Annotated in this window: 100 protein-coding genes, 1 tRNA gene and 1 other RNA gene (2 of these 102 only partly in view); 47 read left to right on the top strand and 55 right to left on the bottom strand. The window is 41.5% G+C overall.

The genetic code is table 11. The features are described 5' to 3' along the window. The 4 genes in view from TW85_RS04065 to TW85_RS04050 are tightly spaced (at most 10 nt apart) and all read right to left on the bottom strand, a layout consistent with a single transcriptional unit that may run on beyond the window. Positions 1-271, bottom strand: the 5' portion of a protein-coding gene (locus tag TW85_RS04065) for an arsenate reductase (azurin) large subunit (protein WP_046015764.1). The gene continues 2,426 nt to the left of window position 1, outside the view; only the first 271 of its 2,697 coding nucleotides appear in the window; it begins with the start codon at positions 269-271; its stop codon lies off the left edge, out of view. Between the two features lie 2 nt (positions 272-273). Continuing rightward, entirely contained in the window at positions 274-918 is a 645-nt protein-coding gene (locus TW85_RS04060) for an arsenate reductase (azurin) small subunit (protein ID WP_046015763.1), read from the bottom strand. Continuing rightward, positions 915-2,189: a cytochrome c peroxidase gene (locus TW85_RS04055; protein ID WP_052701839.1), complete on the bottom strand. Its 1,275-nt coding sequence runs from the start codon at positions 2,187-2,189 to the stop codon at positions 915-917. Before TW85_RS04055 ends, TW85_RS04060 begins: the two co-directional genes overlap by 4 nt. Before the next feature lie 10 nt (positions 2,190-2,199). Further along, positions 2,200-3,297 carry a cytochrome c peroxidase gene (locus TW85_RS04050; protein WP_046015762.1) on the bottom strand — a complete coding sequence of 366 codons (1,098 nt, stop codon included), beginning with the start codon at positions 3,295-3,297 and terminating at the stop codon, positions 2,200-2,202. A gap of 367 nt (positions 3,298-3,664) precedes the next feature. Between TW85_RS04050 and TW85_RS04045 the strand changes: the two genes are divergently transcribed. The 3 genes from TW85_RS04045 to TW85_RS04035 all read left to right on the top strand — a co-directional run bounded on the left by TW85_RS04045 (position 3,665) and on the right by TW85_RS04035 (position 10,215). After that, positions 3,665-5,956 carry a HEAT repeat domain-containing protein gene (locus tag TW85_RS04045; protein WP_046015761.1) on the top strand — a complete coding sequence of 764 codons (2,292 nt, stop codon included), beginning with the start codon at positions 3,665-3,667 and terminating at the stop codon, positions 5,954-5,956. A 133-nt stretch (positions 5,957-6,089) separates the two neighbouring features. Next, entirely contained in the window at positions 6,090-8,858 is a 2,769-nt protein-coding gene (locus TW85_RS04040; RefSeq protein ID WP_052701837.1) for a PAS domain S-box protein, read from the top strand. Next, on the top strand, positions 8,836-10,215 hold the full coding sequence (locus TW85_RS04035) for a sigma-54 dependent transcriptional regulator (protein ID WP_046015760.1): 1,380 nt from the start codon (positions 8,836-8,838) through the stop codon (positions 10,213-10,215). Before TW85_RS04040 ends, TW85_RS04035 begins: the two co-directional genes overlap by 23 nt. 125 nt (positions 10,216-10,340) lie before the next feature. Here the strand turns inward: TW85_RS04035 and TW85_RS25905 are convergent, their stop codons facing one another. Further along, positions 10,341-10,508: an MOFRL family protein gene (locus tag TW85_RS25905; RefSeq protein WP_343251974.1), complete on the bottom strand. Its 168-nt coding sequence runs from the start codon at positions 10,506-10,508 to the stop codon at positions 10,341-10,343. Positions 10,509-11,126: 618 nt separating this feature from the next. Further along, positions 11,127-12,182, bottom strand: coding sequence for a helix-turn-helix domain-containing protein (locus TW85_RS04030; protein WP_046015759.1), 1,056 nt, complete (start codon positions 12,180-12,182; stop codon positions 11,127-11,129). Positions 12,183-12,481: 299 nt separating this feature from the next. On the opposite strand from TW85_RS04030, the gene TW85_RS04025 reads away from it, so the two are divergent. Further along, positions 12,482-13,042: a hypothetical protein gene (locus tag TW85_RS04025; RefSeq protein WP_052701835.1), complete on the top strand. Its 561-nt coding sequence runs from the start codon at positions 12,482-12,484 to the stop codon at positions 13,040-13,042. 824 nt (positions 13,043-13,866) lie between these two features. Continuing rightward, positions 13,867-14,211: an amidohydrolase family protein gene (locus TW85_RS04015; protein WP_046015757.1), complete on the top strand. Its 345-nt coding sequence runs from the start codon at positions 13,867-13,869 to the stop codon at positions 14,209-14,211. A 485-nt stretch (positions 14,212-14,696) separates the two neighbouring features. Here TW85_RS04015 and TW85_RS04010 read toward each other — a convergent pair whose 3' ends face one another. The 9 genes from TW85_RS04010 to TW85_RS03965 all read right to left on the bottom strand — a co-directional run bounded on the left by TW85_RS04010 (position 14,697) and on the right by TW85_RS03965 (position 24,343). After that, complete coding sequence (locus TW85_RS04010; protein ID WP_046015756.1) at positions 14,697-15,956, bottom strand: glycerate kinase; 1,260 nt, start codon at positions 15,954-15,956, stop codon at positions 14,697-14,699. 63 nt (positions 15,957-16,019) lie between these two features. Next, complete coding sequence (locus TW85_RS04005; RefSeq protein WP_046015755.1) at positions 16,020-17,285, bottom strand: trehalase family glycosidase; 1,266 nt, start codon at positions 17,283-17,285, stop codon at positions 16,020-16,022. Next, positions 17,282-18,295 carry an ABC transporter ATP-binding protein gene (locus TW85_RS04000; protein ID WP_046015754.1) on the bottom strand — a complete coding sequence of 338 codons (1,014 nt, stop codon included), beginning with the start codon at positions 18,293-18,295 and terminating at the stop codon, positions 17,282-17,284. Before TW85_RS04000 ends, TW85_RS04005 begins: the two co-directional genes overlap by 4 nt. A 46-nt stretch (positions 18,296-18,341) precedes the next feature. Beyond that, positions 18,342-19,202, bottom strand: coding sequence for a carbohydrate ABC transporter permease (locus tag TW85_RS03995; RefSeq protein WP_082827854.1), 861 nt, complete (start codon positions 19,200-19,202; stop codon positions 18,342-18,344). Then, a complete protein-coding gene (locus TW85_RS03990) occupies positions 19,199-20,047 on the bottom strand; it encodes a sugar ABC transporter permease (RefSeq protein ID WP_046015753.1) in 849 nt (282 codons plus the stop codon). Before TW85_RS03990 ends, TW85_RS03995 begins: the two co-directional genes overlap by 4 nt. A 115-nt stretch (positions 20,048-20,162) precedes the next feature. Then, positions 20,163-21,422 carry an ABC transporter substrate-binding protein gene (locus tag TW85_RS03985; protein WP_046015752.1) on the bottom strand — a complete coding sequence of 420 codons (1,260 nt, stop codon included), beginning with the start codon at positions 21,420-21,422 and terminating at the stop codon, positions 20,163-20,165. Positions 21,423-21,500: 78 nt separating this feature from the next. Next, positions 21,501-22,541 (bottom strand): LacI family DNA-binding transcriptional regulator, encoded by a 1,041-nt coding sequence (locus TW85_RS03980; protein ID WP_046015751.1) that lies wholly within the window; start codon positions 22,539-22,541, stop codon positions 21,501-21,503. 513 nt (positions 22,542-23,054) lie between these two features. Continuing rightward, complete coding sequence (locus tag TW85_RS03970) at positions 23,055-23,891, bottom strand: ergot alkaloid biosynthesis protein (RefSeq protein ID WP_046015749.1); 837 nt, start codon at positions 23,889-23,891, stop codon at positions 23,055-23,057. Continuing rightward, positions 23,888-24,343: a nuclear transport factor 2 family protein gene (locus TW85_RS03965; RefSeq protein WP_052701833.1), complete on the bottom strand. Its 456-nt coding sequence runs from the start codon at positions 24,341-24,343 to the stop codon at positions 23,888-23,890. Before TW85_RS03965 ends, TW85_RS03970 begins: the two co-directional genes overlap by 4 nt. Positions 24,344-24,412: 69 nt before the next feature. Here TW85_RS03965 and TW85_RS03960 point away from each other — a divergent pair, with 69 nt between their 5' ends. The 3 genes from TW85_RS03960 to TW85_RS03950 all read left to right on the top strand — a co-directional run bounded on the left by TW85_RS03960 (position 24,413) and on the right by TW85_RS03950 (position 26,562). Next, positions 24,413-25,021 (top strand): TetR/AcrR family transcriptional regulator, encoded by a 609-nt coding sequence (locus TW85_RS03960; RefSeq protein ID WP_046015748.1) that lies wholly within the window; start codon positions 24,413-24,415, stop codon positions 25,019-25,021. 235 nt (positions 25,022-25,256) lie between these two features. Next, complete coding sequence (locus TW85_RS03955) at positions 25,257-26,105, top strand: hypothetical protein (RefSeq protein ID WP_046015747.1); 849 nt, start codon at positions 25,257-25,259, stop codon at positions 26,103-26,105. Between the two features lie 61 nt (positions 26,106-26,166). Then, positions 26,167-26,562, top strand: coding sequence for a tyrosine-type recombinase/integrase (locus tag TW85_RS03950; protein WP_052701831.1), 396 nt, complete (start codon positions 26,167-26,169; stop codon positions 26,560-26,562). Here TW85_RS03950 and TW85_RS03945 read toward each other — a convergent pair. From TW85_RS03945 to TW85_RS25310, 5 genes are all read right to left on the bottom strand, one after another. Beyond that, positions 26,548-27,528: a PIN domain-containing protein gene (locus TW85_RS03945; RefSeq protein ID WP_046015746.1), complete on the bottom strand. Its 981-nt coding sequence runs from the start codon at positions 27,526-27,528 to the stop codon at positions 26,548-26,550. The genes TW85_RS03950 and TW85_RS03945 overlap by 15 nt on opposite strands. Positions 27,529-27,680: 152 nt before the next feature. Further along, a tRNA-Arg gene (locus TW85_RS03940) sits at positions 27,681-27,757 on the bottom strand. Between the two features lie 424 nt (positions 27,758-28,181). Next, positions 28,182-28,619, bottom strand: a complete 438-nt coding sequence (gene trxC / locus TW85_RS03935; protein WP_046015745.1) for a thioredoxin TrxC — start codon at positions 28,617-28,619, stop codon at positions 28,182-28,184. Between the two features lie 102 nt (positions 28,620-28,721). Further along, positions 28,722-31,568 (bottom strand): EAL domain-containing protein, encoded by a 2,847-nt coding sequence (locus TW85_RS03930; protein ID WP_046015744.1) that lies wholly within the window; start codon positions 31,566-31,568, stop codon positions 28,722-28,724. Between the two features lie 180 nt (positions 31,569-31,748). Continuing rightward, positions 31,749-34,472, bottom strand: a complete 2,724-nt coding sequence (locus TW85_RS25310) for an EAL domain-containing protein (RefSeq protein ID WP_052701830.1) — start codon at positions 34,470-34,472, stop codon at positions 31,749-31,751. A 315-nt stretch (positions 34,473-34,787) separates the two neighbouring features. Here TW85_RS25310 and TW85_RS03920 point away from each other — a divergent pair, with 315 nt between their 5' ends. After that, positions 34,788-35,234: a cytochrome c5 family protein gene (locus tag TW85_RS03920; protein ID WP_231870346.1), complete on the top strand. Its 447-nt coding sequence runs from the start codon at positions 34,788-34,790 to the stop codon at positions 35,232-35,234. A gap of 253 nt (positions 35,235-35,487) precedes the next feature. On the opposite strand, the gene dnaJ is transcribed toward TW85_RS03920, so the two are convergent. From dnaJ to grpE, 3 genes are all read right to left on the bottom strand, one after another. After that, entirely contained in the window at positions 35,488-36,615 is a 1,128-nt protein-coding gene (gene dnaJ / locus TW85_RS03915; RefSeq protein WP_046015743.1) for a molecular chaperone DnaJ, read from the bottom strand. Between the two features lie 126 nt (positions 36,616-36,741). Continuing rightward, on the bottom strand, positions 36,742-38,667 hold the full coding sequence (gene dnaK, locus TW85_RS03910; protein ID WP_046015742.1) for a molecular chaperone DnaK: 1,926 nt from the start codon (positions 38,665-38,667) through the stop codon (positions 36,742-36,744). 111 nt (positions 38,668-38,778) lie between these two features. Then, complete coding sequence (grpE, locus tag TW85_RS03905) at positions 38,779-39,333, bottom strand: nucleotide exchange factor GrpE (protein WP_046015741.1); 555 nt, start codon at positions 39,331-39,333, stop codon at positions 38,779-38,781. A gap of 291 nt (positions 39,334-39,624) precedes the next feature. On the opposite strand from grpE, the gene recN reads away from it, so the two are divergent. After that, positions 39,625-41,310, top strand: a complete 1,686-nt coding sequence (recN, locus tag TW85_RS03900; RefSeq protein ID WP_046015740.1) for a DNA repair protein RecN — start codon at positions 39,625-39,627, stop codon at positions 41,308-41,310. A gap of 538 nt (positions 41,311-41,848) precedes the next feature. Here the strand turns inward: recN and fur are convergent. Next, the gene (fur, locus tag TW85_RS03895; RefSeq protein ID WP_046015739.1) at positions 41,849-42,256 is read right to left on the bottom strand and encodes a ferric iron uptake transcriptional regulator; all 408 of its coding nucleotides are present in this window, start codon (positions 42,254-42,256) and stop codon (positions 41,849-41,851) included. 70 nt (positions 42,257-42,326) lie between these two features. Between fur and TW85_RS03890 the strand changes: the two genes are divergently transcribed. Then, the gene (locus tag TW85_RS03890; protein WP_046015738.1) at positions 42,327-42,644 is read left to right on the top strand and encodes an outer membrane protein assembly factor BamE; all 318 of its coding nucleotides are present in this window, start codon (positions 42,327-42,329) and stop codon (positions 42,642-42,644) included. Positions 42,645-42,810: 166 nt separating this feature from the next. On the opposite strand, the gene TW85_RS03885 is transcribed toward TW85_RS03890, so the two are convergent. Genes TW85_RS03885 through TW85_RS03875 form a run of 3 tightly spaced genes read right to left on the bottom strand, consistent with a single transcriptional unit; the run spans position 42,811 to position 44,892 of the window. After that, positions 42,811-43,107, bottom strand: a complete 297-nt coding sequence (locus TW85_RS03885) for an RnfH family protein (RefSeq protein ID WP_082827857.1) — start codon at positions 43,105-43,107, stop codon at positions 42,811-42,813. Next, on the bottom strand, positions 43,100-43,531 hold the full coding sequence (locus TW85_RS03880) for a type II toxin-antitoxin system RatA family toxin (RefSeq protein ID WP_046015737.1): 432 nt from the start codon (positions 43,529-43,531) through the stop codon (positions 43,100-43,102). Before TW85_RS03880 ends, TW85_RS03885 begins: the two co-directional genes overlap by 8 nt. 2 nt (positions 43,532-43,533) lie before the next feature. Further along, complete coding sequence (locus TW85_RS03875) at positions 43,534-44,892, bottom strand: sodium-dependent transporter (protein ID WP_046015736.1); 1,359 nt, start codon at positions 44,890-44,892, stop codon at positions 43,534-43,536. Positions 44,893-45,094: 202 nt separating this feature from the next. Here TW85_RS03875 and smpB point away from each other — a divergent pair, with 202 nt between their 5' ends. The 6 genes from smpB (at position 45,095) to TW85_RS03850 (ending at position 49,973) form a co-directional block, all read left to right on the top strand. Then, entirely contained in the window at positions 45,095-45,577 is a 483-nt protein-coding gene (gene smpB, locus TW85_RS03870) for an SsrA-binding protein SmpB (protein ID WP_009834026.1), read from the top strand. Positions 45,578-45,821: 244 nt separating this feature from the next. After that, positions 45,822-46,183, top strand: a transfer-messenger RNA (tmRNA) gene (ssrA, locus tag TW85_RS25830). Positions 46,184-46,397: 214 nt separating this feature from the next. Beyond that, positions 46,398-47,603, top strand: a complete 1,206-nt coding sequence (zigA, locus tag TW85_RS03865) for a zinc metallochaperone GTPase ZigA (protein ID WP_046015735.1) — start codon at positions 46,398-46,400, stop codon at positions 47,601-47,603. Beyond that, positions 47,603-48,328, top strand: coding sequence for a DUF1826 domain-containing protein (locus TW85_RS03860; protein ID WP_084616089.1), 726 nt, complete (start codon positions 47,603-47,605; stop codon positions 48,326-48,328). The genes zigA and TW85_RS03860 overlap by 1 nt, the downstream gene beginning before the upstream one ends. Before the next feature lie 177 nt (positions 48,329-48,505). Continuing rightward, positions 48,506-48,955: a DUF3127 domain-containing protein gene (locus tag TW85_RS03855; protein ID WP_084616088.1), complete on the top strand. Its 450-nt coding sequence runs from the start codon at positions 48,506-48,508 to the stop codon at positions 48,953-48,955. A gap of 202 nt (positions 48,956-49,157) precedes the next feature. Beyond that, the gene (locus tag TW85_RS03850; protein WP_046015734.1) at positions 49,158-49,973 is read left to right on the top strand and encodes a formate/nitrite transporter family protein; all 816 of its coding nucleotides are present in this window, start codon (positions 49,158-49,160) and stop codon (positions 49,971-49,973) included. Positions 49,974-50,081: 108 nt separating this feature from the next. Here TW85_RS03850 and TW85_RS03845 read toward each other — a convergent pair whose 3' ends face one another. Both TW85_RS03845 and TW85_RS25305 read right to left on the bottom strand, forming a co-directional pair. Next, on the bottom strand, positions 50,082-50,990 hold the full coding sequence (locus TW85_RS03845; RefSeq protein ID WP_046015733.1) for a TIGR01777 family oxidoreductase: 909 nt from the start codon (positions 50,988-50,990) through the stop codon (positions 50,082-50,084). Between the two features lie 119 nt (positions 50,991-51,109). Next, positions 51,110-51,985, bottom strand: coding sequence for a MerR family transcriptional regulator (locus tag TW85_RS25305; protein WP_052701828.1), 876 nt, complete (start codon positions 51,983-51,985; stop codon positions 51,110-51,112). A gap of 230 nt (positions 51,986-52,215) precedes the next feature. On the opposite strand from TW85_RS25305, the gene TW85_RS03835 reads away from it, so the two are divergent. Together TW85_RS03835 and TW85_RS03830 are read left to right on the top strand one after the other, a co-directional pair. Beyond that, positions 52,216-53,103 (top strand): DUF547 domain-containing protein, encoded by an 888-nt coding sequence (locus TW85_RS03835; RefSeq protein ID WP_052701826.1) that lies wholly within the window; start codon positions 52,216-52,218, stop codon positions 53,101-53,103. A gap of 133 nt (positions 53,104-53,236) precedes the next feature. Beyond that, positions 53,237-54,235 (top strand): DUF1722 domain-containing protein, encoded by a 999-nt coding sequence (locus tag TW85_RS03830; RefSeq protein ID WP_046015732.1) that lies wholly within the window; start codon positions 53,237-53,239, stop codon positions 54,233-54,235. Positions 54,236-54,338: 103 nt separating this feature from the next. Here the strand turns inward: TW85_RS03830 and TW85_RS03825 are convergent, their stop codons facing one another. Continuing rightward, positions 54,339-55,898, bottom strand: coding sequence for a PAS domain-containing methyl-accepting chemotaxis protein (locus tag TW85_RS03825; RefSeq protein WP_046015731.1), 1,560 nt, complete (start codon positions 55,896-55,898; stop codon positions 54,339-54,341). Between the two features lie 316 nt (positions 55,899-56,214). Continuing rightward, positions 56,215-56,706 carry a GNAT family N-acetyltransferase gene (locus TW85_RS03820; RefSeq protein WP_052701824.1) on the bottom strand — a complete coding sequence of 164 codons (492 nt, stop codon included), beginning with the start codon at positions 56,704-56,706 and terminating at the stop codon, positions 56,215-56,217. A gap of 398 nt (positions 56,707-57,104) precedes the next feature. Between TW85_RS03820 and TW85_RS03815 the strand changes: the two genes are divergently transcribed. Together TW85_RS03815 and TW85_RS03810 are read left to right on the top strand one after the other, a co-directional pair. Beyond that, complete coding sequence (locus tag TW85_RS03815; RefSeq protein WP_052701822.1) at positions 57,105-57,662, top strand: TlpA disulfide reductase family protein; 558 nt, start codon at positions 57,105-57,107, stop codon at positions 57,660-57,662. A 205-nt stretch (positions 57,663-57,867) separates the two neighbouring features. Then, on the top strand, positions 57,868-58,182 hold the full coding sequence (locus TW85_RS03810) for a hypothetical protein (RefSeq protein ID WP_046015730.1): 315 nt from the start codon (positions 57,868-57,870) through the stop codon (positions 58,180-58,182). A 78-nt stretch (positions 58,183-58,260) separates the two neighbouring features. Here the strand turns inward: TW85_RS03810 and TW85_RS03805 are convergent, their stop codons facing one another. Beyond that, positions 58,261-58,509: an accessory factor UbiK family protein gene (locus TW85_RS03805; protein ID WP_046015729.1), complete on the bottom strand. Its 249-nt coding sequence runs from the start codon at positions 58,507-58,509 to the stop codon at positions 58,261-58,263. Positions 58,510-58,943: 434 nt separating this feature from the next. Between TW85_RS03805 and glnK the strand changes: the two genes are divergently transcribed. The 8 genes from glnK to radA all read left to right on the top strand — a co-directional run bounded on the left by glnK (position 58,944) and on the right by radA (position 68,265). Beyond that, complete coding sequence (glnK, locus tag TW85_RS03800; RefSeq protein ID WP_046015906.1) at positions 58,944-59,282, top strand: P-II family nitrogen regulator; 339 nt, start codon at positions 58,944-58,946, stop codon at positions 59,280-59,282. A 53-nt stretch (positions 59,283-59,335) separates the two neighbouring features. Continuing rightward, positions 59,336-60,601 (top strand): ammonium transporter, encoded by a 1,266-nt coding sequence (locus tag TW85_RS03795; protein ID WP_046015728.1) that lies wholly within the window; start codon positions 59,336-59,338, stop codon positions 60,599-60,601. Positions 60,602-60,790: 189 nt separating this feature from the next. Further along, positions 60,791-62,074 carry an urea ABC transporter substrate-binding protein gene (gene urtA, locus TW85_RS03790; protein WP_046015727.1) on the top strand — a complete coding sequence of 428 codons (1,284 nt, stop codon included), beginning with the start codon at positions 60,791-60,793 and terminating at the stop codon, positions 62,072-62,074. A 138-nt stretch (positions 62,075-62,212) separates the two neighbouring features. Next, positions 62,213-63,853, top strand: a complete 1,641-nt coding sequence (gene urtB, locus TW85_RS03785; protein ID WP_046015726.1) for an urea ABC transporter permease subunit UrtB — start codon at positions 62,213-62,215, stop codon at positions 63,851-63,853. Beyond that, entirely contained in the window at positions 63,850-65,025 is a 1,176-nt protein-coding gene (urtC, locus tag TW85_RS03780) for an urea ABC transporter permease subunit UrtC (RefSeq protein WP_046015725.1), read from the top strand. The genes urtB and urtC overlap by 4 nt, the downstream gene beginning before the upstream one ends. Then, complete coding sequence (gene urtD, locus TW85_RS03775) at positions 65,022-66,002, top strand: urea ABC transporter ATP-binding protein UrtD (RefSeq protein WP_046015724.1); 981 nt, start codon at positions 65,022-65,024, stop codon at positions 66,000-66,002. Before urtC ends, urtD begins: the two co-directional genes overlap by 4 nt. Beyond that, positions 65,999-66,706 carry an urea ABC transporter ATP-binding subunit UrtE gene (gene urtE, locus TW85_RS03770; protein ID WP_046015723.1) on the top strand — a complete coding sequence of 236 codons (708 nt, stop codon included), beginning with the start codon at positions 65,999-66,001 and terminating at the stop codon, positions 66,704-66,706. The genes urtD and urtE overlap by 4 nt, the downstream gene beginning before the upstream one ends. A 170-nt stretch (positions 66,707-66,876) precedes the next feature. Next, complete coding sequence (radA, locus tag TW85_RS03765; RefSeq protein WP_046015722.1) at positions 66,877-68,265, top strand: DNA repair protein RadA; 1,389 nt, start codon at positions 66,877-66,879, stop codon at positions 68,263-68,265. A gap of 9 nt (positions 68,266-68,274) precedes the next feature. On the opposite strand, the gene TW85_RS26570 is transcribed toward radA, so the two are convergent. The 3 genes from TW85_RS26570 to TW85_RS03750 all read right to left on the bottom strand — a co-directional run bounded on the left by TW85_RS26570 (position 68,275) and on the right by TW85_RS03750 (position 71,164). After that, on the bottom strand, positions 68,275-68,631 hold the full coding sequence (locus TW85_RS26570; RefSeq protein ID WP_084616087.1) for a DUF1289 domain-containing protein: 357 nt from the start codon (positions 68,629-68,631) through the stop codon (positions 68,275-68,277). Positions 68,632-68,689: 58 nt separating this feature from the next. After that, positions 68,690-69,313: an alpha/beta hydrolase gene (locus TW85_RS03755; RefSeq protein ID WP_046015721.1), complete on the bottom strand. Its 624-nt coding sequence runs from the start codon at positions 69,311-69,313 to the stop codon at positions 68,690-68,692. 360 nt (positions 69,314-69,673) lie between these two features. Next, positions 69,674-71,164 (bottom strand): CoA-acylating methylmalonate-semialdehyde dehydrogenase, encoded by a 1,491-nt coding sequence (locus TW85_RS03750; protein ID WP_046015720.1) that lies wholly within the window; start codon positions 71,162-71,164, stop codon positions 69,674-69,676. 239 nt (positions 71,165-71,403) lie between these two features. Between TW85_RS03750 and TW85_RS03745 the strand changes: the two genes are divergently transcribed. The 6 genes from TW85_RS03745 to TW85_RS03720 all read left to right on the top strand — a co-directional run bounded on the left by TW85_RS03745 (position 71,404) and on the right by TW85_RS03720 (position 79,007). Further along, positions 71,404-72,327, top strand: coding sequence for a LysR family transcriptional regulator (locus TW85_RS03745; RefSeq protein ID WP_046015719.1), 924 nt, complete (start codon positions 71,404-71,406; stop codon positions 72,325-72,327). Between the two features lie 230 nt (positions 72,328-72,557). Then, a complete protein-coding gene (locus TW85_RS03740; RefSeq protein ID WP_046015718.1) occupies positions 72,558-73,667 on the top strand; it encodes an efflux RND transporter periplasmic adaptor subunit in 1,110 nt (369 codons plus the stop codon). Continuing rightward, positions 73,668-76,736 (top strand): efflux RND transporter permease subunit, encoded by a 3,069-nt coding sequence (locus TW85_RS03735; RefSeq protein WP_046015717.1) that lies wholly within the window; start codon positions 73,668-73,670, stop codon positions 76,734-76,736. Positions 76,737-76,874: 138 nt separating this feature from the next. After that, positions 76,875-77,864 carry a LysR family transcriptional regulator gene (locus TW85_RS03730; protein ID WP_046015716.1) on the top strand — a complete coding sequence of 330 codons (990 nt, stop codon included), beginning with the start codon at positions 76,875-76,877 and terminating at the stop codon, positions 77,862-77,864. A gap of 199 nt (positions 77,865-78,063) precedes the next feature. Continuing rightward, positions 78,064-78,531, top strand: a complete 468-nt coding sequence (locus TW85_RS03725) for a DMT family transporter (protein ID WP_052701820.1) — start codon at positions 78,064-78,066, stop codon at positions 78,529-78,531. Beyond that, a complete protein-coding gene (locus TW85_RS03720) occupies positions 78,528-79,007 on the top strand; it encodes a DMT family transporter (protein WP_046015715.1) in 480 nt (159 codons plus the stop codon). The genes TW85_RS03725 and TW85_RS03720 overlap by 4 nt, the downstream gene beginning before the upstream one ends. Positions 79,008-79,011: 4 nt before the next feature. On the opposite strand, the gene TW85_RS03715 is transcribed toward TW85_RS03720, so the two are convergent. Next, positions 79,012-79,251: a DUF1653 domain-containing protein gene (locus TW85_RS03715; protein WP_046015714.1), complete on the bottom strand. Its 240-nt coding sequence runs from the start codon at positions 79,249-79,251 to the stop codon at positions 79,012-79,014. A 193-nt stretch (positions 79,252-79,444) separates the two neighbouring features. On the opposite strand from TW85_RS03715, the gene TW85_RS03710 reads away from it, so the two are divergent. From TW85_RS03710 to astB, 4 genes are all read left to right on the top strand, one after another. Next, positions 79,445-80,464: an arginine N-succinyltransferase gene (locus TW85_RS03710; protein WP_046015713.1), complete on the top strand. Its 1,020-nt coding sequence runs from the start codon at positions 79,445-79,447 to the stop codon at positions 80,462-80,464. 74 nt (positions 80,465-80,538) lie between these two features. Next, entirely contained in the window at positions 80,539-81,579 is a 1,041-nt protein-coding gene (astA, locus tag TW85_RS03705) for an arginine N-succinyltransferase (RefSeq protein WP_046015712.1), read from the top strand. Between the two features lie 27 nt (positions 81,580-81,606). Continuing rightward, positions 81,607-83,100, top strand: coding sequence for a succinylglutamate-semialdehyde dehydrogenase (astD, locus tag TW85_RS03700; protein WP_202904825.1), 1,494 nt, complete (start codon positions 81,607-81,609; stop codon positions 83,098-83,100). A gap of 80 nt (positions 83,101-83,180) precedes the next feature. Further along, a complete protein-coding gene (gene astB, locus TW85_RS03695) occupies positions 83,181-84,527 on the top strand; it encodes an N-succinylarginine dihydrolase (protein WP_046015710.1) in 1,347 nt (448 codons plus the stop codon). 35 nt (positions 84,528-84,562) lie between these two features. Here the strand turns inward: astB and TW85_RS03690 are convergent, their stop codons facing one another. The 6 genes from TW85_RS03690 to cbiB form a co-directional block, all read right to left on the bottom strand. Then, positions 84,563-84,898, bottom strand: a complete 336-nt coding sequence (locus tag TW85_RS03690) for a DUF1904 family protein (RefSeq protein WP_046015709.1) — start codon at positions 84,896-84,898, stop codon at positions 84,563-84,565. 63 nt (positions 84,899-84,961) lie between these two features. Further along, a complete protein-coding gene (locus TW85_RS03685) occupies positions 84,962-85,360 on the bottom strand; it encodes a DUF2914 domain-containing protein (protein ID WP_046015708.1) in 399 nt (132 codons plus the stop codon). Positions 85,361-85,578: 218 nt separating this feature from the next. Next, the gene (gene gpt, locus TW85_RS03680; protein ID WP_046015707.1) at positions 85,579-86,067 is read right to left on the bottom strand and encodes a xanthine phosphoribosyltransferase; all 489 of its coding nucleotides are present in this window, start codon (positions 86,065-86,067) and stop codon (positions 85,579-85,581) included. A 116-nt stretch (positions 86,068-86,183) separates the two neighbouring features. Then, on the bottom strand, positions 86,184-86,705 hold the full coding sequence (gene cobU, locus TW85_RS03675) for a bifunctional adenosylcobinamide kinase/adenosylcobinamide-phosphate guanylyltransferase (protein WP_046015706.1): 522 nt from the start codon (positions 86,703-86,705) through the stop codon (positions 86,184-86,186). Next, the gene (locus TW85_RS03670; protein WP_046015705.1) at positions 86,702-87,808 is read right to left on the bottom strand and encodes an aminotransferase class I/II-fold pyridoxal phosphate-dependent enzyme; all 1,107 of its coding nucleotides are present in this window, start codon (positions 87,806-87,808) and stop codon (positions 86,702-86,704) included. Before TW85_RS03670 ends, cobU begins: the two co-directional genes overlap by 4 nt. A 50-nt stretch (positions 87,809-87,858) precedes the next feature. Next, positions 87,859-88,794: an adenosylcobinamide-phosphate synthase CbiB gene (gene cbiB / locus TW85_RS03665; RefSeq protein ID WP_046015704.1), complete on the bottom strand. Its 936-nt coding sequence runs from the start codon at positions 88,792-88,794 to the stop codon at positions 87,859-87,861. A 131-nt stretch (positions 88,795-88,925) separates the two neighbouring features. Here cbiB and TW85_RS03660 point away from each other — a divergent pair, with 131 nt between their 5' ends. After that, on the top strand, positions 88,926-90,407 hold the full coding sequence (locus TW85_RS03660; protein ID WP_046015903.1) for a cobyric acid synthase: 1,482 nt from the start codon (positions 88,926-88,928) through the stop codon (positions 90,405-90,407). 304 nt (positions 90,408-90,711) lie between these two features. Here the strand turns inward: TW85_RS03660 and TW85_RS03655 are convergent, their stop codons facing one another. Then, on the bottom strand, positions 90,712-92,088 hold the full coding sequence (locus TW85_RS03655) for an MATE family efflux transporter (protein WP_046015703.1): 1,377 nt from the start codon (positions 92,086-92,088) through the stop codon (positions 90,712-90,714). 241 nt (positions 92,089-92,329) lie between these two features. Here TW85_RS03655 and TW85_RS03650 point away from each other — a divergent pair, with 241 nt between their 5' ends. Further along, positions 92,330-93,250, top strand: coding sequence for a lysine exporter LysO family protein (locus tag TW85_RS03650; protein ID WP_046015702.1), 921 nt, complete (start codon positions 92,330-92,332; stop codon positions 93,248-93,250). A gap of 96 nt (positions 93,251-93,346) precedes the next feature. Here the strand turns inward: TW85_RS03650 and TW85_RS03645 are convergent, their stop codons facing one another. The 3 genes from TW85_RS03645 to rho all read right to left on the bottom strand — a co-directional run bounded on the left by TW85_RS03645 (position 93,347) and on the right by rho (position 97,007). Further along, positions 93,347-94,060, bottom strand: coding sequence for an NAD(P)H-flavin reductase (locus TW85_RS03645; RefSeq protein WP_046015701.1), 714 nt, complete (start codon positions 94,058-94,060; stop codon positions 93,347-93,349). A gap of 81 nt (positions 94,061-94,141) precedes the next feature. Beyond that, positions 94,142-95,635, bottom strand: coding sequence for a 4-hydroxy-3-polyprenylbenzoate decarboxylase (gene ubiD / locus TW85_RS03640; protein WP_046015700.1), 1,494 nt, complete (start codon positions 95,633-95,635; stop codon positions 94,142-94,144). A gap of 106 nt (positions 95,636-95,741) precedes the next feature. After that, positions 95,742-97,007, bottom strand: a complete 1,266-nt coding sequence (gene rho / locus TW85_RS03635) for a transcription termination factor Rho (protein ID WP_046015699.1) — start codon at positions 97,005-97,007, stop codon at positions 95,742-95,744. A gap of 508 nt (positions 97,008-97,515) precedes the next feature. Here rho and TW85_RS03630 point away from each other — a divergent pair. Then, the gene (locus TW85_RS03630; RefSeq protein WP_046015698.1) at positions 97,516-99,033 is read left to right on the top strand and encodes a Ppx/GppA phosphatase family protein; all 1,518 of its coding nucleotides are present in this window, start codon (positions 97,516-97,518) and stop codon (positions 99,031-99,033) included. Between the two features lie 70 nt (positions 99,034-99,103). Here TW85_RS03630 and ppk1 read toward each other — a convergent pair whose 3' ends face one another. The 3 genes from ppk1 to TW85_RS03615 form a co-directional block, all read right to left on the bottom strand. Further along, positions 99,104-101,446 (bottom strand): polyphosphate kinase 1, encoded by a 2,343-nt coding sequence (ppk1, locus tag TW85_RS03625; protein WP_052701818.1) that lies wholly within the window; start codon positions 101,444-101,446, stop codon positions 99,104-99,106. A gap of 209 nt (positions 101,447-101,655) precedes the next feature. Continuing rightward, positions 101,656-102,645, bottom strand: a complete 990-nt coding sequence (gene hemB, locus TW85_RS03620) for a porphobilinogen synthase (RefSeq protein ID WP_046015697.1) — start codon at positions 102,643-102,645, stop codon at positions 101,656-101,658. Positions 102,646-102,685: 40 nt separating this feature from the next. Beyond that, on the bottom strand, positions 102,686-104,608 hold the full coding sequence (locus tag TW85_RS03615) for an ATP-binding cassette domain-containing protein (protein WP_046015696.1): 1,923 nt from the start codon (positions 104,606-104,608) through the stop codon (positions 102,686-102,688). 113 nt (positions 104,609-104,721) lie between these two features. On the opposite strand from TW85_RS03615, the gene TW85_RS03610 reads away from it, so the two are divergent. Both TW85_RS03610 and hslO read left to right on the top strand, forming a co-directional pair. After that, complete coding sequence (locus TW85_RS03610; protein WP_046015695.1) at positions 104,722-105,318, top strand: TIGR02444 family protein; 597 nt, start codon at positions 104,722-104,724, stop codon at positions 105,316-105,318. A 51-nt stretch (positions 105,319-105,369) separates the two neighbouring features. Further along, entirely contained in the window at positions 105,370-106,263 is an 894-nt protein-coding gene (hslO, locus tag TW85_RS03605; RefSeq protein ID WP_046015694.1) for an Hsp33 family molecular chaperone HslO, read from the top strand. A 63-nt stretch (positions 106,264-106,326) separates the two neighbouring features. Here hslO and TW85_RS03600 read toward each other — a convergent pair whose 3' ends face one another. Next, entirely contained in the window at positions 106,327-106,740 is a 414-nt protein-coding gene (locus TW85_RS03600) for a CBS domain-containing protein (protein WP_046015693.1), read from the bottom strand. Positions 106,741-107,154: 414 nt separating this feature from the next. Between TW85_RS03600 and mqo the strand changes: the two genes are divergently transcribed. The 3 genes from mqo (at position 107,155) to TW85_RS03585 (ending at position 109,934) form a co-directional block, all read left to right on the top strand. Then, a complete protein-coding gene (gene mqo / locus TW85_RS03595) occupies positions 107,155-108,648 on the top strand; it encodes a malate dehydrogenase (quinone) (RefSeq protein ID WP_046015692.1) in 1,494 nt (497 codons plus the stop codon). Positions 108,649-108,742: 94 nt separating this feature from the next. After that, the gene (locus TW85_RS03590) at positions 108,743-109,006 is read left to right on the top strand and encodes a YfcL family protein (RefSeq protein ID WP_046015691.1); all 264 of its coding nucleotides are present in this window, start codon (positions 108,743-108,745) and stop codon (positions 109,004-109,006) included. A gap of 220 nt (positions 109,007-109,226) precedes the next feature. Further along, positions 109,227-109,934 (top strand): FKBP-type peptidyl-prolyl cis-trans isomerase, encoded by a 708-nt coding sequence (locus TW85_RS03585; RefSeq protein ID WP_046015690.1) that lies wholly within the window; start codon positions 109,227-109,229, stop codon positions 109,932-109,934. Positions 109,935-110,014: 80 nt separating this feature from the next. Here TW85_RS03585 and TW85_RS03580 read toward each other — a convergent pair whose 3' ends face one another. From TW85_RS03580 to TW85_RS03560, 5 genes are all read right to left on the bottom strand, one after another. Continuing rightward, positions 110,015-111,274 (bottom strand): O-antigen ligase family protein, encoded by a 1,260-nt coding sequence (locus TW85_RS03580; protein WP_162197490.1) that lies wholly within the window; start codon positions 111,272-111,274, stop codon positions 110,015-110,017. A 68-nt stretch (positions 111,275-111,342) separates the two neighbouring features. Then, positions 111,343-113,265, bottom strand: a complete 1,923-nt coding sequence (locus TW85_RS03575; protein WP_046015688.1) for a nucleoside-diphosphate sugar epimerase/dehydratase — start codon at positions 113,263-113,265, stop codon at positions 111,343-111,345. A gap of 183 nt (positions 113,266-113,448) precedes the next feature. Further along, the gene (locus tag TW85_RS03570; protein WP_046015687.1) at positions 113,449-114,144 is read right to left on the bottom strand and encodes an acylneuraminate cytidylyltransferase family protein; all 696 of its coding nucleotides are present in this window, start codon (positions 114,142-114,144) and stop codon (positions 113,449-113,451) included. Between the two features lie 2 nt (positions 114,145-114,146). Then, complete coding sequence (locus tag TW85_RS03565; RefSeq protein ID WP_046015686.1) at positions 114,147-115,205, bottom strand: nucleotidyltransferase family protein; 1,059 nt, start codon at positions 115,203-115,205, stop codon at positions 114,147-114,149. Between the two features lie 61 nt (positions 115,206-115,266). Then, a protein-coding gene (locus TW85_RS03560) for an acetyltransferase (protein WP_046015685.1) crosses the window boundary here: on the bottom strand, positions 115,267-115,343 show its end. It continues 577 nt past the right edge of the window; only the last 77 of its 654 coding nucleotides appear in the window; its start codon lies off the right edge, out of view; its stop codon occupies positions 115,267-115,269.

Below are 115,343 nucleotides of genomic sequence, written 5' to 3'. Positions count from 1 at the left end.
CAGGCACAACTATGATGTTGTGGGGCTTGCCCTTATGCATCACCACATTATGTTGGCTAGGTGCCACCCAGGCCTGTAAAGGCGCGGTAGGAAAATCCAAATCAAAGGCATTTTCACTGGCTTTCATGCCTCCATTCGCCATTTCTAAAGGCCAGCGATACACCTTATAACCACAGGCAACAACACAATAATCACAAGCGGTGGTAATCACTTCCGCTTGTTTTGGCGGTAGAGGTGCATGATCTTCTGGAATATAAAATTGAGTTGTCATGGTTAAGCTCCTGCAACTGCGATTAGGTTGTCAGATCGGCCAAATAGCAGCCCCATGATGCCAACGGCATATAACAGATCGCCTTCTTGCTCTAATAAGACTTGAGGCAAACTCTCATAGGCTTGGCCTGACACGATAATGCCGTGACGGCGCAAATCAAAGGTCGAGAGGTGAAATGGACATTGGCCAACCACTCTATGCTCATCTCTGACTTTGTATTGATTATCTAAAGGGCCACCTTGGTGGGTACACATCATGGAAAAGGCCACTACATCTTTGTTTTGGCCTATGCCGCCACCGCCTTCAACCCCCATACGCACTAACATGGCACGAGAGTTTGGGCCTTCATCTGGATAGTTGAAATACAATGGCTGATTGACTTTTAGCTGGCTTAACTTACCCACTAATTGTCTTGGGTAAGAGGTTACTTTTGCCTGTACTTGCTGAGCTTGTGCGGTACCTGGATACAAGGTGAGAGAAACCAAGCTCGCGCCACCTACCGCAACCCCAGAGGTCATTAAGAATTTACGTCTGCTCATCATGCATTGGGTATGTTCAGCTGGGCTTTGCTTAGCTTTATCAAGCTGGCTTGAGTCTCTTGTTTGGTCAAGACTTGTTTGATCAAGATTGGTCAGGTCATCTTTCATTTTATTGCCTCCAGCAAAGCTTGTTTAGTAAAGAGAGGTTTTGACTCAGGGATAGCTGGGTAATCCATTACCAGCTTGTCACCACTAAAACTGTCTAGGAAAGCCAGCAAATCGGCTTTTTCAGACTTACTCAAATTAAGCGGTTTGATCAGCTTAGATTTAGTTTGAGGGAAGCCAGTCGTGCGCCCATCTTTGCTAATACCTCCCTTGTTATAAAAGTCGATCACATCTGCCAAGCTAGTGATCACCCCGTTGTGCATGTAAGGGGCTGTGTACTTGGTATAACGCAGACTAGGCGTTCGAAACTTACCTTTCATATCCGCACGTTTACCCCTGAAATAAACACCTGGGTCAGCCTTCCCTGTGCGGTATTGTTTCTCTGTGGAACCTTTCGCATAAAGCTCATAGCGGAAGGTGATTTGTGCCATGGCTTCTTGCTCCCAGCGCTTATTGGTTGGTACGCCTATGTTGTAATACTTCTCATCACTGGCAAGGGCACCGTTATGACAAGCAATGCAATTAGCCTTACCTTCAAACAGTTTTTTGCCTTTCAACTGCTGTGCCGTTAAAGCGGACTTATCCCCTAGCAAGTAATTATCTAGCGGTGTATCGGTTTGAATTAAGGTGCGTTCAAAAGCGCCAATGGCTTTCCAGGCATTACTGATTTTTGGATAGTTATCACCAAAAACTTGCTTAAAGCCCTCAACATATTCAGGCACAAGCGCGAGCCTTGCTTCCATCAGATCGTCTTCGCCATTACCCGCGACAGAACCTTTGGCAGCGCTCTTGGCTTGAGCTTCTAACGAGTTACTAGAACCCGCCCAAAAGAGTTTAGAGTAATAGGCTGAATTGATTAGAGTCTGGCTATTACGCCAATGCACTGTGTTTGGATAACCTAACGATAAGTCTGTTGGAAAATCCCAACCTGTATCAGGCAAGTGACAAGCAACACAAGGAGAGGACTCATCTCCTCCTAAGCGACCATCGAAAAATAACAACTTACCTAATTCAACTTTTTCTGCTGTGGTTGGATTATCAAGAGGCGTTGGTACTGCCCCTAAAGGCGCTAGAGGCAAATAGCTTTTATCACCTAAAACCACAGGCGATAATTTGGCTGCCACGGCATCCGCTTTTGCCGCCCTTTTCATTTCTGCTTGAGCATCAAAGCTCGGCATAGGCGTATCCGCAAGCGCCAAAGATGAGTTAAAACTGGCTGCGGTTGCCAACAAACTCAGGCTCACTCGAATAAATAAGTTCGGTTTAGCTTTCATAAGTCCCTCCTTAGTTTTTGGCCTTTAACCAATTTTTGGTTGGCTGATATTGGTAGTCATTTTTTGTCCAAACATGCTGTTCACTGGTCAGTGGTTTGGAAGATAAAGACTCTAAAAAGGCAACCAAGGCTTGCTCTTCTTGGCTCGTCAAATTAAGGGGTTTAAGTCGGCTGTCCTTATTGGAATCTTGCCCGCCACCTTGGTTATAAAAAGCGACGACATCCGCGAGGGAATCCATCACACCGTTGTGCATATAAGGCGCTGTGTGGGTGAGTTCACGTAGGCTTGGGGTAACAAACTTACCCATATCTGAACCGTCTATCTTGTGGCTTTGTACATGTGCGCCCACATCACGTTTGAGGTTCATGTAGTTCTCATTGCCCATAAACATATTGAAGGCGATAAAGGTTTCGTGACGCTCTGGGTCCAAGAAGATCTCTAGGTTCTCTTTTACCCCTGTGTTATAGGCCTTACCGTCAGTAAGAAGCGGTCCATTATGACAAGCCGTACAACCCGCTTTTCCTTTGAAAAGCTGAAGTCCTTGCTCGGCTTGCGCTGATAACTGGTCTTTGTCATAGGGACTGGCGTTAGAGCTTAAGGTTTTGAGATATTCAGGAATGGCTTTACGTACCGAACCATTAGAAGGCTCCCCATAACCTGCTTTTTTAAACATGGCTACATAGATAGGATCTTGTTTGATACGCTCCTGCATTAGCCTCATATCCATGTTCATCAACCAATCTTCTGTGATCATTTCCCGTGTCACATCATTAAGATTGGTGCCTAAGCGCCCATCATGAAACCATACTTCTTTTAAGCTGGTATTAATCAGAGAAGGCACATTCCGAAAGCCTTTACTGCCAGTGTAAGCTGGGGCTAAAGGGGCGGGATAACTAAAACCTGATTCAGGTTGGTGGCACGTCGAACAGGCTATTAAGGCATCGCCAGATAAACGTTTATCAAAAAATAATCTTTTACCTAACTCCGCTTTCGCCTTATCAATTTTCACCTCAGGCAGGGGGCCAAAATCCATCTTATCTTGGGCCATCAAGGGCAATGAGGACAAAGAGACTCCGAGCAAAGTCGGTACTAGCAGTCGCATCTTCATGGTTAGCTCCTTTAACAGGGACATCAAATAAGTTTTTACTCACTATTTAGAGAAAAACTTGGCTGTGATATCCCTAAGGCATTTTCTATACCAAGAGTTTAAAAGCCCTCTAACCCTTGATTTATCTCGCTTTAAGCAATCCCCTGAATTTCTAACACAGATAAGATTTAACACTTTGTGCAATTTCTCTTTGATGCATTTAACGAAACATTCAATTTTCTGACGAGGCTTTTTAAAGCGCTTGCTACAAGGGCTAACCTTGATTCAAAACAAGAAAAGAAAACGCTAAATACGCTATTGATAGGCTTAGATCGACACTCACAATCAAAATAAAATTATTCAAGATATGTCATCGCTAGGAGCACATATGTCATCTCAGCAATATCCTGTCAGCCACCAAGAAGCCTATCAAGCATTGGTGAACTTGCTTGAACAGGGAGACGAAGCCCAATCTTGCTACAGTGCAAAAGCCATCGCTGAGGCTCAATACCAAGAAGCCCTGCCCCAACTGAACCAATGTCTTTACCACCCAGATACGGACGTTGTCATAGATGCGACCAAAGCCTTGGGGGATTTAGGTTTAGGTGATGTTTCCAGCCTCATTGATGTGGCTAAGAATCATCCTGACGGGGATGCTAGGCACGAAGCCCTTATAACCTTAAGCAAGCAGACTTTACTTAATGATGCTTCTCATCCTGAAAAGCAACGCATCATAGATTTATTTGAAGCCATGGCAAAAGGCCGTGTACCGGATGATGCATGGGGCATGACAAATGACTGGGATGAATGGTGGGATCTACAGCTTCTAGCGGTTCAACTCTTTGCTCAAGTCGCCACCACAGATGCTATTCCTCTGTTTAAAGAGTTACTGGCGACAGACCCAGAACCTGAACTTGAGATGGCGCTTTATAATGCCTTAGCCCAATTAGATCTCGAATATTGTCAGAGTTTATTAGAAGCCTCTCCTAGCTTGACCCAAGCAAGAAAAATCACCAAGGCCATTAGCCTTAACCCAAGTCCTAAAGCCAATGTATTGCTCTTTAAGCAAATGAATCAAAGCCAAGATGTTGAAATCAAAATCATTGGTATCAAGGCGCTCGCCCAACGAAACAGCAAAGACTATCAATGGGACCTTGCGAACCAGCTTTGCGATAATAGCAATAGAGTACAAACTTGTGCGCTTGAAGCGCTCAAACAATTAGATGTGCTGGACGATATCAGTCTTGCTAATTTAGAGTCTCTCGCACAAAGAGAACAAAGCCATAATTTGTCGAGCTTGTTGGGATTAATCGATCAACATCCACAACAAGTTAGCCCCAGCTTTTTAGATTGGTTAACCAGCCTGATGCAACATAAGTCCCATACTTTAACCTTAGGTGCGGCCCGTATCCTCGCCCATAAAGCGGGCGAAGATGAAGCTTATCAAGCCGCTTTTGAACGCAGCTTAGAACTAGCAAAGAACCCAGAAACGCCTATCGCCATTCGCATAGAGTTTATCCATTTACTGGGCCAGTTTCAGGCAAGCTCAGCCCCCTTATTAACTGAGTTTCGTACCTTATTAGATGAAAAACATCATGACGTCATGATTCGCCAAGCCTGCTTTGAAGCCATCAGACACTTTGCTCACCTGCCTTCTTATCAAACCTTTTTAGAGTCTCAAGTACTCAGCTCAAACCCTGATAATCAACGAATCCCTCTGGATACAGACAAAGCGGACAACTCGGAAGAAACTGATAACACCCAAAAAAGCCTGTGCCAGCAAAAAGAGGAGGAAGACAACAAGATTCAAGTGTCCTCCACTTTGGCAGCGATTGCGCAAAGTAATCAGGCAGACCTCTCCCAGCCTAATCCGGTACAAAGAGACCAAGATCACGAACGCAATATCAATAATATGTTGCTTGAGCTAGAAGAAGACTTTAACGATTATAGCGATATCGTTTCTGGGCACTTCCAAGCCTCAGGTAAGTTAGATCTAAACCGTCGAAAAATTGCCAAACGCGCTCAAATCTCAAATCAGATTCTTGCCATTCGAAGCCTAGCAAAATGTCCTTATGATTTTGCCGCGCCCTTGTTAATTGAAGCCCTAACTGGCGCTGATCCCGAATTACAAATTGAGCTGTTTAATACCATGGCTCGCCTTGGAGAAAAGCAAGGGACCAGCTTGTTAAAAAACACCTTTGCGGCTTTGGCAAATGTTATGTACCAAGGGGGCAGTTTGACAAAACAGGCCGCTACTCGGTTATTGGGTCAGCTGAGAAGTCGCCAGTCCCTCACCCTCATTTTGCTAGGCATAGAAGATGAGGATGAACATGTGCGCATTTGCAGCCTACAGGCGCTCAAACTGCATATGGATGTTAAGCCTTCGGCGCTACTTCCTTTACTTGAAATACAGCGCAGCCTACAAACTTGCTTAGCCGACTCTGCTGGTGGCGTGAGGAAATTAGCCCTGCCTTTACTCGCCCGCCTGGAACAAGAAGAGGATGTCGTAAGTTTAATTGAGTGCGCTATTCACGATGAAGAAAGCCAAAGTATCGCTGCTAAAAATCTAGATTTTGCTAAGGAGAAAAGCCTGAGTTTGCTGGCTAAGAAGTTGCCTGAACTTGAGAATCAGGCGCAATATCTGGCGATTCAATTAACCGGACAATTACTGGCTCGTTAAAGGTTAGCTCTCTTAAACTTGCCGAAAGTTTGATATGAAACATAAGCCCAGCTAATTCTAGCTGGGTTTTCTTTGCCCCATCACAAAATAATGTGAAGCTTGGATCTTGAGAATAATAAGGGATATTTTCAACATGCTTCAGCTTAATCTAGGCGCTTCTAAAGGCCCATTCAGATCCTTTTATTCGACTTACTTTAGCTGCTTTCATGGAGATAAAAGCGCCCTAGCCAGATTCTCACTTTATTTCATTTTTTCCAGCTTTATCATCACTCTCTCCCTATTGAGCCATTATTATCTCAGTGTCAGTAACGAACAAAAGTACGCTCTGCACAAAGAGAGGGTCACTGTTGAACTCATCCAACAGACTTTAGCTGATAACTTGGAAAATATGGCGGCCGATGCGAAAAATTTTGCCTTTATTAGCCGCTCATTAATGACGCTGACCGCCCCAGATAGGCAGCAATTATTAAACCAGTACTTTTTACAATTCAGTCAAAACCAAAGTGATTACAGCCAAATCAGGTTTCTAGATCAGACAGGACAAGAGCAGGTTCGCATTAACCATATTGGCAATACATTTGAAGTAGTAGAAAAGCCGGCTTTGCAGGACAAATCTCAACGTTATTACTTTCAGAAAAGCCTGACACTCAAGCAAGGTGAGGTATACATTTCCCCCCTTGACCAAAATATGGAAGCAGGTAAATTAGAACGCCCAAGCGCTCCAACCATACGAGTGAGCGCCCCGGTTTATGATGGTGACCAACTAGTTGGCGTCATAGTACTGAATTACCGTGCTCTCCCTCTGATCAAACAGTTATTACGTTTATCCCCCTACTTTCTTAACCAGCTTTATATTATCAATAGTGAAGCAGCCGCTATGGTGCAACCTCTTAATCGAACAGAGTTTAACGAGCAATCTCTGCCCAGTGCTAGCCTTGATCTCAACCCAAATTTACTCAGTTTTATCGACATTAATGGCGCTAAAAATGAGTTTCTTTTTAATACGTTTCAGCACCCACCCAGCAATATCCAGAACCTATTAAACAAGCAAACAAGCGGCCGCTTGGTTAACGCCGATGCTTACCTCACCTTCGCTACCAGCATGGCACCAGATAACAAGCCTTGGCACCTAGTTTCATCATTTTCAAAACTGTATTTTAAGCAAATACGTATGCAGTTTTTCCAGCAATACCTCATCTTTTATCTCTTACTTTATAGTCTGGCTTTCTGCGCTTGCCTCTACATAGTTTTTAGCCAAAGTCGCCATCTTGCAAAAGACAAACAAAGAGCCTACGAGCAGCAGTTTCGTCAAGTGTTAGAACAAATCCAATTGTTGGCCGTGAGCCTGGATCAGAAAGGTCGCGTGGTATTTTGCAACGATCTTTTCTTAGAACGCATGGGCTATGAGAAAAAAGAGGTGATAGGGCAAGATTGGGTACGTCTTTTCATTCCATTAGAACTGAGAGAACAGGTGCAAACCTCCCTGCAAAACACACTTGTATCAGGACATCATCAAGCCAGTATTAAAGATGTGATTCAAGACAAGTATGGGCAAGTGCATCTCTTATCTTGGACCACCACTTTTTTACAGAAGCCAACGGCTTCAGAGCACATCAATCAAGCACCATTAGGCCTTCTCACTCTAGTGGGAGAAGACATCACCCAGCAAGAGCAAGCTCAAGCCCAGCTATTACAGCTAAACCATGCGGTGGAACAGAGCCAAAATAGCGTCATGATCACAGACCTAACTGGCAAGATCATTTATGTGAACCCAACTTTTTGTGAGGTAACAGGCTATCAAGAGTCTCAAGTCTTAGGGATTAGTCCTAAATTCTTACAGTCTGGTGAAATGAAAAATGCTGATTATGATGCCCTATGGCAAGCACTACTAGCAGGTAAAGAGTGGCGAGGGGAATTACATAATAAGAAAAAAGATGGCTCTCTATTTTGGGAAAGAGCGGTCATCTCACCTGTCAAAGATGCACAAGGCAACAACCTCTATTACGTGGGAGTAAAGCAGGACATCAGCCAAGAAAAGGCGCTTGCACAAGCCCTTGAACAAGAAACGAATCAACGCCTGCAACACGAAAAACTCGCCGCCATAGGCAAGGTGGTAAGCATGATAGCCCATGACCTTAGGAACCCACTTAGCTCTATCAAGATGGTGCTGCAAATGTACCAGAGAAAAAACCAAGATGAGTTATGCCAAATTTCCCTCCAACAAGTGGCTTATATGGAAGCCATATTGGCTGACTTATTAACCTATTCAAAGCCTGAAAAGCACCAAGCCCAATGGCTAGACTTTAACAAGCTGGTTAATCAAGTACTCATGCCTCAAGAGCGTTTAGCAAGAGAGCATAAGGTTGCTGTCACATTAGAGTTGACACCTAACTTACCTACTCTATTTGCTGATCCAACCAAGTTAAAACAGGCAATACAAAACCTAATGACTAATGGCATCCAAGCCGCAGCCTTAAGTTCTGGGCATAGGCTGGTGAGAATTAAGAGCCATTTACTTCTACTGGACCAACCTCTGTATGAGCTTGATGAGAATTTAATTGATCAAGGTATGACTTCAGACTTAACTCAACAAGACCAAGCCAAGCAGGCTTATCTCATGTTGAGCATTTTTAACACGGGTAAGCCAATTGAGAGCGACATAATCACACAAGCTTTCGAGCCCTTTTTCACCACTAAAGCCAGTGGTACAGGGCTAGGTTTGGCCATTGTTAAAGGCATTCTTGATCTACACCAAGGCTTGATCAAGATACGCCCTATCTTAACTAAGCAGCATATGGGTGAAGAAGGAACACAGGTGTGTATTGCCCTTCCCGCTCACATGGCGCCCCTTAATTCACAAAATTCAAAGCAGGAAAGCTATGAGCAAGTTACTCATATGTGATGACGACAAGGGCATACGACGTACCCTACAACTTCATTTAGAATCTCAAGGTCATGAGGTTGAAACCAGTGCCGATGCCAGCAGCGGCATCAGTTTGGCACAAGACTATCAACCGGATGTCATCATCTTAGATATATGCATGCAAGGCTTGTCTGGCATTGAAGCGCTTCCTCGCTTTAAGCAAGTCAGCCCCACTAGTCGCATCATAATGATTACTGCTTTTCAGGATATGCAAAGCACTATCAGCGCCATGCAAAACGGTGCCGATGAATATCTGCATAAGCCTATAGATTTAGATGAATTTGATCAGGCGATTAATACCGCCTTGGCGCAACATCTGGCCCAACTTAATCAAGACAAACTTGAAACTCTGAGCGTGCCTGATAACTTTGGCAATTCTATGGTTGGTTCATCCAATGCCATGAAGCAGGTTTATAAAACCATAGGTAAAATTGCCCACACTCGGGCCAGTGTGTTAATTACGGGAGAATCTGGTACAGGTAAAGAAATGGTCGCCCGAGCCATACACCAAGCGGGCATGTCAGAGGGTGCCCCTTTTGTTGCGTTAAATTGCGCCGCTTTAGTGGATAACTTGTTAGAGTCTGAGCTTTTTGGCCATAAACGCGGGGCTTTCACTGGCGCTGTCTCTGATCAAGCGGGTAAGTTTGCGCTAGCCCAAGGTGGCACCTTATTTTTAGACGAAGTGGGCGAACTTTCCGCGCAAATACAAGCCAAGCTACTGCGTGTTCTACAAGAGAAAACCTACACACCACTTGGTAGTAAAACTGAATACCAGGCGGATGTGCGTATCATCTCAGCGACCAATTTAAACTTCGATCAGGCCATAAAAGAGAAGCGCTTTAGAGAGGATTTATACTACCGCCTACAAGTGGTTCAAATTGAATTGCCCTCTCTGCTTGAGCGCAAAGAAGATTTAAAAGAACTTGTCCCTGCCCTGCTATATCGAGCCAATAGGGAGCTAGGTACAAAAATTAGTAAGATAACTAAAAGCGCTATGGATCTACTCACAGACTACCATTGGCCGGGCAATGTGCGAGAGCTTGAAAACACCCTAATCAAGGCCGTTGCCCTGTGCCCTAGTGAACTGCTTACTGAAGATTTGTTTGTCGATATAGAACAGAAACTCAGACAAAAACGCGAACATAAACAAGATGACACACTTTCAGAAGATACTTACCAAGCTCACCCAGATACGCAAGACAGTAGCTTGCAGCAAATAGAATACACTCATGTGAAACAGGTACTTTCTCAGGTAAATAATCACAAGGGCAAGGCCTGTGAAATACTGCAAATCAGCCGACCAAGATTACAGCGAATCCTTGAACGAGAAGAATAAAAAGAAAAGTGAAATACAGAAAGGATAAAAGAAATAGCCTTGCTTATTTAGGGCAGTAAATAGAGCAAGGCCATCTCTTTAATAGCGTGTTTTTTAATTCAGTGTCTTTGATGAAAAGCTTTTGCTTAGGCTTGAATCAAGATAGCGCGAAAATCATTTACATTCGTTCTAGTAGGCCCAGTCACTATCAAGGCATCTAAAGCTTCAAAGAAACTATAACCATCATTATTTTCTAAATACGCCCTAGGATTCAGCTGCTTATTCAAAGCCTTGTCATAGGTGTTCGACAGCAAAATAACTTCATAAGACTCTCAATTCTCTCGAATTATTATTGCTTTAAAAATAGGTCACATCGTTGAGCAAACTTGGTTATATACTGCTATAAGGGGAGCTGAAGCATAAGTTCTTAATGTTGGAATATGCTTATGATTTTAAATTTATAGTAAAACAACAAAAAATTCTCACGAACGAAGAAGTTGCCTTATAATCTTTTGCAAGAAAAGTAAAACGAAAAAGTTAAATTTTAGTCTATTTATTTTTAACTATTCATATAATCAATAGTCACATGCAATTCCTTATGTTTTATGGATGTCGTCCTGCTATATTTAGCTATCTGGCATTTTTTATTCCTTGTTTATCTATTAATTCGCTTGTTTAGTCGATTTTTATCAACTCTCTGATTAATTACGTTGTTAATATTCTGTGTGTAATCACATCAAGTTGCTATCTACTTTAATGAATTACTGTAATACTTTTTTCTTTTACTCCGCAGCAGTGTACTAAACTCCTATTCAATGATAATAAATAACTAAGAATATTTAATTGTCTCAAATGATTAGAAATTAGGAGAACAAAGCCTTAAAGGATTCAAGCAATGGGCAGCGACACAACCTTACAATTTCAACAGAGCTCTATTTTCCATCTTGTTGTGAACTTCGATAAGCGCTCGGAGTTTGTTCGGTTATTCGTGTAAACTCTCTATTAAAATTTGATTTAGTTTGAAAGCCTGAATCAAAGTAGATTTGAGTAATTGTTTTATCAGTGCTAATCAACAACTGCTTTGCTCGTTCAATTCTGTATTCATTAATCACTTGAGATATATTGCGTCCATAAACTTGATTTATCGAAGTGGATATCTGTTTTGCTGGAATACCTGATTTTCGTGCTAATCTATCCAGCGTTAGATCTGGGTCTAAAAACACTTCTTTTTCAGTAATCAGCAAGTCTATTTTACTGACGATTTTTTTCATTTCTTCTTCTGTTAATACTGAAGGATAAGAAACTTTCATTTCCACCATTAATCTTGATGTGGATTCTTCATTACTGTCCATCTCAATGTTTTCTTGCACCACACTCTGACTCACTACCACAACAGTTCCAGCTAATAAAGGCAAAGTAATACAGTAGCCAATCGCAATTATATTGAGTGCATTAGCTCCACTGTAAAAAGCAAAATTGATTCCTACAAAGATATCTATAACAGCTGAAACTATCAGCATTATGCCCGCGTAGGACTCTGCTTTCTGAGTATTTGGAAAGTCAGAAAGGCGAACTTTTTCAGGGATTCCATTACTGCTTAATGAAGCCTTTAACAATGCAATACCATAAGCTACATACAGAACTGCAAGAAATGGATCGAGAGGTGGGCGCCAAAAAGGATAGGTCAATGAACCAATAACAACCAACATGGGCGGTAAGCAGTGAATGAAATACGACTTTTTATATCGATGGGATTTGGTAAAACAATACCAAGCAACTCCAGGAATACAGGAAGCAAGTACCGGTTGAAGTACTTTGAATACTGCAATGTCCGTTTCCCATCTAAACCCAACGATACTTGAAGTAACTGCGCACAAGGCAATAAATATAAAAGTAGCTTGCGCAGCTTGCTCTCGACGATAAAACAATACCACTGCCAAAATAGACAACAATAAAGATGTAACAAAAGGTAATGGAATTGCAATCATAAAAATCCGATTTCAGTAGTTTGAGGCCATCATGTATCAAATCGTCATATAGGACGTCCTCGATCCCGTTTAAGTACTTATTTTTTTCAATTATAACGTATTTTAAATACTTCCTGATAACAAAACAGGGAAACACTATTCGGCCTTAAAGAGTATTCAATATACAAAGTTTAAGCCTAACCAGATGAGTAGTAGTCACTTTGGTACTTTTAATTGGTATAGCTGTGTATCTGCTTTTTGTCATTACTAAGTATTAAGAAAATTAATCTGTTTAACAGAATAAGCATGTGGAGATTTTTATGAAATATAAATTAATAAAAAATACTATAAGCATTATGATAAAATTATCTATTGCATTAACTATATTACCCAGCCTATTTATTTCAGCTGCTTACAGTAGTGACAATAACAAGAAAACTTCTAATTCTTACACTACAGAATATTCGCTACCAGACGATGCAATAGGTGTTGTATTTATCGATTCAACGACTACAGGTAGCTTATTACAATTACGAGGTATCTTTGGTAAAGGGATCTTGCTCACAAAAAACATTAATAAACAGACATGCATTGTTTCTAGATTGAAATTAGCAGCTGGTGACTTTGGCGGATCGAATATTTCAGTACATTCGTCAGGCCCTATCCGCTTGGATATTTATTCTCGGGAAGTCGTCGAAAAGTTAAATGCAGGAGTTGAAGTAGTAAGTGAGGATTATTTAATTACCGACCTTTTGGAAGAAAAAATTGGTGATATAAAAATATCCATGGGCTTGAGCATTAAACACGGTTTTGTTTTAAACCCGATAAATTGGTCATGGTTAAATATTTTCGACAATAAGAAAAATGAAGTTGCTTGTTAAAATTTTTAAATTACTCGAGAAATCATTTTCATGAAAATAATTAATCCATTTTTCGAATTATGAAAAATGGATTATATAAGAGCCTCTTTCTAATATGCTCCAGTAAACTCCTACAAAATAATGGAGAGTGAAGCTAAGTATTTTTTAGTTTATGTTGTTGTGCATAGCTATTTTTTAAATAGTTTATTAATTTTCAATATCATTTAGCTAACGCTAAATTTATAGGAAAAATTTATGAAATCAATTAAAAACATTTTTTTAATATTGTTGCTGCTGAATATTTTAACATTTTTTTTGTTTATATCGTTGTGCATAGCTATTCTTGAAAACAGTTATTAATTCTCAATATTATTTTTTTGTGCTAAACTTATAGAAAAATCTGATAAAAATCAATTCGGAAATTTTTTTAACTCTTTTATTCGTTACCTATTTACTTGCCAGTTCAGATCAATTATTAATAGAGAGCGTAACGCTTATTTAACCAGAACTTCAACAGCCACTGCACAACACCTATATATTAGTGAATGATGGAATTATTGTTGATATTTCAACTTCTCAGTTAAACCCAACAAAAGATATTTTACGTATAGGTGGCAGTGGTCGTTATCTAATACCTAGTTTAATTGACTCACACCTAAGCATGTTTGATCCTACTTATTTAGAGAATCCATTACTATCAGAAGTCATTCCCAAAGGCTTGTTAGATAGGTATAAATCAGATGATGGTCATTGGTTTCATAAGTATATACTTCAATAATTTCCTAGGTATCTTCGAGAGTTAAATTACAAACAGATGTATCAAGCCTTCAATAAATACTGTAAAGGTGTTAAAAGTATTATCTGATTACGATGCTAATTTACTATTCGCTACAGATACTATTGTTGGCCAATCTTATGCGAACGCCCTGGGCTTAAGTGGATTTATTGATATGAAAGCATGGTATAGCACAGGAGTCCCATTAAAGAAAACTCTACAAGCCACTACTATTAATAATGCTAAAGTTTTTAATCTTGAAGAAACATTAGGCAGTATAGAAATAGGGAAAAAAGCTAACTTTCTACTCTTAAAGAAAAGCCCACTAAAGGATATTGAGGCATATAATAGCATTGAGGTTGTCTGTATGGACGGTAAGCCAATTACTCGCCAAAGTCTATCTGCGAGCAATTAAATCATCACAATCTCTCTAATGTTGATTGTGACCTGTCGAGATCAATCAACAGGATACGCCATTATTCTTACCCCTCGTACACCAGAAATAACAATGACTCTGGGCAGTATTACACCTTCCTAATATAGAGATTCAAAGAATCATTAGATATTGAATATTCTTCAGTTGCACGCTTAAGAACGTAGATTCAGTTAAATTATCGGAAGCAATAAAGAATCTGCACCATGTTACTCATAGCCAGGATAAATTTAGCTGGGTTGCTCCATTTGAAATTAAATTCGTTCAATATAAGAAGAGAATGCTAGGCTCTATGAATTTCAGTCAGTTTACATAAAAAAACGAACTATAAAAATCAGAAGAGTAAATGAGTTAGGTGAAGAAAGGATAAAAGAAATAGCCTTGCTTATTTAGGGCAGTAAATAGAGCAAGGCCATCTCTTTAATAGCGTGTTTTTTAATTCAGTGTCTTTGATGAAAAGCTTTTGCCTAGGCTTGAATCAAGATAGCGCGAAAATCATTTACATTCGTTCTAGTAGGCCCAGTCACTATCAAGGCATCTAAAGCTTCAAAGAAACTATAACCATCATTATTTTCTAAATACGCCCTAGGATTCAGCTGCTTGTTCAAAGCCTTGCCATAGGTGTTAGCCAGCATGATAGCGCCGGCATTATCTTCAGACCCGTCGATTCCGTCCGTATCACAAGCAATCGCAGATACGCCTTTTTTGCCTTTAAGATCCAAGGTAAGCGCCAATAAAAATTCCGCATTACGACCACCACGGCCACGGCCTTTTACCGTTACTGTGGTTTCGCCGCCAGAGATAATGACACAAGGTGGTTTGATTGGCTGAGCATAATGTAAGACTTGTCTAGCAATCCCCCCATGCACTTTAGCGACATCACTGGATTCACCTTCAAGATCACCTAAAATCAAAGGCGTAATACCTTGAGATAAAGCAAACTCTGCGGCTGCATCTAAAGACATTTGCGGGGTACTGATAATCTCAAAGCTATTGCGCTTAGGTAAGTGTCGATAATCCAGTTTATCTTGTTGTTCAAGGTAAGCTGTCACAGCACTGGAAACATGAATGTTATAGCGCGCTAGCACCTCAAGTGCCGCTTCGATACTGGTGTCATCTTCCACTGTCGGACCAGAGGCAATCACACTAGGAGAGTCTCCTGGCACATCAGAAATAGCAAAGGTATGAACAGTCGCAGGGGCACAATGTAGCGCTAAACGGCCACCTTTAACTTGAGAGAGTTTTTTACGTACACAGTTAATTTCATCAATGCTGGCTCCCGAGTAAAGAAGCTGCTTATTAATGCGCTTCTTCTCTTTTAAATCGATGCCATCAGCAGGTAAAACTAATAATGCAGAGCCACCGCCAGAGACAAGAAAGATAACTCTATCTTCTGGTTTAAGGTCTGCCACTAAAGCCAAGATTCTACGTGCTACTTCTTGCCCAGCATCATCTGGTACAGGATGAGCGGCTTCAACCACTTCAACGATTTTGGTAGAGCAACCATGCTGATAAGGCGTCACCACTAAGCCTTCAACCTGCCCTTCAAAGTAGTTTTCAGCAATTGCCGCCATCGCCGCAGCACCTTTACCCGCACCTAATATGATGGTTCTGCCCTGACTGGTTTTATCTAAACTTGATAAGGCCGAAGCCAAGTGTGTATCAGGGTGGGCCGTTTTCACTGCCTGATTAAATAACGCCTTTAAAAAACTCTCTGGATTTACCACTTTCTTACCTACTAGCGATATAAAAAAGCCCCAACCGCGATTGGTCAGGGCCTTTGGTCAAGGTCAAACTAACCAATGAAGAGCAATTGCCGCTGTCCAAGAGAAGTTTGAACCACCACAACCTTCACCTGTTTCTGGGTCAAAATATTCCCAGTAACCTGATTGCTCAATAATAGAACGAGACGCCTGTTGTAATAATGCTGCTACATCATGATGACCGTAATAGGATAAGCCATCGGCAATCATCCAGTTAATGTGCAACCAAGAAGGGCCACGCCAGTAACGTTTGGCATCAAACACGGCTTCGCCAGGATAAGTCGAAGCCAAGCCTTTAGGCCCTTTTTCTAACCAAAGCTTGATCTCCTCAGCCATAATGCTAGCTTGTTCTGGGGTCGCACTATGACCATAAAGAGGCATAAAGCCTGCTGAGGTTTTTACTGGAATAGGTGCATTCTCAGCATAATCTTTATTCAAAAATTGATGTCTTTCTGCATCCCACAACGCCTGAATTTGTACATCAGCTTTGTTAGCACCACGAATGATTTCATCTAGATTAACTGGCTCAGTAGCCAAGCTATTTAGGTGTATTAAGTCTTTCGTCGCTCTTTGTAAAACCGAGTTTAAGCTCACATCCTTTGTATGGAAGGGGCATTCATCATGGATCGTCTGATAGTCAAACTTCTTATCTTTAAAGAAATCCACTAGGTAAACATATCTATCGTATTCAGCTTTAACAGGACGCTGGTTACTATCAACATGGCTTAAATCGCGTCTTTGATAGCTACGAGTCGCTTGTGGTACTCGCTCTAAGATATCGTCCCAGGCAGGGCTATTATCCATGCCAGATTCCCATGGGTGATAGCTTGATACTAGACCGGTTGATTCTGGATCACGCTCACGGTACCACCATAGGTGATAACGGATTAGACCAGGTAGCAGCGCGTCTAATTTTGCTTGAGCCAAGTCTTTATCCTGACTTTGCTCATAAATCATACGGACCATAGTCGCTAATAATGGCGGTTGTGAAATAGAGGTACTTGGTGGGTTACCAACAACACCCCATTGGTCTGGCCCTGGAAAGTAATCATCTGAATCTTGATGGAATACAACATGAGGCACCATGCCATTTTCCCACTGGCCTTTAAACAAGGTTTCAAACTCAGCCCATGCCCTTTTCTCATCAATGTGCAACCAGCCTAATGCTGTGATGCCAGCATCCCAGTTCCATTGGAAAGGATACAAACCTTTCGTTGGTACTGTATAACCGCCAAGGTCATTTTCTTTAAGGACGCGCTTAGCTTCGCTAATTAACTGCTCAGTTTGACTCATAGAATGATCTTCCCACTTTCTGTATACCAACGTTTCTTATCGTCTTTAGGTTGTAAATAAAGGGTATTGCCACTTTCAACATCGACTTCATTAGCAATGTTTACCCGAAAAAGCTGGCCATTTAATTCAGCAGAAAGCTGCTGGTGAGAACCCAGCCTCTCTTTGGTTAGTACCTTGATTGGCCAGTAATTAGCTTGAGCTATGGTAGAGACGTTAAAATCTTCTGGACGAATGCCTAGCTGAGTCGCACCTGCTGGCACATCGCCAATTTGAAATTCAGGTGAGATAAAGTTCATCGGCGGGTTACCAATAAAACTACCTACATATTCTGTCGCTGGGTTTGTGTAAATTTCATCGGGTAGATCATATTGATCAATACGACCGGCATTCATGACAGCGATTCGATCGGCTAAACTCATGGCTTCTACCTGATCATGAGTGACATAAACCGTGGTGGTTTTTGATGCCGCCAAAACAGATTTAAGCTCGGCACGCATCTGCAAGCGCAATAAGGCATCTAGGTTGGATAAAGGCTCATCCATCAAAAGAACGTCAGGTTCTACTGCAAGAGCACGGGCCACAGCAACACGTTGTCTTTGGCCACCAGATAGCTGGCCAGAATAACGTTCAAGCAGGTGATCTATGTGCATAAGTGATGCAAACTTTTCCACATTGGCTTTTACTTTGGCCTCGGGCGCTTTTTTCATTCTCAGACCAAATGCAATGTTTTCAAACACTGTCATGTGAGGAAAAACCGCATAGTTCTGGAACACCATAGCTACATTTCGTGCTTTAGGAGGCAGGTGAGAAACCACACGATCACCGATTTTTATCGTGCCTGTGTCTTGGCTCTCAAGCCCTGCAATAATGCGCAACAGGGTGGATTTACCACAACCAGATGGGCCTAATAGAACGGTAAATTCCTGATGCTTAATCTCAAGTGATACCGACTTTAATATATGCGCATCACCGAAGGATTTTTTAACATTTTCAATTGCTATTGCTGTCATAAGTCATTCCTAAAAATACATATCAATATGGTAAAAAGCGGTTCATTTAGCGGTTTGCAATCCCCCACATACTGAATAAATACTTTCTAACAACGAATAAGAAGAGAATGGCCGGTACGATCAAAATCAGCCCCCCTGCGAACTTCACTTCTGCAGGAGAGGAAGACAAGCTTTGTACCAAGAAAGCCGTCAGTGTTTGGTTATTGATGGTCAATACCGCCGCTGCGAACACCTCATTCCAAGAAATAACAAAGGCAAAGACAGCAGACGCAGTCAGACCCGGCAACGCCAAAGGCATAACCACTTTGACAAACGCTTGCCAGCGGTTACAACCTAATACCCAAGCGGCCTCTTCAAGCTCAACGGGAATCCCCATAAACAAGCTTGAAGTAATCAGAACTGCAAATGGCAAGGCCAAAGCGGCGTGCACCAGAGATAAACCAAACAAGGTGTCATCAAGACCAATATTGATAAAAATAACGGCCAGAGGTAATGCCAGCAAAGGCATAGGGAAAGCACGGGTTAATAGGATAAGTAACCTAAATGTGTTCTTTCCACGAAACTCAAACCGAGCCAAGGCATAACCCGCAGGTGTACCTAATCCAATCGAAATCACCATGGTGAAAACGGCCGCGATCAAGGAGTTCTTTAAGGCATCTAGCACGCCGTAGTAGTTCATAAAGAAGGCCATGGTTTCCATATCAAACTCAGGCACAAATGCCTTTGGCCAACCATTTACCACTTCAGCAGAACTTAATGCGCTAACAACCAAGAGGTAAATCGGAAATACTATCCAAGACACCATGAAAGCAGTGCCACTGATAAATAACCAACGCCAAGCTTTTTTGCGTTTATTTGCGGCAAGCATTTCTTTTTCTAACAATGCATCTTGCTCAAACTGGCTCATACTTGGGCCTCCTTAGGCACATGTAATACTTTTAAATAAAACAAAGTGAAAACAATCGATAAGCCTAAAATCACCACAGCATAAGCGGCAGCAGCACCCGCATCTCGATATTCAAACGCCCAGTTGAAGGCTTCGCCCATCAAGACAGGCATATTGGTTCCGCCTAGTAGCATGACAACGGCAAAGACTTCGAAGGCTAACAAGGTCCGTAGAATCAAAGCCGTTTGTAGACTAGGTCTTAATAGAGGTAGGGTTACTTTCCATAAACGCACCCAGGCATTAGCACCAAAGATTTCTGCTGCTTCATAGTATTCTTTCGGAATCAGACCAATACCGGAAACAATGATGACTAGCAGAATCGCTGTCGCACGCCAGATTTCGGCAAACACTATGGCGGCAAAGATAGCCACAGGATTATTGTAGTTAAGCCAACTCTCTGGCCCATCAATAATACCAACAGAGAATAAGAAACTATTCAGGAAACCGTTCTGATCAAGCAAGGCTAACCAAACGATACCCGCCGCCAAATCTGAAATACCAAGCGGGATAGTCCAGATATAAAGTACGGTATCGCGTCCCTTTTTCATCTTAGAGATCATTAAAGACATACCAACCGCCATACATAGCTGAGTCGGTACTACCACTAATGCAAGGATCAGGGTATTGCTTAATGAAGGTAAGAAATTAAAGTCATTAAAAATGGTATCGAAGTTTGCCAAACCTAGCTCACCATCACTGGTGGTGAAGGCCTGTAAAAAGACTTCGATAAAAGGGTAAATAAAGAAAGCGAGTAAAAATAAGATACTCGGAGCAATCAGCAAATAAGGGTATGTCTTACTATTCATAGGGCATCCTGAAATCTATTTAAACACTTAAGGAAGGTGCAAAAAGTCATTCCCGCCTCAACATGAGGAGAAAACAATTTAAATGTGAGACGAGAATCGCAACTTACTTAAGAAATCAGTTAACTGGACATACACCATTGCTTGGTTTGTCTGGTGCCCAGCAAGGTGCGTTGGCGCTTACCATGATGGTTTTCAAGACTGTCGCCTGACGATCAAGGATCTTGTCTATGTTGGCATTACGCAAAACGATTTGTTGGAAGGTATCTTTATAGGTTTTACTAAACTTACCGCTTAGATCACCTAAACCAACAGGAAGCATAGATGGCAAGGCATCTGGTGAACCCGCTTGAGTGGCAATCGCTTTACCTGCAATTCTTACATTGGCAGGCAGGTCAGCCGGTAGCTCAACGTCAGCAATTGGATAGAAACCTGTTGCTCTGAGGGTTCTGATTTGCACTTCTGGCTCAGACAAGTACTTAATTAATTCAGCAGAAGCCGCTCTATCTGGCGTTCCTTTAGGAATCGCTAGACCTGCAATAACAGGCATGAAACCACGGCCAGCTTTAGCAGAAGGGGCTGGGAAAGCGATAAAGTCATCTGGTCTTTGGTCAAATGCATCTTTTAAACGTGCGGTATGATCAAAGGCAACCCAAACTTCTTCAGTCAGTAACGGCTCTTGCATCAAGTTATAAGCCGTTGATCTTGGGTTAACATCTTGCCAAAGGTCACGGAACCATTGCCACATAGCTTTAGCATCGTCACCACGGAAATCAGTCACAACAGAGTTAGTAAATGAAGGGTATAAATAACCTTGTAAGAAACGGTGCATCAGGCCTTTTTCACCAGCAGGGAAACCAAGTTTCGCTTTACCTGTTGCTTCTTTAATATTGGCAGCCCAAGTCGCAAGCTCATCATAGGTTAAAGCGTTAACATCAGCCCCTTTTGGTAAATAAGGTAGGGCTTTTTTGTTCGCCGCCATTATGTAGGTAGCTTGCATCCAAGGGATATATTTTTGTTCGCTAGCGCCCAACTTACCCAGTTCACTCATGGTATTGTTGGCTTTAATTTTTGGCACGCTGGCTAGTACATCATCAATGGAATCTAGTGATCCTTGGATTTGAGGGAACTGACCATGCAGTGCACCTAATACACCCAAAGAAACTGAGTTGGAACGAGATTCAGCTTCGATACGAGAAAAGAATGGCCCAGCTTCTTGTGGAAGGAATTTCACGTCACCATCAAAATTGATGAGTACATCATTTCGCATGGCATCCGCTTCTTTCAAGGGATTGGCTTGAGTCGAATAAAAAACGACCTCACTTGCCGAAGCAATGGAAGATCCTAATAAGATTGGCAAAATTATTTTTTTTATCATTTTTAAAGTCCTATCATTTCTTTAAATCGCACAAGCGACTTTTTAAAGGCCCTAACTCAGGTTAAAGCCAGATTCAGACTAGCCATCAGGCGAAAATGCTTGATTGCTGGTTTGGCGTTCTACTAATTCGTAATTGATTAACTTATTTCTCGGAATAAAAATCTGACCATTCAATTCCGATTGCAAAATCTTAATAATTGCCTGGCTATGATCATCCAACGACGTTCTCAAAGTAGAGATAGTTGGATCCCCTAAATGTGAGAGAGGGAGATCATCACAACCAATAATTTGAATATCTTTACAAGGATCAATACCAAGCTCTTTCGCCGCTTTAACCACCTGATGAGCAATAACATCTGAGGCACAAACAAAGCCTGTCGTCGCCTTGTCCGCTTTTAATAAATCTAAGGCTACTTGGTAAGGGATCTCATCATTCATTTCCATGGTATGTATGCTTGATTCTAATCCAGCACGTGCAATCGCATCTTCATACCCTTCCACTCGCAAGTGAGAAGTAAACATTCTTTCTGGCAAGTTCAATAAGGTGATTCTTTGATGACCTTTATCAATCAAGCTTTGTGTCGCAAGGTCAAAACCTGCTCTGGCATCCGTATCTATCCAGTTATGATCATCAGAACATTGAGTACGACCATGGGTAACAAATGGCACTTTTTGCTCTTTTAATAATTCGACCCTAGCGTCATCCATGCGAGACCTAAGAACGACAAAAGCATCGACTCTCTGACTATCAATAAAGCGTTGGTATGTTGCCAACTCCTTCTCCCCTTCTGGGGCATAGGAAACAATTAAATCTAAATTCGGATTGTGTGCGTAAAGAGATTGACCAAAGTGCAATAAAAAATGGCTCAAGAAGTGATCTCGCATGTCTCCATAGGAAACAGGCAATAAAATACCAATTGCATCGCTTTTACCCGTCACTAATCTACGGGCCGCTAAGTTCGGCACATAACCCAAGAGATCTGCGGCTTCTTGAATTTGCTGACGAGTTTGCGCATTCACATCATTGTATCCAGACAACGCCCTAGACACGGTTGTTACTGAAATATTCAAATGCTGTGCAATTGATTTTAATGTGGCTTTCTTCTTTTTCTTTTCCATCTCAACCTCTTTCGTTTCAAATCGATCCGAAACGATTTGGATAAATATAAACCAAAACGTTTCGGATGTTCAATATTTTTTTCTAACTCGCACCAAAAAGATGCTCTTCGATGCTAGATTTTGGTTCGTTCATCACCTGTATTTTATGCTCAAAATATCGCTTCTCTCGTATTAAAAATACGCGTCAAAATTGACTTAAAGCCAAGTATTCACTGACTGTAAGACATAGAAATCACCATGAGTAACAAGCAGTTAATTCAGAAGAGTAAGATAGCAGATTCAAGCCAGATGAATAAGGGCAAGAAGAGAAATAACACTAGGTTGACTGAAGGGCATTTTGCGGTCATTTTCAGCTTTAGACTATTAAATTATACGAAGAGATCTTTTAGCTATATCTGCAACAAAGTAAGCAAAAAAGTACTTTTTTATCATCCTAAAACCAGGCTAAGCGGTTTAGAAAAAACCCTATTCAGCCAACAAAAAGTACATTTTTTGCTATAAAAGAGTGCAAACCTATTGCCACACTTTAGCAACAGATTGAGCGAATACATCAAAGCTATTTGGTGCTATCTGAGTCAAATTAGCCACTTCCTTTGTCACATTGTTTTCAGACCCTTGCGAAATGTCTGTATCCATTTTAGCTAATGCTTGAGCGTAAATTTGAGCCATGCCGTTATGCTCAAAGCGCTCTATTAAAGCACTCTCCGAGAGTTTTATATGCCTTATTTGCTTACCACTTACCTTTGAGATAATCATTGCGACTTCATCATAAGTCAACGCACGTGGGCCAGTTAAAACCAGATCACGGTTCAAAGCGTCATCACTGATTAAAGCCTCCACCGCAACATTTGCAATGTCGTTCACATCAATAAAAGGCACTCGCCCATCACCTGTCGCTGAATAAAAACAACAGTCATCATTAATCGTATGCAAATGCTGTTGTTCAGAAAAGTTTTGCATAAACCATGTAGGCCTTAAAACAGCCCACTCAGGCGCAACGTCTTCGAGATAGGCATGCACGGCTCCCATCATGACCCCACCTTTGGGCAGAGATGAAGCACTTAGTAAAACAAAGCGTTTGACGCCATAAGCAAGCATATAGTCAATAAAAGGTTTCATAGCCACTAATGGCTCTGGTTCATTCGCAGGGGCAAGTAGATAGACACTCTGCACACCTTCCACAGCCTCAGCAAACGTTCGATCATCGTACCAATCAAACTGAACACTTTGCGCTCCTTTAAAAGCGCTATTTGAGCGGGAAGCAACTCGTACATCTTGATCTAATGCGATAAGGCGTTGCGCTATCCTGCTACCTGTTTTTCCTGTTCCCCCTGTCACTAATACTGTCATTTTAAATCACCTCCAATATCACTTAGTTCGCTTACATCACCCAATGCAGAAGCTACGATGAGTGGGTTCCAGTAATCCTGATAACGTTTAATTCTGCCTTGTTCCAAGGTAATGACAGAAATGTAGCTTTGATCGTATGGATTACCTGTTTTGACCCCTACTCCTTTACAGGTAAATTCAATAATGACGGTATTTTCATTTAACGTATGATGAACTAATGGCTCACCCATAGATTCAAACTGAATCAAACTCGCGACCTTTGTGAGATAACGCTCTAAGTCAGAGCGCCCATTTATACGCTTGATACAGCCTTCATGGGCATATGGGAATTCCATTTCAATATCATCAGACACCATCTCCAAAAAATGGTTAGCGCTTGGGTCTAACTTGGTACCCAATGCTTTTTTCAGCATGCTAGAAAAGCCATCTATGACTTGCTCAGTATGTTTCATTTTATTCCCCTTGCATTACGTCGGAACGATTGCGTATCATTGAATTAATTAAACTATAGTGAATTTACGATGGAACGCAAGAGTATCGATGATAAAAAACGAAAACTAAGTGGTGCAGCGCTAAAACAAGAGTCCGTTACGTTAGCCATAGAGAAAGCACTATTCGAAGAATGGGTAGAGAAGGGTTATGCCTCTATTTCACTTGAATCTGTCGCGAAAAGAGCGGGTGTCGGTAAAGCAGCCATCTATAGACGCTGGCCTTCAAAATTCGAGTTGGTCACTGAGTTAGTCAATAAAGTAGGTACTGACCTCATATACATCCCCGACACGGGAAGTTTAAAAGAAGATATTTTTCAGTTACTTAAGCAACTAAGACGCTTACTGAGACATAGGAAGATTAAACGAATCCTACCTGATTTACATGCTGAAATGGGACGTAACCCAACCCTCACACAAGCGATAAGAGGCAATGTACAAATACAAAGAAGGCAAAGTGGTGAAACGCTCATTCAAAGAGCAATAGAGCGAAATGAGATTAGCCAAGATACTAATATTGAGATGATATTAGACTTACTCGGCAGCATGATTTATTGGCGCATGATAATCACCAAGAATCGTGCAGATACCCAATATTTACATGAGCTGACTGAATTAATTCTAAAGGTATTAAAAAAGTAAACGCTGGGAAAAGGTTGTATCTAAGAAAATGGCATGCCCGAGAGGGTTCGAACCTGTTTATATTCGTTAGCAATGAGTAATAACAAGCTATAACGAGCACAATCAAAGAGCTATAGCTTTCCAAATTACTCATTGCAACTAAAAACTGCTCTATTTCGTAGCCATTATGTGGACATTGAAAGTTCATTTAACGTACTGTTTTATATATTCTTCAAGATGTTTTTAGGGGCATGGAATGTACGAGGCAGACTGTACGCACAGTGAAGCAAAACGCAGATTTGATATTTTAGAGTTTCTACTTTTACCAGAAAGAAACATAGAACGCTTTAGATATCACTTGAAATGCCCCTCATGTGGAGGTGTCGCATTTTACCGAAAAAAAAGTAGTGATGGAAAAGATGCTTGCTTTGGTTCTCGATACCATAAAAAAGGCTGTAAAGCAGAGAACTCATCAAGGCACTTTACTATTGATGTGGCAAACGCTATAGAAGTAGATAAAGCAATAAAGAAATCAGATGAACTTATTCTTTCATTTGACTCATCTGAAGCCGGAGAGTCTTCCAGTAACAAATTAAAAATCAACAAAGTAGTAAGTGAGTACGCTACATCAGGAACAGCGACAAAGACATCACCATCTTCAAAAAGCACTATACCCTCAAAATTTACCCTTGATCGAATTCTTAGTAGCTTAATTAGAGGAAACAACCTTACAGAATCTAATGTAACAATTCGAATAGGTGACTTTCCATACAAAGCTAAAAATCTATTTGTTAACTTTAAAGATGCCCAGCCTGAAAATTTATCGGAAAGTCCAAAACCAAAAATGTTTTGGGGAACAATATCCAGTGCAAATGAAGATGTAAGCTGGCTAAACCCTCAAGAATGTAAAAACATGGGAATTCCAATTAGTAAATTCAGCAGTAAACTAATCGAAAAGTACTCAATAAATGATAGATGGGATTTACATGGCGCTGCAATAATTTTGTTTGGGAAGTGCTATTGGAATCGAGATAAGACCAGAAAAATCATCGAAGTTTGGGACAATGATATAAATAAGCTTTATTTATCAGTAGCTACTACGTAAGTAAGATTAACTGTGCACTAGTTTTACCACCCAAACCAATGCGTGGTAGGGGGAGAAAGCAGTGAAACTAAAGCCTCAACATATCAGAAATGGTCAAGTGGATTTTACTGATACTAAGAGTGGTAAAAACCGATCCATCCCTATTAGCCAAGACTTATTCTTAAAGCTTGAAGAGCACATGAAGCAACATGGTAGATTCTTTGATTGCATTAAATCGTTCAGAAAATACCTTAAATCGACAAGCATCAATTTACCTAGAGGGCAGTCTTCCCATGTACTAAGACATAGCTTTGCAAGCCACTTCATAATGAATGGAGGAAATATACTGACTTTGCAGAAAATACTGGGCCATTCATCTATTACGATGACAATGAGATACGCCCATTTGGCACCAGAGCATCTTCAAGCAGCTGCAGCATTAAATCCTTTATGTAAAAAAATCTTAACGAATATCTAAAGTAATGATGCCCAGATTCCCAAATTCAATTGGATCTAAAAAATGTACACAAGCATTATCTTTAACACAAAAGGCCAAACTAGTATTTAAATCTACTGAAACCTCTGCCTCTGAAATATGATCTATATCTGAATACTCAACACTAAACTTAGCTATTACATCAAGAGAAACAGCTATATATGGTTCATCAATTTCAAGCAAAGTGTGGTTATAATAATTTAGCTCGATACATTCAGCTTGTAAGATACCAAATGAGCTGTGTGAAGCTTGGAATGAGCAGTGATTAGGGATGTTATCAATAATATATGATTCCAGATCATCCCAGCGCTTAAGAACTAACTCGTTATAGTACTCCATTGTGAATCCTATAGACTCTAAGGATTTTTCATAGAATTCTTTTAAGTTACTAAAATGAGTTAAGTTTTCTTCTTGATCACAAAAGCCAATAGGGTCACCATCATTACTTATAACGGATATTTCAACATTCCGCTCTCGGCTGAAATTTCGTAAGGCCAGAAGAGTAAAAGCATCTGGAAATTCGTTCTTCTTTTTCCCTGTAGAGCTAAAAGGTGACTGCTCATTAAAGTATAGAGAAAAAACTTCTCTTGAACTTACTGACTCAACATCAATTACTTCTGCATTACATGCATCCAAATAACCTTCAAAATTTCTTTCTAGAAGTTTATAAACATTATCTGCCGAGTATCTATCTGTTTGAAGCTCAGTCCCAGCACCTTCAGGGTCAACATTGATAAACTTCTTGCTGAGCCTATGCGCATCGCTAGCTAGTTCATTAGCTCGCCTTCGTAAATGCCTGTGTACCTCATCAACAACAACGTCAGTGAGCAACAGTTCTATAGAAAGGTTTTCTGAAAGGCTTTTTAGCTGCTTTAAGTCTCTGCTATTGAAATTATACTGATTAGAATCAAATACTTCTGTGTCTAAAAATACTCGCGGTCTTAACATCTCATATCCATTGAATAATAAATCTTATGGTGCATTTTAGACCTAATAAACAATTATACAATTCATGTAGACACTTTGTAGTCAATCTAAGAACAAAAGGAATATAAAAAGAAAAAAAGATTTTATATTTCAATAAGATAAAGAGACTTAAATGGCACGCCCGAGAGGATTCGAACCTCCGGCCTTCGCCTCCGGAGGGCGACGCTCTATCCAGCTGAGCTACGGGCGCATGGTGCGGTTAAACTCTAAATGAGAATGAGCTTAAGTGCAGGGTATTTTAATGAAATATCTAATAGTTACCAGAACTTATTCTGTCATTTCTCAAATGAATGGCTGCTTATAAGAAGCACCACTCATTTAGGCTAGGGAACCTGCGATTAAGTCACCTCTTCTCAGTCTTTTCAGAAAAAGTATCACACAAGGCGTTACTTTGAAGTAATGTAGGTACCTTTCGAGAAGTGACAACACAGGGTGTTACTTTTTCTGAAAGACCCGAAGGGCGTGGTCTAAAAGCCCTATCTTTATGTTGAGAACCTTATCAATAGAATAACTATTAAGTTGCGTTCCTCGCCATAAATCTAACGGTTTTATCCACACGCTGAGGCGGGAGGACTTATTCGCAGGTTCCCTAGGTTTGTTATTTCATTCAGTTTTTAACCCGTATAGCTTCGCGTCCACTTGATAATGTCTGCAGCACCCATAGCACCGGAGTGACGAGCGATTTCTTTGCCACCTTTAAAAATAATTAAGGTCGGAATACTACGAATATTCAACTGAGCACCTAGCTGTTGCTCGGCTTCTGTGTTCACTTTGGCAAGACGAACCTTAGGCTCTAATTGACCTGCTGCCTGCTCAAATTGCGGCCCCATCATTTTACAAGGACCACACCAGGGTGCCCAAAAATCCACGAGTACAGGCACATCGTTACGCTGTAAATGTTTTTGGTAATTTGCTGCGGTTAAATCAATAGGCTTAGCATTAAAGATAGGAGTCTGGCACTTACCGCATTTTGGAGAGTCAGCAAGGCGTGAGCTTGGAATACGGTTGACGGCTAAGCACGCTTGGCACACTAGGTGTGTAGAATCAGTCATAGTTAATTTTATCGCCTAATAAGGTACAAAGGGTTGAGAAATCCATTTAACCTTAAAGCTCTGGCTAAAACCAGCCTAGTTTAAACTGCTAAGTTTGAGCACTTAATCCACAACTTCCGCTTCACCTTCAATCGTTTGTGTGACTTTTTTGCTCTGGACAGTCGACGCACCTTGCTCAATCGATTCAAGCGAGTACCCCAAAGCGAAGTTTGCTTCAAAATCATTGAGTGCTTTCGGTTTAGAGAAGAAATAACCCTGCATATTTGGGCAACCCATATCGGCTAACTGGTTCGCCTGATGCTCACTTTCTATGCCTTCAGCAACAATATGTAAGTCGAGATCTTTCGCCATCGCCACTATGTTTTTAAGCAGCAATCTGTCCCTTTCACTGTCATCAAATCGAGCAATAAAGCTTTGGTCAATTTTTAAGATATCAATCGGCATACGGGCAATGTGACTCAAGCTTGAGAAGCCAGTCCCAAAGTCATCTAACGCAATGCGATAACCCGCTTTACGCAGTCGATAAATGCGATCTACAGACGCATCATTAATTAATACGTTTTCTGTCACTTCTAAGATGAGATTATTCATCAGGCTAGGTTTCTGTTCGGCTAATGCCACCAGCTCATTAGTTAACGCTGAGTTTTTAAGTTGATGAGGAGAAAGATTTACATTGATGCAGACCTCTTCACCAAAGATGCGTTTCACTTCTTCAAGATCAGACAGAGCCTGTTTTATCACCCATAAACCAATCTGGTTTATCAAGCCCATCTCTTCTGCCACAGTGATAAATTTATCTGGTCCAACCCAGCCTTTAGAAGCAGATTGCCAACGAATCAGCGCCTCAACGCTCATAATGCGCTTTTGACCAGGGTTCACCACAGGCTGATAATTCAAACTAAATTCATCATGATCATAGGCATAGCGTAATGCGCTTTCCATCTCATACCTTTCGACACCTTGGTTTTCCATTTCAGGGCGATAGCACACGCAATCAATCGACTGCTTATGCTTAGCTTCGTACATGGCAAGGTCAGCACGTTTAATCAAGGTCATGGTATCTGTGCCATCTTTTGGATAAACCGCGATACCGGCACTGGCAGCACAATGGAAATCTCTATTTTGAATTCTGATAGAGGCAAAGATCTCTTTATGTAAAAAGTTAATTCGTGACAATAACTGCTGGCCAGGGATAAAGAGTAAAAACTCATCACCACCAAAACGTGCTAAACGCTCGTTTGGCTCTAACAGTGAGTTCATTCTCTCTGACAAGCCAATTAGCAGAGCATCGCCCACATCATGTCCAAAGGTATCATTAATGAGTTTGAAGCCATTTAGGTCAAACAAGACAAGATAGAATTGATCTACATAGGGCGATTTAATTGAGTCTTCGATGGAGCCCATCGCTGAATAACGATTAGGCAACTTAGTTAACCAGTCATGACTTGCTCTTTCTGAGAGTGAGCGCTTCACGTTTTCTTGCTCTGTGGCATCTTCAATAACCGCTACCCATTTTGTTTGAGACGCTTCAGATTCAACCCGAGTTAGATGCCATTTAAAATAGAGCTCTTCTGGCTCTTGCTGTCGGCCACGTAAACTCTTGGTAACCAAGATAAAGTCTTTATCCCCATGACTTTCAAAACGCTCTAATAAGGGATCAAACTCATTACATTGGCGGCTACCTGCATACATAGCTAAAGCGGATAAGTGGCTATGTTGTATTTGTTCTTCTGTGACTTGGAAGAATTCCTGACAACGCTGCGAATAAGACAGAATCTGAATATCTTGGTCGAATTCAATAATACCGACAGACGCGCTGTTAAGGATGAGATCCTGTTTTTGATAAGCCAGTATCAATTGCTGTTCTGTGACAGATAAATGCTTGGCGGTATTTTTTTGTTGCTTGAGAATTTGTCTGATACTGTCATCAAGCTGATGAATAGAAAGTTGCTTACCCTTGTCTGAGGACTTGTTTGAAAACTCTGCCAATAGGCTTGCCATTGGGTTCATTATGATAAAACGCGCAAACATCCAAAGCAGGAAGCAAGACACCATAAGGCCAATCAGGATTAGCGTAATATCACTCACCAAATCATGCAGAGCGGCTTGGTAGCCTTTTTCACTTGGTAAAGCGACCCAAAATGTCAGGGATAATTCTGAGTTTTCATTGGCTCTAATCAGGTTACGTTGGGCAAAAATATAATGTTTATCTGAGATATCAACACTCTGCAAGGCACCATCAAGTAGATCGTAATCTTGCTTGTAAGATGCTTGATATTGCTTGGGTAGCTCATCACCTTCACTCGGCGCGAACTCCCCGTAACTTGCCACTACCTTATTGCTTTCATCGGTAATAAAGGCAAGAACTTGGCCATTTGTTTTTTCAAATTCGGCTAAGCTTTCCTGCCACCATGAAAAGGACATGGTGCCAACGGCAACCCCCAAGAGGTCATTACTTTTTTTATCTTCAATTGGATAAGCCATGTGGATATGCAGCTCGTGATCAATCCCGTCTCGGGCTAAATTACTGATGGTGAGATTACGATAACGAATGGCATTTTCAAAATAAGGTTTGTTCGCTGAGAAGTTAAGGTCACCATCTAAACTGGCACTACAAATTAGCTCGCCAGTTGGGGTGGGTACACCAATACTGGTAAAAATAGGGATAAGGTGAAGTTGCCGTTCGAGCAGTACCTTACAGCCTGAATAATGTGGGTTTTGAATTTCTGGGAACTGACTTAACTCAGTTAGAAAGTACTTAGCCTGCTGTATTTTGGCGGTTTGCTGCACGATGAGTTGATCAGCAAAGAAATTGGCATCGCCATTAAGACTTTGTAAATGGGACTGATAAGTACGCCAAACATTATTAAATGAAAGAATAACTCCAGGTAGTACACAAACTAATAATGCGAGTAATATTTTTTTACTTACCTTAGAGTTTAGCTGCACTTATTGGGTCTCCTACCGCTTAAAAGATGCATTACATTAGCAAAGTTAATATCCCATATGCAATTAAGCCAATATTTACCCGGCTCAACCATGTTCAAAGCTATCAAAGTCACTGCAACTTTAAAACAATAAAAAATCACCAAAAAGTGATGAAAGCTTATTTATCCTATTTGTTTGATCTCAAACCTCACTTAATTTATTTACTGCCCCATTCATACAATTCAAATCCAATTCCTCAAGAGGCTTAGGCCTAGCATATAAATAACCCTGCATATTAAAACAACCAAACTCAATTAACTGATTTGCTTGGTCACTGTATTCCACCCCTTCTGCAATAATTTTTAATTCCAAATCTCGCGCCATGGTAATAATATTTTTTAATAAGATAAGGTCTCGATCAGAATGTTTGGACTGTGAAATAAAACTTTGATCTATTTTCAGGATATGAATTGGCATCTTGGCAATATGGCTCAAACTTGAGAAGCCTGTCCCAAAATCGTCCAAGGCTATCTTGTAACCCAATACTTGCAGCTGCCTTAAACAAAGCACAGCCTCTTCATCAACCAGGGTGCTTTCGGTAATTTCTAAGATTAAAGAGTTCACCTTCTCTTCTTGCTCAGCGAGTGTCGTCAGCCTTTCAATTAATATGGCATCTTTTAATTGATGAGGCGAAAGGTTCATATTGATGCAAACCTTCTCACCATAAATCTGTTTAAGCTGAGGCAAATCTTCCAGAACCTGCTCAAGGACAAAGTGACCAATCAGGTTGATATAACCAGATTCTTCCGCAATAGGAATAAAGACAGCAGGTGAGATGGTGCCCTGACTTAATGAATGCCAACGTATTAAAGCCTCGACACTTAGAATTTCATTATTTGTCGGGTTCACCACAGGTTGATAATGCAGCTTAAACTCGTTATTGGATAAGGCATAACGAATGGCACTTTCAATTTCATAGCGCTTGATACTCTTTTTCTCTAGTTCAGTATCATAATAAACACTGTCATTTTTGGTGCTTTGCTTGGCTTCATACATGGCTAAATCAGCACAACGAATCAAACCAAGGGCATCATTGCCATTTTTAGGATAAACCGAAATACCTGCGCTGGCGCTACAGTTAAAGGTACGCTCCATGACTTCAATCGGTTCAAAAAAGCAGTGCTGTAAAAACTGGATACGATTGATAGCTTGTCGTCTTGGTAGGTAGAGCAAAAATTCGTCTCCCCCTAAACGGCCTATATGCTCATCATCAAGTAGTAAGCTTTCCATCCGTTGAGATAAAGCAATAATGAGCGCATCACCCACATCATGGCCAAAGCTATCATTAATGAGTTTGAAGCCATTTAAATCAAATAAAACCAAGGTGAAACCAGTGTTTGAATCTCGCCTGATAGCGTCATCTATCATCTTCATAATGGCATAGCGATTTGGCAACTTGGTTAGCCAGTCCGTGGAGGCTCTTTCTGCTAAGTTTTCTTGCTTGAGTTGATGCTCTGTCATGTCTTCAACCACAGCGACCCAGTGAGCCTCAGAACCTTCAAAGTTCACTCGACTGATCGCCCATTTAAAGTACATGGTGCTAGCATCACTGTATTGAGTCATTTTACGATCAGTACGACTAATCACTTCGATGACATCTTTATTCTGCTCTTCTAAAGCTTGATAAATAGATTGGAAATCATTCACCTGATAAAAATAAGTTAATTCATTTAAAGCATCTAGGTGACGATTTTTAATATCTTTTTCTAAAACACGATAATAAGACTGACAACGACGACTAAATGATAAAACATTTAACGCTTTATCTAATTCCACAATACCAACTGAAACGCTTTTTAAGATCATATCTTGCTTATGATAAGCCTGAATAAGTTCCTGCTCGGTAGAGGATAAGTTCTGCTTAGTTTGCTGCTGCCTTAACGCAATTTGTTTAATACTTTCATCCAGATCTTCTATCCCCATAATTGAAGAGTGAGAATTTGTGCCGGAATCAAATTCATCCAATAAAGACGAAACAGGACGGATAAATAAAAACTTGGCCGAGAAAACGAGAATAAGACCTGAAACAAGCAAGCCAATCATTATGATTAAAACACTTTTTATAAACGCATCTTTGGCCTCTTGATAAGCCTGCTGTTTAGGTAATGCCACCCAAAAGGCTAAAGATAAATCCTGATTAGCATTTCCCCTAACAAACTGTTTCTCGACTAAAACAAAGTCCTTACTGAAGTCTGAATCCGGATTAAAAATTTGGCCTAATAATGGGGATTGCTCCCCAAAACGTGCAATAACATTTCCGCCTTTATCAGTAATAAAGCTCATCAGATTTTCATGATTGGCATCATTTAACAGGTTTTGCCACCACTCAAAAGGTAAAACCCCAACCACTAGGCGAGTAATTTCACCAGATGTTTTATCAAATACTGGCTGAGCAAGATTAATACTTAAAGCATGGGTTGCTCTGTCCTCAATCAATTTACTGATAGAGAAACTCGCTTGTTGAATCGCTTTTTGAATATAAGGCCTGTCTTTTACATTCACCACTCGATTTAAAGGTGTGCCATTACAGGTTAATTCGCCTGTTACCAGAGGTGAGCCTATATTGGAAAATAGATCGTTAAGCTCTACTTGCTGTGCTAGAAAATTTTGACAAGTTTGAGTATGGCCGGAGAGAATTTCTGGCGTATTAGCGAGAGATTTCAAATAACTTTCAGCGCGATTAATCTGCTGACGCTGGAGGTTCATCATCTGTTCCGCAAAAAAGTCCGTGTCACCCCTTAGTTTTGATAGCTGTGTGTTATAGGTATTCCACACATTATTGAAGGAGATAAAAATGCTTGGCAGAAGGCAAAGTAAGGCTGCCAATATAACTTTTTGATTGAGTGTACTTAAAAAAGATGACATATATCGCCTTTCGACTACTTAAAACGAAACATGGTTCAGTATTTTTATAACACTGGTGTCAGCTTCTCCCTAAGCAAATCCCTGTAACAAAAGGTAATGAGATAAGACAAAACAGGTGGAATGATTCTCATTTCTGTTATACATTAATAATAGCTGAAAATTCAGATACTTTTCTTTGATATATGACCTCTTTTGCACAAATCTAATACAGGCTTTATTCCAAGCAGATCATTTTATCGCTATACTTGCCTCCGTTTATGTACCTATAAATACATTATTTCTTAAGTACACTATTTCTGATTGAGGGAAACCATTGTGAGTTTGTTAACCAATTTTCTTAGCCGCAAGGTCTTAGCTTTGCTAAGTGTTGCGACCTTCTCTGCTCTTTTAAGCTCAACTGTTAGCGCTTACGGCCAAAGTTCAGAAGAAATTGCAGCACGTATTACCCCTATTGGCCAAGTTTGTATTGCTGGTGAAGAATGTGAAGTTGCTTCTGCAGCGGCTGCAGGTGGTTCTGACGGCCCACGTGATGGTGAATCTATTTACGGTACTTTCTGCGTAGCTTGTCACTCTATCGGTGTAGCTGGCGCGCCTAAATTCGGTTCTGCTGATGACTGGGCTCCTCGTGTAGCTAAAGGCGAAGCATCTCTACTAAGCAACGCGTTAAACGGTCTTAATGCCATGCCAGCTCGTGGTACATGTGCTGACTGTAGCGATGACGAAATCAAAAGTGCAATTGATTACATGTTAGAAAATAACTAGTAAGCAATCACTGAATAAAAAAGGAGGCTTAGGCTTCCTTTTTTATTGCCTGAAAAACACCGAGTCACAACGCACTACTCCTTCTCTTCGTAGCTCTCACCTCGCTTCGTTACTCAGCATTTTGTTCACAAAGCAGCTAATGTCGACATCCCCCTCTCCAGCTCCAATTAAAGTTTGAGATTTGAGCATAAAAAAACCCGCTATCTAAAAAGGCAGCGGGTTTTGTGAGAGCTTGTTTATCGTGAGCTAATGCTTACTTCTTAATCTCATCAAAGAAGTTTTTCACACCGTCAAACCAAGACTTTTGCTTAGGTGAATGAGAGTGCTCTTCACCATCAGACATAGTGTCTTCTAACTCTTTTAACAATTCTTTTTGACGTTCAGTCAGTTTAACGGGTGTTTCCACTGTCACACGACAGATCAAATCACCAACAGCACCACCACGAACAGGCTTAACACCCTTGTTACGTAGACGGAACAACTTACCTGTTTGACACTCAGGCGTTACTTTAAGGCGCACACGGCCATCTAAAGTAGGAACATCAATTTCGCCACCTAATGCAGCCGTTGCAAAGCTAATTGGCACGTCACAATGCAAGTTTGCACCATCACGTTCGAAGATAGCATGCTGTCTTACCGAAACCTGTACGAACAAGTCGCCAGACGGTGCACCATGATCCCCAGCTTCACCTTCACCTGATAGACGAATACGGTCACCTGTATCCACACCAGCAGGAATCTTAACAGACAGAGTCTTATACTCTTGTACACGGCCTTGACCACGACAATGAGGACAAGGATCAGAAATAACCTGACCTTGACCATGACAGGTAGGACAAGTCTGTTGTACAGAGAAGAAGCCTTGCGACATGCGCACTTGGCCTTGACCATTACAGGTCTGACACGTCTTAGGTTTAGTACCTTTCTTAGCACCTGTACCGTCACATGGCTTACAATCAACTAGCGTTGGAATGCGAATCTTTTCTTCACAACCCCAAACCGCTTGCTCAAGATCAAGCTCAAGCGTGTATCTTAAGTCAGCGCCACGGCGTGCACGGCTTCCGCCACCACCTTGACCGCCAAAAATGTCGCCAAAGACATCACCAAAGATATCACTGAAGCCACCTTGACCACCGCCACCGAATCCACCTTGGCCGCTTACACCTTCATGACCGAAACGGTCGTAGGCATCACGTTTTTCTTCCGAAGATAAGATTTCATAAGCTTCAGCAATCTCTTTAAATTTTTCGAGTGCTTCTTCGTTATCTGGGTTTTTATCTGGGTGGTACTTGTTTGCTAAGGAGCGATATTTCTTCTTTATCTCCTTTTTATCTGCGCCACGCTCGACGCCAAGCACCTCATAATAGTCTCTTTTGCTCATAACAGGATTTCCTGGGCAGTAAGGTCAATCATTAACATTTTGAGAGAAGTTAAAACAGCAAAACACGGTAACAGGACCGTGTTTTGCAAAAGCGCGATTTAGTCCTTAAAAGGTCTAATATCAGGCTTATTTTTTCTCGTCTTTAACTTCTTCAAATTCAGCATCTACAGCATCGTCTTGAGGCTGAGCGGCTTCTTCTGCGCCAGCTGCACCAGCTGCTGCTTCGTTAGCTTGTGCACTTTCGTACATTTTTTGAGCCAAAGAACCAGATACTTCAGTCAAAGCAGTTGTTTTCGCTTCGATTTCGTCTTTGTCGTTAGCAGTCAATGCTTCTTCAAGATCAGCAATGGCTTTCTCGATTGCTTCTTTTTCTTCTGCAGTCGCTTGATCGCCAGCATCAGTCAAAGTTTTACGAGTTGCGTGGATCATGCCGTCAGCTGTGTTGCGAACTTGTACAAGCTCTTCGAACTTGCGATCTTCTTCAGCATTCGCTTCAGCATCTTGAACCATTTGTTCTACTTCTTCATCACTTAGACCAGAAGAGGCTTTGATGACGATAGATTGCTCTTTACCCGTTGCTTTATCTTTAGCAGATACACTCAAGATACCGTTGGCATCAATGTCGAAGCTAACTTCGATTTGAGGCACACCGCGTGGCGCTGGTGGAATCTCAGCCAAGTCAAAACGACCTAGAGATTTGTTTTGCGCTGCTTGTTTACGCTCACCCTGTACTGCGTGGATAGTTACCGCGCTCTGATTGTCTTCTGCTGTTGAGAAAACTTGAGATTTCTTAGTTGGGATAGTTGTGTTCTTCTCGATTAGAGCAGTCATTACGCCACCCATAGTCTCGATACCCAAAGATAGTGGTGTTACGTCTAGTAGTAGAACGTCTTTCACGTCACCCGCTAGTACCGCACCTTGGATAGAAGCACCCATAGCAACCGCTTCGTCAGGGTTCACGTCTTTACGTGGCTCTTTACCGAAGTATTCAGTTACTTTAGTTTGCACTAATGGCATACGTGTTTGACCACCAACCAAGATAACTTCGTCGATTTCAGATGCTTCTAGGTCAGCATCTTTAAGCGCTTGGCGAACTGGAGCAAGAGAGTTAACAACTAGCTCTTCAACTAGAGACTCAAGCTTAGAACGAGTTAGCTTAACGTTTAAGTGCTTAGGACCGGTTGCATCAGCAGTGATGTAAGGTAGGTTAACTTCTGTTTGAGTTGCAGAAGAAAGCTCAACTTTCGCTTTTTCACCCGCTTCTTTCAAACGTTGTAGTGCTAGTGGATCATTGTGTAGATCGATGCCAGACTGTTTTTTGAACTCGTCTGCCAAGAACTCGATAACACGCATATCGAAATCTTCACCACCTAGGAAAGTATCACCATTTGTTGCCAATACTTCGAATTGCTTCTCGCCATCAACATCAGCGATTTCGATGATAGAGATGTCGAAAGTACCACCACCTAAGTCATATACAGCGATAGTAGAATCACCTGTGCTCTTATCTAGGCCGTAAGCCAAAGCAGCTGCAGTTGGTTCGTTGATAATACGTTTAACTTCTAGACCAGCGATTTTACCAGCATCTTTCGTTGCTTGACGCTGAGAGTCGTTGAAGTAAGCAGGAACAGTGATTACTGCTTCTGATACGCCTTCACCTAGGAAGTCTTCTGCTGTTTTCTTCATTTTTTTCAAAACTTCAGCAGAGATTTGTGGTGGCGCTTTCGCTTCACCTTTCGCTTCAACCCAAGCGTCGCCGTTTTCAGCCGCTAGGATTTTGTATGGCACCATAGAGATGTCTTTTTGAACTACGTCATCTTTAAAACGACGACCGATCAAACGCTTAACAGCGAAAAGTGTGTTTGTTGGGTTTGTTACCGCTTGACGTTTTGCAGACTGACCCACTAATACTTCGCCGTCTTCAGCGTAAGCCACAATTGATGGGGTAGTACGATCGCCTTCAGCGTTTTCGATTACACGTGCAGTGCCGTTGTCTAGAACAGATACACAAGAGTTTGTTGTTCCTAAGTCGATACCAATGATTTTGCCCATGGTTTGTCTTCTCCAGTAAAATTTTTAAATTCAGTTGTTCGTTGTTAATTCTGTATTTGGGTACGCTTTAGAGCATTTCAAGCAAATACTGTCATTTTTTTGACGGTTTTTTTATGCCGCGCTAGAAACCACTACCATAGCTGGACGAATTAAGCGTCCATGTAGGGTATAACCCTTCTGGATCACGTCCATTACAGTGTTTGGTTCCATCTCAGGATTCGGCACCATAGTCATAGCTTGGTGGAATTCTGGGTTGAAAGGTTCGCCATGAGGATCAAGAGCGATCACTTCAAAACGTGTTAGCGTTTCTTGAAGAGACTTAAGTGTTAGCTCAACACCTTCACGCATTGCATCCTTGTCGCTATCTGCCGATGTCAGTGCGCGCTCTAGGTTGTCTGCAACAGTGATAATGTCTTTTGCAAACTTCTCTAGGCCAAATTTATGCGCCTTTTGTACATCCTGTTCAGCACGGCGACGAACATTCTGTGCGTCTGCATGTGAACGTAATGCAGCTTCTTTATATTCTTCAACTTTTGCTAACGCTGCGACTAGTTCAGCATTCTCTTCTTGAACATTTTCTACTTGGTCTTCTTGTAAGACTTCGTCTAATTCTGCTGCTGTTTCTAGCACGCCTTCTTGGGCTTGGTTATCTGCTTCACCGCTCACGTTCTGCTCCGTATATAAAGATGAATTACTTAAAATAAATGCTCTAATTTCACTTCCAAATAACAGAAGTTTTTTTAATCTGAAAGCTATATGGGGTCGTTCAAAAAGCTTTCAATAGTAAAACCGCATAAATTTTAGGGAGAAATGAACTTATTTTAATTTTTTACTTCTCTTGGCAAAAAAACAAAAACTACTGTATAAATACACATACTTTGTACAAATTTAATGCAGAAATCTGAAATTTAAGGCCAAAAGCCGCCTAACTGACCCGCTTTAAACAAGGAGAGACCCATGTTAACCAGTATTGCGATTAAAAATTTTGCCATTGTTGAGTCTCTAGAATTAGAACTAAAGCAGGGCATGACGGTAATTTCAGGTGAAACAGGTGCAGGTAAATCCATCATGGTTGATGCCCTGTCACTTTGCTTAGGCGCACGCACAGATAGCCGCGTAGTTAGGCATGGTGAAAACAAAGCAGACATAAGCGCGACATTCGACAATCAAGCCTATCCAAATGTAATTAACTGGTTAGAAGAGCATGACTTAGAAACAGGTGCATCCGATCACGACCAACATTGCATACTACGTCGCGTTGTAACGAAAGAAGGGCGCTCCAAGTCTTATATTAACGGCCGACCTTGCTCGCTAACCGACCTTAAATTCGTCAGCTCTCAACTTATTAACATTCATGGTCAACATGAACATCAATCTCTTTTGAAAAAGTCTGCTCAACGTCTACAGGTGGATGAATTTGGCAAACTCACAGGACTTACCCAAAAAGTAAAACAAGCTTATCAAGACTGGCGCGCTTTAAAAGAAGAGTTAGCCGAGCGTCAAAACCGCTCTAGCGATCAAGAATCTCGTATTCAATTATTGTCTTATCAGCAGCAAGAAATGGATCAACTAGCATTAAAAGAGAAAGAAATTGAAGAACTAGAAGAAGAGCAAGCCTTCTTATCCAAAATAGCCGAAGCACAGCAAGAATCTTACCTTGCCTTGCAGATTCTCAGTGAACATGACACCAACAATGTACGCAGCATGCTACATCAAGCCCTGCAAAGCGCCACCAAGATACAACCCACTCCTGAAACATTAGCCACATCTATAGAACTAATGAACGAAGCCATTATTCAAGTAGAAGAAGCCAGTGACAGTTTGCAGTCTTATCAAGACACTCTAGAACAAGACCCTAGCCGTTTAATGGAAGTGGAATCGCGTTTAACGCTTATTTATGACACAGCGAGAAAGCACAAGGTATTACCAGAGCAATTGCTGCAACTCGCGGCTGATATCAAGTTTGAATTAGACAAGCTAAACGGCAATGGCGATAACCTAGAACAATTGCAAGAAAGAGAAGAGCAGGCTTATCAAAGCCTCACTAATCTCGCCACCTTACTCACAGAAAAGCGTATTAAGGCAAAAGACAAGCTCGCTAAACAAGTAGAAGGGCAGATACGAGGGCTCGGCATGCCCCATGCTCGCTTCCATATTGATTGTCGTCCTCTTGAACAAGTCAGCGCTAATGGCTTTGAAGAAATCGAATACATGATAGCTTCCAACCCAGGCCAACCAGCGCAAGCTATTCGTAAAGTCGCCTCTGGTGGTGAGCTGTCACGTATCAGTTTAGGTATACAGGTTGTTACCGCCCAAACCTCGACCATACCCACTCTGATCTTTGATGAGGTCGATGTGGGTATCAGTGGTGGTGTCGCCGAAGTGGTTGGCCGCATGCTGCGCGCTGTTGGCGCCCGAGGACAAGTATTCTGTGTAACTCACCTGGCCCAAGTTGCCGCCCAAGGAAACCAACACCTCATGGTCAGTAAACAAGTAAGAGACAAACAAACCAGCTCTCAAGTACAACAACTTAGAGAAAATCAAAGAGCCACAGAAATAGCCCGACTACTTGGCGGTATTGAGCTTACAGAACAAACGCTCGCTCACGCCAGAGAAATGCTCAACAATGTCCAGCTGCAATAGTAGTAGAAGCCCAGCTTTCTACAAACAGCAAACAAAGCACACCTTTCATAGCATTCACTGACACCCCTTTTCAGTGAATGCTTTCTTTTTCCTGCAACCTAAACCTCATCACACATTTATCTTATTTCTGTCTCATAAAATAACGGATCAAGTTTAATAAAAGATCTAATCACCTAGCTATACAGGCACAATGAGCGAAACTAAGACGAATCAGGTTTCAACAGAAAATTCATTCTCTATATTTTTAAGGATGCAGTGAGCGATGGAGGGACGAGGAAGAAGGTGAGGCAAAAGCGCAGCCTACTTTTGTAGGTGAGCATTTTAACGAATCTTATGACAAAGTAGCTCCGAGTTCACAAGTCCTTTTATTTAAAAAAGCCCCAGAAGAGAGCATCTTCTGGGGCTTTTAATGAGTCCTCATTCGCCATCTGCCCAACGGCGAACAAGCTCAATCCTTTGACTGGCGCACTATATTCTTAACTTAACGCTTTACCTGGGTATAACTAGTGAACTTATCCCCAAGTTAAAAGACTAAGACCTAGTCTTTAGGGCGTACATAAAGTACTAGGTTATGATCTTCAATCTCATAACCATGCTCTGCAGCAATTTCTTTTTGGCGTTTTTCAATAATAGGATCGTAAAATTCAATGACTTTACCTGAATCCATGCACACCATATGGTCGTGGTGCTCGCCTTTGGCGATTTCAAAAACAGCTGTGCCTGCTTCAAAATGATGACGCACAACAAGACCTGCATTCTCAAATTGGGTCAATACACGGTAAACAGTGGCAAGACCCACATCTTCGCCCTGTTCCAACAAGGTACGGTAAACATCGTCCGCACTCATGTGGCGCTCACCTGCGCTTTCCAAAATTTGCAAAATCTTTACCCTAGGTAGGGTGACTTTGAGTCCGGCTTTCTTTAATTCTTGATTTTCGCTAGTCATAGGTAATTCTCTATTCGAACCTTATTTGCATTTACTTTATCATTACTACATCTAAATTAGGATCATTCAAATGAATAAATTTTTTATCGTATTAATTAGTATTTTTAGTTTGACTGCTTGCGGGCTACTTCCACCTGCCTACAAGGTACCTGTTGCCCAAGGTAATGTACTAGAGTTACAACAAGTCAATCAGTTAGAACTTGGCATGACAGAGTCACAAGTAAAATACTTGGTTGGGTCACCCATGATACGAGACCTCTACAAGCCTAACGAATGGTTATATGTTTTTAGTGTCATCGACGCCAACGAAACAACCATTGAAAGTGAAGTCACAGAACTTGTTTTGTTCTTTGATCAAGGCAGACTTATTGAGATACAAGGCCTTTAAGTTACCAGCCTCTTGCTTTGGGTTGGGCTTGCTTAGCCTAACCCTAGATGCAGTCTCATCCAACTTTCTTACCAAGCCTACTCAAGAGGCTAGTTCTTCTTAGCTAACTTGCCAGTGTTTTAAGAGAATAAGTCTCACTATCACTGCCAACCTCTTAAGCTTATTACTATTCCGAACCTTTCGCTGCGCGGTTTGCTCTGGCTCTTTTCGGGTCAACCGTTAGCTCACGGTAAATCTCAACACGCTCACCTTGCTTAATTTCTTGCTCTTCTGGTTTGCGCACTGCTTTACCAAAAATGCCTAGCTTAGCATTAGCCTTATCTAGCTCAGGAAAAAAGGTTTCAATGTTAGACTGCATTACCACATCCTTAACGGATGTTCCCTCTTCTACGTCTAATACCACGATCTTTTGTTTGTCTGGCATGGCATAAGCCACTTCCACACGAAGCATAGTTTTATTCACCGTATACCACCTTTGCACGCTTACTGAAGGAATCTACCATGGAGCCCGCCACTTGGCTAAAAACACCACCAAAAGCAAACTTCAGCATGCCGCTTAATTCAAAATCGATTGTGAGGGATATTTTGCAATTGCCTTCTGACAAGTCACTAAAATGCCATACCCCATGTAACTTTTTAAAAGGCCCCTTTACCAAGTTCATTTCAATACGCTCATTTTTAAATAAGACATTGCGAGTCGTGAAACTTTGTTTAACTGGGCCTTTACTGACTTCAAGAGAAGCCACTATTTCTTCTTCTGTTTGTGAAATCACACTGGCGCTATTACAGCCAGGTAAAAACAAAGGATAAGCCTGAACATCATTTACTAGGTCGAACATTTGCTCGGCCGTAAAAGCGACATAGGCTGATCTTTCAATACGGGTCACACTCAAGCTCCTAACCAACCAGTTACCGCGATCAAGAGCATAGCCGGCAAGCTGATATATTTAAGGGTCACATACCACCAAGCAAAATGCTTAGCATTACGGGTAATTAACTCTTTTTCCCACATATTTTGCGGAATAAACCAAGCGACTAGCACGGTCAATAAAATGGCACTCACAGGTAAGAGCACTAAGCTGGTTAGCGCATCTAATAATTCGAATAAATTCATGTCCATTAGGATGTAATGAGACCAATCATTAAATGACAGGATAACAGCAAGGCCTAAAAACCAAGCAGCCGTGACTGACAAGGTTGCTGCTTTGAACCTATCCATAGAAAAACGTTCATGTAGCCAAGCAATAAAGAGCTCTAGCATTGAGATAGCGGATGTTAGCGCTGCGATAATCATCAAGGTGAAGAACAAACCACCTAATAACTGCCCGCCTTGAATGGCACCAAATACGATAGGTAAGGAAACAAACGTCAAACTCGGGCCAGATGCCACATTTAATTCATAGGAGAAGACCAGCGGGAAGATAATAAGGCCGGCTAACAGGGCAACCAAAAGGTCTAAGCCCACCACGATAGAACATGCGCGAGCAATCGACATGTGTTTGCTCATATAAGCGCCATAGGCAAACATGGCGCCCATACCGACACTTAAGCTAAAGAAAGCATGTCCAACCGCCGCCAACACCACATCAAAAGTGATATCAGACCATTTCCAACCAAACAAGAAATCCATGGTTTGCGGTACATCACCCACTTGAAGAGAGTAAAAAGACAAGGTGATAAGCAGAATAACCAAAACAGGCAACAGGAATTTAACGAGCTTAGCCAGACCTCGAGTCACAGATTGGCCCACAGCCAAAATAACCAGTACTAAAAAGACACTATTCCAAATCGCCATTTCTTCTGGCTTAGCTAGCATCTCGTCAAAAATAAATTGGGATTTAGGCAAGGTAATGTCATTAAACTCGCCCGTAATCGCACGCCTGAAATAAGAGACGCACCAACCAGCGATGACACTGTAAAAACTGAAAACTAAAAAGCCCACCACACCCGCAAGCCAAGGTAAGCCAACCCAAGCTTTAGCGACGATATGTCTTTCACTTAGATCATTAACAGTATCGATTGGGTTAGATCTTACCGTACGCCCCAATGCCACTTCGGCAATCAAGACAGGTAAACCTACTAACAAGAGGCATAAGATATAGACAAACAAAAAGGCACCACCACCATTTTCACCCATCATATAAGGAAACTTCCACAGGTTCCCTAAACCAACAGCCGAACCCGCTGCGGCAAAGATAAACACCCATGGGCTCGCCCAAATACCTTGAAGACACCGATTTTTCGGCATAACACCTGCTCTTTTACAGAAATACAAACATCATAAAATAAATGCCAGTTTCAGCATACACACTCAGTATAAGCAACAAAAACCCAGCGATTAGTGAGCCGAACCATAAAAAACAGATTCGAGCGCGAATTCTCTAACATTAATGACTTGAGCTCAAGAAAAGCATAGGATTTTCCCACTTTCGACCGTATAATTTCTCGCCATGAGTAAAGCAAAGAAGAAATCCAACACCAGCGGCACTATTGCCTTAAATAAAAGGGCCCGCCACGACTACTTCATCGAGCAAAAGTTCGAGGCAGGAATCTGCCTGACTGGCTGGGAAGTGAAGAGTCTTCGCGCAGGGAAAGCACAGCTAGTCGACTCGCACGTATTCTTACGCAATGGCGAAGCTTGGCTGCTTAACACACTAATCACACCTTTAATGACGGCCTCTACCCATGTTGTGTGCGAACCAACACGTGATAGAAAGCTATTATTGAACAAAAAAGAAATTGACAAGCTTATCCAAGTAACAGAGCAAAAAGGTAAAGCCTGTGTGGCCACCGCCCTGTACTGGAAAGGTAACCACATTAAAGTCGAAATTGCTCTGGCAACAGGTAAAAAAGACATAGACAAGCGTGATACTACCCGTGACCGTGACTGGGCTCGTGATAAAGAACGCATGATGAAACACAGCACACGCTAAGCAAGCATCTTGCTGATTCATCAACCCGCTTTGCCCTAGGCTTAGCGGGTTTTGTTTTTTTAGCGCTCTTAAAAAACTCTGAAGCGAGAAAGCGTATGAAGGAAGAGCAAGAAAGCGCACAAAAAGAATGCGTAAGAAGCAAGGAAACCGGCTAAAAAGCATACAAAAGCCCACCAACCAACCCTTAAGCCCAAAAAGAAAACTAGCGAAATCAAATAGATTCCGTTAAAATTCGCCCATCTTTGGGGACGACATGGTTTCGACGCCGGTTACAAACCCTGAGGTGCATGTCGAGAGTGATGCGTGATCTCGTAAATCCCCCGCATCAAATATATAGTCGCAAACGACGAAAACTACGCTTTAGCAGCCTAAACCCCTGCTAGTGTGCTGCCCTCCGGTTGCTTGTAGCCTGAGATTCCGCAGTATCATAAATTACGAGATGCTAACCGATGCCCCGCCTAGGGATAAGGTTCTAAGATCAAGTAGGCTCGCCGTTAATACCCTGTCCTTCGGGCGGTTAATGGTCAAAAAATAGAAGAGACTATGCATGTAGAGCCGATGGCAGAGGATTGGCGGACGCGGGTTCGATCCCCGCCGTCTCCACCAAATTTAGAAGAACCACCTTAATAGGTGGTTTTTTTATGCCTGCAATTTATCCCTTTCCTAATAAGCCTTCAGTCTCACTATTTGAGACTCTGACTCACAAGTCTTGACGCTATCCATGCTGTTTTGCTTCCCTTAGTTTATTTTGTAAATGTTATGTTATAACATTTCTTTAATTCCGTTTTTCTCATAAACCGATTTTTAGCCAGAGTATCCTATGACACATCCAAAAAAATTGCCTGTAACCGTTTTATCCGGTTTTCTAGGGGCAGGAAAGACCACGGTACTTAGCCATATTTTAAATAATCGCCAAGGTAAAAAGGTGGCGGTTATCGTGAATGATATGAGTGAGATCAATATCGATGCCAACATCATTCAAAACGAAGTCTCGTTAAATCGCAGCGAAGAAAAGCTGGTTGAGATGAGCAATGGTTGTATCTGCTGCACCCTGCGTGAAGACTTATTATTAGAAGTGACTGAGCTTGCCAAAGATGGTCGTTTTGACTACTTGGTAATCGAATCCACAGGCATTTCCGAGCCTTTACCTGTAGCTGAGACCTTCACCTTTGCTGATGAAGACGGTGTGTCTCTTTCTGATGTGGCGACCCTAGATACTATGGTCACTGTGGTCGATGCGGTTAACTTTATGAAGGATTACGAAGAAGCCCAGTATCTGCAAGATAAAGGCGAATCCTTAGGTGAAGATGATGATCGCAGTGTCGCGGACTTGCTGGTTGAGCAAGTGGAATTTGCCGACATTATTTTGGTGAGCAAGTCAGACCTTGTCTCCAGCGAGAATATGAAGAAGCTTAAGGCGATTCTGAAATCGCTCAATACTTTTGCCGAAGTCGTCCCTATTGAAAACGGCCAAGTGGACATTGAAAAAGTATTGGAGACTGGCCTATTTAACTTCGAACGTGCGCAACAAGCACCAGGTTGGTTGAAAGAAATGCGCGGTGAGCATGTGCCAGAAACTGAAGAATATGGCATTGGCAGCTTTAGTTATGTGGCCCGTCGTCCTTTCCACCCTGAAAAGTTTTATAACTTCCTACACAACACGAAAGACTACGGTAAGTTACTGCGTTCTAAAGGGTATTTCTGGTTGGCAACACGCCCTGAGTTTGCTGGCCAATGGAGCCAAGCTGGCGGTATCGCTCGTTATGGGTTTGCTGGCATGTTTTGGAAGGCGGTACCTAAGTCTAACTGGCCAACAGACGAAGCTAGCCTTGCAGCCATTAATGAGCACTGGTGTGAACCTTTTGGTGATATGCGCCAAGAGCTGGTTTTTATTGGCCAAGGTTTGAACCAAACAGCCATGATCACAGCGCTAGATAACTGCTTATTATCTGATGATGAGATAGTCGAAGGCAAAGCATATTGGGCCAGTTTAAAAGATCCTTTCCCAGCTTGGGAGGAGAATTAATGAGCGCATTAGCCTTAAAAAGCCGTGAAGATGAGTACCTTGAAGAAAATCAAATCGACGAGCAAGCACAAGAAGACGCTCTAGAGGAACAAGTGCAAGGCAAATTCATTGTCGGGCAAGCGCCAGACATACTGACTGAAGTCTACCAGCAAGATACCAACATAGTGGTTTGGCAAAGGGATTCAGATGCAGCACTGCAACAAGCGATTGATGCTTTTCTGAGTGAGAAAGATGGCTATAAACGTAATATGGCAATCACACCAGAACTCGCCTTAGATACGATACATAAAGCCTTGGGTAATACGGATGATGTCTTACCATTGAGTCAGAATATTGCTGAACTTGTTGAGATGTTCTGTTGCTTATTTGATTTGGAAAGAGCTGGGTTACGTTTAACCATTTTGGATAGCGCCATGTGCCCTAGATTCCATGTTGATAGAGTGCCATGCCGCTTAGTAACGACTTATAAGGGTGTTGCCACTCAGTGGTTGCCTCATAGCTTAATTAACCGTTCTGCCTTGGGTGTAAGAGCGGTTAAAGATACCCGTGACCAATCTGGCCTTTATCAAAGCCAAGAAGATATTCAGCAGTTAACAGAGGGTGATGTTGCCCTGTTAAAGGGCGAGTTATGGCCGGGTAATGAAAATGCAGGGCTAGTACATAGATCACCTACGGTGGAAATCGGTGAAAAACGTTTGTTACTCACTCTCGATTTTCTCGACTAACTGGTTTGGCTAATCACTAAAGCTTTGTTGCCAACCCCTTTGTCATATTCATCATGATGTAACACCAAGATAAAAGCAGATAAGGTTTTTGCTTTTATCTTGGCTTTAGCCAGAAAACCTCCTTCAAAAATGCTATGCTGCTGACAAGTTTTTAAAGCAAGTTTATAGGTACTGATTATGTCTAAAAGTTTCGAAGCCCAAGGAACAATCCACAGCATAGGCGCAACGACTGAATACGGTCAAAACGGTTTTACCAAGCGTGAGTTTGTGATCCAGCTAACGGGCGAAGGTGAGAACCCAGCTTACCCAAATTATGTTGCCTTAGAGTTGATTAAAGATAAGTGCGCTTTGATGGATCAATACCAGATTGGTGATGAGATTAATGTTCATTTCAATCTAAATGGTCGTCTTTGGGCTGCTCAAGGTAAGCCAGAAAAGTGCTTCACTAGCCTACAAGCTTGGCGCATCGAAGCGCCCGGTGGTCAAGGTTTCAGCCCGAACCAAGGCCAAGATTACATCCAGAATGCTAGCCAAGATAATGGCTTTCAAGCTTACGATCAAAACCAAGATCAAGGTTATAACCAGAGCACTGGCAATGGTTACTCAGATTCAGACGTGCCTTTCTAAAACAGCACGCTTTGTTTAAGCCTGTGAGCTTATTAAGCCATCAGGCTTCTTTACCATTTACGGTTTACGCGTTAATTAAAAAACTCAGTAAGCCGTAAGTGTTATAAGAAAACTCCTTATACTAGTCACGCTCATGACACACCTTAGATAAAACTAGTCTAACCCCAAGATTAGATGCTTTATCGATAACAGAGAGATCAGCATGTCTTATTTAGCGCCTTCTGAATTTACCAAAAAGATGGTAGATGCGGGCGAATCTAAAGTCCTAATGTCCACCCGGGATACCATTATCCGCGCCTTTATGGCGGGAGCTATCTTGGCGCTAGCTGCTATTTTCGCCATTAGTATCGCGGTACAAACAGGGCAGTTTTTACTTGGTGCTTTGCTCTTCCCTGTTGGTTTTTGCATGCTTTACCTTATGGGGTTCGACCTGTTAACAGGCGTCTTTGTTTTAGCGCCGCTTGCCTTACTTGATAAACGTAAAGGCATTACAGCAAAAGGGGTGTTACGTAATTGGGGCTTGGTTTTTATTGGTAATTTTGCGGGTGCCTTAACTGTCGCTTTTTTGATGGCCTATATATTCACCTATGGTTTTAACATAGAACCAGGACCAGTTGGTGATAAAGCCGCCAGTATTGGCGAGGCTCGAACCCTAGGTTATGCCGAACATGGTTTTGCAGGTTGGATGACTATCTTTATTCGCGGCATGTTATGCAACTGGATGGTGTCTCTAGGCGTTGTTGGCGCCATGATATCCACTAATGTCAGTGGTAAGGTGATCGCCATGTGGATGCCTATCTTCCTTTTCTTTTACATGGGTTTTGAGCATTCAGTGGTCAACATGTTTTTGTTTCCCTTTGGCTTAATTATGGGTGGTGACTTTTCATTTATGGATTATATTATCTGGAATGAGTTGCCGACTGTTTTGGGCAACCTTGTCGGTGGCTTGGCCTTTACTGGCCTTACCCTTTATACCACGCATGTGAAAACTGCGGCCAATCGACAGATTGACCCTTAACTTCCCTTTTCTTCGTCTTTTTTTCTTTGTCAGTCTTTCTCATCTTTTATCTTGGCCTAACCTTATCGGATTAGGCCAAGATGACATGAATCAGTATATTTAAAGCCTTTAGCTATAAACCGGATGCGGCATTAAAAGATCGGCAAAGGCTTCTTCTATTTCTGGGAAGTCAAAATGAAACCCTGCTTCAATCAGCTTCTCTGGCACCACTCTTTGGCTATCTAACAATAAGGCCGACGCTTCACCCATAGCGACTTTTAAAATCGCCTTTGGCATCGGCAAGTAAGCTCTCTTATTCAATGTATGAGCTAGTTCTTCGGTAAATTGATAGTTAGTAACAGCATGAGGGCTGGTAAGGTTGAACGGCCCTTCACAGTTTTTATGACTTAGTAAAAAGGACATAGCATTTATCATGTCATGAATATGTATCCATGGCATAAACTGCTGACCATCCCCAATTTTGCCCCCAAGGTTACATTTGAAAATAGGTAGCATCTTACCTAGTGCGCCACCTTTCCCATCCAGAACGATACCCGTACGTAGATTCACTACTCGAGTATGCTCGGAGGCTTCTTGAGAGATTTTCTCCCAACGCTGACACAGGCGACTGGCAAAGTCCTTAGAGAAGGTCGTTTGAGTTTCTGGCAGGAATCTATCATGGTGATTACCATAAATACCCACTGCTGAGCCGCTTAAAAAAACCTCCGGTGGGTTATCACTCTGAGCAAACAACTTCACTAATTTATCCGTTGTATGCCAACGGCTTTGGCAAATCATACCTTTTTGCCTTTGTGACCAACGTTTGTCTATGATGGGCTCGCCAGCAAGATTGATAACAGCATCAAATTCGTTCAGGTCAGACAGCTTGGATAAATCATTAATGATCTTGGTTTGTGGCGGTAAGTCCTGCTTTGCTTGATAGGGCGATCGCGTAAAAACGGTATATTCATGCTGTTCGAATTCATTAATAAATCGAGAACCTATTAGGCCGGTTCCACCTGTCATTAAGATTTTCATATTGCACCTCTTAAAAGGCATGCCCAATCAAAATGTCGGCTAGCCTTTTGCTGAATAATTTACGTCCTTGCTGAAGTCCTATCCTTACCTTTTTCAGGCTTGAAACTCTCGTGAGAGCGCTATTTTTTTAGCAGATATTGGCCAAATTCTGACAAAGCAGAAAACACCTGATGGTCTCCCGTTACTTGAGAAATTATAGCTGCTGTACCACAGATAACTAAGTTTTCATCCTCTACAAGGGCCTTTTGCGCTAAGGCTGTTTGATCATCACGCCATAGGCCATCTTGATAAAAAACAGAGACATCTTTATCTGTGTTTTGACTGATATCTACAAAGCTTTCTAAACTAATGCTTTGATTGATAAGTTGTACGTCATAGTGAGCATCATCTAGCTCCAAACATAAGAATAAGAGTGGCCAAATCGCCGTATTATCTCCATATGTCAGCATAAGGCTTTTTTGCTCTCCCTTACCTTTTAATTTATCTCCATGGCTATTTTTAAGACGCCTTAAGGTGTACACCAATAACTCACTTTCAATAAAACTCGCTTGGGCCTGATTTTTAGCCGAGTCTTTTTGCAATGTCAGCAGTACAGGCTCAAACAAATTTTGACGACAAACAGACACAGGGTAATTTACAAAATAGTCAGCAATGAGATGTTCTAGCTGATGGGGGTGAAAGGCCTGACTAACCATGTTGATTTGAGTAATTGCATGCTGCCATAAGGTCATATCTTGTTTATCAGATAAGTCTGGCTCTTGTTTGAGCATGGCTTTTACCTTGCCTACTGACACACCTCTGGCTATCAAGGCTAAGATTTTTTCAACCCGTATCACATCTTGCTCACTGTATAACCTATGGCCTTTATCCGTTCGCTGAGGCGTTAATAAACCATAACGACGTTCCCATGCTCTTATTGTCACAGTATTCACTTGAGTTCTTGCACTCAATTCACGAATGGGAAACAGGTCATCAATGTTTACAGTGTCTTTCATAGGGTCTTTTTCTCTTGTTTAAGGGTCATCTTAATTCTAGATGATACAAGTCTAATTCTTGTACAAGTTTTATCTATACGCAAACCTTTTTTGTACAAGATATAAAAACAAAATTCGATTTGTTCGCTTTTCATACAAAAATAAATGGAACTTATCTGCCTATCCTTAGTTCAAATGAATTGTGATTTCGTAAACCTTTAGTGTTACCAAATAAAGCAGGAGTTTGAACAATGTCCCCCCTCCGCCCTGAGAGCAAAGCCCAAATATATTTTCTCGTGACTGGTTTTAAAAGCCTCTCTTCTCCCCCAGTCATGTTGCTTTTCTTCCTTCTTGTGTATGCCCAAAGTTTTCTCGTAAATGCTGCCCCAAGTAAGGACCTTGATCCTAGATGGACAGCATTTTCTATCGACTCAAATATCTCGGTAGAACATAAAGCTTGGCAGCAGTTTTTAGATAAATATCTGATTTTTGATGATAAAGATCAGTCATATATGTCTTATGGCAAGGTCAATCAGCGCGACAAGAAGGTGCTGAATGAGTACATCCAATACTTAGTTGAGTTAAACCCAAGCGAGCTAAGTAAAAAGCAGCAAATGGCCTATTGGATCAACCTCTACAATGCTAAAACTGTGTCTTTGATATTGGATAATTACCCTGTTAAGAGCATTCGAAAGCTGGGCAAGTCTTGGTTCAGCTCAGGTCCATGGGATGACAAGGTATTACTGATTAATGACATTGAAGTCTCTTTAAATGACATAGAACATAGGATTCTCAGGCCCATTTATAATCAAGCCAGCCTGCATTACGCTCTCAATTGTGCCTCTATCAGTTGCCCTAATTTAAGTGCTACAGCTTTTACCAGCTCTAATGCCCAAACCCAATTGGCTGAAGGTGCGAGAAATTACATCAACCATGCAAGAGGAGTAAGCTTTGACGAGGATGGCGAGCTTGTCCTATCCACTATTTATAAATGGTATAGAGAAGATTTTGGTGTCACTCGCCTGGATCTACTGACGCATCTTATTGGTTATTCTGACAAAGCCCTAGGTGATAAATTAAGAGCCTATAAAGGCTCTATCAGTTATGAATATGATTGGGATTTAAACGAGCTTAAGTAAGTCTTCTTGAATTTAAAAAAGCGTACAAAATATTTTTTTGTACAAGTTTTTTCTTGCCTATTGTTCAAACTTGTACAAGAATTAGTTATATAAAATTAATTCTTGTACAAGTTTTGATACTTAGGAGTAGAAGATGACAGATACCAACATCATTCCAACCTTGACCCTTGAACACCCACAAGAGCATGAGATTACTCTAGGTCTAAGCGCTTGCTTAGCAGGACATAATGTTCGCTTTAACGGCGGCCATACCCAGTCAAAGCTTTGCCTTAATACCTTGAGCGAGCATTTTAATTACATGACCTTTTGTCCTGAAGTCGCAGCGGGCTTTAGTACACCAAGACCAACCATGCGCTTACAAGAAGATGAAAACAAAGCAGTGAAGTTAAGCTATAGCACGGACCCAGATTCAGATGTTACTCAGCAGCTAGTCGATGGTTTTACCCCTGCATTGAACAGCTTTGACCAACTTGATGGTTACATCTTAATGAAAAACTCACCAAGCTGTGGCATGTCTCGTATCAAGGTATATCAGGAAAATGGCATGCCTAAGCGTGAGATGAGCCAAGGTTTATTTGCCGCAGCCTTGCAAGAAGCCTATCCACTCATGCCAATTGAAGAAGAAGGCAGATTGAATGATGCCCACTTGTACGAAAATTTTATATTGAGGGTCTACGCACATCACAATTTCCGTAAAGAAGTGCTGGAGCAACCTAGCTTAAATAATTTGATGCGTTTTCATGCCAGTTATAAGTACATTCTACTTTCTCAAAACCAAGTACTTTATAAGCAACTTGGACAGCTGTTAGCCAATGCTAAAAAAGACCAACTCGCGTCACTTGTGAATGAGTATTTCACTCTGTTTATGAAAGCATTATCGAGACCGGCCCCTAGAAAAGGCCATGTGAATACCTTATTCCATGTGTTTGGTTACTTTAAACGTCAGCTATCAAAAAGTGCTAAGCAAAGTATTTTAAGAACGATTAAGCAGTATCAAGCAGGGCAATTGCCTCTTGTTACACCTTTAACTCTGCTACAGCACTACATAGAACAATTTGGTAATGACTACTTACGCCAGCAAAGATACTTTGCACCTTACCCACAAACATTGGGGCTTGCTAATCACGTTTAGTATCAAAGCTAAGCGACAGAAAAGGCCATAACAAAGAAGATTGAAAAGAAAAAAGGCACTAGATTGGATCAATCTAGTGCCTTTTACATGAATAGGTATTTAGCTAGTGCGTCGAGAAACGTCTAATAATAGAGTGCACATTACCCACGGTTTCTTCCAACTCCACCCCAGAAGCTAAAGTCTGTTCGGCAATACCTTTGGTATGATTCGCCCCATTAGAGATATCAGTTACCTGTTGGTTGATGTGTTCTGTCATGGCACTTTGCTCTTCAACCGAGGCTGAGATTTGCAATGTCATATCCAAAATTTCTTTCACTGCACCATTAATTTGGTTTAGAGAAGAACGCGTTTCACCCACTATGCTGACACCTTGCTTGGCAACTTCTTCACCTTGCTGAGAAACCGTGACAGCACTTTGTGCTCGTGATGAAAGTACTTGAATAACTTCATGTATTTTCTCTGTGGATTCTCTGGTTTTAAGAGATAAAGACCGTACTTCATCCGCCACCACACTAAAGCCTCGGCCATGCTCGCCAGCTCTCGCAGCCTCAATAGCTGCATTTAATGCCAGTAAATTAGTTTGGTCTGCAATCATAGAAATGAGATCTGCCGCTTCGCCAATTTCTTCTGTGGATTGTGCTAACTCTTTAATGGTTATCGCGATGTCTTCTACGGATTGGCTAAGTTTATCTATGACTTGCAGTGCATCGGTTGCCAACTGACTTCCCGTATCAACATGCGTCAACGCGCCTTGGGCATTAACCGTATTGCTTTGCACTATATTGGTGATTTCTTCGATGGCGCTCGCCATTTGATCAATGGCACTGGCGACTTCTTGAGTGGCTGTGTTTTGCTGGTAAATGGCGACATTGGTTTGATTAACCTGATCTTTCGCTTCGTGGGCTATCTTGCCCAATCCTGCCGCTGAATCTTCTATACGAGTTAAAGAGGTGCGATTACGGGCAATTTCACAGGCAAAAGCCAATTTAGCTTTGGCTTGGTGACCGCTTTCATCAAAGTAGGTTTGCGCGACTAAAGCGTTGCTATAAGTACCTTGGTTCATATCACATAATTGCTGCCACTGAGATTTAGCTTTAAGCCCCTGCCAAACGCTCGCGATCAAGGTTCCAGCAAGTGCAATGCCAGCCGCTCCTGCACCTGATGTTGTATATAAAAGCCCAGCACTTGCCAAACCTGGCACTAGCATAGGTAAGCTTTTTACCAACCCTATTTGTAGGCTGTGCAACAGGCTGCGAGCCGCTTTACCTTGACTTAATCTTTTATAAACTTTTGTCGCTCGAGTCTTTTCTGCTTCACTGGCATTAATACGAACGGATTCATAACCCACAACTTTATCGCCTTCGTAAACAGGCGTCACAAAGGCACTTACCCAATAATAATCACCATTTTTACGCTTATTCTTAACCAAGCCCATCCAGACTTTTCCCTCTTTAAGGGTGCGCCACATTTCAGTAAAAGCGGCTTTAGGCATATCTTCATGACGAATAAGATTATGTGGTTGGCCTATCAATTCTTCTCTTTCATAGCCACTGACAGCAGCAAAAGCATCGTTACAATAAACGATATAGCCTTTTGTATCTGTGGCTGAAATAAGCCTATCTTGCTCAGAAAAGCGATATTCTTGTGGGGATTGAGCTGTCATCTATCTACCTGCAATTAAAATAATATCCATAATCAATTTCTGCGCTATCCATACTTAACTAAATAGTTGATTTGCTTGATTGTAATAGCGACAAAAGCCACTAGATCCACGACAAAGCGCTATTAAACTTATTGATATAACACAAAGAAATCGTCTTTATTTTTATAACTGGCGATTATATATGATGAAATATTAGCCACATAATTCACAAAATTTATAGTGAATGTCATACAGGTTTATCTAAATGATTTAGTTAAATCAGAAACACAATCCATGTGTATTTGTAGATAAATTAAGAAAGGATATTTATTTTTCTCTAATCAATTGATTGGATTTGGTGACGCATTCTATAAGCGTGCAATACATCAAAACCTGCGCCTTCATAAAAGCCCAGATTTTCTTTTAGTTTTGAAATTCTAGGGGCAGAGAAATCAATACAAGACCAGCCTTTTTGTTGCCCGTACTGCTTCACTTCTTCCATCAGTTTAGCCCCTATTCCAGTGGATCTGACAACAGGTGAAACATAGAACTCTTGGATCATGCCAACCTGCCCTCCTCCATTGAGAGAGTAGGATTCACTTAGGGTAGCGACAGCAGAGAGTACGCCATCTACAAAGCCTAAAATGGCAAAATATTGGCCAGCTCTAATCATTTCATAACAACGATTAGAGGTGCTTTCTATATTAATATCAATGCGTTTTGTTTTGGTCAGATCACTTAATTCAATGGTTAATAAAATGACTAAGAGACCTATATTTTCTGCGTCTTCAGTCGTGGCAGGCCTAAAGTAAATCTTCCTATGATCCATAGTAAGCAGTCCTAACAGATAAACTAATGCGGATATAAGTACCTAAATAACAGGTATCTATTTGAGATATAAAAAGTCTGACAAAGGCAAGGAGGCTAATCAATAGTTTCGTTATTTTCCCGTCTTCTCACTACATTTTTTTACAGTTTCGCTTTCTTAATTGACGCAAATAGACAGATTAGCATTCTAAAAACGACAGTTATCAGAATAACTCACAGTTCATAAACTTTTTTAGTCTCATTAAATAGGCTAGTTCAGTTTCACTTATTCAACAGCTTAATTTAGTCTCAATAAAATTTAATTCATAAAATATATATCAGTACTCGGGCACTAATTTTATAATTCTGGATCAGAGTAAAAGTACAGTGTGTGAATTAATTAACAGTAAATGAGTATGTATGATTTTAACCGCTAAGATACACAACCTATTTAACCAAGTACTACCTACCTCTTTACTCGCTTTTTTGCTGATGCATGCAACGCCTTCTCAGGCAGATGTTTTTGCAGCAGCAGACGCGCCTATGGCCCCTAAAGCGGAGGTATCTTTACCTTTAGTGACCGACGCAAAACTCACTGAAAAGAGCATGCGCTTAGCTGACTATAAAGGTAAGACGCTATTAGTGGATTTTTGGGCATCTTGGTGTGGCCCTTGTCGTGCGTCTTTTCCTTGGATGAACGAAATGCAGGCAAAATATCAGGATCAAGGTTTTGAAGTGGTGGCGATTAATCTGGATTTACGCCCTGAACTGGCACTTGGTTTCTTAACCAAGATTCCAGCGAACTTTCCCGTTTTACTTGATGAAGATGCTCAACTACCTGACGCTTTTAACGTAATAGGAATGCCCACCAGCTATTTAATCGACAAAGAAGGTCGCCTTAGAGCTCAACATGTTGGCTTCCAAGAAGCGAGAGTGGCAGAGTATGAAGCGGCTATACAAATGCTGTTAGCTGAATAATTCTTAGCAAAACAAGGACAAGCCGTTTAAAGCTTAAAACTGATGACTAAAAATACCGATATGTTTTATGCATATCGGTATTTTTTTGGCTAAGACACGCTTTTTTGCTTGTTTTTTAACCAAAATAGACTATTAATCGACATTCTTTGGTTGTTTTTTAGTCAATTAGGTTCGATACTTAAAAAGTGTACCCTGAGGTTGCGTTATGGAAATTAACTCTTCATCAAGTTCAATGAATCAATATTTCTCACCTAGACAGCAGCCTAGTGAGAAGATAGCTTATGGTATCGGCCAAGCGAATCGAGACGAGGTGTCTCTGTCAGATAAGGCTAAGTTTATGCAGATGCGTGAACAAAATAGGCAGGATGACATTAGTTTGCTAAATGGTAACGAGCCTGAAGACGAGCCTTCTGATGAGGCTATCCGTGTCACAAGTACAATAGGAAGAAATGCAGCAGCCGGCAATTACACCCGAGCTGAAGCGATGGAAATTTACCGCTCGATTCAAAATCTTCTTTAATCTCTACAAGCTATATAAGATATTTTTAAAAAGTGATCTTAACCATTCTAAGATCACATTTTTGTGAGCCTGGCACTATTACTTGTCTTGCAGCTGCTCTTCTAGTTTCTTCATTCTTTCTTCTAGCTCAATCACACGGTCTCTGTATTTTGCCAACATAGCCGCTTGAATCTCGAAATCTTCACGGGAAACAAGGTCCATTTTGTCTAATGTCGATTTAGCAAGTTGCTGTACTTGAGCTTGGATTTCTTTGCTCGGTAACTTGCTAAGTTGTGAAGCGGTTTCTCCTAGGGTGTTTCCTACTTGCTTAATAAAATCATCGATCACGACCTTCTCCTTCATACCTTTAATTGTTCAAGCCTGTTATGCACAAGGTATTTTTCGCTTGTGCTAAGAATATGTGCATAAGTTTACCACTTATTCCCAAGTTAACGTCACTTTATCCTCTTATTAAACACTGCCCGATAAGTGTGCATATCTTAATATTCTGATGCTTTTCATGAGGTTAACCCTATTTTTTAAGCATTTTTAAAATACTAAATCCCCCTTAGCACCAGATTAGAGCAGTGCTTTTTTTAAACGCCCCTATAACACCCAAGAATCCTAGTGAAGTTTTCATGATTTTCAAAAAACAAAAGCAAAAACTTCGTAATAGATTGAAAAACAACAAGTTTCTCAACATGGCACACATGTTGAATATAGACCATCAACATTTTCAGTCATCAAATCGAATTTTAAATAATAAAAAGGAGCGTGACGCTATGAAGCTTATCACCGCCATCATTAAACCATTCAAGTTAGACGATGTTCGCGAAGCATTATCTGATATTGGGGTTCAAGGTATCACAGTAACTGAAGTAAAAGGCTTCGGACGTCAAAAGGGCCATACAGAATTGTACCGAGGTGCAGAGTATGTTGTGGACTTCCTTCCTAAAGTAAAAATCGAACTCGCGATTTCCGACGACATTGTTGATCAAGTTGTTGAGTCCATCACTAATGCAGCCAACACAGGCAAGATTGGTGACGGCAAAATCTTCATTGTAAATCTAGAACAAGCTGTCCGTATTCGTACTGGCGAAACTGGCGAAGAAGCGGTTTAAACCGCCGCGCATCATCTTTAGCAGTCTTATATTAGCCTTTAGGGGGGCGAAACATGCAAGATCAAATATTTCATTTACAATATGCCATGGACACTTTTTACTTCTTAGTCTGTGGTGCACTCGTTATGTGGATGGCAGCAGGCTTTGCCATGTTAGAAGCAGGCCTAGTCCGCTCAAAAAACACCACAGAAATTCTAACTAAAAACGTCGCGTTATTTGCTATCTCTTGCATCATGTATCTGGTTTGCGGTTACGCCATCATGTACGGCGGCGATATCTTCTTATCAGGCATCCAAAATGTAGACGTCGATGCCACACTAGGTGACTTCTCAGGCCGCGAAGATGGCTTTGAAGGCGGCTCTATCTACTCTGGTGCGTCTGACTTCTTCTTCCAAGTAGTATTCGTTGCAACCGCTATGTCTATCGTATCTGGTGCTGTTGCTGAGCGTATGAAGCTTTGGGCATTCCTTGCTTTCGCTGTTGTTATGACAGGTGTTATCTACCCAATGGAAGGTAACTGGACTTGGGGTGGCGGTTCTGTATTCGGTCTTTATAACCTTGGCGACATTGGTTTCACTGACTTTGCAGGCTCAGGCATAGTACACATGGCAGGTGCTGCAGCAGCATTAGCAGGTGTATTAGTACTAGGTGCTCGTAAAGGTAAATATGGCCCTAAAGGTGAAGTACGTGCGATTCCTGGTGCTAACCTTCCACTTGCAACACTAGGTACATTCATCCTATGGATGGGTTGGTTCGGCTTTAACGGTGGTTCTGTACTTAAACTTGGCGATATTGCTAGCGCAAACTCTGTTGCCATGGTTTTCCTTAATACCAACACAGCCGCTGCGGGTGGTGCTGTTGCAGCTATGCTACTAGCGCGCATCTTATTCGGTAAAGCGGATTTAACCATGCTATTAAACGGTGCATTAGCAGGTCTAGTTGCTATCACTGCTGGCCCAGATACACCAACAGCGCTAGGTGCAACACTAATTGGTGCAGTAGGTGGTTTGATTGTTGTTGTCTCTATCCTTGCACTAGATAAACTGAAAATTGATGATCCAGTAGGTGCTATCTCAGTTCACGGTGTAGCAGGTCTTTGGGGTCTTCTAGCAGTACCTCTAACAAATGATGGCGTTACTTTTGGTGCTCAGCTAATCGGCGCGCTAACCATCTTCACTTGGGTGTTTGTTACTAGCCTAGTGGTTTGGTTCATCATTAAAGCGGTTATCGGTATCCGTGTCACAGAGGAAGAAGAATACGAAGGTGTTGATCTATCTGAATGTGGTATGGAAGCTTACCCAGAGTTCACAAAGAACTAATCGCTTCTCAAGTAAAGTCTCAATATGTGTTTAGAGTGACCTTGCCTCATTAGGGTCACTCTTCACAAAAGCACAAAGCAAAGCACAAAAGTTAAAGCCCAGCTTTCATGGGTGGGCTTTAACCTCTCTTCCATCAGTTTTAAAGCGTAGTTTTTTCTTTTCCTTTTAATTACTTAGGACGTGTTACTCATGCAAGTTAAAAACCTGATCACAAGTTTGACCTTAGTTGCTTCAAGTGTTTTTTCAATCAATGCATTAGCAAGCGACACCATCAAAGTAGGGGTACTTCATTCCTTATCTGGCACCATGGCAATCAGTGAAACCACACTGAAAGACACAGTGTTAATGATGGTAGAAGAGCAAAATAAAAAAGGCGGTTTATTAGGTAAGAAGCTTGAAGCTGTGGTGGTTGACCCTGCTTCAAATTGGCCTTTATTCGCGGAGAAAGCCCGTGAACTTCTCACTGAGGCTGAAGTGGATGTCATCTTTGGTGGCTGGACATCTGTTTCTCGAAAATCCGTATTACCTGTCATAGAAGAGCTAAATGGCCTGATGTTTTACCCGGTGCAATACGAAGGGGAAGAGTCTTCTAAAAACGTATTTTACACAGGCGCGTCACCGAACCAGCAAGCCATTCCAGCCGTTAATTACTTAAAAGATGAGTTGGAAGTTGAGCGCTGGGTATTAGCCGGTACAGATTATGTTTATCCAAGAACTACCAACAAAATTCTAGAAGCTTATTTGACCAGCCTTGGGGTTGCCAAAGAAGACATCATGATCAACTACACGCCATTTGGTCACTCTGATTGGCAGTCGATTGTGTCTGATATTAAGAAGTTTGGTAGCCAAGGTAAGAAAACCGCTGTGGTATCCACCATTAACGGCGATGCCAACCTACCTTTCTATAAAGAGCTAGGAAATCAAGGCATTAACTCAGAAGACATTCCAGTTGTAGCCTTCTCTGTGGGTGAAGAAGAACTTTCTGGCTTAGATACTACACCGTTAGTCGGTCACCTAGCTGCTTGGAACTACTTCCAGAGTGTCGAGACAGATTCTAACGATGAGTTTATCGAGCTTTGGCGCGCCTTCACTAAGAATCCAGAGCGTGTCACCAATGACCCTATGGAAGCCACTTATATTGGCTTTAACATGTGGGCAAACGCTGTGACAGAAGCAGGTACCACTGATGTGAATGCGGTTGAACAAGCCATGATAGGCCAAGAAGCAAGTAACCTCACAGGCGGTACTGCGCTAATGAATAAAAACCATCATTTGAGCAAACCCGTACTCATTGGTGAAATCCAAGATGATGGCCAATTTGAGGTGGTATGGGAAACAGACAGTACTGTTGCAGGGGACGCATGGTCTGACTTTTTACCCGGTTCAAAAGACCTTATTTCCGACTGGACAGCCCCACTTAAGTGCGGCAATTACAATGTCCAAACTAAAACCTGCTCAGGTAAATCGCTATAAATTTACCAACAGGCATGAGCAGTCATGATGCCGGCTAACGCCTAATTCATGCTTTTTTAGCCACAAGCCCTTAAACCACCATCTGCGGTGGGCTTGTGGCTTTTTTTACTCTCTTCACTTTTTCAAAGGAGTGATTTCTTGAAGCAGTTCCATCACCTCATCTGCTGTTTAATAGCCAGTTTTACTTGTGCTTTTTTTTCAGCTTATGCCGTCGCCAATAATAGCCAAGCAAGTCAATCTGCTAAGGCAAAATCAGATTCTGAATTACTTGTCGCTTTAACCCAAGTAAAGCTCAAACAAATGAACCAGTTACTCGGGCAAATCAAAAGCAGCCAAAAACAAGCGGCTCTGCCCTTATTTAAAACCCTATTAGAAGGGCGCCTGTATTATGTAAGGTCAGATAATCACCTGATCCAAATGCAAAAAACAGGTAAAGAAAAATACTATTTTGAATTAGAAAGCGCTACCGCCTTACCTCACTTAACGAAAAAGCTCGTCAAAAAAGTCAAACTCAACAATAGCGTACGCCGTTATCTGAGAAGCACGATTGCCGAACTTGAATTAAGCCATCCTGACGCAAAAATAAGAGCCGCTGCGCTACAGAGCTTATTAAGCAACCTAGAGACAGACCTACAAGTAACAATTGAGGAAAGACGAACACTCGAAACAGACGACAAGGTCATCGATTTATTAGATGTTGCCCTTAACCTCTACCAACTCAAGCAATCTGAGTCAGCCGCACTGCAAATTAAAGCCATAGAACAACTCGCCTCACGCCTTGAAATTCCGGTTAAAAACCAACTCACAACAGTCGCTGAGACAAGCTCAGATCCAGCCGTCAAACAAGCTGCGTTTGATGCTCTAAAAGAAATAGAACATAGCACTAATCGATATGAACTCGTGGATCAGCTGTTTTTCGGCTTAAGTCTTGGTTCAGTACTCTTACTGGCCTCTATTGGCCTTGCCATTACCTTTGGTGTCATGGGTGTCATTAATATGGCCCATGGAGAAATGATCATGCTTGGGGCTTACACTACTTATGTTGTGCAGTTACTCATGCCAAACCATATCGATTATTCACTTTGGGTCGCTATTCCTGCTGCTTTCATGGTGTCGGGCTTAATGGGTGTCATTATAGAAAGGGGTGTTATACGCCACTTACATGGCCGACCTCTTGAAACCTTGCTGGCTACCTTTGGTATTAGCCTTATCTTGCAACAGCTAGTGCGTTCTGTTTTTAGTCCGCTTAATAGACAAGTTTTTAGTCCCAGCTGGATGACTGGCTCATTAGAAATCAACCCGATTCTTTCGCTCACTCTCAACCGCTTATACATACTCGCGTTTGCCTTAATTGTCTTCTTTGCCCTACTCACTCTACTACGCAAAACCTCCTTAGGTTTGAATGTGAGAGCGGTTTCTCAAAACCGTAATATGGCAAAAGCCATGGGCGTCAAAACGGGCTGGGTAGATGCCATGACCTTTGGCTTAGGCTCAGGCATTGCTGGCATTGCCGGAGTCGCCCTATCTCAACTGACCAACGTAGGCCCAAATTTAGGCCAAGCCTATATTATCGACTCCTTTATGGTGGTGGTCTTTGGTGGAGTCGGTAACTTATTTGGCACCTTAGTAGCGGCCTTCTCCTTAGGCATCGCGACCAAGTTCTTAGAGCCTGTGACAGGTGCTGTTTTAGCCGCCATTATTGTCTTGGTCTTTATCATCCTCTTTATTCAGAAGCGCCCTAAAGGTCTCTTTCCTCAAAAAGGGAGGGCAGCAGAATGACATTTATAAATACCTTATTTGGACAAGGTAAAAACAAGCTTGATTCACGCCAACAGCCAGGGCAAAAAACACTGCCTTTTGTCGCTATTCTCGTAATCAGCACCTTGTTAGCCTGTGGCGCTAACTTACTCTTACCAGAAAGCTCTGCTTTGTATGTGAGTACTTACACTATAACCTTGTTAGGTAAGTATTTATGTTATGCCATGCTGGCCTTAGCAGTGGATATTATCTGGGGGTATTGCGGTATTTTAAGTCTAGGTCATGGAGCCTTTTTTGCGCTTGGAGGCTATGCCATGGGGATGTACTTGATGCGCCAAATAGGTGATCGAGGTGTCTATGGTGACCCTGTCTTACCTGACTTTATGGTCTTTCTTGATTGGAAAACCTTACCTTGGTTTTGGCAAGGCATGGATCAGTTTTGGTTTGCCATCTTAATGGCCGTTGTCATTCCTGGATTATTAGCCTTCATCTTTGGTTGGTTGGCATTTCGCTCCCGTGTGACAGGCGTGTATTTATCCATTATGACCCAAGCCCTGACTTATGCTTTGTTACTGGCATTCTTTAGAAATGAAATGGGCTTTGGTGGGAACAATGGTCTGACAGATTTTAAAGAGATTTTAGGCTTTGATTTACAAGCAGATTCAACCCGAGTATCTCTCTTTGCTATTACGGCCTTTTTGTTAGCCGTTATTTTCATCATTAGCCAATACTTAATGAACTCACGTATGGGCAAAGTCATTCTAGCGATACGTGATGGAGACAGCCGAGCACGTTTTATTGGCTATCGAACTGAACGCTATAAAGTTTGGTTATTCGTTTATTCTGCCATTATTGCAGGCATAGCTGGAGCGCTTTATGTGCCACAGGTTGGCATTATCAACCCTGGGGAATTCTCGCCGATTAACTCGATCGAAATAGTGATTTGGGTGGCTGTCGGCGGTCGTGGCACCTTGATTGGCGCGATTATTGGTGCCCTTATTATCAACTATGCCAAAACCCGTTTTACTGCCCTTTTCCCTGAAGCTTGGTTATTCGCATTAGGTGGCTTGTTTGTTCTAGTCACGCTTTATTTGCCAAAAGGACTCATGGGACTGTGGGAGACAATCCAAGCAAAAATCAACAAACCAGTACCAGAAGCAAAGGATGAAATGAAGACAGGAGTGTCATCATGAGCCAAAACAACGCCAACCAGTTTAGCGATTTAAAACGCTTTGAAGCCAAGTTGAACGCCCCTTTTCAGGCTATTCGCTCAGGCTTACGTCGAGATCAGGTCTGGCCTTTTCTCTTACCTGATGAATCTAAGGTCAATATTGATAAGGACATCCTCCTTTACATCGAAGGGTTAAATCTAAGCTTTGATGGTTTTAAAGCCTTAAACGAACTTAACCTTTATATTAATAAAGGGGAGTTACGTTGCTTAATTGGCGCTAATGGCGCAGGTAAAAGCACCTTGATGGATGTCATTACAGGCAAAACGCAATGTGATTCTGGGCAAGTTTTCTTTGGCCAAAACATTGATCTGCTCAAACAAGATGAAGCCAGTATTGCCAATCTAGGTATAGGTCGTAAATTTCAAAAACCTACCGTGTTTGAACAACAAAGTGTGTTTGATAACTTAGAGCTTTCACTTAAAGCCAATAAGTCTGTGTTACCCACTCTCTGGGCCAAACTCACGCCGTTACAGCTAGATAAAATACAACATGTACTAAGTATTATCGGTTTGTCTAAGCAAGCTTATCAGCTAGCAGGCGCACTCTCTCACGGGCAAAAACAATGGTTAGAGATAGGTATGTTACTTGTCTCAGAGCCTAGGCTCTTGCTGGTAGATGAACCTGTAGCAGGTATGACACCACAGGAAACCGAACGTACCGCTGAACTACTCACCTCATTAGCAGGCGAGCGAACCGTCATAGTGGTGGAGCATGATATGGAATTTGTGCGCAGCATTGCCAATAAAGTGACCGTATTACACCAAGGCAGCGTCTTGGCAGAAGGCAGCATGCAAGAAGTGCAGTCTAACCCAGAAGTCATTGAAGTCTACCTAGGTGAAGAAGCTGCCACACCCGCGCCACCAGCCACAAAGAAAAGCATCTCTGCCCCTAACATCAGCAAAGTCAGCTTAATTAACAACAAGGAAGAAAAAGCATGATATCAATGCAAAATATCAATCAACATTATGCTTCAAGCCAGATTTTGTGGGACCTCAACCTAGAGATTAAAGCGGGTAGTATCACCTGTATCATGGGACGAAATGGCGTAGGTAAAACCACCTTGCTTAAAGCCTTAATGGGATTATTGCCGATTAGTTCTGGTGAAATTTTATTAGGGGAGCAAGATAAACCTGAGGCATTACATACCAAAAGCGCTGAAAAAAGAGCCTTTTCAGGTATAGGTTATGTGCCCCAAGGTCGCGACATTTTCCCCATGTTAACAGTGGAGGAGAATCTCAAAATTGGCTTGCCAGTAAGAAAAGATAAACTTAAGCAGATTCCTGAAAAGATCTTCGAACTCTTCCCCGTTTTAAAGGACATGCTACACAGGCGTGGTGGTGATTTATCCGGTGGCCAGCAACAACAGCTCGCTATAGGCAGAGCCTTAGTTTTGGATCCAAAAGTACTGATTCTGGATGAACCTAACGAAGGGATTCAGCCAAATATTGTGCAACAAATCGGTGATGTGATTTTAAAACTCAATAAAGAAGAAGGCTTGACGGTTATCCTAGTAGAACAAAAACTGGGATTTGCCCGCCGCGTGGGCCAAGAATTTAGACTCATGGAGAAAGGTCGCATTGTGTGTAGCGATAAGATGTCTGAGCTCAGTGACGACTTAATCAAACAGTATTTGGCAGTTTAAAATTCATTAACAGAGGTTGAATCCAACTACAGACAACCTCTTCTTATTTTTAATTAAATTACTGTTTTTTTATACAGTTAATTGCTTATCAAATTCTTTTCCCTAAAATAGCCTTTCAAGAGGACAACTAGATATCCTGTGTCCGCCCGCGAATTTTATGGAGAACCAAGATGGCTAAAGCCAAAACTGCCTTTGTTTGCACTGAGTGCGGCACTGATTACGCTAAATGGCAGGGCCAATGCCAAGCCTGTAAAGCGTGGAACTCCTTATCTGAAATCAAGCTAACCTCTTCTAAGACGTCAGCTCGTGTCGCCGCCACACAGGATGCCAAACTCAGTGGTTATGCTGGTGCGACGACAGGGATTCAAGACCTTGCAGATATCGACTTAAGTGATGTGCCTAGATTCAGCTCTGGTGCCAGTGAATTTGACCGTGTACTAGGTGGCGGTTTAGTGCCAGGTGGTGTGGTGCTAATCGGTGGTCACCCAGGTGCTGGTAAAAGTACCCTGTTATTGCAAACCATGTGTTATCTAGCACAACAGCAAGCTGCTCTTTATGTAACAGGTGAGGAATCTCTACAGCAGGTTGCCATGCGTGCTAAACGTCTCGGACTGCCAACCCAAAACCTGAAAATGCTATCTGAAACCAATGTTGAATCCATTATGCAGGTGGCACAGCAGATGTTACCTAAAATAATCGTTATCGACTCGATTCAGGTGATGCACCTTGATGGGGTGGAGTCAGCGCCCGGTAGTGTCTCTCAAGTAAGAGAAAGCGCGGCCGTATTAACTCGATTCGCTAAACAAACTCAAACAGCGGTTTTGTTAGTAGGCCACGTCACCAAAGACGGCACCTTGGCAGGCCCGAAAGTACTTGAGCATATGGTGGATTGTTCTGTCTTATTAGAAGGTTCTGAAGACTCTCGTTTTAGAACCTTGCGCGGCATGAAAAACCGTTTTGGCGCGGTAAACGAGTTAGGTGTGTTTGCCATGTTAGAAAATGGCCTTAGAGAAGTAAAAAACCCAAGCTCTATTTTCTTGAACCGTTCTAAACAGCCAGCGGCAGGTAGCTTGGTAATGGTGGTTTGGGAGGGGACTCGCCCTCTTTTGGTTGAGCTGCAAGCCTTGGTTGATGATTCCGCCTTTAGTAACCCAAAACGCGTCACAGTTGGCTTTGATCACAACCGATTAGCCATGCTACTTGCTGTTTTACACAAGCATGGTGGCCTATTAACCTCAGACCAAGACGTCTATTTAAACGTGGTAGGTGGCGTTAAAGTCATGGAAACCAGTGGTGACCTTGCCGCTATTGCTGCAGTTGTTTCTAGCTTTAGAGACCAAGCCTTACCTGACAATCTTGTAGTATTAGGTGAAGTGGGTTTATCTGGAGAAATTCGCCCAGTGCCTTCAGGTCAGGAGCGTATTATCGAAGCGGCTAAACACGGCTTTATTAAAGCGGTTGTGCCTAAAGGGAATTGTCCGAAGAAGAAAATTGAGGGAATGGAAGTAATAGGCGTTGATAGGCTTTCAGAAGCACTAGATGCCATTTTCGAGCGCTAAGAAATAGCGTTACTCTTTTTCAGTGACTTTTCTAGCGACTTTTTCAGTTGCTTCTTTAGCGGCGTCTTTAGCGACAAACCCAAAAAGATCTCCCGATGGCTCAGCTTCTGGGCCATCATCCGCTAGCATGCCATAAGGTAAACTGGCCTGAGATTCTGCCGCCAGCCTTTCTTGCTTTGCTTTGAGTAGCCTTTGCCACCTGTTCTTACACAAGGTCAGCACTTTGCGCTTATCTTCATCTGGCATTTCATGCCAATGAAAACGTTCTTCTCGGCTTCGCAGGCAACCTTTGCAAAAGCCTTTATTGCTTGATTGGCAAATGCCTCGACAGGGACTTTGCACATGAAACAATTCTATCTGTTCCATTTTCGTCTCCTATTATTTTAATTTATCAGACGATCATTAAGCCGTGAAATGCGCTGCGCTAATCTGTAGCTAACTGGAAATCATAAATTTCTTCTGGTGACATAAAGTATATACGCTCAGCAGGGGCAGCATCTAAAGAAAACCAATAAAAGCGTTCAGGCACACCCATTTCTAGGTAAAAGTTCACATACGTCGCATGGATAGGGTCGGCAAGATTCAGCTCTTCTGGCTCTATTCCTAGTTGGTCATACCATGAATGCACACCAACACCTGCACCCGGGCCAATATTACGTTTTACTCCACCTAAAAACAGATCAACACCACCAGAGAGTACATAGCCTGTCCTTGCAATCATGGTGTTTAGGCCTAAGCGGCGAATAAGTCGAGCAGCCTGCATAGTTGCTTCTTGGTCGATAGAGCCTGGAATATCTACCAAGACTAACGTTTGAATATTAGGACTTTGGCGCACCATGTTGCTCAGCTGCTCTGGTAAATCAGAGCCCAATACACCAGATATAAATGCCACATCCTTTTCAATATAAATTTCAAGTTGCGTATTATCTCGATTAGCTATCCCTGCCTTTTGGGTTGGTCCATCCATACCAGCACAACCCGCTAATACAAGCATGGCTAGCAAGAGACTGATTTGCTTAAAACCAACAACAAATCGACGATAATTCATTCACTTAATCCTTTTCACAACTTTTAAAGGTGTCTTAACTAAGATATTGGATACTAGATTCATTCTAGTGTCGCGCTAAAGTAAAGCCTAATAAAAGAGCCATGTCATTAACATACATAAGAATAACCCCTAAGCTCCATAATAATTGCATGTTTATTAGGCTAGTTTGCGGATGAACAGCATTTTACAGCTTAATATCTTAGGCACAAAAAAAACCATGCACTCATTAAAGAGTGTCATGGTTTGAGTTGATATCACGAACTAAGTCTCACTTTTCTCGTTTTTCTTAAGGATTGACTAAGCATTATCTCATTGTGAATCACGACCTGGGGGCTTTCGTGACTCACTATTAAGCCAATTCTAAGAAGGGAAAGAGAAATGCGCACCTTCACGCACACCAGCCGAAGGCCAACGCTGAGTAATGGTCTTACGCTTAGTATAAAAACGCACCGCATCAGGACCATAAGCGTGTAGATCGCCAAACAAAGAACGCTTCCAACCGCCAAAACTATGGTAAGCCACTGGCACAGGTAGCGGCACATTGATACCTACCATGCCCACTTCGATGTTATCTGAGAAATAACGCGCCGCTTCGCCATCACGGGTAAAGATACAAGTACCATTGCCGTATTCATGATCGTCTATCATGTCCATGGCTTCTTGCATGCTATTCACACGCACCACTTGAAGCACTGGGCCGAAGATTTCTTCTTGATAGCTCTGCATTTCAGTGGTGACATTATCAATTAGGGTGCCACCGACAAAGAAACCTTGGTCATAGCCTTCAACTGCCACATTACGTCCATCGACAACCACTTTAGCACCTTGCTCTTCAGCGCTAGAGATATAACCGCACACCTTCTCTTGATGTGCTTTAGTGATTACAGGGCCAAAATCATTACTGGCATCCGTTGCTGCACCGACTTTTAAGTTTTTCATGGCGTCTTGCATCTTAGTGACTAAAGCATCTGCCGCTTGGTCGCCGACAGCAACCGCAACAGATAAAGCCATGCAACGTTCGCCAGAAGAACCAAAAGCCGCGCCTAATAATTGGCTAACCACATTATCCATGTCTGCATCTGGCATCACGATAGCGTGGTTTTTCGCACCGCCTAGCGCTTGGCAACGCTTACCATGTGCATTGGCTTGGGTATAAATGTATTCAGCAATTGGGGTAGAACCAACAAAGCTCACCGCTTTTACGTCTTTGTGTTCAAGTAAGGTATCAACCGCTTCTTTATCACCGTTAACCACATTAAATACGCCATCAGGTAAGCCAGCTTCTTGCAATAGTTGACCAATATACAAGGTAGCGCTTGGGTCTCTTTCGGATGGTTTAAGTACAAAGGTATTACCGCAAACAAGTGCCATAGGGAACATCCATAAAGGCACCATCACAGGGAAGTTAAAAGGCGTAATACCGGCAACAACACCTAACGGCTGGAATTCACTCCAAGAATCGATATTAGGACCAACATTCTTACTGTGTTCGCCTTTTAGTAACTCAGGTGCGCCACAGGCGTATTCAACATTCTCGATACCACGTTGCAACTCACCTGCTGCATCATGGGAGATCTTGCCATGCTCTTCACCGATCAAGGCGCAGATAGTGTCTGCATTATCTTCTAGCAATTGTTTAAACTTAAACATGACTCTGGCACGTTTGATGGCAGGGGTATTACGCCATTCTGGATAAGCTGCTTTCGCTGCGGCAATCGCTTCTTCAACGGTTTCTTTACTTGCTAGCGCAACCTGCTTGCTAACTTCTCCAGAAGCTGGGTTATATACATCTTGAGTGCGTTTCGCATCATCACGTGACTTGCCATTAATTAAATGTCCGACCAAGCTCATTTGCTTCCCCTATATATGAAGTGTCGTAAATACTGCTTTTGTGCATTGGTTACGACCGAATTAGAAATCTTATTGACAGACTTTGCCTGTCACAATAAATTAAATAAATTCTCATCTATTAAACCTTAGTTAAGCATTTGCTAACCATTTTATTGGACCAAATGCAGGGACAAGTTAGGCCAGCCTTGACTCAGCTCCATTAGGGTTTAATCCATAAAACAAGAATAAGGGGAGGCAAGGTGAAACAGTTTAAAGGGCAAGTCAGTGATGCAGATTTACGCTTATTGAGGATTTATAAAACCGTAGTGGAATCCGGCGGTTTTTCGGCTGCAGAAGTCGAACTCAATATAAGCCGAGCTGCGATTAGTATTTCTATGGCAGATTTAGAAACTCGCTTAGGCTTTCGTTTATGTCAAAGAGGGCGCTCTGGCTTTTCCCTAACCGAAGAAGGCAGCAAGGTTTATCAATACACCTTACAGCTCCTCTCCTCTATTGAAGACTTTAGAACCCAGATAAATGGCCTACATGAAAAGCTAAAAGGGGATCTCAACATAGGAATTACCGACAACCTAGTCACAATGCCACGTATGGTTATCACCAATTCGGTCAGTAATTTGAAACAAAAAGGACCAGATATAACCATTAATATCAGCATGATACCGCCAAATGACATAGAAAAAGGCGTTTTAGACGGTAGTTTGCATATAGGCATGGTGCCAGACCTTAGATTATTAGCCGGTTTGGAATATCTGCCCTTATACAGGGAAAACTCTCAATTATACTGTAGCAACAGCCACCCTTTGTTTGCCCTAGAAGACAAGGAGATCACCAAAGAAGATATTTTCAAACTCGATGCTGTCGTGCCTGCATATGCGCAAACCCCTGAAATTAAAGCAAAATTACAGCAACTCAATGCAACAGCAACCGCCACTGACAGGGAAGGTATCGCCTTTTTAATCCTCACAGGAAATTACATAGGTTATCTCCCAGATCATGTGGCTGATGTCTGGGTTAAAGACGGAAAAATGCGCTCCTTATTAGATTCACAATTCAACTTTGATACTGGATTCTCTGCAATTACTCGAAAAGGGGCATCAAGCAACCTCGTTTTAGAGACATATTTGTCAGAATTAAAACTTGAAATAACCAACAAATTAAATTAAAAATCAATAAGTTAAAAGTACTCCAATAAATAGTTTGATCTTTGTCAGTCGAATATTAACAGCAAAGATATATGGTATTTTTTATCAATCCTTTGAGAGATATGAATTTTAAGACTATCATTCATATGCTTTCATATATTCTAATATGGAATATCTGGTTATAAAATTTCGCCAACTTAGACTTTGACAGTTGAACTTAGTTCACTTTAACAAGTACATTGGAGTACTGAATGACCTCTTCTTCTCTTAAATTATTTAGCACTGGCGCAATCCTAGCCACAAGCTTATTGATAAGTGCCTGCTCCCCAGAACAAGAAACCAACCAAGTAGCTGAAGCGGTTGTACGCCCAGTTAAATTGGTTACGGTAACCTCGAACCTAGCTGAAAACATTCGTAGCTTCCCAGCTGAATTAAAAGCAAGTAATGAGGCAGATCTAGCCTTTCGTGTTGGTGGTCAGCTAAATGAATTAGCCGTCACTTCAGGCCAAGAAGTTAAGAAAGGCCAGCTACTCGCAGCGCTTGACCCAACAGATTTCGAGCTAGACCTTGAGCTTGCTAAAGCGGATCACCGTTTTGCAAAATCCGAGTTTGATCGTAACAAGGCAACTTATGAGAAGAGAGTGAGCAGCCGTGCCAGCTATGAAGCAAGTCGTGCTAGCCTAGATCAAGCAGAGAACGCTTTGCAAAGAGCGAAAAACAACTTGGCATATACTCGCTTATACGCTCCTTTTGATGGCGTGATTGCCGATGTTGAAACGGAAAACTTCCAATATATCAGTGCCACTCAAAGTCTGATCCATATTCAGGACAACAAGACAATTGATCTTGAGTTCTTTATTCCTGAAAGCTTAATCGCAAATATTCAAGAAAGTGCGGTTAACTACAAACCTGATGTCATCATCAATGTGTTGAACGACAAGGTTTATAAAGCTCATTACAAGGAATACAACACTACACCAGATGACGAAACCAAGACCTATGAAATCACCATGGGTATTGAGCGTGAAGCAGATGACTCCGCGAGATTATTACCAGGTATGACAGCTGATGTCGTGATCGACCTAGGCCTGCTGATTAACCAAACTCGTAATATTTTATTACCGGTTGAAGCAATTTTCGAAACCACGGCGGCAGGTGGCCAACCTGAACAGAAAGTATGGGTTTATGATGATGCCAACCAAAGAGCGGTAATGCGTAAAGTAGAAGTCGGCTCTCTACAGGGCGATCAGATTGTCATAATGTCTGGCCTTGAAGAAGGTGAGCAAGTTATTGCAGCAGGTGTTCACAGCCTGACCAGTGAAACTAAGGTTCGTCCTTGGGTTAGAGAGCGAGGTCTATAAGTGAATATCGCAGCTTATTTTATCGAACGTAAGGTCACCAGCTGGATGCTGACCCTGATCTTGCTTGTTGGGGGTGTGATTGCCTTCACAGGTTTAGGTCAGCTAGAAGATCCTGAATTCACTATCAAAGATGCACTTATCATTACCCACTATCCGGGTGCATCACCAGAACAGGTTGAAGAAGAAGTCACCTATCCTATTGAGATAGCACTGCAAAATTTAGCCTATGTGGATGAGATTAAATCCACCACTAAATCTGGCTACTCACAAGTCACGCTTACGATCAAAGAAACCTATCGTAAGCAAGAGCTAAAGCAGATTTGGGATGAAGTGCGTAAAACCGTTTCCGATATTGAAGGCAACTTCCCGACAGGTGTAACCACACCCGTTGTCGTAGATGACTTTGGTGATGTATACGGGGTTATGCTGGCGGTTAATGGTGAAGGCTATCCTTACAAGGATCTTGAAACCTACATAGATTATCTCAAACGAGAGCTTGTACTTGTCGATGGTGTGAGTAAAGTTCAGGTTGCTGGTGAGCAGAGTGAACAGATCACAATTGAGATTTCACGTACTCGCTTAGCAACTATGGGTATCGACCCTTCTAGCCTAGCAAACCTATTAAGCACACAAAATACTGTATCTAACGCAGGCTCTGTGCGTGTGGGTGACGAATATATTCGTATTAGCCCGACAGGTGAATTCCAAGACATTTCTGAGCTTGAGAACCTAATCGTTGGAACCCCTACTTCTGGTGAAATGATTCGTCTAAGCGACATTGCCACCATTAAACGTGAATATGTAGACCCACAAACTAACCCAATTAACTTCAACGGCCATACCTCATTATTGTTAGGCATTTCATTTGCCTCTGGGGTAAACGTAGTTGAAGCGGGTAAATCTATCGAAGCACGTATCGATGAACTGAAATACCAACAGCCTATTGGTATTAACCTAGATACGGTTTATTTCCAATCGAAAGAAGTAGAACGCTCTGTTAGTAACTTCCTACTTAACCTAGCAGAAGCTGTAGGTATCGTTGTCTTAGTACTGCTTGTCTTTATGGGCATTAAGTCAGGCATCTTGATTGGTTTAATCTTGTTATTAACCATTTTAGGTACTTTTATCATAATGGAGTACTTCTCCATTAACCTACAACGTATCTCGCTTGGTGGTTTGATTATTGCCTTAGGTATGCTGGTGGATAACGCCATAGTGGTGACCGAAGGAGTCTTGATAGGCCTTAAACGTGGCATGTCTAAACTAGAAGCGGCTTCGTCTGTTGTAAACCAAACTAAATGGCCCCTGTTAGGCGCAACCATTATTGCGATTACAGCGTTCGCACCAATTGGTCTGTCGCCAGACTCTGTTGGTGAGTTTGTTGGCTCTCTTTTCTATGTACTCCTCATTTCGCTTTTCTTAAGCTGGGTGACTGCCGTTACGCTAACCCCATTCTTCTGCGACTTATTCTTTAAAGAAGAAATCAAAGAAGGTGAAGCGGAAGGCGAAGATCCATACAAGGGTGCTTTCTTTGTCGCTTATAAGTGGTTGTTAGATAAAGCACTGCACTATCGCTGGTTAACGGTTCTGCTTTTAATTGCAAGCTTAATGACTGCAGGTTGGGCCTTCCAATTCGTGAAGCAATCTTTCTTCCCACCTTCTACAACAGCTATGTTCTATCTAGATGTTGAGGGCCCTTCTGGTACTCATATTGATGCCAGCTATGAGCTAACAAAAAGCATAGAACAGCGCCTATTAAAAGAAGATGGTGTTAGCACTATTACTTCGACTACAGGCCAAGGTGTGCCACGCTTTATCCTGACATATAACCAAGAGCAGTCTAATTCTAGTTACGCACAATTCATTATTCGTACAGACAATGCTGAAGTCATTCCTGACTTAATTGAACGTACTTATTACATAATGAAAGATGAGTTCCCTGATGTTGAAGCTAAGCTACAACGCCTTGAACTCGGACCTGGCTCTGGTTCGAAAATTGAAGCTCGTATCACAGGCCCTGATCCAAAAGTGCTACGTAGCATCAGTGAGCAAATTAAAGAAATCTACCGTGCTGATGGTGGCCTTGAAAATATCAAGGATGACTGGCGTCAACGTACTAAAGTACTAAGACCTCAGTTTGATGAAGAACAAGCCCGTCGCCTTGGTATTAGTAAAGCCGATCTAGATCAGGTGTTACTAGCTAACTTTAACGGTTCTCGTATTGGGCTTTATCGCGATGGTGCAGATATCTTGCCTATCGTACAAAAAGCGCCTGAGAATGAGCGTCGCTCAATTGATCAGATCCGTGATCTACAAATCTATAGCCCAGCTACTGGCGCTTACATCACGCTAACGAGCTTGGTGAAAGGCTTCGATGTAATTTGGGAAGATCCGATCATTAAGCGTCATGACCGTAAACGTACCATTACCGTTATGTCTGATAACAAGATATTAGGTGGCGAAACTGCCATGGCTGTATTTGGCCGTGTCCGTGCCCCAATAGAAGCAATTCCACTACCTCCAGGTTATACCCTAGAGTGGGGTGGCGAATATGAAAATAGTACCGATGCGCAAGCGAATATCTTTACCGCTTTACCTATGGGCTATCTATTCATGTTCATCATCACGGTGCTTCTGTTTAACTCGGTCCGTGTGCCGCTGGTTATTTGGTTCTGCGTGCCTCTAGCCTTAATTGGTGTGTCATCAGGCTTACTGGCGATGAATACAGCATTTGGCTTCATGTCTCTATTAGGCTTCTTGAGTCTCTCGGGCATGATAGTCAAAAACGGGATAGTCTTGGCCGACCAGATCAATGTGGAACTAGGCCAAGGCGTTGAAACCTATAAAGCGGTTTTCCATTCAGCCGTGAGTCGTGTTAGACCTGTTTGTATGGCAGCTATCACAACTATCTTGGGTATGATTCCGCTACTGTCCGACGCCTTCTTTGAAGGTATGGCTGTGGTTATCTCATTCGGTTTAGGCTTTGCCACTATTTTGACTCTGATTGCAGTCCCTGTTTTCTATGTCATCTTGTTCCGAGTGAAATATCGCCCAATGAAAGAGCTTTAATCATCTGATTTAAGCGCTATATAAGACAGTCATTTTATACTGACTGACTCGGCCCAATAAGCCATTAATCACTGCTTATTGGGCTTCTTATATCCACTTACTAACGTCACCTTGTTAAAGGCGATACAAGAGAAAGCCATGCGTACTGATGAATTATTACAACTAGATATAAAACTGCTTGTTGCTTTTCATACCATTATTGAAGAAGGCAGTGTATCTAGAGCAGCAGAGCGTTTGGGTGTTACTCAACCCGCATTAAGTAAAAGTCTTCAAAAGCTTCGCTCCGTCTTTAATGATGCCCTTTTCTCCCGCCAAGCTTATGGTTTAAGCCCGACCGCTAGAGCATCAGAATTACATTTACAGATTGAGCCTATACTGCATTCTCTCTCTTCTCTAACTAGTCCACCTAAGTTAGACCTTTCTGAATTACATAGACATTTTTGCCTTCATATTCACGAGAGTGTTCTAGCAAGCTTTATCGAGCCTTTGTTATCTGAAATCTATGCTGAAGCGCCTAACGTAAAGCTATCTATTTCAAATTGGGGAACACAAAGCTTTTATGAGCTAAACCAGTCTACGGTTGATTTAGGTATAGGAATGATTAACGGTACGCCAAATAATGTGCGTTCAAAGTTAATTGGCCATATTGAAGGTTGTATTTTGATTAGCCGAGCACACCCTCTCTTTAATAAAGACAAGTTTGAAACAGCTGACTTGGTTAATTACCCGTTAGCCTCGCACCATATTCAGCGCCATGCTATGAGCCCTTCTATCACGCTACAAAAGCTGCAACAGCAAGGCTTTGATATCATGCCTAACTTAGAGACTGAAAGCTTATTAGCGGCTATGAAAGCCATCAAAAATGGTATGACCTTGGTAACAGGTTATGCAACCGCCAATCTAATGATGGATTTTATGGCAAGCTCAGGTAGAGGAGATGATATTAAGCTCATGCCTCTTCCAGAAGACATAGTTAAGTTAGACCCATACGATAATCAACACCCAGTGCAAATGTGTTGGCATGAAAGAAACAACAATGATTTGTCTCACAAATGGCTGAGAGAAAAAATTGCCAACCATATGAAGAACTCACCTTGGATGATTAACAAGCTGATAAAGCATATCTAGCTAGGGAACCTGCGAATAAACCCTCCCACCTCAGCGTGTGGATAAAAGCCCCTAGATTTATGATGAGGGGCATTTAACAATTTATATAAAATTCGACTTACTGTTTCCCAAATGGCAACAGTAAGTTGTCTCTTTTCTGGCTTATCCTACCTTACTAATCCACTTACAATTCACCTATTCAAACATAGGATGTAATCAGGTGAACAAAACATACTCTTACGCTACGATAGCTTTATTTTCGGGTGCCCTCCTAGCGCTCATGATCCAGCTAAATTCACAGCTTGCCTTACTCAACTCTCCCCTTGAGGCATCATGGATTGCCCATGGATTAGGGGCTTTTTGTGCATACTCTATATTGCTAATCATTGGCAAAAAAAAGCTTAATGCAAGCGCAATTAAAGACAAAAAAGCCAAATGGTACAGTTACTTAGGTGGCTTACCTGGCGCTATGACAGTCATGCTTGCGGCTGTTACTGTGAATTCCGAATTAGGCCTTGCTGGCACTTTATCCTTGGCCTTATTAGGGCAAATTCTATTTAGTTTAATAGTGGATAGTTTTGGTCTATTCAATAGCCCAAAAAGGCGGCTTGGTTGGCACGATGTAAAAGTAATTTTCCTCATTTTAAGCGGCAGTATGCTCATCATTTTTGCAGGTAATTCTTTATGAGTTTATTGATTCTCTTAGCCTTAACTAATGGTCTCTGCATTGGTTTAAGTCGCAGCCTCAATGGCCAATTAAGCCTACATAAAGGGCCATTTAAAGCATCATTTTATAACCATATTTTTGGCTTTCTATTTTTGAGCTTGATTCTTATTTGCCTAGATACTGAGTTGAGTAGCCTAGCACCAGCATGGCACAAGGAAACCTGGTATTTATTTTTAGGCGGTGTCATTGGTGCTTTTTATGTGGCACTCAATAGTTATGTTTTAAATCAGCTAGGGGCAATGAAGGCGGCACTACTTGTCATTAGTGGGCAGATGGTGACGGGAGTATTACTAGATATTGTATTTAGTGCTAGCCTAGATAAGCTTTTCCCTTATGTTCTGCAAGGGCTAGGTATCATATTCATTATTTTGGGAGTGAGACTTTCTCAAAAAAAGCCGAAGGAAATAATTAACAAGCGACATCCTTGTCACTCATAACAAGCTAATCTTGGTTCTCGTCTTCTAGCTCTCTAATCCAATGAAAGCGTGGTATCTCTTCACCACCCACTTCCACGCTTTCTACAAACATGGATAAAGGGCGAGCCCACCAACCATAATCACCATAAAGTGCCTGATAAATCACCAGAGATTCTTCTGTCTCACTGTGTTTTACCACCTTATCCACTTTATACTCGGCGCCTTTATAATGACGATAAATGCCTGCTTTAATCTCTGCACTCATGCTTTTCAATCTCTTCTAATTTATATTTCAGCAATTAATTATGTATTTAAGACAAAAAAAGTCCCTTTTTAAGAAAATTTTGTCGCAAAAACAAAATTAGCCATCTTCTTTACTTCAGCCATTTCATCAATAATAAAATAACTAATCTGCCCTTTTACCCTATTGATCTTGTTTTTCACAATAAGGAAAATTTATGTACCTAGTTCGTCCAGTCGACTTTGCTGATTTACCAGCATTAGAAAGATTAGCGCAACAAGCGGGTATTGGAATCACCAATTTTCCGGCTAATCGTGACAGACTCAATGACAAAATAGCGTCCTCACGTCGCTCTATGCAACAAGAGGTGGTACAACCGGGCGAAGAATCCTACTGCTTTGTGTTGGTAAACACCAGTAATGATGAAATTGTAGGTGTCTGCGGGATCGATGCCATGGTGGGAACAGATGCCCCATTTTACAGCTACCGTATTGACGAAGTCGTCCATGCCTCACCGCAATTACAAATCCACAATCGTATTCCGGCTCTCTTTTTATGCCACGACTATAGTGGAACAAGCCGCCTAGTCGCATTGATTGTTGACCAGCAGCACCAAACGCATGAAACCATGTCGCTTTTATCTCGTGCTCGTTTGCTTTTCATCGCACAACACCAAGAGCGTTTCACTTCCAAGCTATTTGTTGAGCTAAGAGGTGAAAGTGATCAAGCAGGCTACTCTCCATTTTGGGACTCACTAGGCAAGTACTTCTTTAGCATGGACTTTCAAAAAGCCGATTATTTATCCGGTGTGAGTAATAAACACTTCATCGCTGATCTAATGCCAAGATACCCAATTTATGTCCCTACCTTGCCAGATGCTGCACAGCAGGTAATAGGTGTTGTACATGAAGATTCAGAAAAAACTAGCGACATACTTTTAGAAGAAGGATTCAGCTTTAAAGGTTATGTGGACATTTTTGACGCAGGCCCAAGTGTTGAAGCAAGAGCTAGCGACTTAAGAACCATAAGTAACAGTCAGTCCACTGGCTTTAACACGGATGTCATAAAAAATGATTCATCCCTACACATAATAGCCAGTGGTGAACTAGAAGAATTCAAGGTAACTCTGGCAAACGCCAATTACCAAAAAGATACCGAGTCACTATCTATCTCTTCAAAGGTGCAACAAACCTTGCAAATGAAGGAAGGAGATGAAGTGCACTGGGTACCGATTTAATAAAGTTTCCTTAGACAAAAAAATTTACCGAATCCCTTTTTAACCCATGATTAAATTTATAGAGGCCTAATCTTATGATGGTCATACGCCCAATCGCTAAAACAGAGCTAGATTCCCTATACCAGCTTGCAGATAAAACTGGTGTTGGTTTTACTTCTCTAGTACCTGATGAAGCGATTCTGAAAAATAAAATCGAAGTATCGAACCAATCATTTGCTAAAGAGACCATTGAAGGTCCAACAGACGAGAGTTACTTGTTTGTTCTAGAAGATACTGAAACTGGTGCTATCGTGGGTACCAGTGGACTGTTAGCAACCGTCGGCCTAGACGAGCCTTTCTACAGCTACCACCTAGGTAAATTGGTTCACTCTTCACGTGAACTTGGTGTGCACAACATAATGCCAACCTTGGTATTAAACAATGACTACACAGGTTTGAGTGAAATCTGCACCTTGTTTTTAGAAGAAGGCTACCGTCATTCTAAAAATGGCCAACTGCTATCTAAAGCACGCTTCTTGTTCTTAGCACAATTCCCTGAGCGCTTTACTAACAAGATTTTCGCCGAAATGCGTGGTGTCAGTGATGACGAAGGCCGCTCACCACTTTGGGAGTCTTTGGGTCGTCACTTTTTCTCTCTTGATTTCAAAAAGGCAGATGAGCTTACCTCACTAGGTAGCAAACAATTTATCGCTGAATTGATGCCAAGTAACCCAGTTTACACCGCTTTCTTAAGTCAAGAAGCGCAAGACTGCCTAGGCCAAGTACACCATAAAACAGCGCCTGCTTTACGTTTGCTACAGCAAGAAGGTTTCTGCTACGAGAACTATGTAGACATCTTTGATGGTGGCCCAACCGTTGAAGCCCATGTTCCAAACATTCGTGCTGTACGCGAGAGTCGTCTATGTCTAGCGACAATTACAGATGAAGCACAAGAAAAAGAAGGCACCTACTACCTAGTATCTAACTCTAAGTTAGCTGACTTCCGTTGTATTTTGATTCAACGCAACAGCACCCCTGGCAGCACACTCACACTGAGCCAAGAAGAAGCTGAACATCTATGTGTTAATAACAAAGAAGCCGTTCGTATTGTCGAGCTGTCTCCTGCTAAACCATAACAATTTATAAGGATTAAGATAATGACTATGAAACAAGAACACTTTATCAATGGCCAATGGGTTGCAGGTACAGGTAATGCTTTTCAATCGATTGATCCAGCCGATGCCAGCCTAGTATGGGAAGCAAAAGCAGCAGGTCCAGAACAAGTAGATGCAGCACTTAAAGCAGCTCGTAAAGCGTTTCCAGCATGGGCAAACTCAAGCCTTGAATACCGTTTAGATATCATTAAAAAATTTGCTGAGAAAGTAAAAGAGAACACCGACCTTTTGGCGACATTGATCAGCCGCGAAACAGGTAAGCCTTTTTGGGAAACAAAAACAGAAGTTGCGACAACCATAGGTAAAGTGGGTATTTCTGAGAAGTCTTACCATGAACGTACTGGCTCAAAAGAAACGGCTATGCCAGCAATCGGCGGCTCTAATGTAAGTGCTCACCTACGCCATAGACCACACGGTGTTGTTGCTGTATTTGGCCCTTATAACTTCCCTGCGCATCTGCCAAATGGTCATATCGTACCTGCTCTCATCGCAGGTAATACCATAGTGCTTAAGCCAAGTGAGCAAACACCAGCGGTGTCAGATTTGATCATCCAACTATGGCAATCTGCTGGCCTGCCTGATGGCGTACTTAACCTAGTACAAGGTGAAAAAGAAACCAGTATTGCGCTAGCTAACCATGATGAGCTTGATGGCCTATTCTTCACAGGTAGCCCAGAAGTAGGACATATTCTACATAAAGCATATGCAGGTCACCCAGGTAAGATCCTAGCCTTAGAAATGGGTGGTAATAACCCACTGCTTGTATCTGATAAAACCCAAGACCTAGATGCTGTCATTCATGAAATCGTTCAGTCTGCTTTCCTATCTGCAGGCCAACGTTGTACTTGTGCACGTCGCCTTCTAGTACCAAACAATGCGCACGGTGAAGCAATTCTAGCTAAGCTAGTTGAAGTCACTAAAGGCTTGAAAATTGATCGTTTTGACGCTGAAGACCAACCTTTCATGGGGCCATTGGTTTCTGTTCAAGCGGCTGACAATATTGCGACTGCCTTTGCTCGTTTAGTTGGCCTTGGTGCTAGCACACTATTAAAAGCTGAGCGTGGCGAAGCGAATACAGGCTTTATCTCTCCAGGTATTTTAGATGTCACTGAGCTTGCCGCTAAAGGTGAGCTACCTGATGAAGAGTACTTCGGCCCGCTACTAACTGTTGTACGTTATGAGGATATGGATCAGGCAATGAGCTTAGCAAATGCCACTAAATTTGGTCTATCTGCCGGTATTTTGTCTGATGATAAAGCTGAATATGAGTGGTTCTTACAGCACTCTCGTGCTGGCATCATCAACTGGAACCGTCAAACAACAGGTGCTGCGGGTACTGCGCCATTTGGTGGAACGGGTGCCAGTGGTAACCACAGATCAAGTGCATATTATGCGGCTGATTACTGCTCTTACCCAGTTTCAAGTATTGAAGTAGATGCGCTGACCGTGCCAGAGAAACTTGTACCAGGCATTGCCCTTTAAGGGCAGTGCAGGTTTGACAGATAAGACATAACAAACAAGTGTTATTAAACACAGAAAAGAATTAAGCAAAGGTAATTAGCATGTCGGCAATTGAAGCAAATTTTGATGGTCTAGTGGGGCCAACTCACAACTATGGCGGTTTATCATTTGGTAATGTGGCCTCTTTAAACAATCAGGCTCAAGCCTCTAACCCAAAAGCGGCGGCTAAACAGGGCTTGGTAAAAATGAAAGCTTTGGCTGATATGGGCTTTGTTCAGGGTGTACTTGCGCCTCATGAACGACCTCATATTCCGACACTAAAATCACTTGGCTTTACAGGTACTGATGCTCAGATTTTGGCACAAGCAGCCAAAGAAGCGCCTCATCTATTAGCCGGTGTCAGTTCTGCCTCTTGCATGTGGACAGCCAATGCGGCAACGGTATCACCCAGTGCAGACAGTGCTGATGGTAGAATTCACTTTTCACCTGCAAACTTGGTGAACAAGTTCCACCGTGCTATTGAGCACCCTGTAACAGGTGCTATTTTGCAGGCAACTTTCCCTGGCGATAAGCACTTTGCTCACCACAAAGCCTTGCCTAGCATGGATCACTTTGGTGATGAAGGTGCAGCTAATCACACGCGTTTTTGTGATGAGTATGGTAATCAGGGGGTTGAGTTCTTTGTTTACGGCCAAGAAGCTTTCAATGCTGCAGCAGTAAAGCCAAGCCGCTTCCCTGCAAGACACACACTTGAAGCGTCTCAAGCTGTGGTACGTCGCCACGGTTTAAATACGACAAATACTGTTTATGCGCAGCAAAACCCTGCTGTCATCGATGCGGGTGTATTTCACAATGACGTGATTGCTGTGGGTAACCGTAACGTACACTTCTACCATGAAGAAGCCTTCCTTTCGAGCGCGCAAATGCGTCAAGATTTAGAAGCTGCGTGGGCAGGTAAAGCAGGCAAACTACACTTTGTTGAAGTAAAAAGCAGTGAAGTCAGTGTTGAAGACTGTGTTAAATCTTACCTATTTAATAGCCAGTTAATTAGCCGTGGTACTGACGATATGATTATTATCGTACCAGGTGAATGTCAGAACAATGCCAATGTTTGGGCTTACCTTGAAGCGTTAAAAGCAGGCCCTAGCCCAATTAACGAAGTGCAAGTTTACGACCTTAAACAAAGTATGAGTAATGGTGGTGGTCCTGCATGTTTGCGTCTGCGTGTCGTTCTAAACGAAGCTGAAAGAGCGGCGGTTAATCAGTCTTGCTTGATGAATGACGATCTATTTAATCGTTTGAATACTTGGGTAGATAGTCATTATCGTGACAGTTTATTAGAAGAGGATCTTGCTGATCCTCAACTATTAATCGAAACACGTACCGCTTTAGATGAGCTCACTCAGATCATGCAACTTGGATCTGTTTACGACTTCCAAAAAGCTTAATCTCGTTTTTCCTCTCATCAGAAAAGGCACAATTTCTAAGAAGTTGTGCCTTTTTTGTAGAAGTAATCATCCGATTGCATCGTATGAAACAGCACACAAATATCGGTATCTGGGGCAATATTAGGTGTCACTAATTCGGTAATAATACGAGCTACCTCTTCTTTCTGCTCTTGAGTTCGTTCGAACCATGAAACATCAAAAAATGGGTAAGCGGTACTCGCGCCACCAGCAGCTAAATAGGTGATAGCTTGATACTCTAAAGTGAAGTGTAAAGCGGGTATATTAAGATAATGAGAAATGGCTTTAATAAGAGGCTCAGATATATACTCAAGATCCTCAAATGCCATTCCTCTAACACGTATATGAGGCATGAAATTCCTTTAATAGAGCCTTATTAAACTCTTACTTGATAGAGAAACAACACAATAAGTTAACTAATCGATATACTCAAATGAATGGGATTCAATCACACTGCCATTTTGCACTATATCAACCGCCCAAGTGCCATCAAAACCTGGCAATAAACGTTTACTTGACCAAACACGCCAGCGATCACCGCCAATATTGAACGGGATTTCAGCCATAACATCACCGTCTAATGTCCAGCGGTGGACAACCTGATCACCAGACATATCTCTTAAATCTGTATAAAAATAAACCTTCTGAATACCACCATATTGAACTTGGATAGTGGGCCCAATCTTATCAATTGGTTCACGCTCAATAACATCATTAGTAAATTGCGCTCTCGCAATCGAAGCGGCCCAAGAAGGCATGGGTAGGGTTAATAACACACTACTCAACACCACAAGCTTTACGATTGTACGTAACATAATCAATCCTTTTGTAGAAGAAAAAAGAAGGTTAAAAAATGTCAAAGAAAAAGGGTAAGACCATTAGAATTTAAACCTAATAGCAGTTTAATCGTCTTGGTGAGTAGAAGTCTAGCTGAAAGATGCCTCATTTAGTCTCTTTTGTTTACACTCAGTTACGAGATCAGAAAATACAAGAAACTAAAGGAGGCTCTAAGAAAGTTTAAATATGCAGAATATTACGCGTTTCTATCCGCAAGAGGTGTTGAAAAGGTGTATTCCATATCCCAAGGAAAGCGAATCCAAGTATCTTGGCTCACTTCGGTCACAAAGGTATCAACCAGTGGTTTACCAGCAGGTTTAGCAAAAATAGTGGCAAAGTGTGCTTTTGGTAGCATCTCTCTCACCACTTGTGCAGTACGACCCGTATCCACTAGGTCGTCAATTAGCAGCATGCCTTCACCATCACCTTCAACCCCTTTCAAGATTGTCAGCTCACCTTGTTCGTTAGCTTCCTTACCAGAAGAGTCATAACTTGCGATACAAAGAGTATCGATTAGACGTACATCCAGTTCACGACAAATAATTGCAGCAGGCACTAAACCTCCTCGGGTAATGGCAATAATGCCTTTCCAAGGTCCTTGCTCTAATAAGCGCCAAGCCAATGCTCTAGCATTACGGTGTAGTTCATCCCAAGACACTGGGTAATCTTTTGAATACGGGTTCATGCTTAGCTCCTACCAATCTAGGTTGTCAATTAAGGGAAATAAGTTTTCATTTCACCTCATAAAATGAAGAGCGCATTCTACCCAATTGGCTGGTTAATTTGTATTCTTTTAAAGCCTCATTTGAGCTTTAACGGCAAGCCAGCGCAGACAAGTTCTACCTGTTCACTTAGGCGAGCTAACTCTTGATTTAATAAGCCGGCTTCATCACCAAAGCGTCGCGCCATGGAATTCATAGGCATAATGCCAGCACCTACTTCACTTGTAATACAAACAAGTTTCGCCTTGCTAGTATGAATCGCCTCTAAAAACGCGGACTTATGCTTATCAAAAGCAATATCATCTTCTAGGCAAATCAAGTTGGTTAGCCAAAGTGTCATGCATTCAATTAAAATCACCTTATTTTGGTTTTCTGGAGCAAGTAACACGGAAGCAAGATCAAAACCTTCCTCCACCAGCAACCAGTGCTCAGGTCGGCTATTTTGGTGTTTTTCAATGCGCTCCTGCATCCCCTTGTCTAGCGCTTGAGCCGTTGCTAGATAAACCACTTCTCTAGCTTCAGCATCCGCTAAATTTTGCGCTAAGATTTGTCCATGAGCGCTCTTGCCACTGCGCACACCACCAATGACTAAATACTTCACTCTACTTCCTCCACTTGGCTGGCACTTTGAGCTTGTCCATTTAATAAAGCTTGCTGAACACGCTTGTTAATTAAATCGAACTCAGCATCAGCTGGTAAGGCAAACCTTATCCAAGCATCGCCCAAACGCACATGTATGGACAAAGCTTGTAGCCACTCAAACAAGACCTCTGCTTCATCACTAAACAAGGTATAAAAAAGCTCACTTTGCTGCCAGCGAACGGGCAAAGATAGAGAGCTAAAGAACTCATTTATTAAAGGCTTAACCTCTTGTTCAAAGCGTTTGCTACGACTCGCTAAATCTCTACTAGCTTGTATTTGCCAAGCAACATCTCTGAAAGCTTGGCTTAGTAACCAGGCAGCAGGTGTCGCAATAGGCCAAGGACCAGTGACGGAAGCCAACCCTTTTAAAATTGACTGGCTAGCAAAACAAAAACCTACTCTGGCTCCTGGCAAACCAAAAAACTTGCCCACTGAACGCAAAACAATCAAGCAAGCTGGCCATGCTTTATCTTGATAGTACGAAAGCAAACTCGCACCGACCACACCATCAATAAAAGCTTCATCAATAATGATATAGGATTCACGCACTTGTGCTGTTTCAATCAAGCTTAGTAATTCAGCTAAGGTTAATTTATTGGCACTTGGGTTATTAGGTTGAATCAAGACTAATACTTGCCAACTTTTTACAGCGAGATCCTGAGTATTATTGTAGGTATCTACTGCGTACTGCCATTTAGTCCAAGCAAAGCCATGCTCTTGATAGCCTACCTCTGGCACTAGAACCTGAGTTTCTGAACGTGCATTAGCGGCAAATAATAAGCTAGGTAAAGCCTCAATCGCCTGTTGTGTACCAGCAATGGGCACAAAGTTATTCACACCATAATAACTTGCCGCCGCTTGGTTCAAACCATCAAGATCTGGCAACTCATGCCAAAGAGAAACAGGCACCTCAGGCACAGGCCAAGGGTGTCGATTTACCGCAGAGGATAGGTCTATCCAAGAGCTTTTAATATGTGAAGAGTCGCCTAAAGAGCGACGAAGCGCCAAGAGATTACCACCGTGTTTAGGCTTCTCTAAGCTCAGATCTAGTTCATCATTCATATCTACTACTGACCAAAGGTCGAATTAAAACTTATAAGGGGAAAGCGATATTAAAAAAGCGCAATAAAGGCGACAAACAAAAACCAAAGGTAGAGGGTCTTATCAACCAGAGCGATAGATCTTGCAAGATCTTTAGCTTGAGGAGCTTGTCCTTTTCCTAAAACAGGGCGAGATTCAGTTTTACCAAAATAAACAGCCTCACCACCAACAGCCAAGCCTAAAGAAGCAGCGCCCGCCGCCATGACAGGGCCTGCATTAGGGCTTTTCCAACTGGCTTCTGGCGCGCTTGCCGCCTGCATGGCATTCGAGTATTTACCACACAAAGCATAACTAAATACCACCAGCTTGGAGGGAATATAATTAAGCACATCATCTACTCTTGCAGCACACCAACCAAAATGTAATAGCTTACTTGTTTTGTAGCCCCACATGGCATCTAGGGTGTTAGCAAGGCGATACAAAATTGCCCCCGGCACTCCTAAAATCAAAAACCAAAAGATAGGAGCGAACACAGCATCACTGCCATTTTCTAAAACAGATTCAATGCCTGCTTTGGCTACTTGTTCTTCATTCAGTGTTTGAGTATCTCGACTAACAATATAAGAAACGGCAATACGTGCCTGCACTAGGTCTCCTTTCATCAAAGGCTTGGCAATAGCAAGTCCATGCTCCCTTAAGCTTTGCCAGCCAATGCTAAAGTAAACAATGACAACCGCTAAAGCATTTAGAATCAATGTCGGCAGTAGGTGCTCAAGCAGACTCCAAAGCAGTAATAAAGGCACCACAGCCAACAGCCAAGCAAAGACACCAAATAACCTTTGACTGAATACGGACCAACTTAGGGGTAATTGACACCAAGCTTGGCATTGATCAACCCAACGGCCAAAAGTAATAAGAGGATGCCAAGGTTTTGGTTCGCCCAAAACTCGGTCCATGATAAGAGCAAGTAAGAGAATAATAGCGCTAGCAAAAAAGGTATCTGTCATCTTTCAATCTTAATAGACCCCTGTGTGATACTTAAAAAGGGTCATGGGAATAGGTGATTTTTTCAATCAGGAACATACGTTAGATGGTAGAATTCTACCACCTTATTACCCTGAATAGTGATTCAAAGATAATGACAGCATTTAGCCTAATGATTCAAGGCACTACCTCTGACGCAGGTAAAAGCACTCTTGCCACGGCCCTATGTCGTTTACTTAAACGCCGTAATCTCGCTATTGCGCCATTTAAGCCACAGAACATGGCGCTTAATAGTGCGGTCACTGCATCAGGCGGTGAGATAGGCCGTGCTCAGGCAGTTCAAGCCTATGCCGCTGGCATAGAACCTCATATTCATATGAATCCTATTCTGCTTAAACCAAATACAGACATAGGCGCTCAAGTCATTATTCAAGGTAAAGCCATAGGTAATATGAATGCGCGCTCTTACCATGACTACAAAGAGACGGCTAAAGTTGCTGCTCTAGATTCTTTTAAACGCCTTAGCGAAACCTATGACGGCATCATTATTGAAGGCGCAGGTAGTCCAGCAGAAATCAACCTAAGAGCCAAAGACATTGCCAATATGGGCTTTGCAGAAAGTGTGAACGCGCCTGTCATTATTATCGCCGATATTGATAAAGGCGGCGTTTTCGCTCACCTTGTTGGTACGCTCGCCCTACTCAGCCAAAGCGAACAAGACAGAGTCATCGGCTTTGTGATTAACCGCTTTCGTGGTGATGTGAGTTTACTGCAATCTGGCCTTGATTGGCTGGAAGAGCATACAGGCAAGCCTGTGTTAGGCGTCTTACCTTACCTCAAAGGTTTTCACCTAGAATCTGAAGATGCTGTCGCTGATTCTACCCCTGTTGAAAAACAAGCAACTAAATTAAAAGTCGTCATTCCTATCTACCCAAGAGTCAGTAACCATACTGATTGGGACGCTTTACGTTTGCACCCTGAGGTTGAAGTCATACTGGTTAAAGAAAACCAGCCCTTCCCTGCTGCTGACCTGATTATCTTACCTGGCTCTAAAAGCGTACAGTCAGATTTAGCTTATTTGAAACAACAGGGGTTTGAGCCTTATCTAAATCACCACTTAAGATATGGTGGCAAAGTGATTGGTATTTGTGGCGGCTATCAGATGCTAGGAGATTGCCTTAACGATGCACTTGCGTTGGAGAATCATACACCAACAACTAGCCAAGGTTTTGGCCTGATTCCCATGCAAACGGACTTATCTCCAGATAAACAACTGACACAACAAACAGCAAAACTTGCTTGGGGAGAAAGCGCCACTATTACTGGTTATGAAATTCACGCTGGTGTTGCTTCTTTTACTCAAGAGCATCAGGCATTCTGTACTTTCGCATCCGGTGAAAACGAAGGTTATTTGGCCGATGACAATGCTATTATTGGCACCTACTTACATGGCCTGTTTGATCACCCAGAGGCATTAGCTGCTTTATTAAATTGGGCGGGGTTAGATGCCGCAGCCGCTTTTGATTACGATGAATATAAAAACAAAGAAATAGATAGGCTTGCAGATAGTTGTGAGGAGCACATGAATATTGATGCGCTTATCGATAAGGCCAAAGCATTTAAGCTTACTCTTTAGCCTCTCTCGCATTTTAGAAAATAGATACAAGTCAGGCTAAACATTCTATTGTTTAGCCTGATACATTTTATTTAAGGAACCTGCGATTAAGTAACCTCTTCTCAGTCTTTTCAGAAAAAGCGTCAAGCAAAGCGTCACTTTGATGTAATTTAGGCATTCTTCAAAGACCCGAAGGGCGTGGTCTAAAAGCCCTATCTTTAAGTTGAGGGCCTTATTAATAGAATAACTATTAAGTTTCGCCCCTCGCCATAAATCTAGAGTCTTTTATCCACACGCTGAGGCGGTGGGCTTATTCACAGACTCCTTAAGCAACAACCCCTGCTTCTTCGTATTTTATCTTACGCTTCAATGCACGGTTAACGACAAAACGGAATCTCAGTATTAACAACAAAGACAAGAGCGCGAGACCTGAGCCTAGACCAATATAAAACCCTCTTACATTCAATTCTGTCGCCCATGGGCTGAAGTGTGCTAACCAATAACCTAGCGGTAGGCAAAGCACAAATAATGAGATGGCAAAGGCGATCATGGAAAAGCGAGTATCCCTAAAGCCACGCAACCCACCGGTAAAGACGGTCTGTAGCATGTCGGCCACTTGATAAGCCGAGGAAATTATCAACAAGCCTGCAGCCATAGCAATAATGTCAGGATCTGAGCTAAAGAAAGTTGGAATAGTTTCATTAAAGGTTTGAGTCACTACAAAGCAAATAAAGACATAGCTTAACCCTAAGCCAACAATCACTCGCATGCGTTTACGCACTCCTTCCACGCCCTCTTTTGATAATGATTTAGCTACCACTATCGCCGTCACAGCACTCATCGCCATTAACGGCGTGAAAAGCAAAGAAGTATAAGACATGATAATTTGCCCAGCACCAATGGCCAAATCCCCAAAGCTAGAGATTAACCAAGTCATTGACGAGAAAAGGCCAATCTCAAAGGAGAATGCAAGGCCTGCTGGTAAACCAACATTAAGTAAGATGCCAAACCTGAATAGGTATTTCGTTTTGATCTTGGTAAATAAGGTCTTAGGACTAAAAAACTTATCGTAGACAAAGAATAAAGTAATACTGAAATAAATTGAGATAGTTGAAGCTAAAGCGGCACCCGCTGCGCCCATTTCAGGGAAGCCAAAGTTACCAAAAATAAAGAGATAGTTAAGCCCAGCATTCATTAACAAACCAATAGCGGCCGCAATCAAAGGAAAGTTAGGTCTACCCGCTGCTTCAAATAAGTTCTTATAACCAACAGTAAAAGCAAGAGCAGGAATCGCGGGCGCAAGTATCTGTAGATATTGAGCACTCACTCTTTGGGTTTCTTCTTCGGTTGCCATCATGATAGCGAAATACGGCAAGATGAAAGCCACAGTTAATGCTGCTAATAAACCAACGGTTAAACACACACCTAAGGTTTGCGACATGTAAATATTAACCATCTTCATTTGGCGACCATGAAGATGACGGGTTACTAATGGGGTTAGGCCAAAAGTGATGCCCATTAAGAAACAACCCACAGGTGTCCACAAACTAGAGGCCAACCCTACGGCGGCCAAATGATAAGGGCTATAGTTCCCTAACATGAGGGTGTCGACCATGCTTATAGACAATTCTAAGGTCAAGGTTAGTACCATTGGCATTAATAAATGCAGCACTTCTTTTAACACCGGCCAACGATCTAACATCACTTAATCCTTATAAATTTACGCCTATCAAGGTCATCCTGAAACGCCCTAAAAAGGGGCGTATTGAGATAATCGGGCCTAATGTATCACTTTATTTTAGGAATGGCAGCAGATCCTTTTCAATCTGCGCCACCTGATTTTCACTATATGATTTAGTACTTGCTAAGCCATTGAAATAACATGAGAATTGCCGATCAGTTCGATTTTAGAAATTTACGCAAGTAGCGACACGGACAGCAAAATGACAATACTCGTAACACTTGGCCCATTACTTTTAGCTCTACTAGCGGGTTATTGGCTAAAGATTCATTTTTTCTCAGAAAAATTTATCCAAACAAGCCTTACTTGGCTGACTTACCTTATTTTAGGCATGATAGGTTTTAGTATTGGAGCGTTAGAGAATTTACCTGAAAAATTGGTCATTGCGGGTGCCCAAGCTCTAGTCTTCTTCGCAGCGATTTCAGTTCTGGCAATTACCGCCCTTTGGTATACAGGCAAGCACTTTAACCCAAGTGAAAAATCACTTCATACTCAAGCAAAAGCTGAGGATGTGAAAATCAGTTTTGCGGTATTTTCTGATGCTATTAAAACCCTAGCCTTTGTATTGATTGGGCTTATCATTGGCATTTTTGCTTCTGACAGCTTAACTCATGTCGATACCATAGTGACTTATCTGCTTTACCTGCTGCTCTTTTTAATCGGCCACCAGTTACAGCAAGGCAACTATCGGTTACGCAAACTTTTCTTAAATACCCAAGGTCTCATTATTGCGTTTACTACGGTAGCGACCACCCTTTTAGGCGGATTGATTGGCGCTTTAGCTCTGGATTTACCAGTCAGCCACGGTCTTGCTGTCGTGTCTGGCTTTGGCTGGTACAGCTTATCCGGCATACTCATCACAGGTCTTGGCAACCCGGTATTAGGAACCACTGCATTCTTATTGGATATAGGGCGTGAGATTCTAGCCTTACTCCTCATTCCAGTCTTTTGTCGCATTAACAGCCATGTTTCTGTTGGTTATTCAGGTGCCACCGCCATGGACTTCACACTGCCTATGTTAGGCAAGTTTCATGGGGCGGATATTATCCCGACAGCCATTGCAAGCGGCTTTATCATGAGTTTACTTGTACCTATTCTCATTCCACTCTTTATGGGTCTTTAATTCCTCTACAACCTTTTATCTACAAAGAAAGCTCCCAATAAAAAACCGCTTTTAGATATTCTCTAAAAGCGGTTTTTTTAGATCTTTTGCTGGTGTTTAAAGTTGTGGTTTCTCTGGACGAGGTGCGTAAGCAAATACATCAGAGAAGCTAGCATCATGAACAAGCCCTGCTTCTTCTAGTTTATCCAATGTGCCATATACCATACCTGGCGAACCGCTCACATAAGCCACAGAACGACTTAGATCTGGGTTATCAGCAACAATCTTTTCATATAACCAGCCAGTTGTACCTTGCCAATCATTATCCGCTTCATTAGCAACTAGGCTGATATTATCTTTACTTTCAATCCAATCAACTAAGAAACTATCTTCCGGTGTACGCACACCCCAGTATAAAGACACCTTACCCTGATAATTTTGCTCAGTAAGGGCATCATACATACTCTTCATTTGTGCAAAACCAGTTCCACCAGCCACTAATAAAACTTGTTCAACTGAATCCTGCAAAGCGCCGTTTTCGATATGGCAATCACCACCAGGAATCTTAAGGCTCACTGTTTCATTATCTTTTAGATAAGAAATCACTTTAAACGCCAAAGACTCTTCATCTGCGACCAAAATATAAAGCTGTAAGCTTGGTAGCTCATGGGCAGCACTGCCTATGGAGTAAGGGACACTTTCACCACTTGGCAAATGAATCATCAAATATTGCCCAGCAATAAAGCTATCAACAGGCACATCAAGGCTAACCTGATACACATTTTGGTTAATTAGCTCAACCTTGCTTACCTTTGCGATTACTTCGTTCACGCTATTACTCCGTTCTCTCGTGTCTGCCCTTTTGGGCTTATTTTTTAATTTTGCCTTGTGATGACTAGGTATAAGGCAAATTTACTTTGCTGATTTACCTGAAATCGCCTCTTCGATACCTAAAGAAGACCAAATATCATCTACTTTATTTTTCACTTCCGATGTCATTTCAATGGGAACGCCCCACTCTCTATCGGTTTCACCCGGCCACTTGTTCGTCGCGTCCATCCCCATTTTGGAACCTAACCCAGAAACAGGTGAGGCAAAATCCAAATAGTCTATCGGGGTATTTTCAATCAAGGTGGTATCCCTTGCTGGGTCCATACGAGTGGTAATTGCCCAAATCACATCATTCCAATCTCTGGCATTAACGTCATCATCACAGACAATCACAAATTTGGTGTACATAAACTGACGCAAGAAAGACCAAACACCTAACATGACACGTTTAGCATGACCTGGATATTGCTTCTTCATGGTCACCACCGCCATACGATACGAACAGCCCTCAGGTGGTAAATAGAAATCGACAATTTCTGGAAACTGCTTTCTAAGTATAGGTACAAATACTTCATTTAAAGCAACACCCAAAATAGCGGGTTCATCAGGTGGACGCCCTGTATAAGTACTATGATAAATAGGATTCTTACGCTGAGTAATACGCTCTACCGTAAAGACAGGGAAGGTATCTTGCTCATTATAGTAACCCGTATGGTCACCAAAAGGCCCTTCGACCGCTTCATCATCTGGATAGATAAAGCCTTCCAATACGATTTCCGCACTGGCAGGTACTTGTAAATCATTACCAATACATTTGATAAGTTCTGTTTTACTGCCTCTTAACAAGCCAGCAAACGCATATTCAGACAAGGTATCTGGCACAGGTGTTACCGCGCCTAAAATAGTCGCTGGATCGGCTCCTAATACCACAGTGACAGGGAAAGGCTCACCTGGATGCTCCTGTTGCCACTCACGAAAATCTAATGCACCACCACGATGAGATAACCAGCGCATAATCAGGCGGTTTTTACCAATCAACTGCTGGCGATAAATGCCCAGATTTTGACGTGATTTATGCGGACCTTTGGTAATTACTAACGGCCAAGTCACTAACGGCGCAGCATCACCAGGCCAGCAGGTTTGAATCGGTATCTTATTAAGGTCAACTTGGTCACCTTCGAGCACTTCTTGCTGACAAGGTGCTGATTTAACTACTTTTGGCCCCATGTTCATGACTTGCTTGAAAATAGGCAGTTTTTGCCAAGCGTCTTTCATGCCTTTTGGCGGCTCAGGCTCTTTCAAGAAAGCTAACAACTCACCAATTTCACGAAGTGCGGTAACAGACTCTTTTCCCATCCCCATAGCAACGCGTTTTGGCGTACCAAACAAGTTAGCCAATACAGGCATGTCATGGCCTTTAGGGTTCTCAAATAACAAAGCAGGCCCTTCACTACGTAAGGTTCTATCACTGATCTCTGTCATTTCAAGATAAGGGTCAACTTCGGCTTGTATACGAATCAGCTCCCCTTTTTCCTCAAGGACAGCTATAAAGTCTCGAAGGTCTTTGTATTTCATGACGACTCTCTTAGGACATAGTTTCGCCTAAGTTATGGCCAAACTAAATAAAAAATGAGGCAAAAAAAACCACTATAAAAGTGGTTTTTTTAACTAGGGTTTAGGCTTATTTACCTTTACCCTTCATAGCATCAAAGAACTCATCATTGGTCTTGGTTACTTTCAGACGGTCAATCAAGAATTCAGTTGCGGCAACATCTTCCATCGGATTAAGCAGCTTACGCAGAATCCACATACGTTGTAGTTCGTCTTCAGATGTTAGTAAGTCTTCACGACGAGTACCAGAGCGACGGATGTTAATCGCAGGGAAAGTACGCTTTTCAGCAATCTTACGATCTAGGTGAAGTTCACAGTTACCTGTTCCTTTGAATTCCTCAAAGATAACTTCATCCATTTTAGAGCCAGTATCTACCAAAGCAGTCGCTATGATAGTTAAGCTACCACCTTCTTCGATATTACGAGCAGCACCAAAGAAACGCTTAGGACGTTCAAGTGCATTGGCATCAACACCACCGGTTAATACCTTACCAGATGAAGGAATGACAGTGTTGTAAGCACGGGCTAGACGAGTAATAGAGTCTAATAGGATAACGACATCACGTTTGTGTTCTACCAAACGCTTCGCTTTCTCTATAACCATTTCAGCCACTTGTACGTGACGGCTTGGCGGCTCATCGAAAGTAGAAGCAACCACTTCGCCACGAACTGTACGTGACATTTCAGTTACTTCCTCAGGGCGCTCATCGATAAGTAATACAATTAGGTGTGTTTCTGGGTTGTTGCGGGTAATCGCATTAGCGATATTTTGTAGCATGAAGGTTTTACCTGCTTTTGGCGGAGAAACCACCAAGGCACGTTGCCCTTTACCCATTGGAGCAACAAGGTCAATGATTCGTGAAGTGACATCTTCAGTAGAACCATTACCTGCTTCCATTACCAAACGCTGATCAGCGAATAGCGGAGTTAAGTTTTCAAAAAGAATTTTGTTACGAACGCTGTCAGGCTTATCAAAGTTAATTTCATTAACTTTTAGCAACGCAAAATAACGCTCACCATCTTTAGGTGGACGAATCTTACCGGCAATTGTGTCACCTGTACGCAAGTTGAATCGGCGTATTTGGCTAGGTGATACATAAATATCATCAGGACCTGCTAAGTAAGAACTATCTGGTGAACGCAAGAAGCCAAAGCCATCTTGTAAGATTTCCAAGATACCATCGCCGTAAATGTCTTCGCCGCTTTTAGCGTGTCGCTTAAGAATAGCGAAAATAACATCTTGTTTACGGGATCGAGCAAGGTTATCTAACCCCATTTCAGCTGCGATGTTTAATAGTTCTTGTACTGATTTCTGTTTTAATTCGGTAAGGTTCATAAACGGATTTTTACGATTTCTAATTGAGGAAAATTGACAGGACTACTCTAATTTGACAATACGTTGATATATACATATTTAATCTTAATCAGGAAGCTTCTTAATAATAATTTGACCGAGACACAATTTCTGAAACAATGTTGAAAAATAGCGCGTAACGATTTGATTGGAACTCTTATTCTCAAAGCCTATAACCTATTGCTTAAGCGCAATAAATAAAAGAAATAAACGCATTTGAATGATCAAGAACACACCTACTATAGTTGGTGTTATTGTTAAGGTCTATAGAAAAAAAATGGAAAAATCACTTTTTTGATCAATTTTTAGCAAATTTTACATTTTAAGCCTGTTAGACCGCGTTATTGAGTCCCTCAGGAGGAATTAAGCGTAACTAAAAGTCGCATAAATTCACTAAAACTATGCCCATAATTACGCAAATTCATGACTTATCAGCTCATCTAAGATAACCTGCACCTGTATTAACCAAGCACAATAAGGTTCCTTTTGCATGCAGTCACTTTTTCAACAACCTGCTCACAATCTTCCTTTTGAAAAAATTGCCGCGATCGATCTAGGCTCAAACAGCTTTCACATGGTCATAGCTCAAGTCACCCATGGACAACTCAGAGTCGTGGGAGAGTATGGAGAAAAAGTACAACTGGCGGCGGGTCTGCAAAATAATATTTTAGATGATGACTCTCAACAAAGGGGCTTAGCTTGCTTAACACGCTTTGCTCAAGTAATTGAAAACATGCCCTTAGGCTCAGTTCGAATCGTCGGCACCAATGCGCTTAGGGTTGCTAAGAACCGTTATGACTTTATTGGCGAAGCCATGGATATCATTCCACATCCTGTAGAAGTCATTGCGGGTCGAGAAGAAGCCCGCCTAATTTATGTGGGCGTTGCTAATACCATGGACCATGGGGAGCAAAAACGTTTAGTTGTCGATATAGGGGGCGGTAGTACAGAGTTCATTATAGGTAGTCAGCAAAAGCCTATCCTAACCGAAAGCTTGCATATGGGTTGTGTTGGTTTTAGACAACGCTTCTTTAAAGATGGCAGCATTACTAAATCGAACTTCCAAAAAGCGGTGACAGCGGCAAGACTTGAAATGCTCAGTATTCAAGATGATTATCTTGAAGAAAACTGGGACCTCGCCATAGGTTCCTCCGGCACGATTAAAGCTGCTTTCAATATTATTAAGGAAAATAACTGGGGTAAAAAAGGCATTACACTCAAAGGCATCAAGATTATTCAAAAAGCACTATTTGATGCAGGCCATGCCGACAACCTTGATCTTGCAGGCCTTAAACCAGAACGTAAAACCACCTTTGCCGCCGGCCTTGCTATTTTGACAGCCGTATTTGAATGCTTTCAGATTAAAAGCATGGACCTATCCGTTGGCGCATTACGTGAAGGTGTACTCTTTGATGTGATGGGGCGCTACGCAGAGAAAGACATTCGCGAAACAACAGTTCAATACCTTTTAAACCAATACCACATAGATAAAGAGCAAGCGAAACTTGTTGCCCACACTGGCCTATCTGCTTTGGCTCAAGTAAAAGAAGATTGGCAAATAAACAGCATTTCTAGTGAAAACTTCTTACGCTGGTCAAGTTTGCTTCATGAGGTAGGTATGGGAATATCCCATAGTCGATACCACAAGCATGGGGCTTATATTATCAGTGAATCTGATTTACCGGGATTTTCTCAACAAGAACAACAGGCATTAGCGAACTTAATTTTGCGCCACCGCCGCAAGTTTACTCAATCCTTAAATTACCGCTTTACTCGAAGAGACCAGCAGGAGTTAGATCGTTTAGCCGTCTTACTTCGTTTTGCCATCAACCTTCACCATGACAGAAAAGAAGGTGATATGCCTATCTTTTCAATGAAGGCAAAAGATAACACCCTACACATAGAGTTCTTACCTGGCTGGCTTGAAGCGCGGCCATTAACTTACGCTAATTTACAGCTTGAAGCCGATTACCTATTAGCTAAGAACTTTACCCTTACCTTTAGTTAATAAAAAAGCTAGATACAAAAAGGCCGAGAATGATTCTCGGCCTTTTTATTCCTACGATTAAATAATCAAACTAGTCAGCCAAATTACTTAACAAGGTACGCTGTGCGCTTCTGTACTCGCCCTTACGAGGTTTATTAAGTTGGTATGAACCATCATTTTGTAGCACCCAGCTTTGAGTATTATCCGTAATATAGGTTTCTAACTCTTTCTTAACACGTCTTGCTAGTTTTGGGTCTTGAATAGGGAAAGCAACTTCAATTCGGTTATTCAAGTTTCTATCCATACCATCAGCACTTGATAGGTATACCAAAGGAGAACGGTTATTGTAGAAGTAATAAACCCTTGTATGCTCCAAGAATCGCCCAATAATTGAGCGCACCCTGATATTGGAAGACACACCTTTGATACCTGGACGTAAGGTACAAATACCACGCACAATCAGGTCAATTTTAACCCCTGCTTGAGACGCTTTATAAAGCGCCTGCACTAGCCTTTGCTCGGTAAGCGAATTCACTTTAATAATGATTCTAGATGGATTACCACTTCTCGCACTTTCAGCTTCTTTGGCAATCATATCCAGTAAGCGGTCTCTTAACGTAAAAGGTGCGTGAAGAATTTTCTTCACTTTCAACTCTTTACTCATACCAGTTAACTGCTGGAATACCTTATGGATATCTTCACCAATATCACTGTCACAGGTTAGCAAGCTATAGTCAGTATAAAGACGCGCATTACCAGCATGGTAGTTACCTGTCCCTAGGTGTACGTAGCGTCTTAAAACACTGCCTTCACGACGTACTATCAATATCATCTTAGCGTGTGTTTTATGACGTACAACGCCATAAACAACAATGGCTCCAGCATCTTGAAGCCTACTTGCTAAGGCAAGGTTTTCCGCTTCATCAAATCGCGCCCTTAATTCGATAACTACTGTCACCTCTTTACCATTACGCGCAGCATCTACTAGCGCATTAGCAATAGGAGAGCGAGCACCAGTTCGGTAAAGAGTTTGACGAATGGCCACCACATTTGGGTCTTTCGCGGCATTACTTAAGAAATCAATCACAGGGGCGAAAGATTCATAAGGATGCATCAAGAGGTAATCTTTTTGCCTTATCGCCTCAAACATATCATCTCCTTTGGAGGTAGACAGTTTGCGTGGCAACCCTGGAGAGAATGGCGAGTACAGGAGATCAGGACGATCAACGAGATCAAGAACAGCGAGCAATCGACTTAAGTTAACAGGGCCATCAATCAAGTAAAGGTCATTTTCATGTAGATCAAACTGATCAAGCAAGGAGGTGATCACGCTTTTTGGGCAGTTTTCAGCAACCTCTAAACGTACCGAGCTACCATAATGGCGTGTTTGTAACTCAGTCCTTAAAGCACCTGCCAAATCTAAACCAATATCGTCTGAATCAACTTCCAAGTCAGCATTACGTGTCAGACGGAATTGATAACTCCCTTTCACCGTCATACCAGGGAAAAGCTGATCCGCATGAGCATGAATGATAGAAGATAAAAAAACTAAGTTATCACCATCTTCACTCACTTCTGCAGGCATTTTGACCAAACGCGGCAAAGAGCTCGGCGCAGGCACGATAGCAAGACCATTCTCACGCCCAAAAGCATCTCGCCCTTCTAGTTCAACAACGAAGTTGAAGGTTTTATTAGCAAGACGAGGGAAAGGGTGAGCTGGGTCTAAGCCAATCGGACTAATAATAGGCAAGACATTTTCGCGGAAATACTTTTTAACCCAAGCCGCTTGTGACTCAGTCCATAAACTACGGCGTATAAAGTGAACATTATGTTCAGATAGTTTAGGAAAGATAATGTCATTTAAAATGCGATACTGGCGACGAACTAGCTTATGGGCCTGATCACTGATTTGACGTAAAACTTCTTTTGGATAAAGGCCATCAGGACCAGTTTGTTCACGGCTAAATTCTAATTGGCTTTTTAGGCCAGCGACACGAATCTCAAAGAACTCATCCATATTGCTGCTAAAGATGCATAAAAACATTAGGCGATTTAATACAGGATGGTTCTCATCCATCGCCTGCTCAAGCACACGAGCATGGAAAGCAAGGTTGCTTAACTCTCGGTTAAAGTATAATTCCGAGTCATTTAAATCTATTTCTTCCGGTTTGCGTTTTTCGATCGCAACCTTCTTCTGATCTTGCGGTTGTTCTGGGATGGTTTCCAACGCAGGTTCATTTACTTCAACGACATCAGAAGCCGGTGCCTCTTTTTTTTCAGTCGGTTCCTTTTTATCTGATGTCTTTTTCTCTAATGTCTTTTTTTCTGGGACTTTTTTGTCTGCTACTTTCTTCTCAGTCACGCTTTTATCCACCAGTTTCTTATCTAGTATTGTCGTTGTATCTGGTGCAATTTTTCCTGCTAGGTCAGCCATGAGTTTTACTACCCCAATTCAACAAAGGTGCAATTGCTTAACTCTTTTTCTATATCAAAAAGAGTTTATTTTTTAAAACTACTCTTACCTGTATAACACAATTTTATGAAGTTAACGTACATCCTTGTGCTAACTCACATTTTTATTGCAAATTTATTCAAGCTTGAGCAGTTTCACACTCATGGTCGCAAGTTAAGATGACTTTTTGATTACCCCTTCAATAATCGCGCAACGTCTTTCGCAAAATAGGTCAAAATGCCATCTGCACCCGCTCGCTTAAAGGATAAAAGTGACTCCATCATGACACTTTCTTTATCCAGCCAACCATTGGCAAATGCCGCCATTTGCATGGCGTATTCACCACTAACCTGATAAGCAAAGGTAGGGACAGCAAGCTCTGTCTTAACTCGACGCACAATATCCAAATAAGGCATACCAGGTTTGACCATCACCATATCCGCACCTTCTTCTATGTCTAGCTGCACTTCACGAATAGCTTCATCAGAATTAGCGGGATCCATCTGGTAGTTAAACTTGTTACTTTTACCTAAATTGCCACTAGAACCTACCGCATCACGGAAAGGGCCATAGTAAGCAGACGCATATTTAGCCGAATAAGCCATGATACGGGTATTGATAAATCCATTGGCTTCAAGCGCTTCACGAATAGCACCAATTCGACCATCCATCATATCAGAAGGGGCAACAACATCAGCGCCAGCTTTAGCATGAGAAAGAGCCTGTTGAACTAACACCTCTGTGGTCACGTCATTTAAAACATAACCTGTGTCATCAATAATGCCGTCTTGACCATGAGTGGTAAAAGGGTCAAGGGCAACGTCAGTAATCACACCTAGATCAGGGAAAGCCGACTTAAGTGCGCGAACCGCTCTCTGGGCTAAACCATCATCAGAATAGGCTTCTTCCGCTTCAAGCGACTTTTTCTCAGCGGGTACAACAGGGAACAAAGCAATAGCAGGCACGCCTAATTCAACAAGCTCAGCGGCTTCAAGTAAAAGCTGATCAAGAGATACTCGCTCTACACCCGGCATGGACGGTACGGTTTCTCGCTCGTTTTCACCTTCTATCACGAACATTGGATAGATTAGGTCATTCACTGTTACTTGGTTTTCCTGCATTAGGCGACGAGAAAAACTGTCTTTACGCATTCTGCGCATACGCACTAGAGGGAATGTCATTAGGTTGCTCCTTAAAAGCCTCTTAATTGAAATATCTTACTTAACTGAGAGACACTTCCGCTTCTTCTAGGCTTTCTTGTGCCTCGAACCAAGCTTCTTCATTGTCTTCCAATTCTTTTTTCCATTTAGCCTCATCCGCTAACAAGGCCTGCAACTTATCTTTGTTCTTTGCCTCATAAAGCTCACCATCAGCCATTTTCTCACTGATATCATCGAGTTTCTCTTGTGCTTTATGCACGGCTTTTTCATGTTTCTCTATGAGTTTTCTCAGTGGTCTAAGTTGTTGCCTTAGCTCTGCGGCTTTACGTCTTTCTTCTTTCTTATCAACTTTCTCAAGATTAACACTGGCATTAGCTTTTTCTTGTTGGCGCCCAGCTAACTGTCGTTTTTGCAGCCAATCATAATAAGCAGCTAGATCACCATCAAACTCAGCGACCTGATTATCTGCCACCAAATAAAACTCATCCACAGTACTGTTAAGTAGATGACGATCGTGAGATACCAATAAGATAGATCCTGGGAATTCTTGCAAGGCTTCAGTCAGCGCCTGACGCATCTCTAAATCTAAGTGGTTAGTCGGTTCATCGAGAATCAATAAATTAGGCTTGGTCCAGGCAATTAGTGACAGAGCTAAACGGGCTTTTTCGCCACCAGAAAAGTCACGCACTGTACGCAATGCATCATCACCGATAAAGCCAAAACCACCTAAATAACGACGTATGTCACTTTCTAGAGCTATCGCAGTTAACCTTTGAATATGTAGTACTGGGCTGGCATCAAGGTCTAAGGCACTTAACTGATGTTGCGAGAAGTAGCCTATTTTTAGGTTCTCTCCACACACTCTATCACCACTCAGCAAATCGAGTTCACCCACCAGTGACTTAATGAGTGTTGATTTACCAGCACCATTTGGCCCCAACAAACCGATACGCTGGCCATCTCGCAAATTGAAGTTACAATGCGGCAATTGAGTTGTTGGGCCAGACCCTTCCACTTGATAACCTAAATCAGCTTCGATCAAATTCACTAACTGGGCAGAGGTTTTATCCGCTACAGGAATACTAAACTGGAACTGGGAATCAATATGAGCAGGGGCGATATCGCCCATTTTCTCCAGCATTTTTAAGCGACTTTGCGCCTGCTTAGCTTTTGTCGCCTTATATCTGAATCTATCTACATAGGTTTGCAAATGGGCTTTACGTGTTTGCTGGCGCTCATAGTTGGCTTGCTGTTGAGCCAGATGAGCGGCACGCTGACGCTCATAATCCGAGTAGTTCCCTTTATAAACAGTCAGCTTTTTCTGATAAAGATGAATAATGTGAGTCGTGATGGCATCTAAAAAATCCCTGTCATGGGAAATAAGAATGAGAGTGCCAGGGTATTGGCGTAACCAAGACTCTAGCCACATCACCGCATCGAGATCCAAGTGGTTAGTTGGTTCATCAAGCAATAGCACATCAGAAGGGCACATAAGCGCTTTGGCAAGGTTCAAACGTATGCGCCAGCCACCAGAAAAGTCTGTTACTGGTTTCGCCATGTCTGCCATTTTAAAACCCAGTCCCTGCAACAAGGTTTCGGCTCTCGACCTTGAACTGTAACCATGAGCCGTCTCGAATTCACCTAACCAATGGGCATGAGCACTGGCATCATTTTTCTGTTCCGCTTGCTCTATCTTGGCTTCTATTTCTCTTAGCCACTCATCTCCATCAAGACAATAATCCAGTGCACTGCGATCAGTATCTGTCACTTCTTGCGCCATAAAGGCGATACGTCTTTGTTGAGGGAAGACCACTTCGCCAGTATCAGCATGAAGGTCACCACGCAACATGGCAAAAAGTGATGATTTACCTGCGCCATTAGCGCCAATCAAGCCTACTTTTTGGCCTTCATATATGGTCAAATCAGCCATTTCTAGCAGAAATTGACGGCCTCGCTGTAAACTTACTTGGGTAAACTGGATCATGTTTCAATTATTCTCTAGTCATGCAGTGCTGTGTTTTTACAGCAGTTAGATTATAAGGGTCATTACGCGCTGACTATTAGCTAAGATAAATAGCGCGAACTATAAGGTGTTCTATGAGTTCAGCTCATTCAAAAGCCATCACTAACCAAGCCTCAGAAGAACAAGATTTTCACTTGTTGGAGAATGCATTTTGGCAATTTTCTCTCGATTTATATGTTAAACCTGAGGTTGCAAACTATTGCCTGGCTTTGCAAGACCAGCACAATATGCAGGTTAATCTTCTGCTTTATAGTATTTGGCTTAGTGCTGAAGGCTGCATTCTAGAGCCTCAACTCATAAAACAAAATAGCCAATTACAAAACTGGTTGAGTGAGATTATTCCTTCTATCAGGCTGGCACGAAAAAATGTTGGCGAAAATTCTAAACAAGACCCTCTTTATAAGCAATTAAAAGCCTGTGAACTTAAGGCAGAGCAAAAAGCACAAGCCATACTCTATGCAATAAAGCGCACCTATATCAGCGAGCTAACTCTTATTGAACAGAAAAATCATGGCGACGTTAAAGCTCTTCTTGAATTCAACTTAAGCCTTTGCTGGCAAGCATTCTCTGATTGTGGTGAAAAAAAACCTGAACCTAAGCTAATAAAAGAATTTAGCCAGTGGATGATTATGGATAGCGAGCGTAAAATAGAAGGTAAATTTAAACATTAAGTAATGAGACAAGTTTAAGCCTGCCTCCTTACAAGCTAAGGTAATACGACCGTGAACGACACAAGCCAACTCAGTGCGAATCAATTAAACGAAATACAACGCTTTTCTTTTGATAATACTAATGTACGCGGTGAGCGCGTTATTTTGAATCAAGCTTATCAAGAGATCATTCAACGCAAAAACTACCCTGCACCTCTAGAGAACCTATTAGGTGAATTTGTGGCAGCGATTGCGCTTCTCAGAGACATTATCAAGATTGATGGCGTCCTTTCTCTACAAGCAAAGGGAGAAGGAGATCTATCCGCTATCATGGTGGAATGTGATGAGTTGCAAAACTTACGCGGCATTGCTCAGTGGCAAGATGGTGCAACCTTCCCTGAGCAGATATCACTAAAAGAAACGTTAGCAGGTGGCTACCTTGTTATTACCATTACACCAACCAATGGCCGCAGATACCAAGGGGTTGTTGAACTAGTGGGTAACTCGCTTGCAGAATGCCTTGAGCAATACTTTACTCAATCCGAACAGTTACCTAGCCGCGTTTGGTTAGCCGCTGACGGTGCAAGCTGCGCAGGTCTATTTCTACAGAGATTACCTGCAGAACAAGCTAAAGAAGACGATGAAGATGCCTGGGAAAGATTCGTTCACTTGGCTTCAACCGTAAAAGATGACGAACTTTTAAAGCTTGATACGCTTGAGCTTCTTCACCGCTTATATCATGAAGAAGAGTTACGCTTTTATGACGCTAAAGCAATGCAGTTCAATTGTTCTTGCTCTCGCCAAAGAACACTTGAAGCGTTAATTTCAATTGGTGCAGAGGAAATCAAAGAAATTTTATTAGAACAAGGCTCTATCAATATTGACTGCCAATTCTGCGCTGAGCATTACCAATTTTTAGAAGCAGATTTGGTCAATGTTCTAGGTGAACACGCAAAAACTCACTAGTATTTGAAGCCAATTCAGAATACTTGCTAAATTAATCTAGGGGAAAAAGACTTTACCCCTAGATTAATTATCAAATTCCAGCAAAGAGACCAAATCTCTCCAAGTAATTATTCCCACGAGACGCCCCTTATCTAAAACAGGTATACAAGATATACGTGCATTTAGCATCCACTCAACAACCTTGTTTAAAGAGTCATCTAGTGACACACAAATAGGTTGTCGTGTCATAACTTGATGAGCCGCTTTATCAAGTACATCAAGGTCTCTTGTCATCTCGGCTGCAGTATCTAAAAAAGGGCTCACTAACCTCAGAATATCTCTATCAGAAATAATACCCACTAGCTCCACCCCATCTAATACTGGTAGATGGTGAAAGCCATGTTTTTCAAGCAAGCTTCTCACCTCCCCCAAACGCGTATCCATATCAACACTAATAGGAGCCGTCTTCATCACCTGAGCAATTGTTAAACTCTTCATTTGATATACTTCATCCTTTGATAAGCGCTAGAAACATATATTTCACAAATAGCCAAATAGAAAAATAAGTATCTGAAGTTTGTTGCTAAAATACGTAAAATCTTAGTCAAAATCTGACATCTTCTGAGTTTTATCAAGATACTCAAGCTGATAATAAACATAACAGAGATAAATGCGCCTCATACCGATGTCTAACAAGACATTGATCATAAAATCCGTATAATTTAGTCCATCCACGCAACAGAAAGTTACATACTGGTCAAAACCTGACCTGAATTTTCATACTGTTGAGAGAAGCAACTTTAAGTAAAATTATCCATTTTTACTCACAATAATAAGTACTAAAACGTACAAAATAGATGTTAAAGATTGCTCTCAATCCACCAAAATTGGCGATGAAATGGCGATACAGTAATGACCCAGAAATCTGTAGATGTACTATTAGTAGGGGCAGGTGCGATGAGCACAACCCTTGGCACGCTGCTAAAGCAGCTTGACCCTTCATTAAAAATCACATTGGTTGAACGCTTAGACAGTGTGGCACAAGAAAGTACGGATGGCTGGAATAACGCTGGCACAGGCCATGCGGCCTATTGCGAATTAAACTACACACCTGAAAACCAAGACGGTAGCGTCAGCACAAATAAAGCATTAGAAATTAACGCCGCATTTGAAGTGAGCTTACAATTTTGGTCTTACCTTGTTGAACAAGGTGTACTACCTGAAGCAAGCAAATTCATCAATTCAGTTCCGCACCAAAGCTTAGTTTGGGGCGAAAAGAACGTTAACTTTTTACGCACACGATACGCGGCGCTAAAAGAGCATCACTTATTTTCGGGTATGGAATACTCAGAAGACCCTGACGTTCTCGCTAAGTGGATGCCACTTATCATGAAAGACCGCGATATCAATGAAGCCTGTGCGGCAACCCGTATTGCCCATGGTTCAGATGTCAACTTTGGCGCCTTAGCTCGTAACATGAGCCTTTTCCTTGATAATGATGAAAATGTCGATTTACTTCTTAGCACTAGTGTTACTGGTTTCTCTAAACAAGAAGACGGCAGCTGGAATGTAGATCTTGAAGATAAAAATCAAAAACAAACTATTAACAGCAAATTTGTCTTCCTCGGTGCTGGTGGTGGGGCATTGCCTCTTTTACAAATGTCAGGCATTGAAGAAAGTAAAGGTTATGGTGGCTTCCCTGTAAGTGGACAATGGCTTGTATGTGATAAGCCTGAAATTGTTGAGCAACACTTTGCCAAAGTTTATGGAGCTGCGCCTATAGGTGCACCGCCTATGTCTGTCCCTCATTTGGATACTCGCATTATTGATGGTAAAAAAGCCATTTTGTTTGGCCCTTTTGCTGGTTTTACCACTAAATTTTTGAAAAACGGTTCTTTCTTAGATTTACCAAAAAGCATCAAACTGAATAACCTTAAGCAGATGCTTTCTGTTGGTAAAAATAACATGGACCTGACCCGCTACCTTGTCAGTGAAGTAAGGCAAACTCAAGCAGATAGAGTTGATGCTCTTAGAAGCTTTTACCCTAATGCCAAAGATGAAGATTGGGAGCTAGCCTATGCCGGGCAACGCGTTCAGATCATCAAGCAAGATAAAGAAACGGGCGGAGGTAAACTTGAGTTTGGTACCGAAGCGATTGCTTCGAGTGATGGTAGTCTAGCCGCTTTATTAGGTGCTTCTCCTGGTGCTTCAACCACAGTTAATACCATGATAGGCATTCTTGAGCGTTGCTTTGCAGATAAGATGAGCAGCCCAGAATGGCAGGTTAAACTGAAAGAAATGGTACCTTCTTATGGCCAGTCCCTGATTCAAGATAAAGAGTTGCTGAAACAAGTAAGAAGCCGTACTCTTAGCACATTAAAGCTTGGTGATATGCCAGAAATTTAGCGCTAAGTTAACCCCATAAAATCAAACAAAGCCGCTTATATAGCGGCTTTGTTTTATAAAATTATTAGTAAAAAATAAAGACAGGATACCTTTTATGACAATGTCATTTGCCCAACGCGCAGATCAAATTTGCGATCAATTAAGAGAAATTGAACATGCTACAGAAGATAGCGACACCCTATTTTTCTGCGCCTATCTATTAGGCTTATTAGGTGTGCATGGCGGTATTGATGCTCATGGTCAAACAGAGTTCGACGAAAACTTTGAAGCAGCTCTCAAAGATGCTTTTGCTAATGAGAATATGAGTGAAGAGGATCAAGCTCAAATTCTTGCCCTTTGGAACAAGGTGATCGCTTAAGCTTCAAGGTGATAAACAAGTTTATTTTTAAATACACCTTGAATTATCCCTTAATGGGCCTCAGCTCTTATAAAGACTCTTAATTTTGTTAGTAAATGATTATTTTTTTGTAAAGTTAAAGATGCTGGTCTAGCATTTTGGAACTTTAAATCATTCTATTGATCTGACTGATAAACAAACACTAACATATTGATAACACCTTATTGAATGGAACGCTTTTATGAAAAAAACATTGATTGCAGCATTAACGCTATCTACATCACTGGCATTTGCTGCTGATACAGCTTATACCCCAGAAACAGAGTCACAAAAACTTGGTTATACCTTTGGTACCATGGTAGGCGCTCAATTAAGCATGGGTGTTGAGGATCTAGACATTGATTCTTTTATGAAAGGTTTCGAATCAGCTTATAAAGGTGAAACGCCAGCGATTCCTGAAGAAGAGCTAAAAGGTATTTTCCAAGCCTTCCAGCAGCAAAAAATGGAAGAAGCACGTTTAGCTCAAGAAAAAGAAGCAGAACAAGCGAAGGCAGGCTCAGTTGAATGGTTAGCATCGATTGAAGCACAAGAAGGCATCATGAAAACTGACTCTGGCCTGCTTTATAAAGCAGTGACAGAAGGTACTGGTGAAAAACCAGTTGCAACAGATACAGTAAAAGTAAACTATGAAGGCTCATTAGCTAACGGCACTGTATTTGATAGCTCGTATGAGCGTGGCGAGCCAATTAGCTTTCCTCTGAATCAAGTTATTCCTGGCTGGACCGAAGGTCTACAACTTATGTCAGTTGGTTCTAAGTACGAACTATACATCCCCTCTGAGCTAGCATATGGCCCAGGCGGTACAGGCCCTATCCCACCACATTCAGCACTTAAGTTTGTTGTGGAGCTATTAGCGATCGAAACACCGGCAGTCGCTGAAGCTAAGTAAGCTTATTGCTTAAATAAAATACCCACCATTTGGTGGGTTTTTTATTATCTATAAAATACCTAAAGCTAAATCATAATAAACTAAGCTATATTCCCCAGCTCTCGCTCTTCCCTTTCAGCCCAACGGGTGGCCGCCCACAATATTACGATAGTGAATGCGTACATTATTACGCCACTATTGTGAGTAAACATAGCTTGCGTTAAAGCAAACACCATATAACAGATTGGAACTAGGGCTCCAGCGATAGCAAATACTTTTATATTAGGATTGTCGGAATATTTTCTTATTTTTCTTAAAAACAAGCCTAGAGGAACTAAATACACGTTCAACAATAGAAAGAGCCCTAAAATACCTCGTAACCCTAATTCATTTAAATATTCATTATGAGCTTGATTAAATTTCAAAGTACTTTTATGCACAACATCCTGATCAACAAGAGATTGCTTAAAAGTATCTTGATTACTTTTACCTATACCAAAAACAGGGGAGCTCTTGAACATAATAAAACTTGCTTTCCACAGCTCTGTTCTATGACTCACTGAAGTCTCCTGACGATCCCCTTCTAGCAGCATAGCCACATCAGAAATTAAAGCATTGATGCGCTTTTTCACTCCTATTGATGGCACTGCAAAAATTAATGCCACCATAACTAAAATAGAAATTAGAGACTTTAGATAAAACGCCTTACTTAATATCTGATGGTAGTTCCAAATTAAAAAAGCAATTACTATTGGTAGAGCCAACCAACCACCTTTTGACACAGATAGGATAGAAGCAGATAAACCAGCAAGAAAAGAAAAAACAGATAAAAAGAACATTTTATTATTATTGTTGTAATAATAAAGGGCGAAATTTAAACAAATAACAGCGATCATCAAAGAAAAACCACCAAACATTATTGGGTTAAAATCTCCACCAGCTCTTTCTAATCCAAGATAAAAGCGATCAAAAAATGAAACAAATAGTGCTCCCAAACTACTCACAAAAAAAGAAAGAAATAGAAGTATTTTATGAAGAGTTGCGTTAAGAAATAAAATTAAAGGCAGAATTGCTAATACAAAGCGAGAAGCTTTATCAAAGTCCCTTATACTACCTCCATCTAAGAAAACAAGAAGCAACATACCAAAGCTATATATTAAGAAAGATGAAATTAGAATTAAATCTACCTTATCCAACCTTTCTTTTTTTGAGATAAATGGTACTAAGAAAGATAACAATAAAATTAAAGAGGCACCAACTGAGTAACCTCCTGGAAGAAAAAGAGAAATAGAAATAAAAAGCGCTGCTGACATCCAAACCAAGCAAGACTTTTTCTCCCTAACATTTTCTAAAACTAACAAACAGAACATCTTAGCTCTCTAATTTATTTTTAAATATGTATCAATTAATTTATGTTATAAATATACAACTAGTGAAGAGAGTTATAATGAGGTTCTGATCTTTTTTCTTCAAACATTAAATCGCATAATTTACTTGTGGGTAAATATCCTGTTGGTGCATCTTTTAAAAGGCGCTGAACATTTTCAACATCAAACTTTTCTGCGGAAAGATCTAAGCTATCAAGTAAAGCTTGCATATCATCCCATTCAAGAGAAATTTCATTAGCTTTATTAATACGCAAATGGTCTGTTTTACTTGAGTTATCTCCAATAAGCAGCTCCTCATACAGTTTTTCTCCAGGTCTCAAGCCAGAATACTGCAATTCAATATCCCCAAATGGATTTGAGTCACTCTTAACCTCTAACCCCATTAAATGAATCATCTTTACTGCTAAGTCAGAAATTTTAACAGACTCCCCCATATCAAGTACAAAGACCTCCCCTCCTTTTGCCATAGCGCCAGCTTGAATTACTAACTGAGAAGCTTCAGGAATTGTCATAAAGTATCGAGTTATATCTTTATGAGTAATAGTTACAGGCCCACCTTTACTTATCTGCTCCTTAAAAAGAGGTACGACAGACCCTGAAGAACCTAAAACATTACCAAAACGTACCATACAAAAAGTTGTATTAGATGTTTTTTTATTTAATGCTTGGAGAACTAACTCCGCTACACGTTTAGTCGTCCCCATTATATTCGTTGGCCTAACAGCTTTATCAGTTGAAATCAATACAAACGTTTCAACTTTTGCTTTTAATGCTGCTGTTGCTGCATAGTAGGTCCCAAAAACATTATTCTTAACTCCCTCAATTACGTTATATTCAACAAGAGGAACATGCTTATATGCTGCTGCATGATAAATAGTATTTACACTAAAATTACTCAAAACAGAATAAATTCTATCAGAGTCCTGAACAGAACCTATAATAGGTTTAATCTCACATGTAGTGTCTAAATCATTCAATTTTTTAGTTAATTCTTCATGTATTGTATATAAAGCGAACTCTGACAACTCAAAAAGAATTAGTATTTTTGGTTTATTCTGAATAATTTGACGGCACAGCTCTGACCCAATTGAGCCACCTGCCCCAGTGACCATTACAACTTTATTTGAAATATTTTTTCCTAATAGATCTTTACGAGGTTCCACTGCTTCACGACCTAATAAATCATCAATAGCAACATCTCTCAGTTCATCAATTTTTGCATCACCACTCACTAAATCAGACATATCTGGTATTGATTTAACTTCTAGAGCTAAAGGTTCTAGCTTTGTAAGTATTTTTTTACGCTCAATCGTCCCAATATTAGGCATAGCTAATAAAACTTTACTGATGTCAACATTTTTAGATAGTTGAACCAAATGTTTAAAAGAGTATACAGGCCTACCAAGAATAAACGTGTTTTGTAAATTTTTATCGTCATCAATAAAAGCTACTGGATCAAACTCTTTTCCATGCATTAGTAATTGCGCTAACTGCCTTCCAGCAGGGCCAGAACCGTATACAACAACTCTAGTTTTGTCTCTCTTACTTGTGTGCATAGTAATTAAGCGAATTGAAAATCTACTACCACCAATAAATAAAATTAAGAAAGTAAAGTAGATTAAAGGGATTGACCTAGGCAACTCATACCCTAAATAAAAAGTAAGCAGAACCAATGAAAGGACAGATATACTACAGCCAGTTAATACTGATACTACAACTTTATTCCCTATATACCTTAAAACAGATAAATAAAGTCCAAGATGAATAAATACTAAAAGAGTTGCACTTAGAACGAAGAAAAACAACACCCAATTTTCTTTCGAAAAAAACACATCTGGATTATCAACTCTGACAATCCATGCCCCCCAAAACGCTGAAAATATAAAAAAAGCATCAAGAAGTAATGTAATTATGCGTTTTATAGGCCTTGAAAGGTTAAATATATAGTTAAAGACACTTTTCAATTCTCGAATCCCTCGTATAAAAACTAATTACTGCATATTATTTTTTAATACAACTTAAAAATATAATTTCAGGTTGGACTTTTAATTAAATATCAATTTAACTATATTAATAAAAAAAAGAAAATTTTTATCATTACTTTTTCATTAACTAATAGTTTAAAAAACATTATAAAAAGGTTTAAGTCAGCTATTATGACTCTTTTTAATCAAAAATTCTGCAAGGTCAAAGTCATACATCGTATCAATATCTATTGAGATTTCATTATTCATAATATACGCAAAAGTATTCTCTCTATATGAAACTCCATATTTAATAAACGAAACTATATCAAAAATATATAATGCTCCATTCAACCTATAAAAGTCACCTAGTTCCTGTGAACGCTTTAATACATCCTTAGAGAGAAAGCCTTCTAAAGATCCTGATTTTGGAAGTTTGTTACTCCAAAGAGGGCTGTGTTCGCAAGGAGTTACAGAAATAACAGAGTCTGCTTTTTTTTCTATAAATAGCTCTATAGCTTCCTGTATGTTTTTTGAACTCCTCAAAGGGGAAGTAGGCTGTAAAAGTATAATTACTGATTCTGTCGTTACATACTCATCAATTGCATAACGTATCACATCTTCACTTGAAGCAGTGTCGCTAGACAGTTGTATTGGTCTTAATTCAGGGACCATTGCTCCGCATTCTAAAGCTACTTTAGCAATACTTTCATCATCAGTGCTAACAATGACATTATCCACATACTCACATCCCAAGGCAGCATGAATAGTCCAGTTAATCAATGGCTTATCAACTAGATTTCGTATATTCTTACCAGGTAATCGCTTACTTCCTCCTCTAGCAGGTATTAATGCTAAAACCTTTTTTCCCTTAATCATTATTATATTAATCCCAACGTATGAATATCTATTTGCGCACGATTAAAATCATCCATTCGACCTATGTCTAACCAGTATTCATGTATTGGAAACATTAAGACTTTTTGATTATCTTGTATACAATTCTCTAATAAGGTTGGCATATCAATTTTATAATTTACAGGAACAGAGTTAATTACTTTTGGAGATACCACATAAATACCAGCATTTACAAAAAAGCGCTGAATTGGTTTTTCAACCATACTTGTAATTTTACTTCCTTCACCCTCAATAACACCATAGGGAATTTGATACTCATATTCTCGAACACACATTGATGCATCCGCCTCATTCTCATTATGAAATGTAAGAAGCCTTTGAAAATCAACTTTAGAAAGAACATCTCCATTCATCATAATTAGAGGAAGATCTTTTGGTAAGTTTGAGGGCAATAAACCTAAAGCACCTCCAGTACCTAACGGAGATTTTTCATGTACATATTGAATTGATATTCCAAGCGAAGAGCCATCACCAAAATACTCCATTATTTGCTCTGGCATATAATGAGTCGAAATATAAAAATTAACAAAACCAGCTTTTATAAAGCTACGTATTACTGTTTCTAGAATAGGCTTATTACCCACCTTTAACATCGGTTTTGGACAAGAGTCTGTTAAAGGCCTCAAGCGGGTACCAAAACCTCCAGCCATTAGAAACACTGGATTTTGATAGACAGGGCGGCTAAGCACTCCTGGCAAAGTTTCTAGCCCTACCACCTTTCCAATATCTAATAAAGGTATTGATAAAATTCCTTTATTTTCCATTATTGAAACAAGTTCCTTCCTTGAGCTACCAATATCTGCAGTTATTGGATTCGTATTCATGACTAAAGCAATATTTGAAGACAATGGTAAATTCTGCAACAGCCCTCTACGAATATCACCATCAGTCACAACTCCTTGCAAATAATTGAGATCATCAACAACCAATACAACTCTCAATGCTTCAGTATTTATAATTTCTAATGCATCACGTAATGTACAGGTTGGCTTTATTAATACATTTTTCCAACTATGGCTCATGATTTTCCTTCATTTTTGAAAAATAGAGTTTCAGAATAACAAAGTAAGTGACTCGGATCGTTCAAATCAAGCTTTTTACTTTTGAGCGGCTTGGGTAGCAAATTTTGTTAAACGCAATATTTTTCGTCACTACAGCAC

It is taken from the genome of Marinomonas sp. S3726 (assembly GCF_000967665.1).
Taxonomy (GTDB): Bacteria; Pseudomonadota; Gammaproteobacteria; order Pseudomonadales; family Marinomonadaceae; genus Marinomonas.
Note: the sequence above shows the minus strand (reverse complement) of the source record. Positions and strands in the feature narration are given on the sequence as shown.

What these genes read in the sequence shown, in the direction of transcription:
- TW85_RS04060 (WP_046015763.1), bottom strand. Translation starts at nt 918, where the DNA reads ATGAAAGATGACCTGACCAATCTTGATCAAACAAGTCTTGACCAAACA.
- TW85_RS04055 (WP_052701839.1), bottom strand. Translation starts at nt 2,189, where the DNA reads ATGAAAGCTAAACCGAACTTATTTATTCGAGTGAGCCTGAGTTTGTTG.
- TW85_RS04050 (WP_046015762.1), bottom strand. Translation starts at nt 3,297, where the DNA reads ATGAAGATGCGACTGCTAGTACCGACTTTGCTCGGAGTCTCTTTGTCC.
- TW85_RS04045 (WP_046015761.1), top strand. Translation starts at nt 3,665, where the DNA reads ATGTCATCTCAGCAATATCCTGTCAGCCACCAAGAAGCCTATCAAGCA.
- TW85_RS04040 (WP_052701837.1), top strand. Translation starts at nt 6,090, where the DNA reads ATGCTTCAGCTTAATCTAGGCGCTTCTAAAGGCCCATTCAGATCCTTT.
- TW85_RS04035 (WP_046015760.1), top strand. Translation starts at nt 8,836, where the DNA reads ATGAGCAAGTTACTCATATGTGATGACGACAAGGGCATACGACGTACC.
- TW85_RS04030 (WP_046015759.1), bottom strand. Translation starts at nt 12,182, where the DNA reads ATGATTGCAATTCCATTACCTTTTGTTACATCTTTATTGTTGTCTATT.
- TW85_RS04025 (WP_052701835.1), top strand. Translation starts at nt 12,482, where the DNA reads ATGAAATATAAATTAATAAAAAATACTATAAGCATTATGATAAAATTA.
- TW85_RS04005 (WP_046015755.1), bottom strand. Translation starts at nt 17,285, where the DNA reads ATGAGTCAAACTGAGCAGTTAATTAGCGAAGCTAAGCGCGTCCTTAAA.
- TW85_RS04000 (WP_046015754.1), bottom strand. Translation starts at nt 18,295, where the DNA reads ATGACAGCAATAGCAATTGAAAATGTTAAAAAATCCTTCGGTGATGCG.
- TW85_RS03995 (WP_082827854.1), bottom strand. Translation starts at nt 19,202, where the DNA reads ATGAGCCAGTTTGAGCAAGATGCATTGTTAGAAAAAGAAATGCTTGCC.
- TW85_RS03990 (WP_046015753.1), bottom strand. Translation starts at nt 20,047, where the DNA reads ATGAATAGTAAGACATACCCTTATTTGCTGATTGCTCCGAGTATCTTA.
- TW85_RS03985 (WP_046015752.1), bottom strand. Translation starts at nt 21,422, where the DNA reads ATGATAAAAAAAATAATTTTGCCAATCTTATTAGGATCTTCCATTGCT.
- TW85_RS03980 (WP_046015751.1), bottom strand. Translation starts at nt 22,541, where the DNA reads ATGGAAAAGAAAAAGAAGAAAGCCACATTAAAATCAATTGCACAGCAT.
- TW85_RS03970 (WP_046015749.1), bottom strand. Translation starts at nt 23,891, where the DNA reads ATGACAGTATTAGTGACAGGGGGAACAGGAAAAACAGGTAGCAGGATA.
- TW85_RS03965 (WP_052701833.1), bottom strand. Translation starts at nt 24,343, where the DNA reads ATGAAACATACTGAGCAAGTCATAGATGGCTTTTCTAGCATGCTGAAA.
- TW85_RS03960 (WP_046015748.1), top strand. Translation starts at nt 24,413, where the DNA reads ATGGAACGCAAGAGTATCGATGATAAAAAACGAAAACTAAGTGGTGCA.
- TW85_RS03955 (WP_046015747.1), top strand. Translation starts at nt 25,257, where the DNA reads ATGTACGAGGCAGACTGTACGCACAGTGAAGCAAAACGCAGATTTGAT.
- TW85_RS03945 (WP_046015746.1), bottom strand. Translation starts at nt 27,528, where the DNA reads ATGTTAAGACCGCGAGTATTTTTAGACACAGAAGTATTTGATTCTAAT.
- trxC (WP_046015745.1), bottom strand. Translation starts at nt 28,619, where the DNA reads ATGACTGATTCTACACACCTAGTGTGCCAAGCGTGCTTAGCCGTCAAC.
- TW85_RS25310 (WP_052701830.1), bottom strand. Translation starts at nt 34,472, where the DNA reads ATGTCATCTTTTTTAAGTACACTCAATCAAAAAGTTATATTGGCAGCC.
- dnaJ (WP_046015743.1), bottom strand. Translation starts at nt 36,615, where the DNA reads ATGAGCAAAAGAGACTATTATGAGGTGCTTGGCGTCGAGCGTGGCGCA.
- dnaK (WP_046015742.1), bottom strand. Translation starts at nt 38,667, where the DNA reads ATGGGCAAAATCATTGGTATCGACTTAGGAACAACAAACTCTTGTGTA.
- recN (WP_046015740.1), top strand. Translation starts at nt 39,625, where the DNA reads ATGTTAACCAGTATTGCGATTAAAAATTTTGCCATTGTTGAGTCTCTA.
- fur (WP_046015739.1), bottom strand. Translation starts at nt 42,256, where the DNA reads ATGACTAGCGAAAATCAAGAATTAAAGAAAGCCGGACTCAAAGTCACC.
- TW85_RS03890 (WP_046015738.1), top strand. Translation starts at nt 42,327, where the DNA reads ATGAATAAATTTTTTATCGTATTAATTAGTATTTTTAGTTTGACTGCT.
- TW85_RS03875 (WP_046015736.1), bottom strand. Translation starts at nt 44,892, where the DNA reads ATGCCGAAAAATCGGTGTCTTCAAGGTATTTGGGCGAGCCCATGGGTG.
- smpB (WP_009834026.1), top strand. Translation starts at nt 45,095, where the DNA reads ATGAGTAAAGCAAAGAAGAAATCCAACACCAGCGGCACTATTGCCTTA.
- zigA (WP_046015735.1), top strand. Translation starts at nt 46,398, where the DNA reads ATGACACATCCAAAAAAATTGCCTGTAACCGTTTTATCCGGTTTTCTA.
- TW85_RS03860 (WP_084616089.1), top strand. Translation starts at nt 47,603, where the DNA reads ATGAGCGCATTAGCCTTAAAAAGCCGTGAAGATGAGTACCTTGAAGAA.
- TW85_RS03855 (WP_084616088.1), top strand. Translation starts at nt 48,506, where the DNA reads ATGTCTAAAAGTTTCGAAGCCCAAGGAACAATCCACAGCATAGGCGCA.
- TW85_RS03850 (WP_046015734.1), top strand. Translation starts at nt 49,158, where the DNA reads ATGTCTTATTTAGCGCCTTCTGAATTTACCAAAAAGATGGTAGATGCG.
- TW85_RS03845 (WP_046015733.1), bottom strand. Translation starts at nt 50,990, where the DNA reads ATGAAAATCTTAATGACAGGTGGAACCGGCCTAATAGGTTCTCGATTT.
- TW85_RS25305 (WP_052701828.1), bottom strand. Translation starts at nt 51,985, where the DNA reads ATGAAAGACACTGTAAACATTGATGACCTGTTTCCCATTCGTGAATTG.
- TW85_RS03835 (WP_052701826.1), top strand. Translation starts at nt 52,216, where the DNA reads ATGTCCCCCCTCCGCCCTGAGAGCAAAGCCCAAATATATTTTCTCGTG.
- TW85_RS03830 (WP_046015732.1), top strand. Translation starts at nt 53,237, where the DNA reads ATGACAGATACCAACATCATTCCAACCTTGACCCTTGAACACCCACAA.
- TW85_RS03825 (WP_046015731.1), bottom strand. Translation starts at nt 55,898, where the DNA reads ATGACAGCTCAATCCCCACAAGAATATCGCTTTTCTGAGCAAGATAGG.
- TW85_RS03820 (WP_052701824.1), bottom strand. Translation starts at nt 56,706, where the DNA reads ATGGATCATAGGAAGATTTACTTTAGGCCTGCCACGACTGAAGACGCA.
- TW85_RS03815 (WP_052701822.1), top strand. Translation starts at nt 57,105, where the DNA reads ATGATTTTAACCGCTAAGATACACAACCTATTTAACCAAGTACTACCT.
- TW85_RS03810 (WP_046015730.1), top strand. Translation starts at nt 57,868, where the DNA reads ATGGAAATTAACTCTTCATCAAGTTCAATGAATCAATATTTCTCACCT.
- glnK (WP_046015906.1), top strand. Translation starts at nt 58,944, where the DNA reads ATGAAGCTTATCACCGCCATCATTAAACCATTCAAGTTAGACGATGTT.
- TW85_RS03795 (WP_046015728.1), top strand. Translation starts at nt 59,336, where the DNA reads ATGCAAGATCAAATATTTCATTTACAATATGCCATGGACACTTTTTAC.
- urtA (WP_046015727.1), top strand. Translation starts at nt 60,791, where the DNA reads ATGCAAGTTAAAAACCTGATCACAAGTTTGACCTTAGTTGCTTCAAGT.
- urtC (WP_046015725.1), top strand. Translation starts at nt 63,850, where the DNA reads ATGACATTTATAAATACCTTATTTGGACAAGGTAAAAACAAGCTTGAT.
- urtD (WP_046015724.1), top strand. Translation starts at nt 65,022, where the DNA reads ATGAGCCAAAACAACGCCAACCAGTTTAGCGATTTAAAACGCTTTGAA.
- urtE (WP_046015723.1), top strand. Translation starts at nt 65,999, where the DNA reads ATGATATCAATGCAAAATATCAATCAACATTATGCTTCAAGCCAGATT.
- radA (WP_046015722.1), top strand. Translation starts at nt 66,877, where the DNA reads ATGGCTAAAGCCAAAACTGCCTTTGTTTGCACTGAGTGCGGCACTGAT.
- TW85_RS26570 (WP_084616087.1), bottom strand. Translation starts at nt 68,631, where the DNA reads ATGGAACAGATAGAATTGTTTCATGTGCAAAGTCCCTGTCGAGGCATT.
- TW85_RS03755 (WP_046015721.1), bottom strand. Translation starts at nt 69,313, where the DNA reads ATGAATTATCGTCGATTTGTTGTTGGTTTTAAGCAAATCAGTCTCTTG.
- TW85_RS03750 (WP_046015720.1), bottom strand. Translation starts at nt 71,164, where the DNA reads ATGAGCTTGGTCGGACATTTAATTAATGGCAAGTCACGTGATGATGCG.
- TW85_RS03740 (WP_046015718.1), top strand. Translation starts at nt 72,558, where the DNA reads ATGACCTCTTCTTCTCTTAAATTATTTAGCACTGGCGCAATCCTAGCC.
- TW85_RS03730 (WP_046015716.1), top strand. Translation starts at nt 76,875, where the DNA reads ATGCGTACTGATGAATTATTACAACTAGATATAAAACTGCTTGTTGCT.
- TW85_RS03720 (WP_046015715.1), top strand. Translation starts at nt 78,528, where the DNA reads ATGAGTTTATTGATTCTCTTAGCCTTAACTAATGGTCTCTGCATTGGT.
- TW85_RS03715 (WP_046015714.1), bottom strand. Translation starts at nt 79,251, where the DNA reads ATGAGTGCAGAGATTAAAGCAGGCATTTATCGTCATTATAAAGGCGCC.
- TW85_RS03710 (WP_046015713.1), top strand. Translation starts at nt 79,445, where the DNA reads ATGTACCTAGTTCGTCCAGTCGACTTTGCTGATTTACCAGCATTAGAA.
- astA (WP_046015712.1), top strand. Translation starts at nt 80,539, where the DNA reads ATGATGGTCATACGCCCAATCGCTAAAACAGAGCTAGATTCCCTATAC.
- astD (WP_202904825.1), top strand. Translation starts at nt 81,607, where the DNA reads ATGAAACAAGAACACTTTATCAATGGCCAATGGGTTGCAGGTACAGGT.
- astB (WP_046015710.1), top strand. Translation starts at nt 83,181, where the DNA reads ATGTCGGCAATTGAAGCAAATTTTGATGGTCTAGTGGGGCCAACTCAC.
- TW85_RS03690 (WP_046015709.1), bottom strand. Translation starts at nt 84,898, where the DNA reads ATGCCTCATATACGTGTTAGAGGAATGGCATTTGAGGATCTTGAGTAT.
- TW85_RS03685 (WP_046015708.1), bottom strand. Translation starts at nt 85,360, where the DNA reads ATGTTACGTACAATCGTAAAGCTTGTGGTGTTGAGTAGTGTGTTATTA.
- gpt (WP_046015707.1), bottom strand. Translation starts at nt 86,067, where the DNA reads ATGAACCCGTATTCAAAAGATTACCCAGTGTCTTGGGATGAACTACAC.
- TW85_RS03670 (WP_046015705.1), bottom strand. Translation starts at nt 87,808, where the DNA reads ATGAATGATGAACTAGATCTGAGCTTAGAGAAGCCTAAACACGGTGGT.
- cbiB (WP_046015704.1), bottom strand. Translation starts at nt 88,794, where the DNA reads ATGACAGATACCTTTTTTGCTAGCGCTATTATTCTCTTACTTGCTCTT.
- TW85_RS03660 (WP_046015903.1), top strand. Translation starts at nt 88,926, where the DNA reads ATGACAGCATTTAGCCTAATGATTCAAGGCACTACCTCTGACGCAGGT.
- TW85_RS03655 (WP_046015703.1), bottom strand. Translation starts at nt 92,088, where the DNA reads ATGTTAGATCGTTGGCCGGTGTTAAAAGAAGTGCTGCATTTATTAATG.
- TW85_RS03650 (WP_046015702.1), top strand. Translation starts at nt 92,330, where the DNA reads ATGACAATACTCGTAACACTTGGCCCATTACTTTTAGCTCTACTAGCG.
- ubiD (WP_046015700.1), bottom strand. Translation starts at nt 95,635, where the DNA reads ATGAAATACAAAGACCTTCGAGACTTTATAGCTGTCCTTGAGGAAAAA.
- rho (WP_046015699.1), bottom strand. Translation starts at nt 97,007, where the DNA reads ATGAACCTTACCGAATTAAAACAGAAATCAGTACAAGAACTATTAAAC.
- TW85_RS03630 (WP_046015698.1), top strand. Translation starts at nt 97,516, where the DNA reads ATGCAGTCACTTTTTCAACAACCTGCTCACAATCTTCCTTTTGAAAAA.
- ppk1 (WP_052701818.1), bottom strand. Translation starts at nt 101,446, where the DNA reads ATGGCTGACCTAGCAGGAAAAATTGCACCAGATACAACGACAATACTA.
- hemB (WP_046015697.1), bottom strand. Translation starts at nt 102,645, where the DNA reads ATGACATTCCCTCTAGTGCGTATGCGCAGAATGCGTAAAGACAGTTTT.
- TW85_RS03615 (WP_046015696.1), bottom strand. Translation starts at nt 104,608, where the DNA reads ATGATCCAGTTTACCCAAGTAAGTTTACAGCGAGGCCGTCAATTTCTG.
- TW85_RS03610 (WP_046015695.1), top strand. Translation starts at nt 104,722, where the DNA reads ATGAGTTCAGCTCATTCAAAAGCCATCACTAACCAAGCCTCAGAAGAA.
- TW85_RS03600 (WP_046015693.1), bottom strand. Translation starts at nt 106,740, where the DNA reads ATGAAGAGTTTAACAATTGCTCAGGTGATGAAGACGGCTCCTATTAGT.
- mqo (WP_046015692.1), top strand. Translation starts at nt 107,155, where the DNA reads ATGACCCAGAAATCTGTAGATGTACTATTAGTAGGGGCAGGTGCGATG.
- TW85_RS03590 (WP_046015691.1), top strand. Translation starts at nt 108,743, where the DNA reads ATGACAATGTCATTTGCCCAACGCGCAGATCAAATTTGCGATCAATTA.
- TW85_RS03585 (WP_046015690.1), top strand. Translation starts at nt 109,227, where the DNA reads ATGAAAAAAACATTGATTGCAGCATTAACGCTATCTACATCACTGGCA.
- TW85_RS03570 (WP_046015687.1), bottom strand. Translation starts at nt 114,144, where the DNA reads ATGATTAAGGGAAAAAAGGTTTTAGCATTAATACCTGCTAGAGGAGGA.
- TW85_RS03565 (WP_046015686.1), bottom strand. Translation starts at nt 115,205, where the DNA reads ATGAGCCATAGTTGGAAAAATGTATTAATAAAGCCAACCTGTACATTA.